Source organism: Acinetobacter sp. WC-743 (assembly GCF_000335555.1).
GTDB classification, from domain to species: domain Bacteria; phylum Pseudomonadota; class Gammaproteobacteria; order Pseudomonadales; family Moraxellaceae; genus Acinetobacter; species Acinetobacter bereziniae.
This window is the reverse complement of sequence record NZ_AMFQ01000039.1, coordinates 1-86,887: the sequence shown is the minus strand read 5'-3', so window position 1 is coordinate 86,887 and position 86,887 is coordinate 1. Positions and strand designations below refer to the sequence as shown.

Below are 86,887 nucleotides of genomic sequence, written 5' to 3'. Positions count from 1 at the left end.
CTATTGTCGCCAGCAAACTGTTATGGACTTTTTCGGGTCTTATGGGTATGCCTTACTTTGTTCCAAATGAGTTTAACAGAAGAACATTTGAGTTGATTTTAACATAAAGCATAGCTTTATGTCTTGCGCTCGGACAAACATAATTAATGTTTGTTTATTCCTCGCTCATGTAACTAGCTTTACAACTAAATCAAGTTTCTTTGATCTTTTATGAATCAAATGATGCTTCAATACAACTGCTTGGGTGTTGTATAGTCAAGCCTCACGAGCAATTAGTATTGGTCAGCTTCATGCGTCACCGCACTTCCACATCCAACCTATCAACGTCGTAGTCTTCAACGGCTCTTTAGAGGACATAAAGTCCTAGGGAAATCTTATCTTGAGGTAGGCTTCCCGCTTAGATGCTTTCAGCGGTTATCCCTTCCGAACATAGCTACCCGGCGATGCGACTGGCGTCACAACCGGTACACCAGAGGTTCGTCCACTCTGGTCCTCTCGTACTAGGAGCAGATCCTCTCAAATTTCCAACGCCCACGGTAGATAGGGACCGAACTGTCTCACGACGTTCTAAACCCAGCTCGCGTACCTCTTTAAATGGCGAACAGCCATACCCTTGGGACCTGCTTCAGCCCCAGGATGAGATGAGCCGACATCGAGGTGCCAAACACCGCCGTCGATATGAACTCTTGGGCGGTATCAGCCTGTTATCCCCAGAGTACCTTTTATCCGTTGAGCGATGGCCCTTCCATACAGAACCACCGGATCACTAAGACCTACTTTCGTACCTGCTCGACTTGTGGGTCTCGCAGTTAAGCGCGCTTTTGCCTTTATACTCTACGCGTGATTTCCGACCACGCTGAGCGCACCTTCGTACTCCTCCGTTACTCTTTAGGAGGAGACCGCCCCAGTCAAACTACCCACCAGACATGGTCCTCGTCCCGGATAACGGGACAGAGTTAGAACCTCAATATTACCAGGGTGGTATTTCAAGGATGGCTCCATAGCAACTGGCGTCGCTACTTCTAAGCCTCCCACCTATCCTACACAAGTAAGATCAAAGTTCAATGTCAAGCTGCAGTAAAGGTTCACGGGGTCTTTCCGTCTAGCCGCGGGTACACCGCATCTTCACGGCGATTTCGATTTCACTGAGCCTCTGCTGGAGACAGCGCCCCCATCATTATGCCATTCGTGCAGGTCGGAACTTACCCGACAAGGAATTTCGCTACCTTAGGACCGTTATAGTTACGGCCGCCGTTTACTGGGGCTTCGATCAAGAGCTTCGCTTACGCTAACCCCATCAATTAACCTTCCAGCACCGGGCAGGCATCACACCCTATACGTCCACTTTCGTGTTTGCAGAGTGCTATGTTTTTAATAAACAGTTGCAGGGGCCTGGTTTCTGTGGCTGCCAATAGCTCAAGGAGCAAGTCCTATCACCGTCAGCAGCGTACCTTCTCCCGAAGTTACGGTACCATTTTGCCTAGTTCCTTCAGCAGAGTTCTCTCAAGCGCTTTGGTCTACTCGACCTGACCACCTGTGTCGGTTTCGGGTACGATTCCTGTGTAACTGAAGCTTAGAGACTTTTCCTGGAAGCATAGTATCAGCCACTTCACGAGTAAACTCGCTTGCTATCAGTTCTCAGCATAGAGCACCCCGGATTTGCCTAAGATGCATGCCTACAACCTTTCACCTGGACAACCAACGCCAGGCTGACTTAACTTTCTCCGTCCTCTCATCGCATTACACAGAAGTATTGGAATATTAACCAATTTCCCATCGACTACGCCTCTCGGCCTCGCCTTAGGGGTCGACTCACCCAGCCCCGATTAACGTTGGACTGGAACCCTTGGTCTTTCAGCGAACGGGTTTTTCACCCGTTTTGTCGTTACTCACGTCAGCATTCGCACTTCTGATACCTCCAGCATGCTTCTCAACACACCTTCATCGGCTTACAGAACGCTCCCCTACCACGTATACAATGTATACATCCGCAGCTTCGGCATATAGTTTTAGCCCCGTTACATCTTCCGCGCAGGCCGACTCGACTAGTGAGCTATTACGCTTTCTTTAAAGGGTGGCTGCTTCTAAGCCAACCTCCTAGCTGTCTATGCCTTCCCACATCGTTTCCCACTTAACTATAATTTTGGGGCCTTAGCTGGCGGTCTGGATTGTTTTCCTCTTGACTACGGACGTTAGCACCCGCAGTCTGTCTCCCGGATAGTACTCATAGGTATTCGGAGTTTGCATCGGTTTGGTAAGTCGGGATGACCCCCTAGCCGAAACAGTGCTCTACCCCCTATGGTATTCGTCCGAGGCGCTACCTAAATAGCTTTCGGGGAGAACCAGCTATCACCGAGTTTGATTAGCCTTTCACCCCTATCCACAAGTCATCCCCTGGCTTTTCAACGACAGTGGGTTCGGTCCTCCAGTTAGTGTTACCCAACCTTCAACCTGCTCATGGATAGATCACCCGGTTTCGGGTCTATACCCAGCAACTAAACGCCCTATTAAGACTCGATTTCTCTACGGCTCCCCTATACGGTTAACCTTGCTACTGAATATAAGTCGCTGACCCATTATACAAAAGGTACGCAGTCACCGAACAAGTCGGCTCCCACTGCTTGTATGCATGCGGTTTCAGGATCTATTTCACTCCCCTCACAGGGGTTCTTTTCGCCTTTCCCTCACGGTACTGGTTCACTATCGGTCAGTCAGGAGTATTTAGCCTTGGAGGATGGTCCCCCCATATTCAGACAAGGTTTCACGTGCCTCGCCCTACTCGTCATCATTATATGTGCACTTTCGTGTACGGGACTATCACCCTCTACGGTAGCACTTCCCAGAGCTTTCCGCTAATACACATATAACTTAATGGGCTGATCCCCGTTCGCTCGCCGCTACTGAGGGAATCTCAATTGATTTCTTTTCCTAAGGGTACTGAGATGTTTCACTTCCCCTCGTTCGCCTCGCATGACTATGTATTCATCATGCGATACCTACCTTATGGTAAGTGGGTTTCCCCATTCAGAAATCTCCGGATCACAGGATATTTGCCGCCTCCCCGAAGCTTATCGCAGGCTATTACGTCTTTCATCGCCTCTGACTGCCAAGGCATCCACCACATGCACTTAATTACTTGACTATACAACCCCAAACAGTCGTTAATCCCTACAAGGAGGATCAACAATGTGGATTTAACCACTTCTATTTGTTGCCTGTGAACTTAATCACTGTACAGCTTCAATTTAATTCATATACCAAAACGCTTGATTCAGTTTTATCGCTAGTTCTCATTTCATTCCGCTTTAACAATTGCTTGTTAAGCTTCATAAAACGAGTTAAACAATTATTTCAACTCAAATATATTCTGTTAATGATTCTCTACCGCCTCGTCAGCGAGTAGTTCACTGTGATAAATCACAGAAGTTAATAAACTCTATAAACTTCAGTTCATTAATTTCTATAATCAATCTTTTTTTAATCAGGTAACTGCGTAGTAGTGGTGGAGACTAGGAGAGTCGAACTCCTGACCTCCTGCGTGCAAAGCAGGCGCTCTACCAACTAAGCTAAGTCCCCAGCTTAAGATCTTAATATATCTGCTCTTCTGTGTTCAGTAGACTTGGTGGGTCTGACAAGACTTGAACTTGTGACCCCACGCTTATCAAGCGTGTGCTCTAACCAACTGAGCTACAGACCCTCAGATACATCAATGAAGAACAACTTGTTGTGGATTCTTACCAATCGTCAATCTTTCGTTAAGGAGGTGATCCAGCCGCAGGTTCCCCTACGGCTACCTTGTTACGACTTCACCCCAGTCATCGGCCACACCGTGGTAAGCGTCCTCCTTACGGTTAGACTACCTACTTCTGGTGCAACAAACTCCCATGGTGTGACGGGCGGTGTGTACAAGGCCCGGGAACGTATTCACCGCGGCATTCTGATCCGCGATTACTAGCGATTCCGACTTCATGGAGTCGAGTTGCAGACTCCAATCCGGACTACGATCGGCTTTTTGAGATTAGCATCCTATCGCTAGGTAGCAACCCTTTGTACCGACCATTGTAGCACGTGTGTAGCCCTGGTCGTAAGGGCCATGATGACTTGACGTCGTCCCCGCCTTCCTCCAGTTTGTCACTGGCAGTATCCTTAAAGTTCCCATCCGAAATGCTGGCAAGTAAGGAAAAGGGTTGCGCTCGTTGCGGGACTTAACCCAACATCTCACGACACGAGCTGACGACAGCCATGCAGCACCTGTATGTAAGTTCCCGAAGGCACCAATCCATCTCTGGAAAGTTCTTACTATGTCAAGACCAGGTAAGGTTCTTCGCGTTGCATCGAATTAAACCACATGCTCCACCGCTTGTGCGGGCCCCCGTCAATTCATTTGAGTTTTAGTCTTGCGACCGTACTCCCCAGGCGGTCTACTTATCGCGTTAGCTGCGCCACTAAAGTCTCAAAGACCCCAACGGCTAGTAGACATCGTTTACGGCATGGACTACCAGGGTATCTAATCCTGTTTGCTCCCCATGCTTTCGTACCTCAGCGTCAGTATTAGGCCAGATGGCTGCCTTCGCCATCGGTATTCCTCCAGATCTCTACGCATTTCACCGCTACACCTGGAATTCTACCATCCTCTCCCATACTCTAGCTCCCAGTATCGAATGCAATTCCCAAGTTAAGCTCGGGGATTTCACATCCGACTTAAAAAGCCGCCTACGCACGCTTTACGCCCAGTAAATCCGATTAACGCTCGCACCCTCTGTATTACCGCGGCTGCTGGCACAGAGTTAGCCGGTGCTTATTCTGCGAGTAACGTCCACTCATCTTGGGTATTAACCAAAAGAGCCTCCTCCTCGCTTAAAGTGCTTTACAACCATAAGGCCTTCTTCACACACGCGGCATGGCTGGATCAGGGTTCCCCCCATTGTCCAATATTCCCCACTGCTGCCTCCCGTAGGAGTCTGGGCCGTGTCTCAGTCCCAGTGTGGCGGATCATCCTCTCAGACCCGCTACAGATCGTCGCCTTGGTAGGCCTTTACCCCACCAACTAGCTAATCCGACTTAGGCTCATCTATTAACGCAAGGTCACAAGTGATCCCCTGCTTTCCCCCGTAGGGCGTATGCGGTATTAGCATCCCTTTCGAGATGTTGTCCCCCATTAATAGGCAGATTCCTAAGTATTACTCACCCGTCCGCCGCTAGGTCAATTACCGAAGCAATCTCCCCCGCTCGACTTGCATGTGTTAAGCCTGCCGCCAGCGTTCAATCTGAGCCATGATCAAACTCTTCAGTTAAAATCATTAGTGACTTAAGGTCACAATTCTGGCTCATCAATTACTGACAAATTCTCTCAAATAAACTTCGAGTAATTTAAACCAATCAATCAATGATAATATTTCGATCAATCGATCAGTAAAAATCCACACAAGTTGTTCTTCATATTCTCTTAATGATCTTCTTCATGCTTCGTCAGCATCAAGCTAGGTCGGCTATATTACTCTCTATCTCTAGAAAGTCAACTGTGATTTCAAATTATTTTTTAAACTTCCTTTCTAAAACCCAACTTAATCAATTCAACCAAGTCATTGTTTTATCAGAAGTTTTAATCTTCATCACCGCCGATGGATGTGCATTCTACAGCATTCCTAACCTAACACAACCCCCTTTTTTAATTATTTTTGATTTTAGTGCTCAGTTGTATTTTTATTAATCATATTTTAAAATTTTTATTTAAATTTTGACCTATTTATATTTGAATTTTTTCTTTAAACTATTTCAAATGATTTTATCATTAAATAAATTAAGTAAAATATGGCCCTTCTTATAAATAGAAAAACATTCTGTTTAGGAATTTTGCTCTTGTGCTGCAATTATTCCTGGGCCAACTCGTCGCATAATATTTTTGTGATGACCTTATCCATTTTGAGTTATGCAAAGTGGAATACACCCTCACCTGAATTATGTGTTGCAGACAATCCAAATTATGCTACTCAATTTTCTAATTACGCAAAATCCAACAAATCATCTTTTAGTGTAAATGCTATTCATGCAACAGATTTAAAAAGTCGTCACTGCGATGCAGTATTCTTTTCGAATATCACCGCACAAGCTGAGCAGACATTAATAGATAAATCATTGAACTCCACAATTTTATCATTTAGCTCAAATAATGCTGAGTGTGAAATAGGAAGTGTTTTTTGCCTCTCTACCAACAAAACAGGGAATACTATTTTTAAAGTTAATTTAGATAGCTTAGCTCGATCTAAAATACATGTTGATCCGCGTGTTTTGTTACTCGCAAAAAATTCGGATTAAAATCATGATCAATAAGTTTTTTAAATCGAGCTCTTTGCAAACGCTTTTTCGTAAATCACAATTTACAACTTTTGCAATCACGCTATTTATTTGCACATCAACTTTTGTCACGATTTCAGTCTTTACAGTTGAGTCTTATGCAAAACAAAATTTACTATTAATCAGTCGTACAGTTTCTGAACGTGTGCAACCAGCACTCGTATTCTCAGACAAAATCGCGATTTCACAAATTATCAATGAATATACTTTCCAGCATTCTGTACGTCTTATTGAGGTATACGATGCGCAAGGACAAAAGGTTGCACAAAGTTTAAAAAATATTGAACACTATTCTTATATTCAAAATATTTTTGATCATATTTTTTTAAAAGATGCAATTAAATTGAATGTGCAACACCAAGGACAATTTGTTGGACAAGTTGTTTTATATGGTAGCTCGAATGAAATTTTAATGTTTATCTTTAAAATTTTTCTAGGTCTAGCATTTGGAATGCTGTTTATGGTTTTTGCGGTATGGTGGTCTGTTAATCTCACCTACCGTCATATCATGGGCTCATTTTCTCCAATTATCCAAATCGCGCAACTTTTAAGAAATCAAAAAGCTTATAACTTAAGATTCCCTAAAAGTGATGTTAAAGAGTTCCAAGAGTTAAATAGTGTTTTTAACCAACTCCTTGATGAAATCCAGTCTTGGCATACACATCTTCAAAATGAAAATAGCGAGCTTTCATATCAAGTTCAACATGATCACTTAACACAACTGCCAAACCGTAGTTATTTTTATCAAGTACTCTGTAGTTTATTTGATGATGCTCATCAACGCCAAAATTTAGCATTACTGTTTATTGATAATAATAATTTTAAAGCCATTAATGATCAGTATGGACACTTGGTTGGTGATGAAGTGTTAAAAGAGATGGCGGTTCGTTTAAGACGCCATATTCGTCAAGATGACTTCGTTGCACGTCTTGCCGGTGATGAATTTGCAATAATTTTACGTTCAATTTCTAAAATTGAGCATTTAATTTCTATTGCAGAAAATCTCATTAAATGTTGTGAAGATCCTTTAATTTACAAAGGACAAGAGATTTATTTTAGTTTCAGTCTAGGGATTGCTATTTCAAGTAAAGCCTCTAGTCCAGAAGACTTAATTTCTCAAGCAGATCAAGCTATGTATAAAGCAAAATCGCTACAACACCATTGGTTCATTTATCATTCTTAATGTTTAGAGGATTGTTATGATTGCAAAAAATATACGTCTTTCTATTCTTGCTTTCGTTTGCTTAGCTCTCACAGGCTGTATGAACCTGGGTGGTCTAAGCTATAAGCAAGCACGCGTACTCAAGAAAGAAGGTTTCGTATTGACGGATGAAGGTTGGAGCTTAGGCTTACCTGAACGCTTGTTGTTTGGTTTTAATGAATCCAATATTCAGCCAGAACATCAAGTTGAGTTGATTCGTTTAGCGAAACAACTCAATAAATATCACTTAGATAAACTAAAAATTGTAGGTCATACTGATAATGTCGGTAATCCTGAATACAATTTAAAGTTGTCCAAAGAACGTGCTCAAAATGTCTCTGATATTTTTATTGCAGAAAAATTTAATCCTGCAAATATTCAAATCATTGGTAAGGGATCTGATCAACCGCTTAAATCCAATGATACTGAAGAGCATAAGGCTGAAAATCGTCGCGTGGCTGTGATTATTATTCCTTAATCATTTTCTTTTATTCAAAATAGATCTCAACAGAGGTCTATTTTTTGTCTTCATTTTTTATATGGATTGAAGCAATACAAATTTCAGGCATAAAAAAACCGCTTCAAAGCGGATAATTTATATTTAAGCTTTAACTTAAATGGTCGGAGCAGTAGGATTCGAACCTACGACCCCCTGGTCCCAAACCAGGTGCACTACCAGGCTGTGCTATGCTCCGAATTTACAACAAACTTAAGGAATTGGGGTGAATGATGGGGCTCGAACCCACGACAACCGGAATCACAATCCGGGGCTCTACCAACTGAGCTACATCCACCGTCACATTAAGTTTTAGGCTCTATAATATCAAGCAACATATGGTGCGCCTGACAGGATTCGAACCTGTGACCATCCGCTTAGAAGGCGGATGCTCTATCCAACTGAGCTACAGGCGCATGACCAATGATACTGATATCACCGTTACCTTGCCTTGAAGAATTGGTCGGAGCAGTAGGATTCGAACCTACGACCCCCTGGTCCCAAACCAGGTGCACTACCAGGCTGTGCTATGCTCCGTTCATCTCAGCTTTAGTGTATCGCACATCGTGCGGTACGGTGTGCATTCTAGGCGTGACGCCACAAGACGTCAACACCTATCTTGAAAAAAAGTTAAAAAAACAAGTCAAATGTATATTAATCAAGCATTTCAGGTATTTTTTATACAATTTTTAACGTTTCAATTGCGCACTGAAGTTCAACATACGATCTAATGGCAATTTTGCACGCTCTGCTAAGGCTGGATCAACAAATATTTCTTGATCAGCATTTTGTAAAACTGCCAAGATTCCATCGAGTTCATTCATTGCCATCCAAGGACAATGTGCACAAGAACGACATGTCGCTCCTTCACCTGCTGTTGGTGCTTCAATTAATGTTTTATGAGGTACGGCTTGTTGCATTTTATAGAAAATGCCACGATCTGTAGCCACAATCAAGGTATCTTGCGGTAGTGTCTGCGCTGCTTTGATTAATTGTGAAGTACTGCCTACAGCATCTGCGATATCAATCACCGACTCAGGTGACTCAGGATGCACCAAAACAGCAGCATTTGGATACAAGGCTTTCATCTTTTCGATACCACGCGCACGGAACTCCTCATGCACGATACAAGCACCATCCCACAACAACATATCAGCGCCCGTTTTCTTTTGAATATAGCGTCCTAAATGTTGATCTGGTGCCCAAATAATTTTTTCACCCAGACTGTCTAAATGTTCAATAATTTCAACAGCACAACTTGAAGTCACCACCCAATCTGCACGTGCTTTAACTGCTGCCGAGGTGTTCGCATAAACCACAACCGTGTGCTCAGGATGAGCATCACAAAATGCTGTGAACTCATCTACTGGGCAACCTAAATCCAGTGAACAAGTCGCTTCTAGTGTTGGCATTAATACTCTTTTTTCAGGAGAAAGAATCTTTGAAGTTTCTCCCATAAATTTAACACCAGCGACAACCAATGTGGATGCCTCATGATCTCGACCAAAGCGTGCCATTTCTAAAGAGTCTGAAACACATCCCCCAGTCGCTTCTGCAAGTTCTTGCACTTCCGGATCACAGTAATAATGCGCCACTAAAACGGCATTTTGCTTTTCCAGTTCAGCCTTGATTTGATCAAACTTTTGTTGTTTCAGCTCTGGACTTAAACGATTGTCCTTTGGCTCACCCAAACGATCTAAATGCGCTTGCACAATCGATTTTGCTTCGTTGGCAATTAAATTATTCGCATCATTCATAAGAGGTCTTCTCATCCCTTGTCGCTGGCATCATGCTAGCGGTATACCTGTGTGAATTTATTGTACTTTTTACTGCACATAAATTCACCTCGAAAAATGTTTTGTTATAAAAAAGCCTCACGAATGAGGCTCAATTCAAATATCAATGTTTAAGAGCGATAGTCTGCATTAATTTTTACATAGTCATAGGATAAATCACAGGTATAGACGGTATCTTTGGCTGGTCCTCGCCCAAGATCTACACGGATAGTCATCTCAGTTTGTGACATCACACGCGCGCCTGCTTCTTCAGTATAATCTTCTGCAGCACCACCATCTTTACAAATCTGTACGTCATCCAACCAAACTTGAATTTTTTCAACATCTAGATCTTTCACACCTGCATAACCAATTGCTGCAAGAATACGTCCCCAGTTTGGATCAGATGCAAAAATTGCCGTTTTTACAAGTGGTGAATGCGCAATACTATATGCAATATCACAGCACTCTTGTGTATTATGACCACCCTCAACCGCCACAGTAATAAATTTAGTGGCTCCCTCGCCATCACGAATGATCAGTTGCGCCAAACGCTTCATTACACGGGATAAAACCTCAAGTACTACCGTATAGCGGACATCATCTTCTGTAGTGATTTCTACACCACCAGCACATCCAGTTGCTGCAAAAATACATGAATCATTGGTTGATGTATCACCATCCACCGTAATACGGTTAAATGATTGGTCTGCACTAACTTTCAGCATCTTTTGTACAAGTGTTCGTGCAATAGGCATATCTGTTGCTACAAAGCTCAACATGGTTGCCATATTTGGACGAATCATACCAGCACCTTTAGAAATGCCGGTCATGGTATAAGTAATACCATCCAGCTCAAATTGCTCTGAAGCACCTTTAGGTGTGGTATCCGTGGTCATGATTCCAGTTGCGGCATCACTCCATGCATCGTCACGCAAACTTGCTAAAGCAGGTTGTAATCCTTGAGTTAAGCGCTCAATTGGTAATTGTTCACCAATAACACCTGTAGAAAATGGCAGGACTTCAAAAGCCTCTACTTGTGCCAATTCAGCAAGCTTTAAGCAGGTCAATTGAGCATTTTGCATACCTAATTTTCCCGTACCCGCATTGGCATTACCTGTATTAATCACGAGGTAACGAGGATTCGCCTGTGCCAAATGCGCTTTAGAGACATGAACAGGTGCTGCACAAAATGCATTTTGGGTAAATATCCCAGCAACATTGGTACCTTGTGAAAATTCAAAAATAACTAAATCTCGTCGATTTGGATAACGGACATACGCCTCAGCAGAGCCAATTTTTACACCTTGCACCACATGCATATGTGGCATAGACACGTCACCAACAGCCATTTTTAAATGTCCATATGAGTTAAATAAGAACCACAGCTTATTAGAATTCTCGTTAAAAATCGAGCTTATTAAAAAGCTTATTTATTTTTACTATAAGAAATGTTTATTCATTTGAATATAAAATAAAAAAGCCAGTAAATTTACTGGCTTCATACTTGCTATCGCTTGTTATTGTTGCGCTGGAGCTGTGGTATCCACAGCCAATAACGCTTGTTTCACTTTTTCTTGACTAGATGCTGAAAGTGCTGGATTTGATGCAACAACTCGATTTACTGTCGCAGGTGTCACTGCCGCAATTGCTGCTGTTTTGAGAATAATTGGACGTCCACCCGTATTCCCCAAAGTATAACGAATACCTGTACGTGGGCTAATCACTGTGGTTGTTTCGTTTTTAACTTCTGCTTGCGCTGTTACCGCACCTGTCGCTGCTTGTACTTTTTCTACAGTGGTGGTTTGTGGTGCTGTATCTGCAAATGCCAATACTGGAAGGGCTAAAGTTGCAACAAATAAAGGTTGTAATAGTTTTTTCATTGTCTTTCCGAATATCTATTCAATTGAGCAACTTAATACCATTTTATTATATTTCCTGCAATCAAAATTAACTCACCGTAATAACTTGTAAAAAAAGCAGAACAATTGTTCTGCTTTTTTATTGAATTTTCAGTCGGTTTAATTAATTTTACCGTGGCACTGCTTATATTTCAGCCCAGAACCACATGGGCATGGTGCATTGCGACTTTCTGGTGGCTCAACCACATCGTCATTTGCAAATTGTGCATCAACGATATCATTGGTCACATTACCACTTAAACCATCTACTTCATCATGAGCAAAGTTCAAGCGCATTGCATCTGCTTGTGCTTGTTGTTGAGCTTCCATTTCAGCAAGCTCTTCAGGTGTTGGAATATGAACACGAGAAATATCAGTCACCACATCTGACTTAATTACACCTAACATATTAACGAATAAGTTAAATGCTTCTTTCTTGTATTCTTGCTCAGGATTCTTTTGTGCATAACCACGTAAGTGAATGCCTTGACGTAGATAATCCATCGCAGCCAAATGATCCTTCCAATGACGATCTAATGAACCCAACATGAAGTGACGTTCTAAAGTCGCTGCTGTTTCAGCACCCATTTGCTCACGACGACCACGATAACGTTCAACAATCTCATCAGAAATACGCTCAACCAAAGCTTCTTCATCAAGACGGCGGTCTTCTTCCAACCAACGATTAACAGGAAGATCAATACCTAAATCTTCTTTTAATGCATTTTCCAGACCATCAATATCCCATTGATCATGGATGGATTCTGGTGGAATATAAGTTTCAATCAAACCTTTTACAACTTCGCGATGCATTTCTTCAATATAATCTTGAAGTGAACTCTCTTCTAAAATCTCATCTCGTTGAGAGTAAATAATCTTACGTTGCTCATTATTGACGTCATCATATTTCAATAAATTTTTACGAATATCAAAGTTTCGTGCTTCAACTTTACGCTGCGCATTTTCAATCGAACGAGAAACCATCTTATGCTCAATAGCTTCGTTTTCTTGTAAACCCATTGCACGCATCATTGCAACAACACGATCACCTGCGAAAATACGCATTAAATCATCTTCTAAAGACAAGAAGAAACGTGAAACACCAGGGTCACCTTGGCGACCAGAACGACCACGCAACTGATTATCAATACGACGAGATTCATGACGTTCAGAACCGATGATATGTAAACCACCTGAACTCAACACCATTTCATTATTGTGTTCCCATTCTGCTTTTAGACGTGCTTCATCTTCAGCAGTAGGTTGTTCAATTTTGGCTAATTTAGCTTTCCAGTTACCACCAAGCAAAATATCTGTACCACGACCTGCCATGTTTGTCGCAATCGTAACAGCACGTGGCGAACCTGCTTGTGCAATAATATCAGCTTCACGTTCATGCTGTTTAGCATTCAGCACTTCATGCGCAATGCCCGCTTCTTTAAGCTTATCCGATAAAATTTCAGAAGCTTCAATCGTTGCAGTACCGATCAGGATTGGAGCAACACCAGCTTCATGGATTTTTTGAATCTCTTCAATAATCGCGTTGTATTTACCATTACGGTTTAAATAAATTAAATCGTTCTGGTCATTACGAATCATTGGGCGATGCGTTGGAATAAGTACAACATCCAAGCCGTAAATTTCTTTCATTTCCGCAGCTTCAGTATCAGCAGTACCTGTCATACCTGAAAGCTTTTTGTATAAACGGAAATAGTTCTGGAAAGTTGTTGTCGCTAAAGTTTGGTTTTCAGGTTGAACATCCAAGCCTTCTTTTGCTTCAACTGCTTGATGTAGACCTTCTGACCAACGGCGTCCCGGCATGGTACGACCTGTATTTTCATCAACAATAATCACTTCACCATCATGTACGATGTAGTGAACATTGCGTTGATACAAGAAATGCGCGCGAATTGCTGCTGAGACATGATGAACAAGGTTAAGATTTGATGGTGAATACAAGCTTTCGCCTTCAGCCAACAAGCCCATTTTGATCAATTCATCTTCAACAGTTTCATAACCGACTTCAGTCATTTCCACTTGGCGTTGTTTTTCATCAATCCAGAAATGCCCACCATCTGCAACTTTTTCTTCTTTCTGTGCATGAAGCTTAGGTGGAATACTATTGATTGCGACATACAATTGTGATGAGTCATCACTTTGACCAGAAATAATCAACGGAGTACGTGCTTCATCAATCAAGATCGAATCGACCTCATCAATAATCGCATAAACTAAACCACGTTGCTTTTTCTCTGCCATAGAGAAAACCATGTTATCGCGAAGATAATCGAAACCAAATTCGTTATTGGTACCATAAGTAATATCTGAACGATAAGCTTCAGCTTTTTCGATTGGTGATTGCATTGAATAAATCACGCCAACCGTTAAACCTAAGAACTCATAAAGCGGACGGTTTAATTCAGCATCACGTTGTGCCAAATAATCGTTAACCGTAATAACGTGAACGCCTTGCTCACTTATTGCATTGAGATAAACAGCCAAAGTTCCCATCAGGGTTTTACCTTCACCTGTACGCATCTCAGCAATTTTACCTTCGTGCAAAGTAATACCACCAATGAGCTGCACATCATAATGACGCATACCCATAACACGCTTTGCTGCTTCACGACATACAGCAAATGCTTCTGGCATTAATTTATCTAGGCTTTCACCATTCTTATATCTTTGTTTGAATTCTTCAGTTTTTGCAGATAAGTCTGCATCGCTGAGTGCAGATATCGTCGGCTCGAGCGCATTGATCTTATCGACAATTTTACGCATACGTTTTAGTTCGCGCTCGTTTTTAGTACCGAAGATTCCTCCGATCAGACTTGCCAACATATAAACTCTCTAAATCTTGTAAAATAAATTTTTCTCAGACGATATTATGGTGTTAGAAATTTGAAGTACAAGGGTTTTGCACAAATCCAATCAAAAAAATCTGACGACCAGTTAGGTACGCATGAGTTAAAGCGCCTTAATGTAGCAAATTTAACCGATATTTACAGCGAGGTCGTGCGCAATTCTGTGTTTTTTTCACATCAACATGCCAACATATCTCTTTTTTTCATAAAGAAATAAAAAAACACTATTTTTAATTATAAAAAAACTGCGCAATAGTATTTTGGACGAGCTAAATAACAGATGATTTTTTTAATTTTGAGGTTTTTATCATGACGCTACGACTAGGTGACATTGCACCAGATTTCACCCAAGAATCCAGTGAGGGACCCATTCACTTCTATGATTATTTGGGCGACAGCTGGGGAATTCTGTTTTCGCACCCAGCAGACTACACACCTGTATGTACCACTGAACTTGGCTATACTGCAAAGTTAAAAAGTGAATTTGAAAAACGTGGCGTAAAAGCTATTGCTCTCTCAGTAGATGATGTTGAATCACACCGCGGATGGATTAACGACATCAACGAAACACAAAATACTCAGGTGAACTTTCCGATACTTGCAGACAAAGATCGTAAAGTTTCAACGCTTTATGATTTTATCCATCCCAATGCCAGTGAAACTTTAACCGTTCGCTCTTTAATTATTATTGATCCCAATAAAAAAGTACGCCTCATTATTACCTACCCAGCATCAACTGGGCGTAATTTCCATGAAATTTTGCGGGTGATTGATTCATTACAACTGACAGACAACTATAAAGTAGCAACACCTGCCAACTGGCAAGATGGTGAGGATGTTGTCATTGTGCCTTCACTCAAAGATGAAGCGGAGTTGAAAGAGCGCTTCCCAAAAGGCTATACGGCGGTTAAACCTTATTTACGTCTTACACCACAACCGAACAAATAAAATAATCCGCAACTACGTCATTTATTTAAACTAACTACTCTTTCAAAAGATCACATTTTATATGTGATCTTTTTTATGACATTTTTCTATTCAAGTCCAAGACACTCCTCATTAAAACCAGACTGAATCTAAAATCAAAAAAAGGCACCGAAGTGCCTTTAATTCTATCTGTAGAACTTAAGCTGGGATACGCAAAACTTGTCCAGGAAAAATATCATCTGCATTTTTCAGTAATGGGCGGTTTGCTTCAAAAATTTTATTGTATTGATTTGGATCACCATAAAATTCTTTTGAAATTTTAGACAAATTATCACCTGACTTCACCGTATAGAATTTACTTTCTGGCTCTGGTGTAGCAACAGTCATTTGATCATCCACTTGAGCAACATGATCAACATTACCAATCGCAAGAACAATTTTCTCTTTATCTGCTTGGCTGTGTACTTGTCCACGAACAGTAGCTAAGTCTGTTTGAGAATTATAACTCACCGATAAACCGTCAATAGACAGACCTAAACTCTTCACGAGTCCAAGGAGTTTGTTCGCAACTTCTTGTGCAGAAGGTTCTGCTGGTGTTGCTGGTGCAGCTTGTGGCTCAGCAGGCGCTGTATTTTTTTTACCGATACCTTTTACGAAATCAAAAAGACCCATTTATGTTCTCCATATTTTATTTGGAACTTGTTTTTACTGTGAACTTTTATAAAAAATTATAAACTCTATTTTTATAGCGAAAAAACACAGCGAAATGCGTAGTCATTAGTGACAGAAAAGTAACCGTATGTAACCACTATTTTTTTGATTTTAGAATTATTTCAGCATGATCAAATATTTTGTTTAGGTGATTAAGCTTGATTTCATCTTTAAAAATATCCAGCAATAAAAAAACCACCTTTACGGTGGTTTTTACGCATAACAACGACGTGTTATACAATCAACACATTAACCAAGTTTTTTAGTTACATAGTCGATTGCTGATTGAACAGTCGTGATTTCGTTAGAATCTTCATCAGGGATAGTGATGTCGAAGTCATTTTCGAAAGACATAACAAGTTCTACTAGGTCTAAAGAATCCGCACCCAAATCATCCATGAAAGATGCTTCGTTTTTGATTTCTTCAGCTTTAATACCTAATTGTTCTGCAACAGCTTGTTTAATGCGTTGTTCGATATCGCTCACAGGAATTCTCCTCATTGCTTGTGGCGGCTTTTAATTGCCTGATAGTTTAATTGAATATTTACTTTTTTCAAAGTTTATACATCGCATTACGCCATGTATAAACCACCATTTACGTGTAATACTGTGCCTGTAATGTAACTAGCTTTGTCAGAAGCCAAGAAACTCACAGCATCCGCAATGTCTTGTGGTTGACCAAAGCGGTTTAAGGCAACTTGATCACTCATTTTTTTACGAATGTCTTCGCTTAACTGCTCAGTCATTTCAGTCGCAATAAAACCTGGAGCAATGCAGTTCACTGTAATTTGACGGCTACCCATCTCTTTTGCAAGGCTACGGCTAAACGCTTCAATACCTGCTTTTGCCGCTGAATAATTGGCTTGACCTGGGTTAGCAAAATGAGCAACCACAGAACTAATATTGATAATACGTCCAAAGCGAGCTTTGGTCATACCTTTCAATACACGTTTAGACAAACGGAAAACAGCCTTGAGATGAATGTTGAGAATATCATCCCAATCATCTTCAGACATACGCAATAATAAATTATCTTTGGTAATCCCTGCGTTATTGACCAATATCATCACTGAACCATATTTTTGTTCAATGTCAGATACCAATGCATCAATGGCTGTACCGTCGCGTACATCAAGTACTGCGCCTACACCTTGCTCCGCAAAAGTCACAGAAAGTTTTTCTGCACCTGCTTCAGATGTTGCTGTACCGACAACAAAATAACCATCTTGAATTAATTGTTGAGCGATGGCAGCACCAATTCCTCTGCTTGCGCCTGTCACTAATGCAACTTTACGTTCTTGTGTCATGCAATTTTCCCTTCAGCCACTAAGATAGCATTCAGTGCATCTTCCATACGTGCTTGCGTATCAAGTGGAAATGCTTTTTCAATATTAGGTAAACGTTTTGCCAAATTTGCCAGTACATTACCAGGTCCGCACTCTGCAACATACTGGATACCTTGATCTTGTATGAATTGCATGGTTTTGGTCCACTGTACAGATTGGTACAATTGCGCTGTTAACGCCTGACGTAACTGTGTGGTATCTGTGGCAATTTCAGCATTGACATTTTGTATTACAGGAATACTTGGAAGCTCAATGGCAGTTTGTTCCAAAGCCTCTGCAAACCGTTCAGCAGCAGGTTTCATCAACGAACAATGAGATGGTACGGATACTGGTAAAGCAATCGCTTTGCCACCATTCTCTTTTGCCGCAACCATAACCGCTTCAACCAGCGTCTTATCCCCTGCAATAACAACTTGACCTTGTGCATTATAGTTTGCCGCTTCAACTGAGCCACGCCCTTGCACATTGGCTTGTTCACACAGTTCAATGACTTTTGCATCCTCCAAACCGAGAATCGCAGCCATTGCGCCTTGCCCTTGAGGTACTGCAGATTGCATCAACTGACCACGTAGATTGACCAATTTAACTGCATCAGCTAATGTCATTGCATTTGCAGCAACCAAGGCGCTGTATTCACCCAATGAATGACCTGCAAGATACTTTGGTGCAACACCACCAAGATCCAACCATACACGCCAAAGCGCAATACTGGCTGTTAATAGTACAGGTTGAGTGTTTTCAGTTTGATCTAAACCCTCACCACTTTGCGCAATGTGCCATAAATCAAAACCAATGGCATCTGAAGCTTCAGCAAAGGTTTCTTGTACACCACTAAACTGTTCTGCAAGTTCAGCAAGCATACCTACTTTTTGTGACCCTTGACCTGGAAACAAAAATGCAGTTTTTGTTGCTTGAGCTGCTTGTTCGAGTCGTTTGGCAGACATATAAAAAGTCCCTTATTTAATCTTGATCGTTTCCGATGCGGCAATTTTACAGAAAAAAAAAAATTTATTTAATTGCGAAATACAACAAAAAATACGCTTATACAAAACAAAAAAAGGGAGCTTTCGCTCCCATTTTTTCACTAAGCTTACGCCTAATGCGTCAACAATTATTCAGCATCAGCTGCTTTAGCGAATAATTGACGACCACGGTAGAAACCATCTTTAGTCACGTGGTGACGACGGTGAGTTTCACCTGAAGTTTGGTCTACAGTTAATGCATTCTCGGTTAAAGCGTCATGTGAACGGCGCATGTCACGGCGAGAGCGACTTTTACGGTTTTGCTGAACGGCCATGATGGCTCCTTACAAATCGAAAAAATGGATCAGAACAAATTCGGTTGTCTTAACTTAACAGTATAACACAAAATTTAGTTAAGTTTACCCTTCAAACTTGCCAAAACATCAAACGGGTTATCCCGTTTTTCTTCAACAATGTCCTGAACGGCTGGCTGATGCTTATGTTCACAAGCGTCATGCTTAGGAGACAAAGGCATCAACAATAACAATTCATCTTCTAAAAGCGCGAGTAAATCAACAGTTGCAGGAGTATTGGTTAAATAATCTCCCTTGGTTGTTGCTTCACTTTCACCTAATACGATGAAATCAGCATCCTCATCCAAGCGCTCTATCAGTGACTCATCATCTATTAAAGCCAAATGGAAATCAGAAACCAGAGGAATTTCAACAGAATCCAGACAACGCTGACATTCCATTGGAACTTTAGTATCTACATGACCATCTAACCATACGATACGATGATACGCATCCATTGATAGCTTACAGTCTATATTGATCAATTGATCATCAATTGATCCAACAGCTTCACGGGAAATACGAACAAAGCGAGACAATGGCAGTGTACCTGACCATGTAAAGCCTTGTTCAGCCCATTTAAACGGCTCTATCTGTGCCGGAAAGGTATTTGCTGACATAATTAAGGCGGCAATTCTACAAATTCATAGGTACTCTGTCAAAGATTAAGATACAATTTTGTACTTATTTAGACAGATCTCTTGAGTAATACAAGCCATGCATCAGTTGCAGCCGCAACCTGAAGTCACTACTTCATTACAATTTAACACCCGCTTAACCTCTGAAAACACATTGGAAGTGACCGATGTGCAACGCTCCCAATGGGAGAATTTGCAAACAGAAGCCCAGCAAGTAGATTGGCTTATCTTACACTTTAATCGTTGGTTTTCCCACCTAAATGTAATACTTGTTCGTGGTGATTTTGAACCTGAATATTTTCCTGCAACAAAAGACCAGCCTGCACGTATTCAATTTGCACATGGATTTTTTAATAGTGCTTTACATGAAATTAGTCATTGGACCATTGCAGGTGAACAACGTCGATTGTTACCTGATTTAGGCTATTGGTATGCGCCAGATGGACGTACAGCTGAGCAACAAGTCTTGTTTGAACAAGTCGAAATCAAACCTCAAGCCATAGAATGGCTATTTTCTAAAGCATTTGGACGAAAGTTTCGAGTCTCACTGGATAATCTCACTGGAGAAGGGGGTGATGGTGCTAGATTTAAAGATCATGTTTATGCTCAGGTACAACACTTTTTTTCAGGTGAAGCTAAACTTCCTCGCGATGCAAAATACTTTATTGAATGTATTTGTGCATACACTCGAGGTGGCAAAACATTACAAAGCAGTGAGTTCAACCGAAATGATTTAGACAGTTAATCAAAATAAGTTAACTCAAACATCTTTACCAAATCATTTCGCCATCTTGATCCTATGGCTGGCGATATAATTGGTAATCAGAGTCCACTCATTCGCACTAGATCGACATAGATTTTAGTGAATGTCATATTCAAAAGCTAAAATACCTGAGCCATCGTTCTAATATTATTAAAATATGAATGAGTTCAAATAAAATTACAAATAATGGTGTTCTTAACCATTTATTTTCAATACCATATATCAATAGATAATAAATCAGGAGAATAAATATGCTGCATTTAAGAGTACATCCTGACAATCCTCAACCACGTTTAATTAGTCAAGCTGTAGAAAGAATTCGAGCAGGTGATGTTGTGGTCTATCCAACAGATGCGGCTTATGCCATAGGCTGTCAGATTGGAAATAAGAATGCGATGGAACGTATTGCTCAGATTCGTGGCTTAGGTGCCAAACATCAATACGCCATTATTTGTGCTGACTTATCAGATATCGCCACTTATGCCAAAGTAGACAATGCAATGTATCGACTACTTAAAGCCAATACACCTGCAGTCACCACGTATATTTTACCTGCAACCAGTGAAGTACCGCGTCGCTTAATGCATCCAAAGAAAAAAACCATTGGTCTACGTGTTCCAAGTAATCCTGTCTGTCAAATGCTGTTAAAGGAGTTGGGAGAACCCTTACTGACAAGCACCTTGATCTTACCTGGTCAAGATGCACCAATGGATGATCCCTACGATATTGAACAATTATTGGAAAAACGCATTGATGTATTTATTGACAGTGGCTTGGGAACTTTAACCACCACCAGTATTGTCGACCTTTCTGGTGTAAATCCAGAAATCGTTCGCCGTGGTGTGGGCGATGTCAGCGCTTTTGAATAAGCGCTAGATTCCACTTAACCATTGATCAGTAATCCTAAAAAATCAAGGCTTGATAGAAGTAAGATGCTATGGATCTATTCACCACCTTATTGAATATGAATAATCTTCAAAATGATCAAATTTTATTTGTTGAAGAGCCTTGGACACCTGAAGCACAAGTGAGCATGCAATCTGTGTCTTTAGTTGAAAATCCTCTAGCCCAAAGTTTTCAATTGTTTTCAACAACCAATGAACTAAAACGCTTAGCCTTGCAGTTTAAAACTCGAAATGTATGTTTAAGAGAAATTTGTTATTTAATTATCGAATATTGCCTTGAAAAAAATATAAATACTTAACAAATTTAATATGATATACAAAAACACTTTGCATTAATCAAATCTAACATAAGCAACAAATCAAACTCAAAGTTATCAATGATGAATAGAAACTTTGGGAAAAAGCATTCAAATCCCCAGTAACAAGACCATGTCGATTAAAAGTAAAATTGATATTTTTCAACATAGAGAAATAAAGACTTTACTGTTTCAAGCTATAACCGCTAAAAAAATCCACTGCATGGGCTGTGATTTACCCGATATCAATTACACAACAATTGTATTTTTAGATTGGTATTTTTTCCAATTCAGTTTATAAACAAAGCACAATCCTAAAAACAAAGCATCATTATGATATACAACATTCATCATTTACATTGTGGAACGATGTGTCCAATCTGTGCACCCATTTATGGGCAAAAGGGCTTACATGCCAAAATGGTCTGTCATTGTCTTTTGGTTGAAACGGATAAGGGATTGGTCCTAATTGATACTGGTTTTGGTACTCAAGATTATCTTCACCCTCAAGCACGCCTAGGCAAGTTATTTTCAAAGGTCAGTGCTATTCAATTTGATTTTACATTAACCGCACTTGCACAAATTCAACAACTCGGCTTTCAACCTTCTGATGTCAAACACATTTTGGTCAGTCATTTAGACCTAGATCATGCTGGAGGAATTTCAGACTTTCCTCAAGCCACGATTCATATTCTATCCAGTGAATATAATGCAGCTCAGAAACTCTCGATGATGAATAAATTACGTTATCGCCCACAACAATTTAAAAATCATCGTCACTGGAACTTTCTTGAGCCAAAGAATGGAGAATCTTGGTTTAGTTTTCACAAGGTTCAAGGTTTTCATATGTTTAATGATGAAATCTTATTGATTCCATTACTGGGACATACCACTGGACACTGTGGTATTGCGATTAAACAACACAATGGATGGGTATTCTTCTGTGGTGATGCCTATTACAGCCATTTGGAATTAGATCCAAATCATAAACTTCCGCTCCTGGATAAGCTGGAACGTTTATTTGCAGAGAATAATACAGCTCGCTTAAAAACACTTTCTGAAATCCAACGTTTGGCACACAATGAGCCACGCATCGAAATAATTTGTGCGCATGATCCCGTTGAACTTGACCGCTACCTTGTAAAATAATCATGAAATTGAAATTACTCGCCTCTACCGTCTTAGTCAGCTTAAGTTTACAGTTTGTGGGCTGTATGACGACATCAGCACTTCCTGATCACCAACGCCCACAGCAATGGGGCACTGTGGTGAATAAACAGCATAATTTTTATCGTATCAGTGACAGTGTTTTCCGTAGTGAACAGCCCAGCACAGAGATTATTCCTGCCTTAAAAAAGCATGATATTGCTGTGGTCATCAATCTAAGGAGCCGTGATAGAGATAAAACTGTTTTGGCACAACAAGATTTTCAATTGGTACATATTCCAATCAACACTTGGGCAATCGATCGTGATGATTTACTTCAAGTCATGAAAACGATTCAAACAGCTAAGAAAAAGCAGCAAAAGATTCTTATTCACTGTTATCACGGCTCAGATCGTACGGGTGCAAGTGTTGCCATGTATCGTATTATTTTTGAGAATTGGTCAGTCGATGATGCATTAAAAGAAATGAAACATGGTGGTTATGGTTTTCATCCAATTTGGAGCAATATTGAAAAACTTTTTACCCCTGAAAATATAAAATGGATCCGTGAGCAACTCACGAATCCATCTTTAGCGACCTAATCTATAGCACTTAACATCAGCTCTTAACGGCGATCCAAAGGAACCCATTCGATCACCCAAGCGGATTTCATGCCTAAACTTGCATCAGCATTGATCTTTTTACGTGATGCATCAGCAGACTCTCGATCTTTAGATGGTCCAACCATGATACGAATACCTTTCGAGGTTGGGCTTTTGGTGACTTTATACCCTTTGGCACGGAGCTTTGCAGCGACTGCATCTGCATTAGCTTCATTGGCTGCAAGTGCAACTTGTACCATCCATTGTTTATCACCATTTTCCAGTAAATCGCGTGCTTTTTCTGCCTCAACTTTCTTTTTAGCTTCCTCAGCTTTACGCTTTTTCTCAGCTTCTACTTTCTTCTCTTCAGCTTGTTTTTTCTCAGCAGCGGCTTTCTTTTCAGCTTCTACTTTGCGTTTCTCGTCAGCTTTCTGTTGTTCTTCTAGCTTACGTTTTTTCTCTTCAGCTGCTTTACGCTCTGCTTCTGCGGTAGCTTGTCGCTTCTGCTCAGCGAGCTTTTTTTCAGCTTCGGCTTTCTGTTTCAACTGTGCATTTTGTTGCTCAAGCTGCTTCTGTTCAGTTGCTTTCTGTTGCGCTTTGGCTTTTTCATCTTGCACCAGCTCAGGAGGAATATCTGCACCCTCTTGTGCTGCCGCTGCTGCACCACGTCTTGCATTTGCAGCAGCATATTCTTCAGCAGCTTTACGTGCAGCATCAGCCTCTGCCTGTTGTTGCATACGTAAAAACTCAGCAGCCTTGGCTTCTTGTTCAGCCACAGCTTTTTCACGAGCACGCTTTTGTTCTTCCAACAGACGTTTTTCTGTTGCAACATCCACAGTCAATGGTTGTAATTGTACAGCCTCGCCTGCAGGCGTAGTTTTGTTTGGCTGAGTTTGACTTGCAGGTTGTGTTTCAGCCTGTCTTTGGTGGATTTCTTCTTTACCTTTTAGAAGCAATGCCGCCAATAGAACACCACCACTTAATAAAACAACACCGCCCATCCAGCGTTGTTTGTTATTCATTGACATTCTTCTAAATACTCCCAGACCGCTTCTAAGGTATGGAACGAACCACACACCAAAATCAGCTGATTATTATTGGTTTCTGCAAGCGCTGATTGAAATGCGGCTTGTACACAATCAAACTGTTCAACTGTCTCATTCTGCAATGCAGTGTGCAACTGTTCCATTGATGCTGCACGAGGCACAGTTAATGGAGCAATTTTCCACTTTAAGACAGTATTTTTCAACAACTTGACCACAGAATCTATATCTTTGTCAGACAACATTGAAAAAATAGAGACAACTTCTGTGTACTGTTTATTGTATTCTAAGAATTTTCGCAATTGCTTTAACAAAAATTCAACACCATGCGGATTATGTCCCGCATCAAAGATGACTGTTTTATCTTGTATTTTTCTAATTTCAAAACGACCAGCCAATTGTGCCTTTTTGATTCCCTGAGCAATTGCCTGTTGCGAAACATTTAAATCACTGAGTAAAACTGTGGCGACAGCAGTAGAAATATTTTCTAAAGCAAGCTTCCCTGTTGGAAATTTCAAAGTCGTACCTGAACTTGCAAAGTTCCAAGTCTGACCATCTCCAGATAGCTGATAAAAATAATCACGATTTACAGCATATAGCTGAGCATTACATTGTTGTGCTTTGTCCTGAATCGCTTGTGGCATTGCTTGTAAGCCACCAAAGACGACAGGAATATTTGGACGAATAATTCCTGCTTTTTCAAAAGCAATTTTTTCAATCGTATCGCCCAACCAGTCGGTATGATCTAAACCAATATTGGTAATCACAGCGAGATCTGGGTCAATCACATTGACCACATCTAAACGTCCACCTAACCCTACTTCAAGCACCCAAACATCACATTGTTTCTGTTTAAAAATAACAAATGCTGCCAGTGTGGTTGCTTCAAAAAAGGATAATGATAAATTGCAGATACGACGTGCTTGATCAACTTGAACAAAAGCATCAATCAGAGTTTGATCATCAACTTCCTGACCAGCCAATTTGACACGTTCATTGAATCTGTAAATATGTGGGGATTGATATAGACCTACATTCAAACCTTGCGCATTGAGTATGGCAGCGAGGGTGGTTGTGGTTGATCCTTTACCATTAGTGCCAGCAACAGTGATCACTTTTGCTGAGGGGCGCATGATTTCGAGTTGTTCAGCTACAGGAATGACTCGCTCTAAGCCTAAATCAATTCCTGTAACGTGAACATGGCTCCAATAATCGAGCCATGTTTGTAATTTATCAGTATTTAAAGGTGCTGTTTCGTTGTTCAAGGCAAGTTCATCAGTTTCGCTACAATACGATATACAGTATCACGTAATGCATGACGATGAACAATTTGATCGACCACCCCATGATCAAGCAAGAATTCCGCGCGTTGGAACGGTTCTTCAAGTTTCTCACGTACGGTTTGTTCGATAACGCGCTTACCAGCAAAGCCAATCATCGCTTTAGGTTCTGCAATTTGTACATCGCCCAACATTGCCAAAGACGCAGTAACACCACCATAAACTGGATGTGTTAACACCACGATATAAGGTAGATGTGCATCTTTCATTTTTTGAACCGCAGCTGAAGTACGCGCCATTTGCATAAGCGACAACATGCCTTCTTGCATACGTGCACCGCCAGAAGCTGCAAAACAGATTAATGGCTGTTTGTCTTTAATGGCTTTTTCAGCAGCCTGCACAAAGCGATCGCCCACGACAGTACCCATTGATCCAGCCATAAAGTCGAATTCAAAAGCACAAGCCACCATTGAAATATTTTTCAACTGCCCTTGCATGGCGACCAGTGCTTCAGTTTCACCTGTTTTATCCTGCGCTTCTTTTAAACGCGCTGGATAAGGTCTACTGTCGACAAAATGTAACGGGTCTTTAGCAACAAATTCTTGACCAAGTTCATTGTTAACCTGATCAAAGAACCAGTTCAAACGATCACGTGCTTTCATTTTCAAATGTTCATCACATGACGGACAAACATAAGCATTAAAAGACATCGCTGTACGAGTCACGAGTGCATGACATTCAGGGCACTCAATGGTTGGTTCAGTAAACGTCGCTTTGAGTGTTTGTTGTTGATCAGGCACATCAATGCCTGGAACTTTACGATCTGTCCACGGCGTAATTGCGCTGAGGATTTTCCCTGATTTCACTTCTTGATTCATACTAACTCATCGAGCGCCGCTCGAAGCTCCTTGACTTTATTCACTGCTGCTTCAACAGCTTGTTCTGGTGCAAGATTTGCAAAAGGTTTGACAAAAGCACTTCCAACAATCACAGCATCTGCAACTTGACCAACAGCTTTAGCAGAAGCAGCATCACTGATTCCAAAACCTACACCAACAGGAATATCGGTAAAGGTTTTAATTTTTTGGATACGTGTTGCGACTTCAGTTGTGTCTAATGTTGCAGCACCAGTGACACCTTTTAGAGACACATAGTAAATAAAACCACGGGCTTGATTTACTACATGTTGAATACGCTGTTCAGTAGAGGTTGGTGCGAGCAAAAAGATTTGATCCATATCGTATTTTTGCAATACGTCATCTAATGTTTTTGCTTCTTCTGGAGGTAAGTCCACAAGCAACACGCCATCTACGCCACATTCATGGGCATAAGCCACAAACTTTTCATATCCAATGACTTCAACAGGATTTAAATATCCCATTAAAACAACAGGTGTAGTGGTGTCTTTTTGACGAAACGCTTTGACCATATTCAAAGCATCAAGTGTGTTGGTGCCGGCAGCCAGAGCACGCTCTGCTGCAAGTGCGATTACAGGACCATCTGCCATCGGGTCGGAAAATGGTAATCCAAGTTCTACAACATCTACGCCTGCTTCAACCATCTGATGCAACAATGGTACCGTTACATGTGGTTGTGGATCGCCCGCCATCACATAAGAAACCAAAGCCTTACGCTGTTGAGATTTAAGTTGTGCAAAACGAGTGGCTAAACGTGACATAGGATTGTACATTCCTTGAATTGTTCAAACTTGAGGAGTTTTTAGATGATCAGACAACTGAGATGAATTTAAAATTCATTGACTTATTATCTTCCATCATCCAAATGTATAAATACAAGACACTGCATTGTAACGCTATTTTTTACTCAAAGGATAGAGTCACATAGTCGCTCAAACGTATCTTGTTTTATATGACAAATAATAAAACAACCCATATGTACATTTAGCGCTATTTTCAAAATGAGGACAATGATCAAAGTTACCTATTTTTAATATAATAAAAATCCCACATATTTTTTAAAAAATAAAAATAAATCATAACTATAGGGTAAAAAAAGCACTTCTAGAAGATACACAATCATTTTTCAGAAATTGCAAAAGCTGTTTATACTACGCGGGATTCTGATTTTTTATCTCCTCTTATGACCACACTCCCACAGGCTAAAGTGCAAGCCAGTGCGCTTGCGCTATTACCACTTATTGTATTTTTAGCCATTTTTTTAGGTAGCGGTATTTACCATACCATCATTGGTACTGAATTTGCTTTTTATCAAGTCAAAGCCCCGATCGCAGCGTTGCCTGCGATTATATTGGCGATTTTGCTGTATAAAGGAAAAATAAACTCAGCAATTGAAGCATTTTTAAATGGTGCAAGCCATCCAAATTTGATCCTCATGTTTATGGTTTTCATGTTGGCTGGCGCATTTGCAAGTGTGACCAGTAGCATTGGAAGTGTGGATTCAACTGTTCAATTTGGTTTATCCATCATTCCACCGACATTTGTCTTGCCCATGCTGTTTGTGATTTCAGCTTTTATTGCAACTGCAATGGGCACATCAATGGGCACAATTGCAGCTTGTGCTCCGATTGCTTTTGGATTCTCCCAAGCCACAGCGATTCAGCCCATTTATGCCATAGGTGCAGTGGTTAGTGGTGCAATGTTTGGTGATAATCTATCGATGATTTCAGATACCACCATTGCGGCAACGAGAAGTTTAAATGTAGAGCTACGCGACAAATTTCGGGTCAACATTTGGATTGCACTTCCTGCTGCAATCATCACCATCATGATTTATTTTTTGACCAGTCACCAATCTCAACTCATTGAGTATAAAAGCTATAACTTATGGTTGATTGTGCCTTATTTGGCTGTTTTCTTTTTGGCTTTTACCCGCTTACACGTGCTTGCTGTGTTGACGATTGGTATTGTCCTTTCTGTCTTAATCGGTCTGGTTGCAAAGCCTGAATTGGATTTACTCAAATTAAATAACGCAATTTATGACGGATTTGTGGGAATGTTTGAGGTTGCGCTACTTTCCATGTTTTTAGGTGGACTTTCTGCCATTATGCAAAAGGAAGGTGGTTTAGAGTGGTTAATTCAACGGATTTATTCTGCAACCCGACGATTTAATATTGGTCGACAACGTGCAGGTGAAATTGGTATTAGCTTTTTGGTGATTTTCTCGAATTTATTCGTTGCCAACAATACTGTGGCAATTATCTTATCTGGTGATATGGCACGAGAAGTTGCCAAAGAATATGGTGTAGACCCCAAACGTGCTGCTGCATTCATGGATATTTTTTCATGTGTGATCCAAGGCATTATTCCCTATGGTGCACAACTTCTACTCGCATGTTCAATTGCTAAACTTTCACCTGTGGAACTCATCAGCTCCATTTATTACTGCTGGGTATTGGCAATATTTGCAGTTTTGGCTATCGCATTTAGATTTCCAAAATTAAAATAGAATTCATAAATAATAGGCATGAAAGAATTAACTTAGCCTACCACCATATTGTCTAAGTTAATTTTTGCAAAGCATTTATGAAGACTTTAAATCTTGCTTTTTTTCTAACAACGTTTGCCCACTATATGCTTTATAGGCTCGGGCTAAAGCGGACTGATCCGAATAACCTAAACGCATTGCAATTTCAGAAAGTTGTATGTCACCACTCAGTAAAAATTCACATCGTTTCATCCGTTCACTTTCAACAATTTTTTTAAAAGAAGTGTCTAAGTCACTGAGTTGCCTTTGTAAAGTACGTGTCGAAATATGCAGTTCCTGTGCAACATCCTCAATCTTTGGCGCTTGTTCTTTGAGTTTTAAATACTCCGCCACGATAATATGCAATTGCTGGGCAATGGTTTTATAGCGAGGTTTCGCTGCGATCGCTTCTTCTGCCTGCTTGACTAAGAGCTGCATCAAAGATGGGTCAGCTTGTTGTATCTTCAGTTCCAAGCCTTCCATACGCAATACAAAACTATAGTGAGGTTGATTGAATAGCACCTCGCAAGCATAGAACTTTTGATAATGATAGAGTGCCATCTGTGGGGCGTGTGCAAAGTATACTGCTTGTAGGGGAAATTGATTTGGGGGTACGATTTTCCGTGCAAGATGCATCATCAGCGCATTGGTAAATTCATTAATTAAAATATATTTATCATGGTGAAATGGCCAAATTAAATGAACATACTGCCCTTTTTGTTGCATCTGCATGGGAATTACTTCATCACCATCAATCACCAAGCGACTAAAGCGCATAATATTTTGTAATGCCTCGGCAACGGTAGTACTTCGGGATGCCATATAACCCAGCACTCCAAAATGTTCTGGTCGAACATATTCCGCCATTTCAAAAACAATTTGTGGGCAATCGAAAGCCTGTTTGGTTTTTTCAATCAATTGGTGAAAGAATAAATAAGCCGATTGTGTATCAATAGGTAATGACAGGATACTTAGCAAATGTTGTTTTTCATCTGCTTGCAAAAAATCAAGCGTGGTAACATCCACGTTTCGTTCAGCCAAGTACATCTGCCAGAGATGGAAATAGCCGTTCGGAATCTGAAGCTCTTGCATATCCTTGCACTCTTTCAATTCTACATATCAACCAATTTGACATTCTAAATTTTCATTCTGTCATAAAATGTATAAAAATTGGCAATATCTGTCAAAACAAAGCTGCAATTTCCCGACATACTGAAATCATCGAAAGCAATGCAAGTAAAACAAAATGAATGCATTAGTTAAATATCAGGTGGACCCAGTCGTTCGCACCAAGCTCGATTTCAAGCTTGAAGACGTTCCTCGCTTTTGGTTTGGCGGAGATCCATTCCGTACACGTTTATTTGATGCTTTGAGCCTAACCTTTCCAGATGGAGAGCGCTACTTTATTGAAAGTGTTCGTTTATTTCGCAATAAAATCACTGATCCAGATTTACAACAACGGGTTGCTGACTTTATTCGTCAAGAGGCTCAACATGGCATGGCACATGACAAAATGAACCAAGTCATGAAAGACCAAGGAATGCCTGTTGATCGTTTTATTCAGCTTCTACAGAAAATATTTAAATTTGAACTCAGCCAACGTTCTCCACAGTACAACATCGCTATGACAGCTGCAGCGGAACACTTAACCGCACTTATGGCAGAAACTTTTTATCGTCATAAAGCAACTTTAGCTGAAGCACATCCTTATGTTCGCGCTTTGTTAGCATGGCACTCTATTGAGGAAATGGAACATCGAGATGTGGCCTTTGATGTGATGCAACAAGTGGGGGAAGTTCCAGATCATTTACGCCGTTTCGCTTTGGCGTTTACCACAATCATGATGTTCAACTTCACGCTGTACCGAGCCAATATCATGTTGAAGCATGATGGTTTCAGCCGTCTAGAACGAATCAAGATGGCGGCTCAAGGCTTACCCTGGTTCTTTGGAAAGCAAGGTATTCTTTCAGCAATGAGAAGTGAATATTTGGATTGGTTTAAAAAAGATTTCCACCCTAGCCAACATCCAGTGATTCGCCAATATCAAGTTTGGGTCGACACCATGGCTGCCACCAATGATCCAATTCAAGCAGGTGAAGCATTTTGGCAAGCAGGTTTATAAGTCTGCTTATGCTACACCTTTGTTGATGGGTAAATGTGAGAATAAAATAATGAATGCATATGTACAACACCAAGTTGATCCTGTAGTCCGAACGAATCTAGATTTTAGATTAAATGAAGTTCCACGTTTTTGGTTCGACAACGACCCTTTCCGAACACGTATGTTTGATGCACTTAGCCTGACTTTTCCTGTCGGTGAACGCTATTTCATCCAAAGTGTACGAGCACTTCGCGATAAAATCACCGATCCAGATTTACAACAACGCGTAACAGATTTCATTAAGCAAGAAGCACAACACGGTCTAGCCCATGACAAAATGAATCAGGAAATGCAACGCCAAGGTATGCCTGTAGATCAGTTTGTTCAGTTTATGGGTGAACATTTTGAGTACATCCTCAAACATCGCTCTAAGCAATACAACATTGCCATGACAGCTGCAGCAGAACACCTCACCGCACTTATGGCAGAAACTTTTTATAGTCATAAAGAAACTTTAGCTGATGTACATCCCTTTGTACGCGCACTCTTTGCTTGGCACTCAATTGAAGAAATGGAGCATCGTGATGTGGCTTTTGATGTGATGAAAGAAGTGGGCGAAGTGTCAGAGAATCTGCGTAAATTCGCGCTGGCTTTTGTAACATTACAAATGTTTGGTTTCACTTTTTATCGTGCCAATGTGATGTTAAAACATGACGGCTTTAGCCGCTTACAACGCGCCAAATTTGCACTCAAAGGTATTCCTTGGTTCTTTGGTAAGTCTGGAAAATTATCTGCCATGCGTCAGCAATACCTAGATTGGTTTAAAGCCGATTTTCATCCGAGTCAGCACCCTGTGATCCGACAATATCAAGTCTGGGTAGATACTTTGGCTGAAACCAATGATCCAATTGAAGCGGGTGAAGCGTTTTGGCAAGCAGCTCAATAAGACATTGAAATAATTACCCCCCTAGCTGATCAATTTCTTTTTCGGCAACATAAGATTTTATCCAAACCCTTCTTATGTTGCTTTTTTTGTCCTGAACGCTCAATCCAATATTTTAATTCCGAAACGAAGTCTTACCATTTTGCATAATGCTGTTCAAGCAAACCATATTCTTGATTAAGCTGAATGGTTTCACCTGTTTCTGATTCGATGCTACCACTGATGCGTGATTGCCATTGGCTAAATTGACTCCCCACCAAACGTAGGTTTAAATTCTCAAATCTACGCCAACCCGTTTCTATGTGAAGATTGAGTTTCTGATCTAGGGAACGTACTGACCATACATTGGTATCTATTTTTTCAAACAATACATCCGCAACTGCATAGAGTACACCATTGACCCAAAGGCAGTTTTCATTACCAAAACTTTCATTTACACCTGATGCAAGGTTTAAACCAATACGTTGACCTTGCTGATCCCAAAAATTACAAGAAAGCCAAAACCAAGCCGTTTCAGGTCTTAAAAAGCCACAGGTATCATCTAAAGAAGCCAGTGATTGATCATTGAAATGAATCAATTCTTTATGCTTATCAACAAAAAACCCCTCCACAGCCAATGTTGTTTTCTTTTGAGTATAGGTCCAGCCATTGATGCCATTAGGACTACATAGGCTTAAAGGTTCAGTACCAGCACAAAATATTCGTGCTTTTAACTGCTCCTCACCATGACGGGTTGCACGAATATAACGCACCCCATTGGCATGTTGCATTTCGAATTCAAACGGCGACTTACTAAAATGGCTTTGGCTATATAGAGGTTGTTCATCAAGTGAAGTACCACGTCCTAAAATGGTATTGGCATTCCACTCTAAAACCTCTTGATTGGTATGATCATATATATAGATGAAACCGTGTCCAGCCCAACCAATATCTGCTATTGCAATCCCAATTGAATATTGTTCGTGCTGAATACCACAAAATTTAAACTTTTTATATTTTAAATGCTTGCGCCAGCCTGTTAATGTTTTTCCATAGGGTGTTTTATAGACATAATCATGAACATTAATTTTGCTGGGCACTTCTTTAAAGCGTCCATAACGTGGCTGACCGTTGCTTTGTATTAAATCCATGTGAATTCCCAATCCTTTTTTATAAGGGAAATATTAGACTTTAGTCGATATTTTGATTATTGCTATTTTTCCACATATAGCAATCTGATTGATCGCAAATCGTAAAAATGGTTTCGCGCATTATATTGAAGAAAAGTGTCACAAATGTATAGTATTTAATCAAAATAAGATAATAAAAAAATAGGGCAATTGCCCTATTTTTCAACGAGATCAATTGATCAGATAATTTTCCCTACTGGAATCTGGTCTATCAATTTCTGTGGTGCTTTAAAACGCTCACCATACTTTGCTTCTAATGCGTTTGCGCGAGCCAATGCTTTTTCCAGACCATATTGGTTGAGGAATTGGATCGCACCTCCTGTCCACGGCGCAAAGCCTATTCCAAAAATCGAACCAATATTGGCATCAATTACAGATTCCAAAACATTTTCTTCATAGCAACGTAAAGTGTCCAATGCCTGAACAAACAGGAAGCGATCTATCATTTCTTGCTCAGAAATAACTACATCTTTCTTCCAGTGGCTTAGACCCTCCCATAAATGCTTCTTCCCACCTTCTGGGTATTCATAAAAACCTGCACCTGCTGCTTTACCCTTACGCTCAAAGGTATGAATCATGGTTTCAATCACATCATCTGCACCTGAAAGTGGTAAATCTTTACCTTCTGCTTGCAGTGCTTTACGGGTTTCTTTCGCCACATGTTCAGAAAGCGTTAATGCAACTTCATCCTGAATGGCAAGTGGACCCACTGGCATACCTGCTTTCAATGCAGCCATTTCAATGCGTGCTGGATGGACACCTTCATGCAATAGACGTAAACCCTCTTGTACAAATGTGCCAAAGACACGACTGGTAAAGAAACCACGACTATCATTGACAACAATAGGCGTTTTACCAATTTGCTGCACATAGTCATAGGCTTTTGCTAAAGTTTCAGCAGAAGTATTCTTACCTTTGATGATTTCCACCAATTGCATTTTATCGACTGGGCTGAAGAAATGCAGACCGATAAAATGAGTATCATCTTTAGAAGCTTTGGCTAAACCCGTAATCGGTAATGTTGAAGTATTTGAAGCCATCACACCACCATCAACCAAGAACTGTTCAGCTTCTTGAGTCACTTTGGCTTTCAAATCTTGATTTTCAAAAACAGCTTCGATAATCAAATCACAGCCTTTTAAATCTTCTGCAGAAGCGGTTGCTGTAATCAAACTTAAAACTTGATCACGTTTTTCAGCCGTCATACGCCCCTGTGAGACACGCTTATCCAAAAGTTTTTGGCTATATGCTTTGCCTTTTTCAGCATTTTCAACAGATACATCTTTCAGAACAACTTGTATTCCTTTGATCGCTGTTGAATAGGCAATACCTGCACCCATCATGCCTGCACCTAACACACCAACTTTGGTCGCCTGCCATTTTGCAATATCTTTAGGGCGACTTGCGCCAGCTTTGATTGCATTTAAACCATGCCAGAATGTACCGATCATATTTTTCGCCACTTGCCCTGTTGCAAGGTAAGTGAAATAACGATTTTCAATACGGAAAGCTGTATCTACATCAACTTGTGCCCCTTCTACAGCAGCAGCCATGATTGCTTCTGGTGCAGGGTAGCATCCTTTGGTTTTATCTCTTAACATGGCAGGTGCAATAGCAAGAATTTGCGCAACAGCCGGTGTTTTTGGATCTCCCCCAGGAATCTTATAGCCTTTTACATCATAAGGCTGTTGTGATTTCGGATTCGCCTTAATCCAAGCAATGGCTTTGTCGAGCATGTCTTGCTCATTCTCAGCAAGCTCATTGACTAAACCGAGAGATTTTGCTTTATCCACCCCAAATTGCTTACCTTCCATCAGAAATGGAAAAGCGTTTTGCAATCCGAGTAGTCGTACCATCCGTACGACACCACCACCGCCAGGTAATAAGCCAAGCGTCACCTCAGGCAGACCTAATTTGATTTTAGGATCGTTTAGAGCAATACGATAATGACAACTTAACGCAATTTCCCAACCACCACCTAAAGCAGTTCCGTTAATCGCAGCAACGACAGGTACTCCCAAAGTATCAATTGCACGTAGATCATCTTTGAGTTTTGCAGTCATGTTAAAGAATTCAGTCGCATGCTCTGGTGTTGCTTCAATGAGTTCATCCAGATCACCGCCAGCAAAGAATGTCTTTTTTGCAGAACGATAAATCACACCTTTGAGGTCAGTTTCAGATTTAAGTTTTGAAACAACATTTTCTAAAGCCACACGGAAATCAGCATTCATGGTGTTGGCAGATTGGTTTGGAGAATCCATTGTTAGAATGACAATGCCATCTGCATTTTTTTCATATTGAATTGCGCTCATTATTCTTCTCCTTAAACCAACTCAATAATGGTCGCAATACCCATGCCACCACCCACACACAAGGTTGCTAAACCACGCTTTTTCCCTTGACGTTCTAATTCATCCAACAATGTACCTAAAATCATTGCACCTGTTGCGCCCAGAGGATGCCCCATGGCGATTGCACCACCATTGACATTGACTTTTTCAGCAGGAACGTTGAGTTCAGACATAAAGCGCATCACAACTGATGCAAAAGCTTCATTCACTTCAAATAGATCAATATCATCAATGGTCAGACCCGCTTTTGCCAATGCCTTACGCGCAGCAGGTGCTGGACCAGTCAGCATAATGGTAGGATCTGTTCCAACTAAAGCAGTCGCCAACACTTTGGCACGAGGTTTTAAACCTTGTTCTTTTACTGCTTTTTCAGATGCCAATAACACCACAGCCGCACCATCCACAATTCCTGATGAATTTCCTGCATGATGTACATGGTTAATTTTCTGTGCTTCTGGATATTGCTGTAAAGCAATCGCATCAAAGCCCATGCTACCCATCATTTCAAAACTTGGATTCAGCTTTGCCAAGCCTTCCGCTGTAGTGAGTGGCTTAATAAATTCATCTTTTTCAAGAATCATCACCCCTGCTTTGTCTTTTACCGCCACAACAGATTGATCAAAATAACCTGCTGCTTGCGCCGCCGCTGCTTTACGTTGCGAATTCGCAGCAAACTCATCGACATCCGAACGGCTATAACCATCTAGTGTTGCAATTAAATCAGCGCCAATCCCTTGAGGAACAAAATGTGATTTTAAATTGGTCTCAGGATCAAGCGCCCAAGGTCCACCATCTGAGCCCATTGGAATACGAGACATCGACTCTACGCCACCCGCAACCACAACATCTTCCCAACCAGAACGGACTTTTTGAGCAGCCATATTCACCGCTTCCAGACCTGATGCACAGAAGCGGTTGATTTGTACACCTGCAACATCATTGTCCCAACCTGCTGCAATCGCAGCAGTTTTTGCGATATCACCACCTTGATCTGCAATTGGCGTCACACAACCCAATACAATGTCATCAACTTTGGAAGTATCCAATTGGTGGCGATCTTTCAATTCATTGAGTAATGTTGTTAATAAAGTGATTGGCTTCACTTCATAGAGTGATCCATCTTTCTTTCCTTTTCCGCGTGGTGTGCGAATGGCATCAATGATGTAAGCCTCGCTCATAGCTGTTCCTTCTTATGACTTCTAGATTGTTATGTGCTTCGAGTGTACTTTATAAAGTCGAGAGATCAATGACGAGAACGGAATAGTCGCTTGATATTTTTTGTCAATTGAAAAAAGCTGCAAATTAAAGAGATTTAAATGCCCATATATCAGCACCAAACATTGCTCATTACCTACTAAAACTCATATCAGCATTAAAATCATGTTGCTAAACAAAATCGATATCGAGAATATCACTGAATTCTCTTTTCCCTGTCTGGGCTAAATCAGTTTCATTCCTTGGATAGCTGATGGGTTGATCTTCACTTAAATCTGAATGTAATGTCCCAATTTTTAAGTAATCTATTTCCGCAAATTGAGGAAATTCATGTTCAACAGCTTCTAATCGTTGAATACATGCAATCGCTTCAGCTTGTGTGAGCGTAATTGCTTTTAAAGCCCTTACAATTTGCCCAAAACCCTCAATATATTCACTAATTTCAAAAACAATTTCCCCATTTCGGAAATTACCATCCACAGCAATGATACGGAGATCATCATCTAAAGATGACTCACGATAAGCTTGATCATGCCAAGGATCATGATCTTTGCGATATGTCATATACTGTATTCTAGCCTTTTCGGCATCTTCTAAAGTGGTAAAAATACCTAAAATAATGTCAATAAAACGATAAGCTGAGATTGTTCTCATCAACATCCACATACTGTTCTACACCAAATCTTGAGTCCTAAATATAATCAAAAATCATCAGTAAACAAATTAACATTCATACTGTATTCATTTTAAATGGATAAAACATTCAATGTCATCGCACAACGACTTTCTCGAAGAAAACCGCATTCAACCTCATGTTGAATTTTTTTTTGGAGATAATCTGGTAAATGATCGTCATCCAGCTTTTGAAAACCTAACTTCTCATAAAATGGGCGATTCCAAATCACATCATTAAATGTCGTTAATGTCAGATTTGAAAAATCATGCTTCCGAGCAAAATCGATAATGTATTCCAGTAATTGCCGTCCAATTCCTTGCTTTTGCAATGTCCCATCCACATCTAATTCAATAATATATAAATCTTGGTTTTGTTTTTCGGCATATAAAAATCCAGTGGCTTGATTATCAAGATTTACCGAAACAAAGCCATACGCTTTTGAAATCAACTGCATGTGGTCATCTACAGATAAAATTGAGCTGTCTGCTAACCAAGCAAGTGCAGGAATATTCAAAAAAGCTTGCGTTGCTGATTTTTCAATTTCAATTAAGCGTGGAATATCTAAAGTTTCAATTGTTCTAATTAAACATGTCATTTATTGATCTAGCCATACATTTAGCGTTAAGTATGATCAAACTCCCCACTTAAAAAGTTTGAAATTGACATACATCTCCGCTTTATAGAATATCATGCAATGAGCGATGTAACAGACAAGTCTAAATGATAGAACTGATTAAATTCGGTGGCTTGATAGCTTGAGAAAGCATCACCTTTGATAAATCCAAACTTTTTATACAAATGAATTGCTGGATCAAAAGAGGGATGTGTTCCTGTTTCAAGACTCAATTTTTGATATTTTCTCAACTGCGCAATATGCAACAGATGTTTTAAAACTGTAGTCGCTGCGCCTTTACCTAAATGTTGAGGATGAGTCCGCATGGATTTGATTTCGGCATGAATTGGCGAGAGTTCTTGAATAGCGCCACATGCCAAAAGCTCATCTTGATCCCAAAGGGTATAAAAACTGATCTGTGGCTGTTGTAATGCGGAAAGGTCTAAAGCAAAACTATTTTCAATTGGTGAGTTCTCATGCATGCCTGCTAAATGAATGCGAAGCAAGTTTTGTACTTGTATCTCATCAAACTGCCCGAGCTTAATCATCTTTTTAATGCCCTATCGTTTAAACCCCTTCCATCATATATCAGAAAAAACATCGACAAAATGCTTAGGCATAAAAAAGCCCAAGTCAAACTTGGGCGGAGGATAATCAAAAAATAGTTTTTGATTTCATCATGTTGTCATCAGTGATAACCATGTAATTGGCGATAGAGCCCCGGCGTAACCCCAGTCCATTTTTTAAATGCACGGTGGAAGGTACTGGTTTCACTAAAACCAACTTGTTGAGCCACATCTTCAAGGGTTAAATCTGGATTTAATAACAAATGAATAGCAGCATCACGGCGTAATGCATCTTTAACACCTTGATAGCTTTTACCTTCAGCTGCTAAACGACGGCGCAAAGTTTGTGGGGATAAATACAACATGGATGCTACATCATTCAAGGTCGGCATTTCCTCGCCGATCTGACTCTTCAACACTTCACGGATACGTGATGTCAACGAATTGGTGTTTTTAAATTTCACCAAAAGTTGTGCAGGTGCAGCTTTTAAAAACTCTTCTAAACTCGCCTCATCCTGACGAATCGGCAGGTCTAAATAGTCGGCAGCAAAGGTAATTTCCGTACGAGGCATGTCGAACTGCATGACAGGTGCAAAGAATAATGCATCATATTCATCTGCATGATTTGGGCGTGGGTAGCCAAAATGTACACGCTCCAGAGGAATACGACGTTCAATTAACCAAGATGCCAAACCATGCCAAATCATCAGCATACTTTCAGTAATGAAGTGATCAGGATCCATGGTTTTTGGAATCAAAGGCACCAAACGTGCTTCATGTTTATCTCGTTCAACTGCTACAGACCATTCATCACCAAATAATTTATAGAATTGGGAGGATAGTTCTAAAGCGTCACCCAGTGTTTTAGCATGGATGATCAATTGGCACATAATGGCAAAAGAGCCTAGACGACGTGGTTGAATATCAAATCCAACATGTTCATCTTGGGTAACCATCCACAACATTTTCACGAAGCGAGTATATTGCTCTGGTGAAATACGTGCTTTAGGCTGACGCAGTAATTCTGCTTCTATGCCAACATGTGAAAGTAAAGTATCAACGTCCATTCCTAAACGTTTTACACCGGTTAAGGCTGCATTCACAAAATGGATACTGATCGTATCACGACTCATGGTAAATCCTTCACTCTCTTTGATGTTCACTAACAATTGACCTAAATGACGCTAAAAAATGTTTTATTGGCGATTTACAACAGTGCAGATCACCTTTTTACATCATAAATTGCCGAAATGATCAAGGTAAATGGCTGAACATGACATTGTTTTGTTAATTTTATATTTCTATTATGGATGTAAAATCAACACTATATTGGTAAAAACAATTATGACAAGCGCTTTAAAGGGATTGAAAGTACTCGATTTTTCGACTTTATTACCCGGTCCATTCGCAACTTTGTATCTTGCCGACTTAGGTGCAGAAGTGATCCATATCGAGTCACCTACTCGTCCAGATCTGGTTCGTTTGTTTCCTCCCTATGCAAATGGACAAGCAACATCACATAGTTATCTGAATCGAAACAAACAATCTGTCACCTTAGATTTAAAAGATCCTGCCAGTATAGCGCAGGTCAAGGAAAAAATTTCTGAATACGATATTGTAGTTGAGCAATTCCGTCCCGGAGTAATGCAACGTTTGGGTTTAGACTATCAAACCTTGTCTGAAATTAACCCTCGTCTGATTTACTGCTCGATTACAGGTTATGGGCAATCCGGCACATATAAAGATAAGGCAGGACATGATATTAACTATATTGCATTGTCTGGAATCGCGGGGCATTGTGGTCGTCAAGACAGTGGACCACCACCGATGGGAATTCAGATCGCCGACGTTGCAGGTGGTTCATTACATGCAGTGATTGGGATTCTTGCAGCTGTGGTCGAACGTCAAAATAGTGGACTTGGACAGTACATTGATATTTCTATGACAGACTGTGTGGTTGGGCTCAACAATATGGCTGCCGCAGCCAGTTTGGCAGGCGGGCAACATCAACAGCGTGAGTTAGAGCAACTGAATGGTGGTACATTCTATGATTATTATGCAACTGCCGATGATCGTTACTTATCGATCGGTAGTTTAGAACCACAATTTATGACAGGTCTAGCAACAGCACTCGAACTGCCAATTTTATTAGAAAAAGGTACTTCTTTTGACCCTGAAGACCGCCAAATGGTCAAACAGGCAATTCGAGAAAAGATTAAAACTCAAACACTTGCAACATGGAACGATTTATTTAGCCAACTGGATGTTTGTGTCGAGCCAGTTTTAAGTTTGGATGAAGCCCTAGACTCCAAAATTTCCAAAGAACGCGGTTGGGTGATCAATGTTCCATTAAAAGCCAATGCAGATCAAACCGAACCCCAGTTAGCATGTCCAATAAAATTTTCAAGATCACAAATGCGTTATCAATATATTGGTCAGCAACTCGGCGAAGGAAATTGGTAGCAGCACACTCACTACAACATCTTTTAAGTTAAATAAAATTACAAATTGGTCATTTTATTTACAATTTGTATGAATTGTAAGCAGAGCATCCTGTGTAATCTTGACAGTAATCAATTACACAGGTGTTCTGATGATGCTTCATTATTCCTGCTTCTTAATGCCTATAAAATCCTCACCCCCTACGCTTCATAATCATTTCAAGCACTATGCAAATAAATTTAGTCCAACAAAAACAATAGAATAAATTAACCTAAAAGATACCCTTATTTTAATTATGTATTTACAAAGAATTATCACCATACGATAAACTATTTACATAAATTACAATTAAAATTCAAAATCAATAGATTTTTATACAAATATGAGAGTATCATAAATAATTAGTTACAAAGTGTTATCAAGGTCACCAAATATGAATAAATCTAAAGGTTACTTTTATGGGGCAATCAGCCTATTGTCTTTATGTTGTTCTTTTCAAAGTACACAGGCAGCTGATGCATTTGAACCACAAAGTCCGTGGATGCTTGGCGACTGGAACGGTAAGCGAACCGAGTTGCAACAAAAAGGTTATGACTTCAGTTTTGGTTATACTGGCGAATTAGCCACATTACTGGATTCAAAAAATCATTCAAGCCACGGTACGGAGTATGCAGATCAATTTGCAATTGGTACGCATATCGACTTAGAGAAAGTATTGGGTTGGAAAGATACAGAAGCTCAAATTACCATCACTGAACGTAATGGTCGCTCGCTCTCACAAACCTCAGACGCACTTGCTGGACAACTCAGCTCCACCCAAGAAGTTTGGGGACGAGGTCAAACTTGGCGCCTTACTGATTTCTGGATCAAGAAAAAATTCTTTGATCAAAAATTAGATATTAAAGTGGGTCGTTTTGGCGAAGGCGAAGATTTTAACAGTTTTGACTGTGATTTTCAAAACCTTGCACTCTGCGGCTCTCAAGTGGGGAACTGGGTTGGTGATCAATGGTACAACTGGCCTGTCAGTCAATGGGCAATTCGAGCGAAATACAATCTCAACCCTGAACTTTATGCGCAACTTGGCGCTTATGAATATAATCCTGAGAACTTAAAGCGTGGCAAAGGTTTCAACCTCAGCACAGATGGTTCTCATGGCGCAATTATTCCAGCAGAAGTGGTTTGGCAACCTAAACTCAGCACAGCCAATTTACCCGGCGAATATCGTTTGGGCTATTACTACAGCACAGTCGATGCGCAAACCATCAAAAAACCAAACCAAACCGATCATAAGCAAGGTGGATGGGTCGTTGCAAAACAACAATTCACTACACACCAAGGTGATGTAAACCGTGGTTTGACGGGTTTTGTGAATTTAACCTTGCATGACTCAACCACCAATACGGTAGACAATATGCAAAATATTGGACTGGTCTATAAAGGTCCATTTGATGCACGCCCTCAAGATGATATCGCCATCGGCTTTTCACGGATTAGCATCAATTCTGATGTCAATGATATTCAAACTCGTCAACAAGACGAAGAATATAACACCGAAGTTTATTATGGTGTGCATGCCACCAACTGGCTGACCATTCGCCCTAATGTGCAATATATCCGTCATGTTGGCGCATATAAAAATGGCGAAAATGCTTGGGTTGGCGGCATTAAATTGCAAACTGCATTTTAGTTTGAAGACGATAAATATTTTGATGCCCGCTTATATGTTCTCCCAAGACATTAAAATATTTAAAGTCTAATTTTTTAAGTTCTCTGCTTCATCAAACCTTATGGGAATGATCAAGCATTCAAAATTAATTAAATAGATAGGTGGTCAATATGCAAACTCCATCTTCAGGATTTAGAACATTTACCATTGCGATTGCAATTGTATTTGGTTTAGTCCTCTTTATTGGTGGCGTATGGCTTGCAGCACTTGGTGGGTCTTGGTACTACATCATTGCCGGCATACTGTTCATTGCAACAGCAATTTTATTACGTAAATTAAGCAGCTCTGCTTTATATGTCTACGCTGCTCTAGTACTCGGTACTGTGGTCTGGGGGCTTTGGGAAGTCGGCTCTGACTTTTTCGCGCTTGCACCACGTTTAGACATCTTAGGCGTGTTTGGTTTATGGTTACTTATTCCAGCAGTTACCCGTGGTTTCAATGCCAAAGGCGCTAAAATTGTACTTTCTGGTACTTTGGCAATCACGATTGCCGTGATGGCATATTCGATCTTTAATGATCCACAAGAAATTCGTGGAACATTATCCGCAAAACAACCAACCCCTGCTCCAATTGATGGAATCGCTGATGCGGATTGGCCTGCATATGGGCGCACTCAATCAGGTTTACGTTATTCTCCATTGAACCAAATTAACTCGGACAACGTGAAAGACCTGCAAGTTGCATGGACTTATCATACAGGCGAGTCAAAAACCGAGAATGACTCTGGTGAAACAACCAATCAGGTTACTCCGATTAAAATCGGCAATAACATGTATTTGTGTACGACTCACCAAAAATTGGTTTCTCTTGATCCCTCTACAGGTAAAGAAAAGTGGGTATTTGATCCAAAACTTAAATCAGATAATACTTTCCAACACTTAACCTGTCGTGGTGTTTCTTACTACGATGCAAATAACACTGTAGGTTTTGCAACAAGCCTACAAGCAAAAAAATCGTCGTCTACAGAATGTCCACGTAAAGTCATTTTACCTGTAAACGATGGTCGTATCGTTGCCGTAAATGCTGATACAGGTAAAGCATGTTCTGACTTTGGTCATAACGGTGAAGTTGATTTGCAAAAAGATATGCCATTCCCTTATCCGGGCGGCTATATTCCAACGTCTCCACCAGTGGTTACGGGTACAACCATTATCATTGGTGGTTCAACAACCGATAACTATTCTACGCAAGAACCCTCTGGTGTGATTCGTGGTTATGACGTGAATACAGGTGCTTTGCTTTGGGTATTTGACACAGGTGCTGAAGATCCAAACCAGATTCCAGGTCCTGGTCAAAAATATGTCAATAATTCACCAAATGCATGGGCACCACTCGCCTATGATGCAAAACTCGATATTGTTTATGTACCCACTGGTGTAGGTACACCTGATATCTGGGGCGGTAACCGTACCAAACTGCATGAGCGTTATGCCAACTCAATGTTAGCGTTGAATGCAACGACAGGTAAATTGGTCTGGAACTTCCAAACCACTCACCATGATTTATGGGATATGGATGTACCGTCTCAACCAACCTTGGCTGATATTAAAGATAAAACAGGACAAACTGTTCCTGCCATCTATGTATTGACCAAAACAGGAAATGCCTTTGTTTTAGACCGTCGCAATGGTCAAGCGATCGTTCCGATTAATGAACGTCCAGTACCACAAACTGTAAAACGTGGTCCACAAACCAAAGGCGAATTCTATTCCCCAACTCAACCATTTTCAGACTTTAACTTAGCACCAAAAGATAAATTGACTGATAAACAAATGTGGGGCGCAACCATGTTTGACCAATTAATCTGTCGTGTTTCGTTTCATCGTTTAAATTATGACGGCATTTATACACCGCCTTCAGAAAATGGCACGCTCGTTTTCCCGGGTAATTTAGGTGTATTTGAATGGGGCGGTTTATCACTGAACCCTGATCGTCAAATTGCTGTGATGAACCCAATTGGACTGCCATTTGTCAGTAAATTGATTCCAGCTGACCCTAACCGTAAGCAAACAGCAAAAGGTGCAGGTACCGAAGCAGGTGTTCAACCGATGTATGGTGTTCCTTATGGTGTTGAAATCAGTGCTTTCCTTTCACCATTCGGCTTACCATGTAAACAACCTGCATGGGGCTATGTTGCTGGTGTCGATTTAAAAACACATGATGTCGCATGGAAACGTCGTATCGGTACCATCCGTGACAGTATGCCAGGGATTCCATTACCACCGTTCAAAATGGGTGTACCAATGTTAGGTGGCTCTATTTCAACAGCCGGTAATGTTATGTTCATTGGCGCAACGCAAGACGATTATATTCGTGCCATTAATGTCACCAATGGTGATGAATTATGGAAAGGTCGTTTGCCTGCAGGTGGACAAGCAACCCCAATGACCTATGAAAGCAACGGCAAACAATATGTTGTGATCATGGCAGGTGGACATGGTTCATTTGGGACCAAGATGGGTGACTCTATTGTCGCTTATGCCCTACCAGATAAATAAGGTAATGAACTGAGAATAAAAAACAGGTCTTGATGACCTGTTTTTTATTGCTTCCGAAAAAGAGACATCACCTTAAAATGACCGGCTGATGACCTGACCATCAAAGTTAAAACAATCTTCTACCCGAATTTTTTGTACAGGGGAAAGCTGATCAAAATCAAACCATTGGTATTCAGAATGCTCTTCACTTAAATGAATCTGTTGATCACTTGGTAAAGTACATTTAAAAATAAAGGCATGGGAATTAACGGTAGGGTGATAATAAATACCGGATAGATATTCAATCTTCACATCACAACCCAATTCCTCTTGGCATTCACGGCGTAACGTTTCATGTACTGTTTCACCTTGATCCAATCCTCCACCAGGTAAACCCCATGCGCAACTTGCATAAGTTGCCTTTAATAAGAGGACTTGCTGTTGTTCGTTGAAAATAACAGCATGTGAACTCATTCGGTAAAAATCATGAAACCCCATTTACTCCACCCTGATCATAAGACTCTGCTTATCTTGCTAAATAACATTTTGAAAAAATAAGACGTAATGCATAAATGATGGCGATCACAAATACAGCATAGCCCGTTTGATGCAATATCATAGGAATACACAGCACAATGACAGCGGTTATTGGATAAAACCATTTCTTTATACCAGACAAATGATGAATATCCTGTAATAACCACAGGCTAGCGCTATATAAAATCAAAGAAATTGCAATAAAATATGTCACGATCTCAGCAGAAATTTCAGCTTTATGGGTCACAACATCAACGGCAGCAGCCAAGCCGGCACCCAATGCAGCAATACTCACGAAAATAAAAAAATGACCATAACCCCATGAGAATGCACGCTTACGACTATTCAATCTTTCAGCAACATCGTGATCAAAATACGCCCACCACATGGTAAACATGATCAATAAGCCACCAATGGTTAAAAAGATCAACTCTTGGCTTAACAGCTGATTATTTAAAGCATCAGAAATTGCTGCAAAACATCCTATGATCGACTCACCTAACACAATGATGGTGAGCAATGCATATCGCTCTGAAATATGATGCGGATGCCAAGGTGTCATATTATGTGCTTCGGCAAAGATAGGGACGCTGAGTTCTGCAATCACCAAAAGCACAAATAGATATAGGGTAAAATGAATCGGCGAAAAATGAAAAAGTAACCAACCAATCTGCACAAGGATAATACCAAAAGCATATCTCAAAGCCGTTTGCTTACGCTCAGGATCATTTTTCGCAACCCGAAACCATTGTGTTACCAATCCAAGGCGCATAATGACGTAGCCGATAATAATCACATCAAAATCTTGCTGCTGAAAAGCACTCGGAATGCCAGCCGCCATAACCAAAGAACCGATGATTTGTACAAAAGTCATGATGCGATAAAACACATCATCATTGTCATAAGCCGAGGCAAACCAGCTAAAATTCATCCATGCCCACCACAGTGCAAAAAACACCATGAAATAAAGCAATAAACCATGTGATAAATGGTTTTCAATAATACTATGATGTAATTGCTGCCCTGCTGTTGCGATTGCCACCACAAAAATCAAATCAAACAACAATTCTAAAGATGTTGCCACTCGATGTGGCTCATGAGGATTACGAGGAGCTAAGGGTTTTAACCAACCATATTTTGCAAACCATGAATTTGGCATTATTTTTCACATTTTGAGATTATTTTCATGATTTTTTCAAAAGTCGATCTGTGATTCAAGTAGCAAACCAACAAGCACTGAAAAATCTTTTTTGCCACTTCAAATGATTGCTATTGAATTTAAATAAACGTCCAAGAAAGAGCGTTTATTTTATAAACTGGTGTTACGCACTTGATTGAAATTAAGTAAGTGAAAAAGAAAAAGCTAAATTTACACAACGGAGTCTTACATCCAAAGTTTAAATTTATGGAATAGCCTTCGGCTCGAGGTACTTTTGTTTTGGCATGAGGAGCAAAGCTCCGCAAGGGAAACCATCTTGCGCAGCGACATCGCTGCTCACCGCAGAACTCGTTCACTATCGTCAAAATATTCAAAGTTTCGCAGAAACTTTACTTATTAGAAGGAGTCCTGCCTCAAGCAATTGCGGATGACGTTTTCGCGTATCCATATTCATCTAGCTCCAAAATTTAATTTTAGAGTTACTGCGTTACATCAGTTATAAAGATTAATTTATACCACTAATCTCAATTTTGCCTTGTCTTTTAACATAATGGCTTTGCCAGTCATCATATCTATTGGCATTGAGATATGTTGATGTACCACCAACCATTGCCCTTCTTTCTTTTGAAGACATAATGTGGTTCGACACCAAGGCATTTGTAACTTATCTTTCAGTGCCGTATTTTCCACTTTAGAATGACAATGCAGGATGGCCAAATCGTTTGAGACATATATTTTCATATTACGTCGAACAATTTTTATATTCTCGCTAAAATAAGGGCTAAACTTTTCCCATTCTTGTTTATAGGCGTGAATACCATCCATTTGAGTACTGACGTCAAACAGACTGACATCTTGTGCACATTGATCTAAGAGGTGTTCAAGACTGTTACCAACAACAGCAGCATCCCATATTTGAATTTGGGAAATAACCTCAGCAGCAATTTGTGAATTACCAGCGATTTCTATTTTCATCGAGAAACCTCACTTATTTGTGACCAATTTAACACTTAATAAATATTATGTGAATTATATTAGTGTTTATTTAAGTGACTGCTGAATCTAAATCAAACCTATCTCTTGTGATTATTCCAATATGATTATTTTATGGAATATCTCCTATAATCTAGATACACTCACCCAACTCCATGGATATAATTCTTCATTACATTAGCAATATTTAAAAATACTCAATCTAATTCACATATTTTCCGAAAAGTATTTGATTAAATGGTCAAATACCCTAATCGCAAATTATTTATTAAAACTCAATAATACCAAACCGATACAGTGATCTTAATTTGATAATAAATTGACCATAACATATTTAAATTTTAAAAATGCTTAAAAATAGTCATATAAATTTATGATAAAAACTCAATTAAGATTTAAAAGTAAATGCAAAGCTAGTAAATATAACACTCTCGATATTTTTATATTCTATCTTTTTAGAATGTGTCTCTAGATTTATGTCAAAATTGTAATTTTAAACTTAACAATTTAATTAAAAATTATTTAAATAATTTCATTAAATTGATCAATCTTGATAAATAATGGTATTTTTAATCAACTTAATATTGCCATAAAAAAAGCATGTAAATCACATGCTCTTTTAGAAAAATTTAACAGTCTATTCTGCTTGCTCAGTTAAATCTTTAATTTTCTCAGAAGGACCATTTTTCTTTACAGATTCAATCCCATTATCGCGCGCTGCATCTCCCGAATAAAATTGGCTCGTTCCAATGATTTGATGATTTGCGGCTTTTAAATTGAAATAGGGTTTGCCATTTTTGGCTTCAAGACGATCATAACGAGCATCATCGGGGCTATTTTTTTGTACAGAAGCAATACCGTTCTGTGCTGAAGCCTTTGCTTTATACAATTCACTGGTAAGAATAATTTCTCCATTTCCTGCTTTCAATACAAAGCGATATTGACCATCTTTTGCTTGACTAATTTCATACCATCCTGACATGGCTCACCTCTTGATTGTTTTTCAGTTTATTTTATTACACAGCGCTTATTGGATATAAATTACGCTACTGATATGAAATATAAATGACTTTTGATTTTTTAAAAAGACTAATTTGTTGTCACTTTATGCTGAATGTAACGACGATAAGAAGCGATTAGAAAATTTTTTAAATATTCTTTATTATCAAACAGAAACATATCTTTAGTTAATTTCCTCATTACGATTTAATGTTCAATCATTTATCGACTAAATGCATCTGTATGACCATAGCTTTTATATTTTATCTTGAGTAGTCGTTCAATTTCGGAATCATTGCCACGCAAAAACTTTTCCAAACAGTCACGAAATACCTCAAAAGGCACATCATCGTTATCAAAGCTTGGCATGCTTTCAGATTTAAATAAACCAAAAAGATGTGACTTTTGCTGTTTTTGATACAGTTCTGCATGCACATTAAAATTATATTGATCGTGACTGTAGGCAATCAAAAGACCACCAAACTTACGCCCACTCTGTATCTGCTCAACCTGAAAAAAGGGAAACTCGCCTTGATGTTGCTCTAACATCCCCCAAACAGCTTGTTTCGACCAATCAATTTGATCAAAGCTATTTAAAATTTGAGTGGACGCATTACTTTCAAAATCTAAAGAAGAGCGTTCAGACTCATTCAATAATTCTATTTGAATTTTAAAACTCATCAGCAGCATCCTCTCTCTGTTTAAGCGCTTTCAAGTTAAAACCTACTCTCGAAAGCAAAGTATTTTTATACAGCATCAAGCACTTGATACCGTGCTTTATCATGAGATTACTGGAATATCGATCCAGATACTGTTCGGAAAATGTTTCCCTAAATAGGCTTTTAAATATTCTGCGGTATCTTTTGAAATTAGTTCATCCTGAGATTCATCATTTAAGTTATAGGCAAGCGCATACAACTCTAAATTACGACTCTTCAATGCTTCTAAACTTAAAATCGTATGATTAATACTCCCTAAACGACCAGAACTCACTAAAATCACTGGCAGTTTTCTCTGAGCGATATAATCAATTGTCAGCAGCTCTGTCGTGAGTGGCACCATCAAACCACCAGCACCTTCCAATAAAACAGCTTCATAGTTTTGTGCAAGTTGATCTGTGGCAGATTCAATTTTTTGGAAGTCGATTTCACGTCCATCTATTTTTGTTGCCAAATGTGGTGATGCAGGATAAGTAAAAATTTCTGGCATGGTCAGTTTGGTTTCATCTTCTGGAAACAAGCCCATGCCCATAATTTCTCGATGTTGTTGAATATCTTCTGATATATCTGTATTACCAGTCTGAATCAACTTTTGAGTAATAGTTTTACGCCCTTGCGCATTCCACAATTTTGCTAAATATCCCGTCGTGTAGGTCTTGCCAATCCCCGTATCTATTCCACTAATAAAGTAAACTGATCCAGTCATGACATTCTCCGCGCGATACAATAAATAGGATGATAAGTCAGGCGATACTGAAGTACTCCTGCCTCATCAACATAAGAAAACTGTTGATAATTTTGATAAAAATCCATAAGGCTTTGCTTTGTCCAACGGAATGAAGAAGCCGTTGCGGTTACACCTGTGGCTTTTAAATGTTGTAAAACTTGTTTGGGATGGGTAAAAGTCAACTGTTCAATCTGCTCAGATAAATGCAAAATTTCAAAACCATTTTTCTGCAATTTAGCCTGTAAGTCCTCGATAGATAAATAGCTCAATCCCTGCCCTGTTAAGCTTTTAATTTCACGTAAATTATGTTGACCAAAACTCGAAAAACACAACTCAGCATGTGCTGTTAAATGATGAAACGCCTGTTTAAAAATCGCATCTAAATCATTTACCCACTGTAGGGCAGAGCTTGAAGCAATCATGTTCAGATTTTTGGGAAACTCAAGTTGTTCAATATCTCCAATTAACCAGTTTACCTGAGGGTTACTTATTACATTAAAGTTAAAATGCTGCTGAACATCTTCATAGAGATCATTCAAAATCAAATCTTTGATATTGAATTTTTGTATTAAAAGCTGGGTTAGATTTCCTGAACCACAACCAATTTCAAATACTTTGTCATACTGACCAACACCATATTGGGTGATTAAATCAGACAAATGCCGAGCAATTTTTCTTTGCACGATTGCTTGTTCTGGATAACTCTGCCCTGCCTGCGCAAAACGCAACGCAATCTGTGACGTATCAAGTTTTAGAGATTTCACATTCAGCTCACAATACGTTCTGCTTACAATAGGGGAATCAGCTGATCTAAATCAGCTCGAGATATTTGAGCAGTTAAAGAAATACGTAACCTTGAGCCGTGTTGTGGAACAGTCGGTGGACGTACAGGCATAATGTAAAACCCTGCTTCTTGTAAAGTTTCTGCCTTCATCACTGTTTGGCTTGAGTCGCCAATAATCACGGGAACAATATGAGAAGTAGATGGACAATCAAAGCCCTTCGCTTGTACAGCCTGTTGTAAGTACCCACTGGTATTGTATAAATGTTGGCGCAATTGATTTAAACCTAAAACTTTCTGAAAGATAAAATTTGTCCAAGCCATACAAACTGGGGGTTGAGCCGTACTAAAAATCAAAGGACGCATCGAATTAATCAGAAACGCTCGAATGACTGGGTGACAAATTAAATAGCCACCAACTGATGCAATTGCCTTACCGAAAGTTCCAACTAAAAAATCAATCTCTTCGATCACTTGATATTGCTCAGCACAACCCAAACCGTGCTCACCTCGAACACCGATTGCATGTGCTTCATCTACATATAACATGACTTTGCAAAACTGCTTTTTAATCTCAACCAATTTTGTTAAATCTGTTTCATCACCATCCATACTAAAAATGGATTCAGTCACCACAATAATCCGCTCAAAAGCCTCATCATCATGATATTGAAGCAACAATTGAGCCAAATGTTCGAGATCATTATGTCGATAGCGCACATATTTTGCGGATGACAAACGGATGCCATCAATCATGCTTGCATGAATTAATTTATCAGCAAGAATCAGTGTCTTACTATCAGCAAGAGCAGGCAGAATACCAATATTCATATGATAGCCACTGTTAAACAGCAACGCAGCACGACCGTTAAAAGCTTGAGTTAAACTTTCTTCTAGCAATTCATATTCTGGAAAATTCCCCGTCAACAAGCGTGAAGATGAAGAGCTCATTCGGCGTTGCGTATTTGGCGTTTCATCAAAGAATTGCGTTCTTAGTTCAAGGTCAGAAGCCAAACCTAAATAATCATTTGAAGCGAAATTTAGCATTCGCTGATCATGGATATATATCTCACGACCTTGCTGGATATTTGAATTAAATTGTCGAAAGTTTCCTTGTTGCTTTAGCTCATCCAATTGTTTGGCATAGTGGTCCAGCAATCTATTGGTCGCACTCATATGTTTTGCTCCATACCGCTGACAACTTCAACCAACTGTGTAAGTAAAATATCCAGCTCACTGTCCTTAATCACATAAGGCGGCATCACATAAACCAATTTACCAAACGGACGAACCCAAATACCACGACGTACAAATTCTTTTTGTAAGGTTTTCATATCTACATTAACGGTGAGTTCAACCACACCGATTGCTCCCAATACACGGACATCAGCAACATGCTTGAATGATTGTAATGGTGTCAAATGGCGATTAAGCTGAGTTTCGATACGCTGAATATTGTTTTGCCAATCTTGATTGATGAGTAATTCAGTGCTTTTTACCGCCACAGCACAAGCTAAAGGATTTGCCATAAAAGTAGGACCATGCATAAATACCCCCGCCTCTCCCTGACTAATCGTTTCAGCCACCTGCTTTGAGGTAATCGTCGCTGAAAGGGTCATATATCCACCCGTCAAACCTTTACCTATACACATGATGTCAGGTTCGACTTGCGCATGCTCCCATGCAAATAATTTTCCTGTGCGTCCAAAGCCAGTTGCAATTTCATCAAAAATTAATAAAACATCATATTGCTCACAGAGCAATTTGGCTTGACGTAAATATTCAGGATGATAAAAACGCATCCCTCCCGCACCTTGTACAATCGGCTCAAGAATCAAACCTGCAATACTGGCATGATGTACTGCCAAAGTTTCTTCAAGTGCCGCTATATCTTGTTGATCCCATTCTTCATAAAAACCAACTTTGGGTGCAGGGACAAAAAAACGGTTGGGTAAACTTGATCCAAAAATTTGATGCATACCTGTTACGGGATCACAGACAGACATCGCATTCCATGTATCACCATGATAACCAGAGCGGGGGGTGACAAAATTGGTTTTTAGCGCGCTGCCTTGAGCAGACCAATATTGCACTGCCATTTTTAATGCGACTTCAACTGCAACAGAACCGGAATCTGCAAAGAAAATTTTGTCGAGACTTGGCGGAGTGATTTCAAGCAACAACTTTCCCAATTGTATCGCAGGATCATGGGTAAATCCGCCAAACATAATATGTGACATATTTTGGAGTTGATCGGTGACTGCTTGATTTAATTCAGGATGGTTATAACCATGAATCGCACACCACCATGAGGACATACCATCGATGAGTTGACGACCATCTTCAAGTTCAATTGTTGCACCAAACGCCTTTTTGACTTTAAAACTGGGTAAGGGCTGTGTCATGGACGTATAAGGATGCCAAAGATGTTCACGATCAAAACCTAGATCATCTGCGACCAATTCGTTCGCTCGGTTGTTTAAATCGGTCATCCATTTACTCCAGTATCCATAGGTAAAGCAGTTACAGCAAAAACAGTGTACCGATGTTAAACCTACAGGGAATAAAAATAAATTGCGAGATTTACCACTCGTCCAATGATTTATTCTATTTTTTGTAAATATTGGCAGATTTTGTCAGAAACCAATTCAGAATTAAAAACTGGAAGCCCATGTGAACCTGTAAATAGTTCAACATCCAAAAACTTTGCATTGAATTTCTGGAAATTTTCAAAGACTTTGTGACTAACTAAGAAATCTTGTTCTGCAAACAAGTGATATTGCTTTCCTGTATAATTTTTTAAGATCTCAACATGATTTAATTGCTCTAAGCACAACAAACCCTGTTTTAATAGTTCTAAATTTTGTGGCTGAATCAAACTTTGCAATTTAGCAAAATCTGCTTTGCTGGTTTCGCTGCCCTGGCACACCATAAAACCAAATTTTTTCAGTGTGGCAATTGCATCATCTACAAAGGATTGTTTGAAGTTTTGAAATGTAGTTTGAGGCATTGCCGCTTGCCATTCAGCATTTGCGACAAAACATGGATTTGAAGCCAGTGTGATCAATATCTTCTTTTGCTGATATTGTTTTTCGATTTGGTCGACCAACAAGGTTGCCAACTGCCCACCTAAAGACCAGCCACAAATCACATCAAAGGATTGAGCCTTTTCAACATAGTGTTGTAAGACTTGTTGATCCAAGGCATTAAAAATATTAATCAGCTCAACGGCATGACCTTGCTGTTCTAAGCGTTGTTGTAATGCCATGAGCAGCTTTGTTCCACCGCCCCAACCAGTAATCAGCAAAATACGTCGATTCAATTCAAATCACTGTTAAAAATCATCAGAAGCGTTGATTAGAGCATGCTTAAAATAATAGAACAACAGATCTGATTACAACTCCAGAATTAGTATCTAAAAATCAAAACATTAATGTCAATTTTTTAGTTATTGTTGCTTAACATCTAAATCAACCAATAAGCTTGCAGGAATCACTTTTACCCATGTACTTTTAAATTGTTGATGGAGTTGATCTATTGCAAATTGACTATTTCTCGATGTTTCATGCGCTTTAGAAATATCATCGGCACGAGTATAAGCAATCAAATAGTCAAGACCATCCAGTTCCACATGAAACCATGATTCTACATGCACACCTTCAGCAACAAGTGTCTGTATTGCCTCAGCTTGTCTACGATGTAATATTTCCTGCCATGCCCTCACATCATCTTTCTTATCCATTTTCAATTGGATGAGTACTGCACCGACGTCCATATTTTTCTCTTGATGATATACAACTTTAAAAATCATAAAGGCGTTTCAAATAAAAGCCAACATTTCTCCACGCGCTGTACAGCTAAACTTTGTTAGTATGGATTTAGGCTCAACGCAGCAAAGGATATACAATGAAATCACTTAAAATATTAGGTATAGGGTTACTTTCTATTTCTACCCTGTTGATGTTGAATCGGGTCAGTCATGCTGAAAATTCAATTTTTTCTTCTTATGAATCAGAACGACAATGGGTTGGAAAACCTGCGCCCAGTTTTAAACTACAAGATCAAAATTCAAAATGGCATGAACTGAGTCAATATAAAGGTAAATGGGTCGTTCTGTACTTCTATCCAAAGGATGATTCACCTGGTTGTACTCAAGAAGCCAATCAATTCAAATCACTCTATCCACAATTCATTAAGAATAATGCTGTAGTGCTTGGTGTAAGTTTGGATGATGTAAAATCTCATCAGAAATTTTCAGAAAAATTGGGACTCAATTTCCCGATTCTTGCGGATACCAATCACCAATTGGCGAATCAGTTTGGGATTGTGCGTAATCTCGGAATTACCAAAATCGTAAAAAGAGAAACTTTCTTAATTGATCCTCAAGGCTCAATTGTGTATCACTACAGCAGTGTAAATACTCAAACGCACGCAAATCAAGTGCTTGCTGATATCCAAAAATTTTCAAAAAAATAATTGTATAAAGCCTTAGCTATGATGGCGTGCTATTTAATTAGCACTTAAACATCGAACAAATGATTGAGCTTGTTTGGTGCTGAAATAGCTCGACACCAACAAAAAAAGCCTTTAGATGATAAAATCTAAAGGCTTTTGATCTCATACAGCAAATCTTACATTTGCGACTGAATATAGTTTTGTAAACCAATCAATTCGATCAAACGCAATTGTTTTTCTAACCAATACGTATGGTCTTCTTCTGTGTCATTCATTTGCTGACGAAGCATATCACGGGTAACGTAGTCACCTTTTTCTTCACACAGTTTTACACCCTGTGCAAGTTTTTCACGCACATGATATTCCAATGCCAAATCTGCTTTTAAGCAAGTCACCACATCTTCACCAGTGACGATATCATCTCGATTCATATTCGGTGTACCTTCAAGGAAAAGTACACGGCGAATTAAAGCATCAGCATGTGAAGCTTCTTCTTGCATTTCATGATCGATACGCTCATAAATTTTGCTTAAGCCCCAATCCTCGTACATACGAGAATGAATGAGGTATTGATCACGAGCAGCCAGTTCGCCACCGATCAACATATTTAGATAGTCTACGACTTCTGGATTGCCACGCATTTCAATTACTCCACATTCTTTTGCAATAGTATGGGCAAATTTTATAAAATTTGCAAAAGGCAAAATGTGTAAGTTTATGATTTTTATAAAATTAAAATGAGAAACATACGCATTTGCAATTCAAATAAGTAATTTTCTATATATAAAATAACCTCTTGCAATCATTCACCATACTTTTGATGGCGATTTATTGCTAAAAATGACAATGATTTATTTTGTAACCATTAAAAATGCTTCTTATTTGCCATCATGATTTTGTTTTCTATTAAATTTTAATCGCTAAACTCAAGCGATCACTTTTTTAATTTTTTTAATGCTAATATTTCAAGACAACATTCGCCTTAATATTTATGATATTGAATATTAAAAATTAGAAGGAAAAAATAATGGTTCAGGGAAATATTTCAGCCCCGATTTTGGTCACAGGTGCAACAGGCTATATTGCGAGTTGGGTGATTCAAAAGCTATTGGAGCAAGGTTATACCGTTCATGCAACTGTACGGGATTTAAATAAAAAACAAAGCTTTGCCCATCTTGAAAAAATAGCACAGCAAAGCACAGGAACACTTAAGCTTTTCAAAGCCAATCTGCTAGAAAAAGATTCTTTCGATGAAGCGATGCAAGGTTGTGAAGTTGTATTACATATGGCATCACCATTTGTAGTGACCAACTATAAAGATGCCATTCAAGATATTATTGAGCCTGCAATTTTAGGAACAGAAAATGTCCTCAATAGCGTCAATAAAACAGATTCTGTAAAACGTGTCATTGTGACGTCAAGTATTGCTTCAACCTATGGTGATGCAATCGATATATTAAAAACTGAACACAATCAGTTTGATGAGTCCCATTGGAACACAACCAGTTCAACGACCCATCAACCTTATCCTTACTCTAAAGTCATGGCTGAACGAAAAGCTTGGGAAATGGCAGAAGCACAAAATCGCTGGGAGCTTATTTGTGTAAATCCAGCTTTAGTGCTTGGACCATCACTAACGGCAAATACTCAGTCAGGCAGTGTTGAAGTCCTCGAACAATTTGCCAACGGAATGACGCTATTTGGTGTTCCACCGATGTGGAATGGTATTGTTGATGTTCGAGATGTAGCTGATGCGCATATTTTAGCCGCGTTTAACCCACACGCGTCTGGTCGCTACATTATTAGTGGTGGCTCACTCAGTCTCTTGGAAATGGGAAAAATTTTACGTCAAAATTTTGGACAAAAATTTCCTTTTCCCCGCAATCAAGTTCCGAAAAAAGCTTTTAAATTTATTGGACCTGTATTTGGTTATTCACGTGACTTTATTGAAAAGAATATGGGCTATCCGATCTTCTTTAATGCAGATAAAAGTATCAAAGAATTGGGCATCCACTATCGTGATATTGAGACCAGTTTAGTGGAGCATTTTCAACAATTGCTTGATGATGGTGTGGTGAAAAAATATATTTAGCGTCTGCCAACATTTCAGCCATACACGTTTTCTTTAAAACAAAAAGCCTTTTTCATATATGAAAAAGGCTTTTTGTTTTATCACGCTCAAAATCAGCTAGGCTTAGAAATCAAAGGTTACACCAACCTTATATGTTCTAGCACCACCCACCAAAGCGTAATTTGAATTAAAAACTCCTTCCCAATATTTTTTATTGGTCACGTTATCAACATTGGCAAGAAATGTGGTATTTACCCCACCAAGTTTAGTTTTATAACGTGCACCTAAATCAACAATTGTATAATCAGGAAGTTTTAAGCTGTTCTCTTCATTCAAATATTGTTCACTCACATAACTCACACGCGTGTTTATATTGAGACCGTCAATTTGAGGAATCGCATAATCAAGTCCCAAAGAGGCAGTAAAATCAGGTACACCATAAACGTTATTTCCCTGAATCGCTGTTTTACCAGATTTCACGTATTCCGCATCGATATAAGCCAAGCTCCCCACTAAAGATAATGCATCTGTTACATTTCCAGAGAAAGACCATTCGATACCACGTGAACGAGTCTCAGCATCATCTTTAACCTTATTTGTTATAGTGTCCTGATATACCTCGGGCTTTTCAATTTGATACAACGCCACAGTGTTCAACCATGAACCCCATTGATATTTGGCGCCCAATTCATACTGTTTAGTTTGGTATGGTGCAAGCGTATCTCCCTGATTGGTTGCAGTCGGATAGGTAATCTCAGAGACCGTCACGCCTTCTGCTAAACCCTCGACATAGCTTGCATAAAAAGACAGATCCTCGCCAAAGGGTTTAATCACAATGCCCAAACTTGGAGAAAGTTTATCTGAATTATAAGATGTTTTTTTAACCAAGTTCTTTGTATCAATATCTTGATAGCGAGCACCTAAAATGAGTTGCAACTTATCATCTAGCATTGAAATCTGGTCAGTTAAGGTGTAACTCACATACTCATTATCACCATAAGGCACAATTTCAGGATAAGTTGTTGGCATCTTTCCGGTATTGGATGGATGGTATAAATTCGTTGTAAAACTCGAACTGGTTGCTGCTTTATGTTGGGTATACTGACGCGTTAAATAATCCGCACGTAAACCTAATGTATGTTGAATAGAACCTGTATCAAACTTCCCCTCAAAGCCAAAGTTTGCTGCGGTGTTATGTTCTTTTGAACCCACGCGATAATATTGAGATGTGGCATTTCCATTGACATTATTCACAATCATACGCGTACCAAAAAGATGTCCATCGTATGATTTTTCAACATAACCAATACCCGCAAATGCTTTTAAATCAGGGGTAAATTTATATTCACCAGATAACCCCACAAATTGGCTGTTGGTATTGCCTTTTAAGTCTGAGAAATAGTTTAAATCACCTTTTGGTGCGGCAAGAACCTGATTAACACTTCCCTTTCCCCCCATCGCAACCATCGCAGGTGAGCCCCCCTTACGATTTCCTTTTACCGCATATGCATCTAAGTTAATTTTGACTTTATCTGTAGTGTAATCGGCAGCAATTGAGCCCAGTGCTTGACGATCATTCATACCATCAATGATATGCTCACCATCTGCATAAGCACCATTTACACGTAGTCCAAATTCTTTCTCTTGACCAAAACGACGTGATACATCAAATCCCGATTGGTAATATCCTCCGTCTTCATATGCAGCTGAAACACGTGTTAATTCTTTATCGGCTCGTTTTGAATGACCAATAATAATGCCCCCCACACTTCCTGTAGGAGCAACACCCGCGACCAATGCATTTGGTCCTTTAAGCACTGAAACGGATTCTAAAAACTCTGTTGGCATACGCCCATAAGGGGCTACACCATAAAAGCCGTTATAATTTAAATCCTCATGATTGACATCAAAGCCACGGATTTTAAAGTTTTCATTGAGATGCCCTTGATTGGTCGTCGTTCTTACACTGGCATCATTTTTTAAGACTTCACCCGCAGTATTTGCTTGTTGGTTTTCAATCAGCTGCTCAGAATAACTATTAATACTAAATGGGGTATCAATAATTTGCTTGTTGCCCAATGGTCCTAACTGGGTATTTTTTTTCAAAGTGCCATTGGCAAAAGTTGCCTCCTCTTGCTGTTTTTCAGCAGCAACTTTGATTGTCGGTAAGGTTGAAACCTCCGTATCAGCCAAAGCTATTTGTAGAGTACCCCCACCAAAAAGAACAACCGCAATAGAATTAACTAAAAGAGTTTGGGAAAAAAGTTTCATATTCAAAAATTTATTTTTCAATTGATAATGATTATTATATACACTATTACTATTGTTAAATATTGTAATTTTTCATCTAAAACTTTTTTTAATGGAAAATTCTAATAAATGGGAATGATTATCATATAAAAATATGAGACTTCTTCTCCATTCAAAATAAGATTCAATACTTTTAAGTATCCATGAAATATGAATAATCGCTTTCTATGGCTAAGCATCGCCTAGCTTAATTGATGTAAATTTTTCATGTAAAACTTGGCGTTGTAAATAAAAGTCTTACAGATTTATTTTTATCTCATGATCAAGGTTTCATGCTTGATCAAGCTAAAATACATTTAAACATCTTCCCAAAAATTACCTTTTTCAAGCTTTATGAAGAAACCGATTATTGCACGATTAAGTAATGCCCAATATCTTCATATCCCACATTCAGCCTATTCACTTTAAATTCAGTTGGCATGAGCAACACATCTGGCTCATCAACAAATTGACCGATCGCATATTCTAAGATCACACTTTTTTGTTGATTTAACATCAGCTTCATTTGGCAATATGAAATTCTTTTGTCCTGATCATGTTCCTGATTTAACGTCTTAATTTCTGTAAAGTTAAAATGAAAATTTTGTTGGATCTGTTGTTTTAATAATTCGTCCCCTTGAATGTCATACTGAAAAAGCGCATTGATCGCTTGATCTTTCTGAGCAGCATAAACCATCAAAAGTTGCTTTTGTTGTTTATCTAATTGCATTGCGATATAGGGTTCTAATAACTTTTCATAATTGGCAATATAGTGGTAAACATCATCCAATTCTGTTTCTTTCGCCTGTTGTTGTTGAGCAATTTTGACAAACTGAGTATTCAAATCATGGAAGATGTTTTGGTTTTTTTGTATCAGTTTTTGTTTGAGTTGGGCTTGTGTATATTGTTTTGACCAAATCAAGTCATTCACCGATTGTTGATCCTGTTTAAAGGATCTAAGCATGAATTCGTTAAAATGTTTAATTCGCAAATACCAATAGTGGTATAAATCATTTTCAATAGATTGATTTAAATGCTCATCCAACTGTTTTAAACCACTCGTATGCTCACAATCATTCACGGCAAAAACTGAGGTCGTTGGCAATAACAGTAGAAAGCAAGCAACATATCGTTTTATTATTTTCATGACCTAAAGATGATTGTAAAGACACACAGAATGTATCTTTACAATAGCTTAGGAATTTATTCAAGCATATTTAAGCTTGACCATAATCAGCCATCAACGCTAAAAAGGCTTGCTCATCCAACACTGGAATGCCCAATTTTTCTGCTTTTTCGAGTTTAGAACCCGCCTTTTCTCCAGCAACCACACATTTGGTTTTACTTGAAACACTGCCACTCACACGAGCACCTAAAGCTTGAAGCATCTGAGTCGCATCATCACGCCCCATCGTTGCTAGTGTTCCAGTAATCACCCAACTCTCACCATTTAAAGGCTGACGTGTTGGAGCTATTGGAGCATCCCAGTGAATTCCTGCCGCCAGTAACCGATCAATAACTTCAAGATTATGTGAGGCTTGGAAAAAATCGACAATCCATTCAGCTGTAATTCCACCCACATCTGGTGTCTTTTTCAAGGCTTCGAGATCAGCATGGCGAATTGCATCAAAGGTTTGGAATGTATTGGCAAGCATACGCGCTGTCGTTTCACCGACGCCACGAATTCCAAGTGCATAGATAAATGCAGCTAAGGTTGTTTTCTTACTGTTTTCAATGGCATCCAGTAAATTCTGAACAGATTTTTCGCCCATTTTCTCTATGGTCAATAGCTGTTCACGATGTTCATGTAAGTGATAAATATCAGCAACATCTTTTAATAAATCAAGATGAAGTAATGACTCCACCCAACGATCACCTAAACCTTCAATGTCCATCGCTTTACGAGAAACAAAGTGTCGAATGGCTTCAATACGTTGTGCTGAACAATACAAACCGCCTGAACATCGAGCTAAAGCCTCACCTTCGGGCATCACCACAGGTGACGAACATACTGGACAGTTTTCGGGCAAATGCACTTCAACCACATTGTCTGGACGAAACTCTAGCCAAACTTTCTCAACTTTAGGAATCACATCACCACTGCGATAAACACTTACAGTATCGCCAATTCGAACATCTAAACGATGGATTTCACCAATATTATGCAAAGTCACATTTGAAACGGTGACACCACCCACAGCCACAGGGTTTAAACGAGCTACGGGGGTTAATGTACCAGTTCGCCCCACTTGCCAATCAATATTTTCAACTGTTGTCAAAGCAGCAACGGCGGGGAATTTATAGGCTGTTGCCCAACGTGGCTCTCGACTTAAAAAACCAAGCTTTTGTTGTTGTTGTAGATCATCCACCTTAATGACCATTCCGTCAATTTCAACTGCCAAATTCGGACGCTCTTGATTGATTTGCTGATATTTTTCTTGAACTTCCTGAATACTGTCACAAATAAAATGACGTTCGCCCACGGCAAAGCCAAAATTAGTCAACCATTCAAGGCTTGCTGACATCGAGCTTAACCCATGATTAGGTTCGCACTGTGCAATCCCATACGCATAGAATGCTAAAGGTCGTGATGCAGCAATATTTGGATCTAGCTGTCGCAAACTTCCTGCTGCGGCATTGCGAGGATTGGCAAATGTTTTTTCACCTTTGGCTTCATTCTCAGCATTCAATCGCTCAAAACCAGCTTTAGGCATCAGCACTTCGCCACGAACTTCTAGCAAACGAGGTACTGCAACTTTGTCAGAAGACAACACTTTGGGTAGATTGCGAATCGTTTTGACATTTTGAGTAATCACTTCGCCTGTTTCACCGTCCCCACGGGTTACACCGCGAGTCAACACACCGTTTTCATACCAAAGTGAAATCGCCAATCCATCAAATTTCAACTCCACATCATATTGAATTTTCTGGTTGGGTAAGCGTTCCTCAATACGACGATCAAAGGCAAACAGTTCTTCTTGATTAAACACATTGCCCAATGACAACATTGGTACGGTATGAGTAATGGTTTCAAATTTAGCCAGCGGTTTACCTCCGACTTTATTCACAGGGCTATCTGCCTGAACTAAGTCTGGATATTGCTGTTCTAATGCTTTGAGTTGATGAAATAGCTGATCATATTCACTGTCTTCAATACTAGGTTGATCCATCACATAATAAGCATGGTTATGTTTGGCTATGAGCTGAATCAATTGACGCATTTGCGTCACGACAGGATTATTTTCCATAAATTATTTCACCATCTAAAAAGGCGGATAACTCCGCCTAAAATTTTGAATACCAATTATAAAGTAAATATACGCTTATGCTAAGCGTCATGCCCTGAGCGATAATCAATCGCCTTATGACGCCAATGCTCTTTCAACTGTGGTGTAAACTCAAGGTTGTTCTCATCATAGACCGTACCATCAATCTCACGAGCGATTAAACCGGCAATACTGACCATGGTATCAAAACCTTTCTGCACATCTGAGTGTGGCAATGCCAAGAAAAATGCTAATCCTTGTACTTGCTCAGTCGACAAAGTTTCAAGATCAAATCCATCAGGTCCGTTGTCTGTCACCCGCAACACAGAAAACAGTAAATGGCTTTCTTCCTCCGGGTTTTCATAACGATGAAAACAAGAAAGTTCACCAAAACGTAAACCATACTTCAAAAGCATTTTAAGTGTCTTATCACCTGACAATGCTTTACGTGGGTTTGGATATACATTTAACGCAATAATCGTTTCCGCTTTTGAAAGCACACTTTCATCATCGTATTTTTGCTGTTCATTGAGATGCACATCCAAAATACTACTTTCTTCATCAAACTCTTTGATTTCAGCAGTTTCTACATTGGCATTGAGTTGAAATACTGACTCTTTTTCTTTCTCTAGAACACTTTTGTCTGATTCAATGGTATCTACAGACGAATTCTCGTCAGTTTTTGTAGATAAATCAGTGCTGTTCAATGCTTCAGATTCAGCATGATCAGTTTTCTGATACGCTTCAACATTTGCTGGATCATTTTGATCAATATCTTTAATTGAATCTACTTCAGTTGACTGCGTTGAATTTGCATCTTGAACAACATCATCAAGCTTTTGTACTTTTTCTTCAGCAACATCAACGGAGTCTAGTGCATTTAAATTCGGTTCAACACGTTGTTGTTCTGGCGTAGCACGTGCAATCTGTAACTGATCACGCACATGACGAGGAATCACAGGTTGCTGACAGTCAGCATTGATGTGTAACTCAGACTCAAGAGAAGGTGCTGCATCATTTGGCTTTCGTAGCATCATTCTCAAACCAACCAGAATGATGATTACGGCAGCAACAATTCCAATAATTGTGGTGATTTCCATACTACGACTCCGCGGCTAAACCGTACTCTCTTGCCTCTTCCAAATTCACAGTGACGAGTTTTGAAGTGCCTGGTTCAGGCATCGTCACCCCCAGCAAATCGGTTGCCATCGTCATTGCAACTTTATTATGTGTAATGTAAATGAATTGCACTTGATCAGAAAGCTCTTTTACCAAATTACAAAAGCGTCCTACATTGGCATCGTCTAAAGGTGCATCAACTTCATCCAAAACACAGAATGGTGCAGGATTTAATCGGAAAATCGCAAACACCAATGCCAGTGCTGTTAAAGCTTTTTCGCCACCTGATAACAATGCCAAAGAACTGTTTTTCTTGCCTGGTGGACGCGCCATTAACTTTACGCCAGACTGCCAATCGTCTTCAAGGCTTAAACTCGCTTCACCACCATTAAAAACTTTAGGGAATAAAACTTTCAGCTCTGAATTGACTTGATCAAAAGTTCCCATAAACAGTTTTTTGGTTTCTTGGTCAATTGTTTTCATGGCATCTTTTAATTGCCCAACGGTATTTTCCAAGTCCTGCATTTGATGGCTTAAATCTTCAAAACGCTTGGACACTTCCTCATATTCTTCTGAAGCTGCAAGGTTAACCGCGCCTAGTTTTTCAAACTGACGTTGTGCTTTTTCAAACTTCTCTTGGTGTACAGGCAAATCTATCAAGACACCTTGCTTAATTTCAGCATTCATTTCTTTCAATTGATCAGAATAATGCTGTAAATCCGATTTTGCCGATTGCCAAGCCAAACGACGTTCTTCTAGCTTGCTACGCAATTGTTCATCGTTCTGTTGGTGCAAATGACGCATTTCAGTAAGCTGCTGTTGTTTTGACTGAATATTGTTCAACTCAACTTGCCACTCACTCCAAGTTTTCTGCAACTTTTCAGTTTGCTGTGCTTGCTCAGCATATTGCGACTCTAGGCTTGGTAACTCCAACTGAATAGGATCAACAAATTTCTTCGCTTGTTCCATTTGAGCAATAATTTGTTGATATTGAGTTTTAGAAAAAGACAGATCTTTGTCTAATAATTCAATCTGCTGTTTATTTTGCTCAGCCAAACGACGGGTCGTTTCAAAGTCCTGCTGTTTAAGTTGTAATTGCTGCTGTTGTTCTTCTACTTGCTCATTTAACTCATCCAACTTGTATTGCAGTGCCTTAAATTCTGGAAGATTTTGCTCAAGTTTGAGAATGACCGAATGCATATCGATCTCAAGATCATCTTTTTGCATTGCATCTTCTTCAAGTTGCTCATCCAGTTGTTGCAACTGATTATTCAGCTGGACTTTATGTAGTTCAAATGCTTGCGAGGCGCTTTGCTGTTTGGCAATTTGTACATCAAACTGTTGTACTCGCGTTTGCTGTTGCTTGAGTGCATCTTGATCTATTTGAATATGTTTTTGCAACTCAGCAAAACTTTGGCTGAGTGGAGGCAAAGCATGTTCAGCATCTATCAGTTTAGGCTGTAGATCGGCAAGCTGATGCTCAATTTCTTCAATACGAATACGATGGCTTAATGCACCCTGAGCTGCTTGACTGGATTCATCAAAGAACAGACCAATCATCCAGTCTTGACCGACATGATAACCGTCCAAGGTTAATATACTTTGTCCTGTCTTGAGCTGTGATTGAACTGTCAGTGCTTGCGCCTTATTTTCAGCAATCGCCACATGATTCCATAATGAATACTGCGGTGACTCAATCCAGTCCGCTAAACAAACCAGACCTGACAACTGGATTTTTTCTAATCCTTGTAATGCTTTAAGCTGACGTGCTGAACTGTCAGCAAAATCTGCACTTTGATCCAAAACTTCTGCTGATAACCACTTGGCTAAGAATTTTTCGATCAAATTGGCATGTGCTTTACCCTGATCATTTAACTGCAAAACCTGCATCAATTGCACTGCATGGATATCTGTTTTGACCGCATGCTTTGCAATGAGCTGATTTAAATTTTTCTGTTCTGACTGCAAAACGTGTAATTCAGATTTCAAACTCGAAATCAGCGTTTTTTGCTGGTTGATTTGTTCTTGCAATTGTTCTAATTGCATTTTAGTTTCAGCAATACTCTGCTCTAATTGCAAAATACTTGCTTGCGCAACAGCTTTGTCTTGTTCGAGTTGTACTAAATCTTCAGTCTGAAATTGGCTTTGGATCTGACTTGCCTGAGTTTTTAAGTTTTCTTTTTGCTGCTCAATACGTGCGACATTTTTGGCAAGTTGCTCAACCTGTGCTTGCATCTGAGCTTTTTGCTGCTGTTGCTTTTCAACTTGAACTTTAACCTGTTCATAGTGTTGTTGTGCTTGCAACTGCTGTGCTTTTAAATCACTAAATGCTTGTGTCCCTTGTTGAGTTTCAGACTCAGATTGTTTTAACTGTTCAGCTTGTTGATCCAATTGACTATGCAACGTTTCTAATTGCAACTCCATCAATTGAATTTTTTCTTTGGTTTGCGCTTTTTGTTGCTCAAAACTGCCCAAAGCTTCTGAATTTTGTTGAAACAGACTTTGTTTTTGCTCCAAAGTCATTTTCAACTCGGACAGTTTTTTCTCTGCCTGTTGCCATTCATTTTGCAATGGCGTCGATTGTTGAATTAAACGCTGAAACAGTTCATTGGTTGAGGTGAGGTCATGTTCCAAGGTGCTCATATCAGAGCGAACCAACTTGAAGTGTTCGCCCAGTTCATTCATTTCAACCGTATATTGTTCTTGCAAACGAGAACTACGTTCACACTGAAATGAAAGAATTTCTATCTTGAGGGTACGGATCTCAGTTTCCAGGGTCTTATATTGAACCGCAGTTTCAGATTGACGTTTTAGTGTCTTTAACTGTGATTTGAGTTCTGAAGCAATATCTTCAAGACGATCTAAATTTTGGGTCGTGTGCTCTAAATGTTGCAATGTCTCACGACGACGCGCCTGATAACGAGAAACACCCGCAGCTTCCTCAATAAAAACACGCATTTCTTCTGGTTTGGCATCGACCAAACGATTGATCATCCCTTGTTCAATGATTGCATATGAACGCGGTCCTAAACCTGTGCCAAGAAAAATATCGGTAATATCACGACGACGACATTTGGTTCCATTGAGAAAATATTCAGATTTACCGTCGCGATTGACCTGACGACGAACGGCTAATTCCGTATAAGCATTATACGCACCGCCAAGCTTGCCATAGGTATTTTCAAAGCGTAATTCTACACTTGCCATACCGACAGGCTTTCGCTTTGCCGTTCCAGTAAAAATAACATCCTGCATACTGCCACCACGTAACTGGCGTGCACTGGATTCCCCCATGACCCAACGAATGGCATCAATCACATTGGATTTACCACAACCATTTGGACCTACGACCGCGGTACGGTTATCTTTGAATTGTAATGTTGTACTATCGGCAAACGATTTGAAGCCTGAAAGTTTTAAGCTGCTTAAACGCATAATGTCCTAGTTACTACCGACGCGATCTCCGCGCCCAAGCGAGTTCAATTTGTTTCATCCGTGTCAGAGATTCCAACACGAGATTACGCAAGTGTCGACAAAAATCTTCCATAAATAAAGTAGCTTGTTGTGATTTTCGGATTAAAATTGCATCAATCACCAACTTAAGTAATTCTAATGCTTCTTGAAGCTCGCGTCTTGAAGTATTTAAGGTTAAAAAATAACTTCTACGTAGTGATGGTAACAGTTCACGATAAAACTTCATCAGATATGGATTACCCACCATATCTTGCTGAGCAGAGAGAAATTGGAAAATACCATCATAAAATTTTTCTGTATTGCCTTGTTTTACCTGTTCAACCAAATGATTCATCATGTGTTGAATTGCCTCAGCTTCATGATTGCGCCATGTTTCACTCATCCGTTGCACAATCTGTCCCAATAATAAAGCACTGGTATCAAACAATGCTCGCACTTGTTGTGCGGACATTTCAGATACGATTGCTCCACGGCGTGGGTAAATTTCAATTAGATGCGTTCTTTCTAAAAGCAAAAGGGCTTCGCGTACCGAGCCACGACTGACATCCAGTTCTTTGGCAATACGTAGTTCTTGTATACGTTCACCTTCAACCAATTCGCCACTAATGATTTGTTCGCTAATATGTTTGGCAATTTGTTCTGAAAGGCTGTCCACTTCTTCCAAATGCATATCGTTCCTATCTCGGTTTATTATTCTTGGACAATGTCAATTGTCATTATTTTAGTTTTACCTGATTTAATTCAAAATAAACCATGACATTGTCCGACAATTTTAATGCATTTTAAGTCAACTTTGCTTAAGGGAGAAGTGCTATTGATCGGATATCAAGCAACAACTTACTTCATAATCCCTTGATAAATAAAATAAAGACCAACCAATGTGAGTAGACATGCAAAACATTTTTTCAACATTGCAGGTGAAAGTGCATGAGCAACTTTTGCTCCTAATTTAGCCGTGATAAAACTCATCACACTAATCCCAATGAACGCATAGATGTGCACATAACCAATTGCGTTTTTAATCTCAGTCTGCTCTTGCGCACCAAAGAACATAAAACCTAATGCCCCTGCTATTGCAATCGGTAAACCACAAGCCGCTGAAGTCGCTACGGCTTTCTGCATGACCACACCATTTTTATTTAAATAAGGTACTGTCAGACTTCCACCACCAATACCAAATATTGCAGAAGCAATCCCAATTCCACCACCGGCAAGCATTTGTTTAGGTGCAGAAGGCAATTGTTTAGATTCATCGACCTGAACATTTGCCCCTTTAAACATTTTAAATGCCACCCAAAGTGCAAAGGCACCGATAATCAGCTGTAAATGTTGTCCAGATAAAATATCCGCGATTCCAGCACCAATGAATGAGCCAAGTACTAAACCTGGTGCGAGATTTTTAAAAACATTCCAAAGCACTGCGCCCTTTTTATGGTGTGCAGTGACAGAGCTAATAGAGGTAACAATAATTGTCGCCAGCGAAGTTCCTAATGCCATATGCATGATGACCGATGGATCATAGCCCATTTTGGTAAACACCACATAAAGAATAGGTACAATAATTAAGCCACCACCAACACCAAATAAACCAGCGGCGAATCCAGCGATTGCACCAATACCTAAATATATGATTAACTCCATAAATGTTCCTTCACTCTTCTCAGATTCAACATGGATTTAGAGACTCGTCATCTTAGACAACTGCTTACACAAGCACATCAGCTCCCCGAAGTGCTGCTTTTAAAACAGACAACAACATCAACCAATGATGATGTACGTGAGATTGCGCTTAGTGGCGTCAAGACGGTTTTGGTCTGTAGTGAAACTCAGACTCAAGGGCGAGGTCAGCACCAACGGGAATGGGTTTCCCCAGCCGGCAATATTTATTTAAGCACATTGCTTGAAACTCGAACACCCTTAGATGGGCGTTTAGCCTTAGAAATTGCCTTAAATATCTTACAAATGCCGTCACTAAAGGGCTTAACTGAATTACAAATTAAGTGGCCCAATGATCTCTATAGTGCTCAAGGTAAATGGGGCGGTATTTTGGTTGAACCGATCTCGCCGCATCAAGCAATTGTTGGAATTGGTATCAATCTATTTCCGGTTTCCGAGCAAGAGATTACTCAACAAGCCACCTCAGTGATGCAATTAGGTCTCCAGTTCCCGAACCGCATTCAAATCATCTCTGAAATGTATTTGGCGATTCAACAAGCTGGGCAATGGTTTGATCATGGTTGTTATAACCTTGCTGCACGATTCAATCATTATGCTGCGTTTATGGATCAAGCGGTACATTTTGAACAAGTCCATAATTCAATCCATGGGATTTTTAAAGGGATTTCGGATGATGGCGCACTCAATTTAGTGACACCTCAAGGCTTAGTCAGTGTATACCAAGGACGTTTACGTTTAGCGGAGTCATAAGTTTATGTCTGCTTGATCTTATCGAAACATTTGATTTATAAAGCATGAGGATTCAATCTAAAGCGACTCCTCATTGTATCCCCCATACGAGTTCTGTTAATGAAAGCACTTTGGTTAGATATTGGAAATACCCGGCTAAAATATTGGATCACTGAAAATGATCAAATCATTGAGCAAGCAGCCGAATTGCACTTGCAATCTCCTGCGGATTTATTACTTGGTTTAATCCAACATTTTCGTAGTTTAAGTTTAGACAGCATCGGCATTTCATCTGTTCAAGATAAAAAGAACAATGAACGTATTATCCAGATTTTGAAGTTACTGGATATTCCGGTCACTTTTGCCAAAGTCCATGCAGAATATGCTGGCTTACGCTGTGGTTATGACCACATCGAACAGCTCGGAATTGATCGATGGTTACAAGTTTTAGCAGTTGCAAAAGCTGAAGAAGATTTATGTGTAATCAGTTGTGGTACTGCCTTAACCATTGATTTAACACAAGGTTTTCAACATTTAGGCGGTTATATTCTTCCTAATCTCTATTTACAGCGAGACTCTTTGATTCAAAAAACCAAAGGAATTAAAATTCCCGATGCTGCATTTTCAGAGTTAAGCCCTGGTCGCAACACCATAGATGCTGTCCATCATGGGATTTTCTTGGGTTTATTAAGCACGATTGAAAAAGTGCTTGAACAACAACCTCGAAAGCTGATTTTAACGGGCGGTGATGCTTATCTGTTTGCTCAGTTCCTTGAGAAGTATCAACCTCGCATTGAAACAGACTTGTTACTCAAAGGCTTACAGTTTTATATAGATCGACAGACAAATTAAATCTACATACATTTTCATGATGAATGATTTATGCTCGATCTAAATATATCACCCTCTCAAAAAGAGCATTAAAAAAGACCATAAAGAGAATTCATCATGAAAATAATCCCAGTATTGTTAAGTACCTGCCTCATCAGCATAAGCATGATTGGCTGTAGTCAACTTTCTACCACATCAAGCACAACAAACCTTTCTAAAACTCTTGCAACCAATGAAGCGATTATTGCCTATTTTGCACCAGATGCAGGTGATGAAGAATGCTCATGTGGCTCATCAGTCATGGATCAAGGTTATTCACTTCAACCAGTAGAAAATGGCTATTTTAGGAAACTATTAGGCAGAGACAAAGATGGGCGCTTTTTAGTACAAGATTTCTATCAAAACAGCCACAAAAAACAATCTGATCCATTTTGGATTAAAGAACCTCAAGGGTTAAACAGTTTTGATGGAAAGTATATTGATGGTAATGTAACGGGTTATTATGAGAATGGAACGATCAATTTCAAAGCCAGTTATAAAGACCTACAGCCTATTGGAAAAGCTGAAAACTTTTATCCCAATAAGCAACTTGGATTGGAAGAAAGCTATATTGATGACCAGACCATCATTCAAAAAATTTGGTATAAAAATGGCAAAATCGCAGCCGAACTCAAAATTAACCCAAGTGAAGATAATACCATTGTTGAGAGCAGGGTTTGGGATCAACAAGGTCAACTTGTTGATGACGAAGTACAATCTCAAAACATTCTTGAGGAATTATATTTACAATTCACTACCGATCAATAATTCTAAAATCTATGAAATAATTTCACCCCACAGCCTGCGTTCATGATTCCGAGTTGAGTAAAATAACCAGCTTTTCCCAAAGGATGGTGAGCGTATTAAAACCTTCCGCTGCCATAAAATGCCCCGCACCCTTCACTTCAATCATTTGAGTATTCAATAAATGCCCAAGTTGAATACTGAATGGTGCTGGAACAAAAGGATCATTGTTGGAAAAAAATATAAAACGATGAACGATGTTTAATCGAAGTAAAGCATCATCTATGCGAGCGCTGTTTAAAAATAAATTAAGCTCTGGCAATGTCGGTAAATTTTGGTTAAACCCAGCCACTAAAAATAATGCGCCTAATTTTCTTCCAAGTAATTCACTAGAAAGAAAAGCTAAGCTTGCAATACAACCTAGACCATGAGCAACAATAATCACATCTTCATTTAGTGTTTTAATCTGTTGTACCAGATTATGTTTCCAAACTTCATATTGAGGATGATCTGCCTGCTCCAATTGAACAATTTCACACTCATTTCCCGTCGCAAGTATTTGTAATTTAAGCCATGGATACCAATGATCCTCTGAAGAAGCATGATAACCGTGTACGATCAAAACTCTTTTCATAGATCTTTTCTTATCAGTAGTTTAAATTTTACCTAATCAATCGTATCACAATATCTAAAGAATAAAGAGAAGTATGTTGTTTTTATTCAACAAAAAAGCGCCCTAAGGCGCTTTTTATAAAAGAAATAGAGACTTACTTCTTATCATTATTTCCAAATAGTGGTCCCATACCACCACCGCCACCAAATTGCTTTTGCATTCCACTTAAAGAACGCATCATTTTTGCCATACCCGATGGATTGGCGAATTTTTTCATCATTTTCGCCATTTGTGCATGTTGTTTAATCAGTTTATTCACTTCAACAACATCCATACCACACCCAGCAGCAATACGCTTTTTACGGCTTGGATTCATTAAATCAGGGTTGCGACGTTCTTTAATGGTCATCGATTGAATAATCGCTTCCATTTTTTTCACTTGTTTTTCAGGGTTTGCTTGTGCAATCGCGTCTTGTATCCCTGAATTACTCATACCAGGCAACTTATCTAAGAAGCCCATCATTCCGCCCATTTTGTTCATTTGTTCAAATTGCATCAGCATATCTTCAAAATTGAAGTTTCCGCCTTTCTGCAATTTTTTCGCCATCTTCTCGGCTTTTTCTTTGTCGATTTTACGTTCAACTTCTTCGACAAGAGAAAGCACATCACCCATACCTAAGATACGTTGTGCAACACGCTCTGGGTGGAATGGTTCTAAGGCATCGAGTTTTTCACCCATACCTAAGAATTTGATTGGCTTACCTGTAATTGCACGTACTGAAAGCGCCGCACCGCCACGTGCATCGCCATCAGTTTTAGTCAGAATGACCCCTGTAAGTGGCAATGCATCATTAAAGGCTTTGGCTGTATTTGCAGCATCTTGACCTGTCATTGCATCGACAACAAACAGTGTTTCTGTTGGTGCAACTGCTGCATGTAATGCTTTGATCTCGTCCATCATGTCATCATCGACATGTAAACGACCTGCGGTATCGACAATCAAAACATCGTTAAAATTAATTTTGGCTTGCCCGATGGCACGCTGTACGATTTTAATTGGATCTTCAGCAGCATCTGACTCAATAAAATCAACACCAACTTCACCAGCAACCGTTTGAAGCTGTTTAATTGCGGCAGGGCGATAAACGTCGGCAGAAACCATGGCGACTTTTTTCTTTTGACGTTCTTTTAAGAAACGTCCAAGTTTTGCAGCAGTGGTGGTTTTACCAGCACCTTGCAAACCTGCTAAAAGAATCACAACTGGTGGTTTAGCAGCTAAATCTAGGCTTTCATTCGCCTCACCCATCATTTTGGTGAGTTCATCATAAACAATTTTAACGAAAGCCTGACCTGGTGAAAGCTGGGTCATCACCTCTTGTCCCAATGCTTCTTCCTTAACTTTCGCAATAAACTCACGAGTTACAGGCAAAGCAACATCGGCTTCAAGAAGTGCCATACGCACTTCACGTAAGGTATCTTTAATATTATCTTCGGTTAGCTGCCCAGAGCCAGTAACATTTCTGAGACTCTGCGTGAGTCGTTCTGTTAAGGTATCAAACATTGCAAAATCCGCTTAAAATAGCTAGTAGCAAAAAAATCTTTCTTAAAATAGAAAATTTATGCTCAAGATGCTATAGGATACTGTAGTTCACATAGAATTTATATCATATAGCATGAATATTCATCATCCTGAAAAAGGTTTGACATGATTAGCCTACCCTTGGTTTATACGATTTTAGCATTAATTGCCTATACCTCTTCGTTTTGGTATTTGTTTATGCACTTAATGTCTAAACGTCCTGCAAACCCTTGGTTTATTGGCATCGTGTCAGGTTTAGGGCTGATATTACATGCAAGTGTACTGCATAACGATATACTTACACCACTAGGGATTAATTATGACGTCTTTAATTTGATGTCGTTTACCTCCGCTTTAATGTTACTTTTAAGTATGTTGTACAGTACCTATCGACCTGTACTTTCACTCAATTTGATTGGGATTCCCGTTGCTGCTTTTGGATTGATTTTAGGTTTTGGCTTTAGTAAACCCGATCAATTCATCGAACAGCACTCTTTAGGATTAGACATTCATATCATCTTGTCCTTATCCGCCTATGCAGTTTTACTCATGGCAACCATACAAGCTGTACTGATTTGGTTTCAAAATCGTGAATTAAAAAAGAAACAGAAAAAACGTATTTGGGTGAATTTCCTTCCCGCCTATCAAGCAATGGAATCTTTACTTTTTGATATGTTAATCACAGGCTTTGTTCTACTCACTGTAGCCTTATGTTTTGGTTTCTTTACTATTGATGATTTCTTTGCCCAACACTTAGCCCATAAAACAGTTTTTAGTATTGTGTCTTGGTTTGTATATGGTGCATTGTTAATCGGTCACTATAAGTTTGGTTGGCGTGGTCAAAAAGCCATTCGCTTTACCATGATTGGATTCTTCTTACTGGCAATTGGATTTATCGGTTCTAAATTCGTTTTAGAAATGATTTTGCATCGTTAAATCACCTGCTAATTTTATTGAAAATATGATATAAACAACTAGAATAAAGTATGCCTTATTTTTATTATAAAAATAAGGCATACGCGTTAAGGAACCATTATTTTAACATCTGTACGTTTTTCCTTAGAAACCATTCCTTCTTCAGTTTTTAATGTGATTGTTGTTTCATCCCATTTTTCAATAATAGCAACTATTAGATAAGTATCCTTAATGCGCCAATATAAAAATGTTTTAGGTGGCGTTATTAAATAATCTAAGAGTTCATTTGATAAATTTTCTGCTTGCATTTCATTTTCCCTCTATTTTTTGTTTAATATCCTTATTCAATTCATTATCACAACTATTCGACTGATCTTTATTTTTTTCCGCATCAACTGAACATTTATGATAAGTTTTGGCAATACCAACTAAACTCACTCCAAGTAAGGCATTCCTATTATTTTCAACAATTTCTGGTCTCAAAATTAGAGCCTGTGTCGCTAACTGATTTGACTGTGCTGTTGCTTTCTCCTTATCTGCAACTTTATCCACGATCTTTAAAATATCTTTAAAGAGTTCTTGCTGAGCAGCAAAAGTCCCATTTGCTGCACTAAGACATATTTGATACATTAAATCACGAGCTAATAATACGGCAGAAGATCGTCCATTCAATTGTAAAACCGCAGTTGATGAATTAATGTTGCCCTCTCCTCCTATATCTTGTTTCAATACTCCTCCTGAATCAGCCAACTTTGCACTAAGATTTCCTTTTGATCCAAAAGAATCTGATCTAGCAACATCTGGCATAGGTTGGTCACAAATATAAATTTTTCCATCTGAAGCTGTAAAACTTCGAGACAAACGAATATCTATTGGAATACTCATCGTTTTAACATTAGGATTCTTTATATCAGTTACAACCAGCGCTCTTTTTTGAGTCACTAGGTTCGTACATCCTGTTAAAAATAAAAGGCTACACAAATATATTAGACACCTCATGATATTTTCCCTTTATCAGTTTATTATATAAATCTATTATTTTTTAAAATTATTTCTCTCCCTTTCTTATTATTGAATTACATTTTAAAATTTAATTTTTTAAGTATAAATATTAGAAAAAAATTATTTTTTAACAAAAGGTTTCAAAAAAACTTTACTTTTATAATATTTTGTTACTTATAATAAATATTTCTTAAATTTATAAAAAAATAATTTTCATTAACTTATTTCTTTATACTTCAATTAATTTACTAGACATCTAATTAAAAAAACCGTATAACGCTGTTTTTATCTGATCGGGTAACTCCACTGTGAAACTCATTCTTGCTCCCATGGAAGGCTTAACTGACCCCATCATGCGTGATGTTTTAACGCATGTCGGTAGTTTCGACTGGTGCGTGACTGAGTTTATCCGTGTAACAGACTCTGTCCTACCTGATCATATTTACCATAGCTACTGCCCAGAGCTCAAAAATGAAGGGAAAACTGCTGCTGGAACACCTGTACATGTACAGTTTCTAGGAAATAATCCTGAAATGCTGGCTGCCAATGCCGTACGTGCTGCCGAGCTTGGCGCACCTGCCATCGATATGAATTTTGGTTGTCCTGCAAAAACAGTCAACCGTCATCGAGGAGGTTCCGTACTTCTCGATGAGCCTGAGGTTGTACATGAGTTGGTTAAAGCAGTACGTGATGCTGTTCCACAACACATTCCAGTTTCTGCCAAAATGCGTTTGGGTTACATGGATCGAAACTTTACCCTTGAAAATGCGCATGCCATAGAAGATGCTGGCGCTTCATGGCTTACAGTACACGCTCGAACCAAAGCGGACGGTTATACGCCACCTGCTTTTTGGGATCAACTTCAACCTATTCGTGAAGCCATTAAAATCAATGTGATTGCCAACGGTGAAATTTGGACCAATGCCGATGCCAAGCAATGCCAACTTGAATCAGGATGCCAAGATCTAATGATTGGGCGTGGTGCAGTCACGACACCAGACTTAACACAATGCATCCGTAAAAATACAGATGAGCCGCTGATTACATGGTCAGAATTATTAAATTTACAGATTCGTTTTTTGAACGGCACCTATAAAAAAGAAATGAATATGGTTGGGCGTTATAAACAATGGCTTGGAATGATGTCTAAGCATTACCCCGAAGCCAAGGCATTGTGGGATGAAATTAAGCGTATGAAAAAAATTGATGAAGTACTCGAAAAATTAAATGCTTAAATTATTAGAGTCTATTTGATCAATTTCTAAAATAGCTTTGATCTCTTCAGGTTGGAATTCTTTTGATAATGCTGAGGTTGGGTTCAATACTAAGGTTGCCCCTTTGGTCATTTCAAAAAACTGACGTGTATTCAAAGCAATATATTCAACATCAGCACCAATATCATTTTGGATGGTTTCAAGTTCAATAAAAAATGGAATGGCTTGATCACCTTCTGGTGTTTCCAAAATGCGGAATTCAACGTTCTTGTCTTTGTCCTGCGTCGCTAGACAATAAATTTCTGATGCTAAAAGTTGATCAATGAAATCAGGGATCAATTCGTAGTTTTCTTGAGTTTGAGCAAAAAGTTGTTGTAAATTTGACATGTTATATATTATCTATTCTGGTGTTGCTAATATAGCTTATTCTCGATAGATATGGAATTGACCAGAATAATCACTTGGGTCATATGATGCTTACACTACCCACTATTTTAAGTGCTATATGATCAAATTTGAAAATTATCAAAATTTTATTAATGCCCTTATTCACTTTTAAAAGCCGCACTTCTCAGGCACTTCTTTACTCTGATAAATATTAAAATAGGTATTATTTTTTATGCGTTCAGTATTAAATTCCAACCAATAATCATGAACATTTACTCTAGTCGTCACTAAAAAATTACAATATACATTCACATTGTTTTTGATATTTAAAAGATGCTGATTCATCAGTGATGTATATACTTTTTTCGCTTTCTTTTCATCAACTATGTTTAATGATGAAACAAGACTTATAGGAATAGTAGTATCTATATTGATTTTTTCAAATCTATTTCCATTATACCCTGCACTCAGATTTAATCGAATACTTTTGATTTTATTGAATTTAGAATTCGCTGCATAAATTTCAGAGAAGAGCTCTGGTGTATCACTGACACCATCAAAAAAATAGATTTTCTTTACTGTTCCGCCATATGAAATCACTTCAAAGTGTCGACTGTTTTTGGCTACTTCATTATTCACATATCCGTATTTTTCAATATTTTTTATAACTTTATCTAAAATTATTGGCATTGCATTCAAATTCAGCTGATTGACTGGTGCAAATCTTGAATAATTTATTTCTGTTGATAACACTGATTTATTTTTATCTTCAAAAATAAAAAAACGCTGATCTACATTCGTTCCATAACTATAGGACGATACAGAAGTACTAATTAAAAATACCACCCTACTCCAAACAAAAATATTATATTTCATAAACTTAACCAAAAAAATCACTTGAAATAAAAAAATTAATATTTATCTGCGATATATATTTACTTGTCCAGAGTTATTGTTTGGATCACAATTCACTTCCAAGCCAACTCCCTTCTCGTAAAAATTATTAATCATTATTTCACCACCATTCTTGCTAAAATCATAAAAATCTTTATCTGTTTTATCAAAATTAATTAAATTTAGAATATTCCTGACATTATTTTTATCAAAATCAGAAATTTGATTACAATTCTCAAATCTATATTCAATAGATTTAACACCTGAACCGCCTGAATCTGGATTAACAATTAGAATAGAATTTCTAATTAAAATAGTCAAAGAATTAAAATTATCATCAAAATTTACATTTCTATAATCATTTTCAGTTATGACTTTCTTATAGACCAAACCACCAATAAAATCTTTAAACACAACCTTATCAATTCTTTTTCTTTCAGTAAAAACAATCCGATGATATGGTGTGGATAAAGCTCTAGGTGTACAATCTGCACTTGAACAAGGATCATTTATTTTGTGCTCATACTCTCCCTTAGTTTTTAAGTAAATACTAGGTTTCGCATTAAAATCATAAGATAATAAAAAAGCAAGAATAACGATTAAAAATATTTTACCCATTTTAAATTTTCACAATTAAAAGTTATATTATTCAGTAGCATTTACCCTAGGTGTACCATTGGTTTTGTAAATATAAAAAGTAGTATTATTATGTATTTGTTCAGTATTGAATTCAAACCAATAATCAGCAATTTCAATTCTATTTGTGACTAAAAAATCTCCATATTTATTTACTCCATTCTCTATATCTGCAATATGTTCATGTAGTAATTTTTCATATACTTTCTGTGAATCTGTCCCATTTAGTCCTAAAACTTTAGCATAAATAATGGGAACTTCTGGATTCAAATTAATTTTTTTATACTTTCCAGTAGATTTGTCAAAATCATGACCCAAATAAATAACGATCTTACGTTGATACTTTAAGTTTTCTCCAGTTGAATACACTGTAGAAGAAATTTCAGGTAGTTCAATACCTTGACTATAAAAGAAAATCTTATTTATACCATATGAGTTTGGTTCTATTTCATATCGTTTATGAACTATTGAAGCATCTTTATTTGATTCAATGTATCCTGAAGTTAAGATTGCAGTTTCGATTTTAGAAAAACTAACAGGAATCTCTTCCAATTTAAGTTGATTTACAGGTGAGTTTTTACTGAAATTTATTTCTGGAACGACTTGATGTTCTGTAGTACTCTTAAAAATATAATATTTTTTAGAATCTTCAATATTATTCTTACAGCCATAGCATGCCAGAGAAAAAAGTATTAAAAATATGGCTTTAATTTTAATAATACAATGATTTTTCATAAATTTTATCTGTCGCCTTGGTATAATAAACAGTATAAGCAAAACTATTGACTTGTCCTTTTCCTACAAACCACTCTGGCTCCGACTCTAAAATGATATGAACACCATTAAAATTTCTTTCAGAAACAACTTTTCCATATTTATCTCCACCTTGACAGCGCCCTTTGGTTAAAAAATTTTCAATGAATTCAATAATATTTTTCTTGTCTAAAGTTGCAATACCTATTAGAAAAGCTTGGTCTGTAATTGATTGATTAATATTTTTATGGATATTATCATCAAATGGCACAAAATTATCACTGGAGTAAAAGTTTGTGTTTGGACCTTGCCCAGTAGTTCGTACTTCTAGCGTAGACATATGATGGTCATTATCTTCAAAATTTTCATTATGAACGACTCCATTATCAAATCCTTGTACAGCAGATAATCGATCTATAACTTTTAACTTTAGATAATTTGAGTTCATCTCTTTATACTTGTTATATATTTTTTTAAAATTATAGTCCAAATACAAATCATTATTCACAACAAATAAATTAATATCTCTAGACAGATTCTTTTCTATATTTTGATATTTCTCTTCTTTGGCTTTTTTACCATCAACTTTGCATAGGTAACTTAATACTTCTTTAGATGAACAGCCTTGTGATAAAGAAGTGCTTAGTATGATAGTTAGAATTATCCTGATCAATATTACACCTCATCACATGCTACATAAATTAAAACAAAATTAACCACCACATAAATAAAACTAATATATTGATGTCTCATACTTTTTATCCGTTTTCCTTGTAAAATAAATAAAAAAGTTCAAACTATTATATTTACTATTTTTAATTTGTTTCCCATCAGCTTCTAAAATAATATGCATATCATTTATATTCCATTCTTCCACTTCAGGCATATTTGAATCACCACATTGTAATTTCCTTATAAAAGTATTAACTTTACTATTTAAATCAACACTACCCACTTTCTCACCACTTACCACATAAATCTGATCCTTAATCATAGACACAATTTTTTCTTCTATATTTTCATTATAAGAAACATAGTTATCGCTACTAAAAAATATATGATTACCCTTTAAATTACTATTAGCTGAAAGGTCGGAAATGTAATCAAAATTCCTCTTCACACTATTATTAACAGTACCATCTGCAAATCCCACTTCAGGAGAAAGACTATGTAAAACTTTCAATATTAAATAATGACTATTTAACTTAAAATACCTTTTGACAATTTCATTTTGATTATAATTTAGATAAATTTTATTATTTTCAACGAATAATGATATATTCCTACCTACTCGAACATCGTAACCATTCCCAGCATCTGAATTTTCACTATTCCTTACTTTACAATCATTATTATTCGATTTAAATAAAAAAGCAAATGCGCTTATTAAAAAAATCGTTAATATCAAAATTAAAAATTTCATAAAAACACTGCCTAAAAACTATAAAATATATAAATTATTTTCTATATATTGAAAAAATCGAAAGCTCTATATCACTATAATTATGGTATTTTCTAGCTTTACAATTAACATCCTTAATTTCACCACTAGCAACTTTAGAAGCAATAAATTTTTTATTAATTGTTGAAATCTCATATACAATTTCATTATCTTTAAAAGACCCTGAATAGATACCATTTTTTAAATTAAACACACCATTCTTCATATTTACCAACAAGTCTCCTAACATCTTATTATACGCGATCTCTGAATCACCATGATTATTCAACACATTTATTACACCTACTATCGTTTTCTTTAAAATTTCTTTTTTAAAAATATCAGGAGCAGATCCAACTTCTAAATTAATATATTTGACATATTCTCCATCTGGAATTATTATAATCCTGCCTATTGAATCATAATTATCATCAATAATATCAATATACCCCTGATTTTCATATATATTCATATTATCCAATGTTTTTCCATTTTGAATTTTATCAAAGAAATTCACTACACTTATTCCTAAATTCTTCTTTATAGGATTTTCCATTGAACTTTCCGAAGGTAAATACTTGTTTATATCCAGATTTACATTAGGTTCTTTATTAAGACAGAACTTATTTATCAAATCTATATCTTTACTATTATTCGTTATTACTTTACCATCACAACCAACAGTAAAAGCTAGAACCAACCCTAAATATATCTTGTAATAACCCTTATTAAAAATCATTATTTTAAATCACTTAAAATTTATTTTCTATAAATATGAAATTGACCATTCTGTGACTTAATATCACATGAAATTTCATAAACAATCTTATCTTCATTGTAAATTGTATTAGTTGAAAAACCATCCTTAATGTTATTAATATCAAATTTAAAAAAACCTTCATCAACTTTAGTATCTTTAAAAATGTTTATAATTTTTTTTATTCTATCTTTATCTATTAATTGAATTGATGAACACGTTAAAAATTCATAATCTATCGATTTAACCTTGCCTGTTGATGGATTTGGATTAATTGTTAACATAGCTTGATTTTCAAGATCTATATAATTCGAGTTATCTTTATCTTTAAAACTATATCCCTTCAAAGTTTCACTACTCAAGACATCTTTGCTTAATAAGACAGTAGCAAAATTTTCATAATTTAAAAACTCAAGATCCTTTAACTTCTCATATGGAATTTTATAGTAAGGCGAATTAAATTTCTCTGGAGTACAATCTGAATTAAAACATGGATCATTTATATTATTTTTATTGACACTATGAGCCTCTAATTGAGTATCCCCTTTATTTTCAGAAGAACAAGACACACAAAAAATAAAAAAAACTGTTAAGAAAATCTTTTTCATTTTAGACTCCTATCACTTCTCAAAATATCCCACTGAAATTTACTAAAATACTTTCTAGTAATTTTACTAACAACCTGTTTTGATTCTTTATAAAACTAAGTATAATCCATTAAGTTACCAGATTAACCCTTATAAAAATAAAATTGACTGTTTATGAAATTAAAAACTATACAATGTATCAATTAAATATAAACTCATTCATCAAAAAAAAGCTAATATATTGATAATTCATACTTTTTGTCCGTTTTCTTTGTAAAATAAACTGTAAAAAAAAGACTATTTTGTTTTTCATTTTTATTTCCTGATGCTTCTAATATGATATGCATATCATTTATATTCCACTCTACGACTTTTTCTTGTGATGAAGTACTGCATTCAATTTTTTTAATAAAAAGTTTAATATTTTCATCTAAATTTTTATGATCCACTTTATTTGCATTGATCACATAAACTTGATCACGTAGTATTTTAGCAATATTATTCTCAATTTCATTATCGTAGGGTACATAATTCGTACTTTTAAAGAATATGTAACCTGTCTTAAAGTTTATATTTGCATCTAGATTAGACATATAATTCTTATTATCTTCCACATTATTACCTACAGTACCATCTGCGAACCCCACTTCAACAGGAAGTTTATCTAAAACCTTTAATACCATATAATTACTATTTAATTTCTTATATCTATTAATTATTTCTTTTTGATTATAATTTAAAAAAATTTTATTTTCATCTACAAATTTAGAAATATTTTTTCCAACTCTTACATCGTAACTATTCACAACATCTGAATTTTCACTTTTTTTTATATTACAATCACCCTCATTTGAGTCAACTGAGCAGGCTGACAGACTTAAAATTATTACAAATAAAACCAATAACTTCATAATATATTTATCCTTTATAATATAGACTTCTATCTTTTCTCATTTTCAACCATTGATCTCTAAATAATGCTATTTGGTTACCTTGATAAAAAGAGTCTCGTGATTTCTTTTCACCTGTAAATTCATAATCCATAAAATTATCCGTAAAGCCTTGATGAAAACAATAGGGTATATTTTTTTCATTTTGGAATACATGGGTTAATCCAAAGCTATGCACTATTTCATGAACTACAGTCTCTAACTCAGTTGCTCCATGGTGATAAATTACAACAGAGTTCCCCCAAACTTTTTCGCCATTAGACCCAGCTTCAGGAGCATAAATTGCACTCCCTTTCCTATTGTAGCCTTGACCATTTCTTGTATAAGAGCATTGCGTATTTGTAAAAAAAACATATGTAATATCATTTGAATCTGAATTTATTAACCCATTAACTTTTGCATATTTTTGAAACAAAAAGATTAAATCGTGTTTAAAATCACTATCATCTACATCACTAATTATACTGTTCCCTAATGAATTTTTGACTTTGTTTAAATAATATTTTTGATAAAAGTTTTCTAAATCCCAAGATTTATTTCTATCCAACATGTCTTTGATATTGAATATTGTATCTCTTACAATTTTAGGTCTAATTAATGCTTGATTAAAAGATTGATATTTTAAACTATATTCAAGCCCAGTCTTTTTTGGTCTCATTACTTGATTTTGGTTAAAACTAACATCAACAAAACAAATTTTTGCTAATGGTACTTTATCATTTGGAAATATATACAACTGCCCAACAATTTCTACTACTGTATTCTTTTTTGCTTTAACTGTAATTAATGCTCCTTTTGTTGTAGCACCGTTACAACTTATACGAATAGATTCCAAATTATTATAATATATTCTTTTACTACTTCCTAAATTAACACTCTGCCTATTCTTTAAAAAAGACGAAAGTGGTAATTCCAAATAATTACTGTTTTCCCCTCCTCTATTTGTCGAAATTTTTATACAACTTTCATTCGTTTCAAATATTAATTTTGTACCATCATCTTGTAATGATGTTTCATCATCTCCACTAATTTGATGAATTTCTAAATCTAGCAATGCTCCATTTTTATTAATCTGAGTACTTGCATTTTTATCTTTTACATTTGTAGCAAAGACTGCTAAACATGCAGGTATATACTCCTTTCCCCATGGCGATATCTTCACCAAATTATCTGTATAGATTTTTTTCAACTTATGTATTGCTATATTACTATTATCAACTAAGACAGTTTTTTTGTTTTCATCAATTTTTTGTATTGGATAAATATATTCATCTCTTAACCAGTCAAAACCGAATTCACCGTTATATCTTTTTGTTGCCCTTCCAATATTATATGGTCTTCGAAAATGCACCGTAAACTTCCTTAAACACGTTGCACACGAAGTACCCGCTGTCGGACTTGCACCACCCACACCCATCTTACACCTCCCAATGCGTTATATTTTTTATAAAGACATTATGATCAAACTCATTTCCTAGCACATATGCGCTATAAGATTGAAGATCATTTGAATAATGATCTTGAAGCGAATCAAATACACCTTTTTCTCTTAAAAACTCAGCTTTTTCTGGATAAAGAATTGAAAATTTTTCTCGATGATCTATTTGACTAAGATTCTGTTTTAATTGAGCTATTGCTGTTAAAAAAAAGTTGAAATCTTGCCCTAAAACACGTTTCTTATAGTCTTCTAAAAGTTTATCGAAAGCCTCGACATAAGTGACTTGCTCCCCAATATCGTGATGCTGCATTTCATTTTCAATCCAAACAAATTGCGGATCAGTTGGATAATCCATTCCCAAATACACATGGCTTTTCACCATATATTTGAGTGTGTTGATTTGGTTGATTCCTTTTTCAAGATATTGATCAACTAGCGTCTGGATAGGTGCTAATAACTGATCGAATTGACCATTCAGCTTTAATACTGGATTTTCCTTAATAATTTCATAAACTAAGTCGTATAAAAACTCTTTGTTTTGTTCAACATCAAGTTCAAATAGTTTTTCTTGGCTAAGTACAAACATCAATCATGCTCCAATATCATTAATTGATTCGTATGCACATCCTGATAATTTCGAATTGCAATCACCCAACGCTCAATGCCTTGAAAAAATTCATCAACCTGCTCATCTTGCAGTATTTTATTAATTTTCTTGATGATTCTTGGGTCAAACCATCTAAATAATTTTTGGGTTCCATCAGGAAACTCAACCGTTAAATAACTTTTCATTTTCTTAACAAATTGAGTCAGATCTAATGAGCTCAATACAATATTGAGCGCCTGTTCGTCTTTCCAGGTTTGATGAATAAAGTTAAATCTCTCATCATTGAAAAGATCTAAACCATGTATGAGTAAAAGAACAGGTGCGACTTCAAAAGGTGCATTCCCCTCTGTGGTACCTGAAAATAAGGAATAGAATTCTATCCTTGAGTCATTTTGAAACTCATGAATAAATGACAGGGCTTGATCTGAAACTTGTGCTGCATCCAAGATTAAATACATATTCAAGTTATGTTGATAATCTTCGATGCAGCGCTGTATAGGTTTAAATGGAATAATTTCTCTTTTCATTTTATTTATCTACAAATGCCATTCCAAACTTTGCGGCATTTAAAAGGCATGGCTTACAGATATTTTCATAGAAAGTAGGCAATGAATAATCTACTTTTGCTCCACCAATAAAACTGTGCTGTCCAGCCTTAACTTCAAACATAGCACCAGTCGTCACAAATACGCCTGAGCCATTAATTTTTAATTGTGAAGTGCCAGATGTAAGAATAATTTCTTTTAGACTTTTGACTTCAATTACATCTTCAGTCGAAATGATTTGAATACCTTTACGAGCAATCAAATCCGCACCATCTCCTTGGGCTTGAATCTCCACTTTACCATTTCCAGCATAAAGCCTTGCACCTTCCTGTGCTGCAAACATACTGATCTTGTTTTGTGCATGCACCAAGAAATTCTTTTGTGTACTCAGATTGATGCTATCCCCTGCACTATGACTAATTTGTTTATCCGCAGAGATATGAATGTCTTCATTGCTCGACAAGCCAATTGAATTCGGCGAGGCTAAAACCATCAAGGCTTGTTTAAATGCATCGGCTTTATCTTTTTCACCTTTTTCTATTTGATTCAGGAATTGTTTTAACTCATTCAAGACCTCTAAAGGATCGGTCTGTTGGTTCTTGGCAACTTCACTTAAGGCTTTGGCATTGTTCAGGCTACTTTCTAGCTGACTTTTGGCTTCGGTTGTATCTAGA

The 86,887-nt window shown here is 38.2% G+C and carries 80 protein-coding genes, 6 tRNA genes and 2 rRNA genes; 22 read left to right on the top strand and 66 right to left on the bottom strand.

Annotated elements, in window-relative coordinates; all coding sequences use genetic code 11:
* Positions 1-251: 251 nt before the first annotated feature.
* The 4 genes from ACINWC743_RS05665 to ACINWC743_RS05650 form a co-directional block, all read right to left on the bottom strand.
* Positions 252-3,142, bottom strand: a 23S ribosomal RNA gene (locus ACINWC743_RS05665).
* Between the two features lie 358 nt (positions 3,143-3,500).
* A tRNA-Ala gene (locus ACINWC743_RS05660) sits at positions 3,501-3,576 on the bottom strand.
* A 44-nt stretch (positions 3,577-3,620) separates the two neighbouring features.
* A tRNA-Ile gene (locus tag ACINWC743_RS05655) sits at positions 3,621-3,697 on the bottom strand.
* A 59-nt stretch (positions 3,698-3,756) separates the two neighbouring features.
* Positions 3,757-5,294 (bottom strand): 16S ribosomal RNA (locus ACINWC743_RS05650).
* Together the 16S and 23S rRNA genes with 2 tRNA genes alongside form the textbook arrangement of a ribosomal RNA operon.
* 613 nt (positions 5,295-5,907) lie before the next feature.
* Here ACINWC743_RS05650 and ACINWC743_RS05645 point away from each other — a divergent pair.
* From ACINWC743_RS05645 to ACINWC743_RS05635, 3 genes are read left to right on the top strand one after another with little or no spacing between them, the layout of a single operon-like run.
* On the top strand, positions 5,908-6,315 hold the full coding sequence (locus tag ACINWC743_RS05645) for a YfiR family protein (protein WP_009584663.1): 408 nt from the start codon (positions 5,908-5,910) through the stop codon (positions 6,313-6,315).
* Between the two features lie 4 nt (positions 6,316-6,319).
* On the top strand, positions 6,320-7,537 hold the full coding sequence (locus tag ACINWC743_RS05640) for a sensor domain-containing diguanylate cyclase (RefSeq protein WP_004830220.1): 1,218 nt from the start codon (positions 6,320-6,322) through the stop codon (positions 7,535-7,537).
* Between the two features lie 16 nt (positions 7,538-7,553).
* Complete coding sequence (locus tag ACINWC743_RS05635) at positions 7,554-8,033, top strand: OmpA family protein (protein ID WP_004830223.1); 480 nt, start codon at positions 7,554-7,556, stop codon at positions 8,031-8,033.
* A 140-nt stretch (positions 8,034-8,173) separates the two neighbouring features.
* Here the strand turns inward: ACINWC743_RS05635 and ACINWC743_RS05630 are convergent.
* The 8 genes from ACINWC743_RS05630 to secA form a co-directional block, all read right to left on the bottom strand.
* Positions 8,174-8,250: transfer RNA gene (locus ACINWC743_RS05630), tRNA-Pro, on the bottom strand.
* A 23-nt stretch (positions 8,251-8,273) separates the two neighbouring features.
* Positions 8,274-8,349, bottom strand: a tRNA-His gene (locus ACINWC743_RS05625).
* A 41-nt stretch (positions 8,350-8,390) separates the two neighbouring features.
* Positions 8,391-8,467, bottom strand: a tRNA-Arg gene (locus tag ACINWC743_RS05620).
* A gap of 44 nt (positions 8,468-8,511) precedes the next feature.
* A tRNA-Pro gene (locus tag ACINWC743_RS05615) sits at positions 8,512-8,588 on the bottom strand.
* 152 nt (positions 8,589-8,740) lie between these two features.
* Positions 8,741-9,808, bottom strand: a complete 1,068-nt coding sequence (gene nadA, locus ACINWC743_RS05610) for a quinolinate synthase NadA (protein ID WP_004830225.1) — start codon at positions 9,806-9,808, stop codon at positions 8,741-8,743.
* A gap of 149 nt (positions 9,809-9,957) precedes the next feature.
* A complete protein-coding gene (gene argJ, locus ACINWC743_RS05605; RefSeq protein WP_009584714.1) occupies positions 9,958-11,178 on the bottom strand; it encodes a bifunctional glutamate N-acetyltransferase/amino-acid acetyltransferase ArgJ in 1,221 nt (406 codons plus the stop codon).
* A gap of 168 nt (positions 11,179-11,346) precedes the next feature.
* Positions 11,347-11,709, bottom strand: coding sequence for a hypothetical protein (locus ACINWC743_RS05600; RefSeq protein WP_004830228.1), 363 nt, complete (start codon positions 11,707-11,709; stop codon positions 11,347-11,349).
* 138 nt (positions 11,710-11,847) lie between these two features.
* Positions 11,848-14,568, bottom strand: a complete 2,721-nt coding sequence (gene secA, locus ACINWC743_RS05595) for a preprotein translocase subunit SecA (protein WP_009584669.1) — start codon at positions 14,566-14,568, stop codon at positions 11,848-11,850.
* A gap of 332 nt (positions 14,569-14,900) precedes the next feature.
* Here secA and ACINWC743_RS05590 point away from each other — a divergent pair, with 332 nt between their 5' ends.
* Positions 14,901-15,539, top strand: coding sequence for a peroxiredoxin (locus ACINWC743_RS05590; protein ID WP_004830231.1), 639 nt, complete (start codon positions 14,901-14,903; stop codon positions 15,537-15,539).
* Between the two features lie 177 nt (positions 15,540-15,716).
* On the opposite strand, the gene lysM is transcribed toward ACINWC743_RS05590, so the two are convergent.
* From lysM to ACINWC743_RS05560, 6 genes are all read right to left on the bottom strand, one after another.
* Complete coding sequence (gene lysM, locus ACINWC743_RS05585; protein ID WP_004830234.1) at positions 15,717-16,190, bottom strand: peptidoglycan-binding protein LysM; 474 nt, start codon at positions 16,188-16,190, stop codon at positions 15,717-15,719.
* Positions 16,191-16,478: 288 nt separating this feature from the next.
* Complete coding sequence (gene acpP, locus ACINWC743_RS05580; RefSeq protein ID WP_004723957.1) at positions 16,479-16,715, bottom strand: acyl carrier protein; 237 nt, start codon at positions 16,713-16,715, stop codon at positions 16,479-16,481.
* Between the two features lie 86 nt (positions 16,716-16,801).
* The gene (gene fabG, locus ACINWC743_RS05575) at positions 16,802-17,536 is read right to left on the bottom strand and encodes a 3-oxoacyl-ACP reductase FabG (protein WP_005031128.1); all 735 of its coding nucleotides are present in this window, start codon (positions 17,534-17,536) and stop codon (positions 16,802-16,804) included.
* Positions 17,533-18,519 (bottom strand): ACP S-malonyltransferase, encoded by a 987-nt coding sequence (gene fabD, locus ACINWC743_RS05570; RefSeq protein WP_004830238.1) that lies wholly within the window; start codon positions 18,517-18,519, stop codon positions 17,533-17,535. The genes fabG and fabD overlap by 4 nt, the downstream gene beginning before the upstream one ends.
* A gap of 167 nt (positions 18,520-18,686) precedes the next feature.
* Positions 18,687-18,872, bottom strand: a complete 186-nt coding sequence (gene rpmF, locus ACINWC743_RS05565; RefSeq protein ID WP_004830240.1) for a 50S ribosomal protein L32 — start codon at positions 18,870-18,872, stop codon at positions 18,687-18,689.
* A gap of 74 nt (positions 18,873-18,946) precedes the next feature.
* Entirely contained in the window at positions 18,947-19,510 is a 564-nt protein-coding gene (locus ACINWC743_RS05560) for a YceD family protein (protein WP_005031131.1), read from the bottom strand.
* 97 nt (positions 19,511-19,607) lie between these two features.
* On the opposite strand from ACINWC743_RS05560, the gene ACINWC743_RS05555 reads away from it, so the two are divergent.
* The 5 genes from ACINWC743_RS05555 to ACINWC743_RS05535 all read left to right on the top strand — a co-directional run bounded on the left by ACINWC743_RS05555 (position 19,608) and on the right by ACINWC743_RS05535 (position 23,240).
* Positions 19,608-20,273 carry an elongation factor P hydroxylase gene (locus ACINWC743_RS05555; RefSeq protein WP_009584716.1) on the top strand — a complete coding sequence of 222 codons (666 nt, stop codon included), beginning with the start codon at positions 19,608-19,610 and terminating at the stop codon, positions 20,271-20,273.
* 269 nt (positions 20,274-20,542) lie between these two features.
* Positions 20,543-21,160, top strand: a complete 618-nt coding sequence (locus tag ACINWC743_RS05550; RefSeq protein ID WP_004830246.1) for an L-threonylcarbamoyladenylate synthase — start codon at positions 20,543-20,545, stop codon at positions 21,158-21,160.
* A gap of 68 nt (positions 21,161-21,228) precedes the next feature.
* On the top strand, positions 21,229-21,495 hold the full coding sequence (locus tag ACINWC743_RS05545; RefSeq protein WP_009584710.1) for a hypothetical protein: 267 nt from the start codon (positions 21,229-21,231) through the stop codon (positions 21,493-21,495).
* A gap of 330 nt (positions 21,496-21,825) precedes the next feature.
* Positions 21,826-22,641 (top strand): MBL fold metallo-hydrolase, encoded by an 816-nt coding sequence (locus ACINWC743_RS05540; protein ID WP_009584696.1) that lies wholly within the window; start codon positions 21,826-21,828, stop codon positions 22,639-22,641.
* Positions 22,642-22,643: 2 nt separating this feature from the next.
* Positions 22,644-23,240: a dual specificity protein phosphatase family protein gene (locus tag ACINWC743_RS05535; protein ID WP_009584711.1), complete on the top strand. Its 597-nt coding sequence runs from the start codon at positions 22,644-22,646 to the stop codon at positions 23,238-23,240.
* A gap of 23 nt (positions 23,241-23,263) precedes the next feature.
* Here ACINWC743_RS05535 and ACINWC743_RS05530 read toward each other — a convergent pair whose 3' ends face one another.
* The 4 genes from ACINWC743_RS05530 to trpA are packed head-to-tail and all read right to left on the bottom strand — an operon-like array spanning position 23,264 to position 27,241.
* On the bottom strand, positions 23,264-24,268 hold the full coding sequence (locus ACINWC743_RS05530; RefSeq protein WP_009584700.1) for an SPOR domain-containing protein: 1,005 nt from the start codon (positions 24,266-24,268) through the stop codon (positions 23,264-23,266).
* Entirely contained in the window at positions 24,259-25,548 is a 1,290-nt protein-coding gene (folC, locus tag ACINWC743_RS05525; RefSeq protein ID WP_009584688.1) for a bifunctional tetrahydrofolate synthase/dihydrofolate synthase, read from the bottom strand. Before folC ends, ACINWC743_RS05530 begins: the two co-directional genes overlap by 10 nt.
* Positions 25,545-26,441 (bottom strand): acetyl-CoA carboxylase, carboxyltransferase subunit beta, encoded by an 897-nt coding sequence (gene accD, locus ACINWC743_RS05520; RefSeq protein WP_004830255.1) that lies wholly within the window; start codon positions 26,439-26,441, stop codon positions 25,545-25,547. Before accD ends, folC begins: the two co-directional genes overlap by 4 nt.
* Positions 26,438-27,241, bottom strand: a complete 804-nt coding sequence (gene trpA, locus ACINWC743_RS05515; RefSeq protein WP_005031143.1) for a tryptophan synthase subunit alpha — start codon at positions 27,239-27,241, stop codon at positions 26,438-26,440. Before trpA ends, accD begins: the two co-directional genes overlap by 4 nt.
* A 422-nt stretch (positions 27,242-27,663) precedes the next feature.
* Here trpA and ACINWC743_RS05510 point away from each other — a divergent pair, with 422 nt between their 5' ends.
* Entirely contained in the window at positions 27,664-28,989 is a 1,326-nt protein-coding gene (locus ACINWC743_RS05510; RefSeq protein ID WP_004830257.1) for a Na+/H+ antiporter NhaC family protein, read from the top strand.
* Between the two features lie 75 nt (positions 28,990-29,064).
* Here the strand turns inward: ACINWC743_RS05510 and ACINWC743_RS05505 are convergent, their stop codons facing one another.
* The gene (locus tag ACINWC743_RS05505; RefSeq protein ID WP_035300408.1) at positions 29,065-30,099 is read right to left on the bottom strand and encodes an AraC family transcriptional regulator; all 1,035 of its coding nucleotides are present in this window, start codon (positions 30,097-30,099) and stop codon (positions 29,065-29,067) included.
* Between the two features lie 154 nt (positions 30,100-30,253).
* Here ACINWC743_RS05505 and ACINWC743_RS05500 point away from each other — a divergent pair, with 154 nt between their 5' ends.
* Entirely contained in the window at positions 30,254-31,129 is an 876-nt protein-coding gene (locus ACINWC743_RS05500; protein ID WP_009584713.1) for a metal-dependent hydrolase, read from the top strand.
* A gap of 49 nt (positions 31,130-31,178) precedes the next feature.
* Entirely contained in the window at positions 31,179-32,054 is an 876-nt protein-coding gene (locus ACINWC743_RS05495) for a metal-dependent hydrolase (protein ID WP_004830260.1), read from the top strand.
* Positions 32,055-32,185: 131 nt separating this feature from the next.
* Here the strand turns inward: ACINWC743_RS05495 and ACINWC743_RS05490 are convergent, their stop codons facing one another.
* The 7 genes from ACINWC743_RS05490 to ACINWC743_RS05460 all read right to left on the bottom strand — a co-directional run bounded on the left by ACINWC743_RS05490 (position 32,186) and on the right by ACINWC743_RS05460 (position 39,774).
* A complete protein-coding gene (locus ACINWC743_RS05490) occupies positions 32,186-33,181 on the bottom strand; it encodes a DUF2804 domain-containing protein (protein ID WP_009584690.1) in 996 nt (331 codons plus the stop codon).
* A gap of 218 nt (positions 33,182-33,399) precedes the next feature.
* Positions 33,400-35,532, bottom strand: a complete 2,133-nt coding sequence (locus ACINWC743_RS05485) for a 3-hydroxyacyl-CoA dehydrogenase NAD-binding domain-containing protein (RefSeq protein ID WP_009584683.1) — start codon at positions 35,530-35,532, stop codon at positions 33,400-33,402.
* Between the two features lie 11 nt (positions 35,533-35,543).
* Positions 35,544-36,749: an acetyl-CoA C-acetyltransferase gene (locus ACINWC743_RS05480; protein WP_009584685.1), complete on the bottom strand. Its 1,206-nt coding sequence runs from the start codon at positions 36,747-36,749 to the stop codon at positions 35,544-35,546.
* 208 nt (positions 36,750-36,957) lie between these two features.
* A complete protein-coding gene (locus ACINWC743_RS05475) occupies positions 36,958-37,440 on the bottom strand; it encodes a hypothetical protein (protein WP_227510970.1) in 483 nt (160 codons plus the stop codon).
* A gap of 92 nt (positions 37,441-37,532) precedes the next feature.
* Positions 37,533-38,057: a GNAT family N-acetyltransferase gene (locus ACINWC743_RS05470; RefSeq protein WP_009584670.1), complete on the bottom strand. Its 525-nt coding sequence runs from the start codon at positions 38,055-38,057 to the stop codon at positions 37,533-37,535.
* Positions 38,058-38,149: 92 nt separating this feature from the next.
* The gene (locus ACINWC743_RS05465) at positions 38,150-38,623 is read right to left on the bottom strand and encodes a GNAT family N-acetyltransferase (protein WP_009584691.1); all 474 of its coding nucleotides are present in this window, start codon (positions 38,621-38,623) and stop codon (positions 38,150-38,152) included.
* Between the two features lie 140 nt (positions 38,624-38,763).
* Positions 38,764-39,774, bottom strand: coding sequence for an AraC family transcriptional regulator (locus ACINWC743_RS05460; protein ID WP_004724010.1), 1,011 nt, complete (start codon positions 39,772-39,774; stop codon positions 38,764-38,766).
* Positions 39,775-39,985: 211 nt separating this feature from the next.
* Here ACINWC743_RS05460 and ACINWC743_RS05455 point away from each other — a divergent pair, with 211 nt between their 5' ends.
* From ACINWC743_RS05455 to ACINWC743_RS05445, 3 genes are all read left to right on the top strand, one after another.
* Positions 39,986-41,104, top strand: coding sequence for a CaiB/BaiF CoA transferase family protein (locus tag ACINWC743_RS05455; protein WP_009584697.1), 1,119 nt, complete (start codon positions 39,986-39,988; stop codon positions 41,102-41,104).
* 412 nt (positions 41,105-41,516) lie between these two features.
* Entirely contained in the window at positions 41,517-42,770 is a 1,254-nt protein-coding gene (locus tag ACINWC743_RS05450; RefSeq protein WP_009584673.1) for a carbohydrate porin, read from the top strand.
* A 149-nt stretch (positions 42,771-42,919) separates the two neighbouring features.
* Positions 42,920-45,307: a glucose/quinate/shikimate family membrane-bound PQQ-dependent dehydrogenase gene (locus ACINWC743_RS05445; RefSeq protein ID WP_009584668.1), complete on the top strand. Its 2,388-nt coding sequence runs from the start codon at positions 42,920-42,922 to the stop codon at positions 45,305-45,307.
* A gap of 72 nt (positions 45,308-45,379) precedes the next feature.
* Here the strand turns inward: ACINWC743_RS05445 and ACINWC743_RS05440 are convergent, their stop codons facing one another.
* The 11 genes from ACINWC743_RS05440 to ACINWC743_RS05390 all read right to left on the bottom strand — a co-directional run bounded on the left by ACINWC743_RS05440 (position 45,380) and on the right by ACINWC743_RS05390 (position 54,976).
* Positions 45,380-45,784 (bottom strand): NUDIX hydrolase, encoded by a 405-nt coding sequence (locus tag ACINWC743_RS05440; protein WP_009584706.1) that lies wholly within the window; start codon positions 45,782-45,784, stop codon positions 45,380-45,382.
* Between the two features lie 28 nt (positions 45,785-45,812).
* A complete protein-coding gene (locus ACINWC743_RS05435; RefSeq protein WP_009584698.1) occupies positions 45,813-46,982 on the bottom strand; it encodes a low temperature requirement protein A in 1,170 nt (389 codons plus the stop codon).
* Between the two features lie 510 nt (positions 46,983-47,492).
* A complete protein-coding gene (locus ACINWC743_RS05430; RefSeq protein WP_009584684.1) occupies positions 47,493-47,957 on the bottom strand; it encodes a YybH family protein in 465 nt (154 codons plus the stop codon).
* A 655-nt stretch (positions 47,958-48,612) separates the two neighbouring features.
* Positions 48,613-48,957, bottom strand: a complete 345-nt coding sequence (locus ACINWC743_RS05425; RefSeq protein WP_004830277.1) for a YegP family protein — start codon at positions 48,955-48,957, stop codon at positions 48,613-48,615.
* A gap of 239 nt (positions 48,958-49,196) precedes the next feature.
* Positions 49,197-49,655, bottom strand: coding sequence for a hypothetical protein (locus ACINWC743_RS05420; RefSeq protein ID WP_004830278.1), 459 nt, complete (start codon positions 49,653-49,655; stop codon positions 49,197-49,199).
* Positions 49,656-49,754: 99 nt separating this feature from the next.
* Positions 49,755-50,399: a dethiobiotin synthase gene (bioD, locus tag ACINWC743_RS05415; RefSeq protein ID WP_009584664.1), complete on the bottom strand. Its 645-nt coding sequence runs from the start codon at positions 50,397-50,399 to the stop codon at positions 49,755-49,757.
* Positions 50,396-51,184, bottom strand: coding sequence for a malonyl-ACP O-methyltransferase BioC (gene bioC, locus ACINWC743_RS05410; protein ID WP_009584666.1), 789 nt, complete (start codon positions 51,182-51,184; stop codon positions 50,396-50,398). Before bioC ends, bioD begins: the two co-directional genes overlap by 4 nt.
* Positions 51,185-51,207: 23 nt before the next feature.
* Positions 51,208-52,377 (bottom strand): 8-amino-7-oxononanoate synthase, encoded by a 1,170-nt coding sequence (locus tag ACINWC743_RS05405; RefSeq protein ID WP_009584701.1) that lies wholly within the window; start codon positions 52,375-52,377, stop codon positions 51,208-51,210.
* Positions 52,374-53,693: an adenosylmethionine--8-amino-7-oxononanoate transaminase gene (gene bioA, locus ACINWC743_RS05400; protein ID WP_009584693.1), complete on the bottom strand. Its 1,320-nt coding sequence runs from the start codon at positions 53,691-53,693 to the stop codon at positions 52,374-52,376. The genes ACINWC743_RS05405 and bioA overlap by 4 nt, the downstream gene beginning before the upstream one ends.
* Positions 53,694-53,803: 110 nt before the next feature.
* Positions 53,804-54,523 (bottom strand): hydrolase, encoded by a 720-nt coding sequence (locus ACINWC743_RS05395; protein WP_035300404.1) that lies wholly within the window; start codon positions 54,521-54,523, stop codon positions 53,804-53,806.
* 126 nt (positions 54,524-54,649) lie between these two features.
* Positions 54,650-54,976: a DUF6176 family protein gene (locus tag ACINWC743_RS05390; RefSeq protein WP_035300417.1), complete on the bottom strand. Its 327-nt coding sequence runs from the start codon at positions 54,974-54,976 to the stop codon at positions 54,650-54,652.
* 131 nt (positions 54,977-55,107) lie between these two features.
* Between ACINWC743_RS05390 and ACINWC743_RS05385 the strand changes: the two genes are divergently transcribed.
* A complete protein-coding gene (locus ACINWC743_RS05385; RefSeq protein ID WP_009584707.1) occupies positions 55,108-55,677 on the top strand; it encodes a peroxiredoxin in 570 nt (189 codons plus the stop codon).
* Positions 55,678-55,832: 155 nt separating this feature from the next.
* Here ACINWC743_RS05385 and ftn read toward each other — a convergent pair whose 3' ends face one another.
* Positions 55,833-56,297, bottom strand: coding sequence for a heteropolymeric bacterioferritin subunit Ftn (gene ftn, locus ACINWC743_RS05380; protein WP_005031172.1), 465 nt, complete (start codon positions 56,295-56,297; stop codon positions 55,833-55,835).
* A 386-nt stretch (positions 56,298-56,683) separates the two neighbouring features.
* Between ftn and ACINWC743_RS05375 the strand changes: the two genes are divergently transcribed.
* Positions 56,684-57,748: an SDR family oxidoreductase gene (locus ACINWC743_RS05375; protein ID WP_009584662.1), complete on the top strand. Its 1,065-nt coding sequence runs from the start codon at positions 56,684-56,686 to the stop codon at positions 57,746-57,748.
* Positions 57,749-57,850: 102 nt separating this feature from the next.
* On the opposite strand, the gene ACINWC743_RS05370 is transcribed toward ACINWC743_RS05375, so the two are convergent.
* The 7 genes from ACINWC743_RS05370 to ACINWC743_RS05340 all read right to left on the bottom strand — a co-directional run bounded on the left by ACINWC743_RS05370 (position 57,851) and on the right by ACINWC743_RS05340 (position 69,516).
* Complete coding sequence (locus ACINWC743_RS05370; protein ID WP_009584718.1) at positions 57,851-59,998, bottom strand: TonB-dependent receptor; 2,148 nt, start codon at positions 59,996-59,998, stop codon at positions 57,851-57,853.
* 385 nt (positions 59,999-60,383) lie between these two features.
* Positions 60,384-61,163 carry a hypothetical protein gene (locus tag ACINWC743_RS05365; protein ID WP_009584686.1) on the bottom strand — a complete coding sequence of 260 codons (780 nt, stop codon included), beginning with the start codon at positions 61,161-61,163 and terminating at the stop codon, positions 60,384-60,386.
* A 70-nt stretch (positions 61,164-61,233) separates the two neighbouring features.
* Positions 61,234-63,264 carry an NAD-dependent DNA ligase LigA gene (gene ligA / locus ACINWC743_RS05360; RefSeq protein WP_009584679.1) on the bottom strand — a complete coding sequence of 677 codons (2,031 nt, stop codon included), beginning with the start codon at positions 63,262-63,264 and terminating at the stop codon, positions 61,234-61,236.
* 80 nt (positions 63,265-63,344) lie between these two features.
* Complete coding sequence (locus ACINWC743_RS05355) at positions 63,345-64,382, bottom strand: cell division protein ZipA C-terminal FtsZ-binding domain-containing protein (protein WP_009584677.1); 1,038 nt, start codon at positions 64,380-64,382, stop codon at positions 63,345-63,347.
* A 1-nt stretch (position 64,383) separates the two neighbouring features.
* Positions 64,384-67,836, bottom strand: a complete 3,453-nt coding sequence (gene smc / locus ACINWC743_RS05350) for a chromosome segregation protein SMC (protein WP_009584675.1) — start codon at positions 67,834-67,836, stop codon at positions 64,384-64,386.
* Between the two features lie 13 nt (positions 67,837-67,849).
* Positions 67,850-68,545 (bottom strand): GntR family transcriptional regulator, encoded by a 696-nt coding sequence (locus ACINWC743_RS05345; RefSeq protein ID WP_004830296.1) that lies wholly within the window; start codon positions 68,543-68,545, stop codon positions 67,850-67,852.
* Positions 68,546-68,712: 167 nt separating this feature from the next.
* On the bottom strand, positions 68,713-69,516 hold the full coding sequence (locus tag ACINWC743_RS05340) for a sulfite exporter TauE/SafE family protein (RefSeq protein ID WP_009584715.1): 804 nt from the start codon (positions 69,514-69,516) through the stop codon (positions 68,713-68,715).
* A gap of 30 nt (positions 69,517-69,546) precedes the next feature.
* Here ACINWC743_RS05340 and ACINWC743_RS05335 point away from each other — a divergent pair, with 30 nt between their 5' ends.
* The 3 genes from ACINWC743_RS05335 (at position 69,547) to ACINWC743_RS05325 (ending at position 71,919) form a co-directional block, all read left to right on the top strand.
* A complete protein-coding gene (locus tag ACINWC743_RS05335) occupies positions 69,547-70,302 on the top strand; it encodes a biotin--[acetyl-CoA-carboxylase] ligase (protein ID WP_009584708.1) in 756 nt (251 codons plus the stop codon).
* Positions 70,303-70,401: 99 nt separating this feature from the next.
* Entirely contained in the window at positions 70,402-71,133 is a 732-nt protein-coding gene (locus tag ACINWC743_RS05330; RefSeq protein ID WP_009584667.1) for a type III pantothenate kinase, read from the top strand.
* 96 nt (positions 71,134-71,229) lie between these two features.
* Positions 71,230-71,919, top strand: a complete 690-nt coding sequence (locus tag ACINWC743_RS05325) for a toxin-antitoxin system YwqK family antitoxin (protein WP_035300400.1) — start codon at positions 71,230-71,232, stop codon at positions 71,917-71,919.
* 40 nt (positions 71,920-71,959) lie between these two features.
* Here the strand turns inward: ACINWC743_RS05325 and ACINWC743_RS05320 are convergent, their stop codons facing one another.
* Both ACINWC743_RS05320 and ffh read right to left on the bottom strand, forming a co-directional pair.
* A complete protein-coding gene (locus ACINWC743_RS05320; RefSeq protein WP_009584661.1) occupies positions 71,960-72,529 on the bottom strand; it encodes an RBBP9/YdeN family alpha/beta hydrolase in 570 nt (189 codons plus the stop codon).
* A 133-nt stretch (positions 72,530-72,662) separates the two neighbouring features.
* Positions 72,663-74,069: a signal recognition particle protein gene (gene ffh, locus ACINWC743_RS05315; RefSeq protein ID WP_004830302.1), complete on the bottom strand. Its 1,407-nt coding sequence runs from the start codon at positions 74,067-74,069 to the stop codon at positions 72,663-72,665.
* A 144-nt stretch (positions 74,070-74,213) separates the two neighbouring features.
* Between ffh and ACINWC743_RS05310 the strand changes: the two genes are divergently transcribed.
* Positions 74,214-75,023, top strand: a complete 810-nt coding sequence (locus tag ACINWC743_RS05310) for a cytochrome C assembly family protein (RefSeq protein WP_004830303.1) — start codon at positions 74,214-74,216, stop codon at positions 75,021-75,023.
* A gap of 86 nt (positions 75,024-75,109) precedes the next feature.
* Here ACINWC743_RS05310 and ACINWC743_RS05305 read toward each other — a convergent pair whose 3' ends face one another.
* Together ACINWC743_RS05305 and ACINWC743_RS05300 are read right to left on the bottom strand one after the other, a co-directional pair.
* Positions 75,110-75,310 (bottom strand): hypothetical protein, encoded by a 201-nt coding sequence (locus ACINWC743_RS05305; protein WP_009584672.1) that lies wholly within the window; start codon positions 75,308-75,310, stop codon positions 75,110-75,112.
* Position 75,311: 1 nt separating this feature from the next.
* Positions 75,312-75,944, bottom strand: coding sequence for a hypothetical protein (locus tag ACINWC743_RS05300; RefSeq protein ID WP_100885976.1), 633 nt, complete (start codon positions 75,942-75,944; stop codon positions 75,312-75,314).
* Between the two features lie 368 nt (positions 75,945-76,312).
* On the opposite strand from ACINWC743_RS05300, the gene ACINWC743_RS05295 reads away from it, so the two are divergent.
* Positions 76,313-77,239 (top strand): tRNA dihydrouridine synthase, encoded by a 927-nt coding sequence (locus ACINWC743_RS05295; RefSeq protein WP_174762195.1) that lies wholly within the window; start codon positions 76,313-76,315, stop codon positions 77,237-77,239.
* Here the strand turns inward: ACINWC743_RS05295 and ACINWC743_RS05290 are convergent.
* From ACINWC743_RS05290 to ACINWC743_RS05230, 13 genes are all read right to left on the bottom strand, one after another.
* Positions 77,228-77,605, bottom strand: coding sequence for an SseB family protein (locus tag ACINWC743_RS05290; protein WP_009584712.1), 378 nt, complete (start codon positions 77,603-77,605; stop codon positions 77,228-77,230). The two genes, ACINWC743_RS05295 and ACINWC743_RS05290, sit on opposite strands and share 12 nt — an antisense overlap.
* A 168-nt stretch (positions 77,606-77,773) precedes the next feature.
* Positions 77,774-78,481, bottom strand: a complete 708-nt coding sequence (locus tag ACINWC743_RS05285; protein WP_009584665.1) for a hypothetical protein — start codon at positions 78,479-78,481, stop codon at positions 77,774-77,776.
* A gap of 42 nt (positions 78,482-78,523) precedes the next feature.
* A complete protein-coding gene (locus tag ACINWC743_RS05280) occupies positions 78,524-79,117 on the bottom strand; it encodes a hypothetical protein (protein ID WP_009584709.1) in 594 nt (197 codons plus the stop codon).
* Between the two features lie 27 nt (positions 79,118-79,144).
* Positions 79,145-79,870: a hypothetical protein gene (locus ACINWC743_RS05275; protein ID WP_009584705.1), complete on the bottom strand. Its 726-nt coding sequence runs from the start codon at positions 79,868-79,870 to the stop codon at positions 79,145-79,147.
* A complete protein-coding gene (locus ACINWC743_RS05270) occupies positions 79,848-80,561 on the bottom strand; it encodes a hypothetical protein (protein WP_009584692.1) in 714 nt (237 codons plus the stop codon). The genes ACINWC743_RS05275 and ACINWC743_RS05270 overlap by 23 nt, the downstream gene beginning before the upstream one ends.
* A gap of 60 nt (positions 80,562-80,621) precedes the next feature.
* A complete protein-coding gene (locus tag ACINWC743_RS05265; protein WP_009584694.1) occupies positions 80,622-81,311 on the bottom strand; it encodes a hypothetical protein in 690 nt (229 codons plus the stop codon).
* A gap of 34 nt (positions 81,312-81,345) precedes the next feature.
* Entirely contained in the window at positions 81,346-82,068 is a 723-nt protein-coding gene (locus tag ACINWC743_RS05260; protein ID WP_009584682.1) for a hypothetical protein, read from the bottom strand.
* 20 nt (positions 82,069-82,088) lie between these two features.
* Positions 82,089-82,694: a hypothetical protein gene (locus tag ACINWC743_RS05255; RefSeq protein ID WP_009584689.1), complete on the bottom strand. Its 606-nt coding sequence runs from the start codon at positions 82,692-82,694 to the stop codon at positions 82,089-82,091.
* A gap of 212 nt (positions 82,695-82,906) precedes the next feature.
* Positions 82,907-83,584, bottom strand: coding sequence for a hypothetical protein (locus ACINWC743_RS05250; RefSeq protein ID WP_009584676.1), 678 nt, complete (start codon positions 83,582-83,584; stop codon positions 82,907-82,909).
* Between the two features lie 7 nt (positions 83,585-83,591).
* Positions 83,592-85,040 carry a M12 family metallo-peptidase gene (locus ACINWC743_RS05245; RefSeq protein ID WP_009584680.1) on the bottom strand — a complete coding sequence of 483 codons (1,449 nt, stop codon included), beginning with the start codon at positions 85,038-85,040 and terminating at the stop codon, positions 83,592-83,594.
* 1 nt (position 85,041) lies between these two features.
* Entirely contained in the window at positions 85,042-85,647 is a 606-nt protein-coding gene (locus tag ACINWC743_RS05240) for a hypothetical protein (RefSeq protein WP_009584704.1), read from the bottom strand.
* On the bottom strand, positions 85,647-86,195 hold the full coding sequence (locus tag ACINWC743_RS05235) for a DUF4123 domain-containing protein (RefSeq protein WP_009584687.1): 549 nt from the start codon (positions 86,193-86,195) through the stop codon (positions 85,647-85,649). Before ACINWC743_RS05235 ends, ACINWC743_RS05240 begins: the two co-directional genes overlap by 1 nt.
* 1 nt (position 86,196) lies before the next feature.
* Positions 86,197-86,887 (bottom strand): DUF2345 domain-containing protein (locus ACINWC743_RS05230; RefSeq protein WP_009584674.1); only part of this gene is annotated, 691 nt, incomplete at its 5' end.

Coding starts and splice junctions, on each gene's coding strand:
- ACINWC743_RS05645 (WP_009584663.1), top strand. CDS start 5,908: ATGACCTTATCCATTTTGAGTTATGCAAAGTGGAATACACCCTCACCT.
- ACINWC743_RS05640 (WP_004830220.1), top strand. CDS start 6,320: ATGATCAATAAGTTTTTTAAATCGAGCTCTTTGCAAACGCTTTTTCGT.
- ACINWC743_RS05635 (WP_004830223.1), top strand. CDS start 7,554: ATGATTGCAAAAAATATACGTCTTTCTATTCTTGCTTTCGTTTGCTTA.
- nadA (WP_004830225.1), bottom strand. CDS start 9,808: ATGAATGATGCGAATAATTTAATTGCCAACGAAGCAAAATCGATTGTG.
- argJ (WP_009584714.1), bottom strand. CDS start 11,178: ATGGCTGTTGGTGACGTGTCTATGCCACATATGCATGTGGTGCAAGGT.
- ACINWC743_RS05600 (WP_004830228.1), bottom strand. CDS start 11,709: ATGAAAAAACTATTACAACCTTTATTTGTTGCAACTTTAGCCCTTCCA.
- secA (WP_009584669.1), bottom strand. CDS start 14,568: ATGTTGGCAAGTCTGATCGGAGGAATCTTCGGTACTAAAAACGAGCGC.
- ACINWC743_RS05590 (WP_004830231.1), top strand. CDS start 14,901: ATGACGCTACGACTAGGTGACATTGCACCAGATTTCACCCAAGAATCC.
- lysM (WP_004830234.1), bottom strand. CDS start 16,190: ATGGGTCTTTTTGATTTCGTAAAAGGTATCGGTAAAAAAAATACAGCG.
- fabG (WP_005031128.1), bottom strand. CDS start 17,536: ATGACACAAGAACGTAAAGTTGCATTAGTGACAGGCGCAAGCAGAGGA.
- fabD (WP_004830238.1), bottom strand. CDS start 18,519: ATGTCTGCCAAACGACTCGAACAAGCAGCTCAAGCAACAAAAACTGCA.
- rpmF (WP_004830240.1), bottom strand. CDS start 18,872: ATGGCCGTTCAGCAAAACCGTAAAAGTCGCTCTCGCCGTGACATGCGC.
- ACINWC743_RS05560 (WP_005031131.1), bottom strand. CDS start 19,510: ATGTCAGCAAATACCTTTCCGGCACAGATAGAGCCGTTTAAATGGGCT.
- ACINWC743_RS05555 (WP_009584716.1), top strand. CDS start 19,608: ATGCATCAGTTGCAGCCGCAACCTGAAGTCACTACTTCATTACAATTT.
- ACINWC743_RS05550 (WP_004830246.1), top strand. CDS start 20,543: ATGCTGCATTTAAGAGTACATCCTGACAATCCTCAACCACGTTTAATT.
- ACINWC743_RS05545 (WP_009584710.1), top strand. CDS start 21,229: ATGGATCTATTCACCACCTTATTGAATATGAATAATCTTCAAAATGAT.
- ACINWC743_RS05540 (WP_009584696.1), top strand. CDS start 21,826: ATGATATACAACATTCATCATTTACATTGTGGAACGATGTGTCCAATC.
- ACINWC743_RS05535 (WP_009584711.1), top strand. CDS start 22,644: ATGAAATTGAAATTACTCGCCTCTACCGTCTTAGTCAGCTTAAGTTTA.
- ACINWC743_RS05530 (WP_009584700.1), bottom strand. CDS start 24,268: ATGTCAATGAATAACAAACAACGCTGGATGGGCGGTGTTGTTTTATTA.
- accD (WP_004830255.1), bottom strand. CDS start 26,441: ATGAATCAAGAAGTGAAATCAGGGAAAATCCTCAGCGCAATTACGCCG.
- trpA (WP_005031143.1), bottom strand. CDS start 27,241: ATGTCACGTTTAGCCACTCGTTTTGCACAACTTAAATCTCAACAGCGT.
- ACINWC743_RS05510 (WP_004830257.1), top strand. CDS start 27,664: ATGACCACACTCCCACAGGCTAAAGTGCAAGCCAGTGCGCTTGCGCTA.
- ACINWC743_RS05505 (WP_035300408.1), bottom strand. CDS start 30,099: ATGCAAGAGCTTCAGATTCCGAACGGCTATTTCCATCTCTGGCAGATG.
- ACINWC743_RS05500 (WP_009584713.1), top strand. CDS start 30,254: ATGAATGCATTAGTTAAATATCAGGTGGACCCAGTCGTTCGCACCAAG.
- ACINWC743_RS05495 (WP_004830260.1), top strand. CDS start 31,179: ATGAATGCATATGTACAACACCAAGTTGATCCTGTAGTCCGAACGAAT.
- ACINWC743_RS05490 (WP_009584690.1), bottom strand. CDS start 33,181: ATGGATTTAATACAAAGCAACGGTCAGCCACGTTATGGACGCTTTAAA.
- ACINWC743_RS05485 (WP_009584683.1), bottom strand. CDS start 35,532: ATGAGCGCAATTCAATATGAAAAAAATGCAGATGGCATTGTCATTCTA.
- ACINWC743_RS05480 (WP_009584685.1), bottom strand. CDS start 36,749: ATGAGCGAGGCTTACATCATTGATGCCATTCGCACACCACGCGGAAAA.
- ACINWC743_RS05475 (WP_227510970.1), bottom strand. CDS start 37,440: ATGAGAACAATCTCAGCTTATCGTTTTATTGACATTATTTTAGGTATT.
- ACINWC743_RS05470 (WP_009584670.1), bottom strand. CDS start 38,057: ATGACATGTTTAATTAGAACAATTGAAACTTTAGATATTCCACGCTTA.
- ACINWC743_RS05465 (WP_009584691.1), bottom strand. CDS start 38,623: ATGATTAAGCTCGGGCAGTTTGATGAGATACAAGTACAAAACTTGCTT.
- ACINWC743_RS05460 (WP_004724010.1), bottom strand. CDS start 39,774: ATGAGTCGTGATACGATCAGTATCCATTTTGTGAATGCAGCCTTAACC.
- ACINWC743_RS05455 (WP_009584697.1), top strand. CDS start 39,986: ATGACAAGCGCTTTAAAGGGATTGAAAGTACTCGATTTTTCGACTTTA.
- ACINWC743_RS05450 (WP_009584673.1), top strand. CDS start 41,517: ATGAATAAATCTAAAGGTTACTTTTATGGGGCAATCAGCCTATTGTCT.
- ACINWC743_RS05445 (WP_009584668.1), top strand. CDS start 42,920: ATGCAAACTCCATCTTCAGGATTTAGAACATTTACCATTGCGATTGCA.
- ACINWC743_RS05440 (WP_009584706.1), bottom strand. CDS start 45,784: ATGGGGTTTCATGATTTTTACCGAATGAGTTCACATGCTGTTATTTTC.
- ACINWC743_RS05435 (WP_009584698.1), bottom strand. CDS start 46,982: ATGCCAAATTCATGGTTTGCAAAATATGGTTGGTTAAAACCCTTAGCT.
- ACINWC743_RS05430 (WP_009584684.1), bottom strand. CDS start 47,957: ATGAAAATAGAAATCGCTGGTAATTCACAAATTGCTGCTGAGGTTATT.
- ACINWC743_RS05425 (WP_004830277.1), bottom strand. CDS start 48,957: ATGTCAGGATGGTATGAAATTAGTCAAGCAAAAGATGGTCAATATCGC.
- ACINWC743_RS05420 (WP_004830278.1), bottom strand. CDS start 49,655: ATGAGTTTTAAAATTCAAATAGAATTATTGAATGAGTCTGAACGCTCT.
- bioD (WP_009584664.1), bottom strand. CDS start 50,399: ATGACTGGATCAGTTTACTTTATTAGTGGAATAGATACGGGGATTGGC.
- ACINWC743_RS05405 (WP_009584701.1), bottom strand. CDS start 52,377: ATGAGTGCGACCAATAGATTGCTGGACCACTATGCCAAACAATTGGAT.
- bioA (WP_009584693.1), bottom strand. CDS start 53,693: ATGACCGATTTAAACAACCGAGCGAACGAATTGGTCGCAGATGATCTA.
- ACINWC743_RS05390 (WP_035300417.1), bottom strand. CDS start 54,976: ATGGACGTCGGTGCAGTACTCATCCAATTGAAAATGGATAAGAAAGAT.
- ACINWC743_RS05385 (WP_009584707.1), top strand. CDS start 55,108: ATGAAATCACTTAAAATATTAGGTATAGGGTTACTTTCTATTTCTACC.
- ftn (WP_005031172.1), bottom strand. CDS start 56,297: ATGCGTGGCAATCCAGAAGTCGTAGACTATCTAAATATGTTGATCGGT.
- ACINWC743_RS05375 (WP_009584662.1), top strand. CDS start 56,684: ATGGTTCAGGGAAATATTTCAGCCCCGATTTTGGTCACAGGTGCAACA.
- ACINWC743_RS05370 (WP_009584718.1), bottom strand. CDS start 59,998: ATGAAACTTTTTTCCCAAACTCTTTTAGTTAATTCTATTGCGGTTGTT.
- ACINWC743_RS05365 (WP_009584686.1), bottom strand. CDS start 61,163: ATGAAAATAATAAAACGATATGTTGCTTGCTTTCTACTGTTATTGCCA.
- ligA (WP_009584679.1), bottom strand. CDS start 63,264: ATGGAAAATAATCCTGTCGTGACGCAAATGCGTCAATTGATTCAGCTC.
- ACINWC743_RS05355 (WP_009584677.1), bottom strand. CDS start 64,382: ATGGAAATCACCACAATTATTGGAATTGTTGCTGCCGTAATCATCATT.
- smc (WP_009584675.1), bottom strand. CDS start 67,836: ATGCGTTTAAGCAGCTTAAAACTTTCAGGCTTCAAATCGTTTGCCGAT.
- ACINWC743_RS05345 (WP_004830296.1), bottom strand. CDS start 68,545: ATGCATTTGGAAGAAGTGGACAGCCTTTCAGAACAAATTGCCAAACAT.
- ACINWC743_RS05340 (WP_009584715.1), bottom strand. CDS start 69,516: ATGGAGTTAATCATATATTTAGGTATTGGTGCAATCGCTGGATTCGCC.
- ACINWC743_RS05335 (WP_009584708.1), top strand. CDS start 69,547: ATGGATTTAGAGACTCGTCATCTTAGACAACTGCTTACACAAGCACAT.
- ACINWC743_RS05330 (WP_009584667.1), top strand. CDS start 70,402: ATGAAAGCACTTTGGTTAGATATTGGAAATACCCGGCTAAAATATTGG.
- ACINWC743_RS05325 (WP_035300400.1), top strand. CDS start 71,230: ATGAAAATAATCCCAGTATTGTTAAGTACCTGCCTCATCAGCATAAGC.
- ACINWC743_RS05320 (WP_009584661.1), bottom strand. CDS start 72,529: ATGAAAAGAGTTTTGATCGTACACGGTTATCATGCTTCTTCAGAGGAT.
- ffh (WP_004830302.1), bottom strand. CDS start 74,069: ATGTTTGATACCTTAACAGAACGACTCACGCAGAGTCTCAGAAATGTT.
- ACINWC743_RS05310 (WP_004830303.1), top strand. CDS start 74,214: ATGATTAGCCTACCCTTGGTTTATACGATTTTAGCATTAATTGCCTAT.
- ACINWC743_RS05305 (WP_009584672.1), bottom strand. CDS start 75,310: ATGCAAGCAGAAAATTTATCAAATGAACTCTTAGATTATTTAATAACG.
- ACINWC743_RS05290 (WP_009584712.1), bottom strand. CDS start 77,605: ATGTCAAATTTACAACAACTTTTTGCTCAAACTCAAGAAAACTACGAA.
- ACINWC743_RS05285 (WP_009584665.1), bottom strand. CDS start 78,481: ATGAAATATAATATTTTTGTTTGGAGTAGGGTGGTATTTTTAATTAGT.
- ACINWC743_RS05280 (WP_009584709.1), bottom strand. CDS start 79,117: ATGGGTAAAATATTTTTAATCGTTATTCTTGCTTTTTTATTATCTTAT.
- ACINWC743_RS05275 (WP_009584705.1), bottom strand. CDS start 79,870: ATGAAAAATCATTGTATTATTAAAATTAAAGCCATATTTTTAATACTT.
- ACINWC743_RS05265 (WP_009584694.1), bottom strand. CDS start 81,311: ATGAAATTTTTAATTTTGATATTAACGATTTTTTTAATAAGCGCATTT.
- ACINWC743_RS05260 (WP_009584682.1), bottom strand. CDS start 82,068: ATGATTTTTAATAAGGGTTATTACAAGATATATTTAGGGTTGGTTCTA.
- ACINWC743_RS05255 (WP_009584689.1), bottom strand. CDS start 82,694: ATGAAAAAGATTTTCTTAACAGTTTTTTTTATTTTTTGTGTGTCTTGT.
- ACINWC743_RS05250 (WP_009584676.1), bottom strand. CDS start 83,584: ATGAAGTTATTGGTTTTATTTGTAATAATTTTAAGTCTGTCAGCCTGC.
- ACINWC743_RS05245 (WP_009584680.1), bottom strand. CDS start 85,040: ATGGGTGTGGGTGGTGCAAGTCCGACAGCGGGTACTTCGTGTGCAACG.
- ACINWC743_RS05240 (WP_009584704.1), bottom strand. CDS start 85,647: ATGTTTGTACTTAGCCAAGAAAAACTATTTGAACTTGATGTTGAACAA.
- ACINWC743_RS05235 (WP_009584687.1), bottom strand. CDS start 86,195: ATGAAAAGAGAAATTATTCCATTTAAACCTATACAGCGCTGCATCGAA.